Raw genomic sequence first — 115,343 nt, forward strand, 5'->3', positions numbered from 1 at the left:
CCGCACTGTACCGGCTGGTTCGGCAAGAATAATCGGCGTGGGTGGTACTCAATGGTCCCTAGGAGGAGATGTATCCAATATTGCAGGCAACCCGGCAGGCTTAGGTTTTTTCAGAAAATCAGAGGCAAGTCTTTCCCTGGGATATAATAATTGGAATGTAGAGACCCTTTATCTCGACCAATCAAAAAGCTACAGCACTACTAATTTCTCCCTGCCAAACCTGAGTTATGTGGGAGCGAATCCAAAAAGTGCGATGGAAACTAAACCATTTAAAGGTGGTGCTTGGGGATTCAGCTTTCAGAGGATAGCTAATTTCAATACTGAATTTGGTTATTTCTCCAATGAAATTGGCGAGAGCTCGATCATTGACTTTTACATTCAGGATGCTTTTGGAATTCCTGAAAGTCAAATTGAGAATCGCGGATTAACAGGTTTGGCTTATCAAACCTACCAAATCAATCCAATCACCGAAGATTCGGAAGGCAGACCTATTGCCAATCCCAACTCCTATGATTCTTTTGTTTTAGGTTTTCCTTTCCAGGATGAGAATGTGAGACAGGAAGGAGGCGCAAATCAAGTTTCATTTGGTTATGGAGCCAATTTCAATCATAAATTATTTGTGGGTGGAAGCGTGGGGATAAGGACACTTAACTTTTCATCTTTTAAAGTATACAATGAGGAATTCTCGGATCAACCACTTTCCACCTCTTCCCTTCGGGAAAGTCTGTTTATCAACGGTACGGGAGTGAATGTGAATTTAGGATTGATCTACAAACCTATCGATCACCTCAACTTAGGTTTTGTCTTTCAATCCCCTACCTGGTTTGCTTTAAGTGAAGAATACGAGGCTGGCCTGACAGCCAATTACAACAACTACTATTTCGAGCCTGAAGATGTGACGTTGGGGAGAGAAGAAGCATTGACCGATGTCATCATCAGCAGCTACGGACTGAATACCCCCCTTAAAATCGGAGGCGGAGCCACGTATTTCTTTGGGAAATACGGCTTTATTTCAGCCGATGTAGATTGGGTTGATTACAGTACTGCAAGGATCAATTCCAATGATTTTGACGAGGGTCCCGACAACCAAGTCATCCGAAACATTTACACCAGTACAATCAATTACCGATTGGGAGGAGAGGCTAGATTGAACAATTTTAGATTTCGGGCAGGATATTCCTTTTTAGGAGATCCATTCGGCAATTCCAACGGATTTGATCAGAGCACACAAATTCTCTCCGGAGGAGTAGGGGTACGATTGAATTCCTTTTCGCTTGACTTTTCCCTCGTCAATCAAAACTTCAGCTCATTGTATAGAAGCTATCAGGTTTTGGATGACAACGGATTGAATTATGGGCCCGTGACGGAGGTGAAAAATTCTCTGACCTCCGGAATAATCACTTTGGGAATCAACTTTTAAGTAAGTTGATCAACTCGTACATCAACAGCTCAGCGGAAAAGTCTTCCCCGCTGAGCTTTATTTTTGCCTGATTGTAAAAAGACTCTCTGCTTACCAACAAAGACTTTAATTTCAGGGTAATCTCTCCTTGGTCAAGCCCTTGAAACATGGGTCTGTTCTGAACTTTTGAGGACTGGAGCCTTCTTGAAATCGATTCTAAAGGAACGTCCAGGTAGACTGAGATTGCCTTGGAATTGATCAATTCCATATTGTCATTGAAGCATGGCGCCCCTCCTCCTGAAGCCAAAACAAAGGGTTGATCACGATCCAAAAGCTCTTCTAAAGTCTTGGATTCCCACTCCCGAAATTTCCCTTCTCCATAAATTGAGAAGATTTCCGGAATCTTGTTTTGGTATTTTTCCTCAATCACCTGATCCAAATCCAGATAGGGGAAACCCAGTTCCTGAGCTAACTGCCTTCCAAACGTACTTTTACCAGAACCTGGAAGCCCGACTAAAACGACTTTCAGATTTTTGCTCATAGGAAAAAATCTAAAACATCGGTGGCCTCAGGAGTATTGTTGTGGTGATATTTCTCTAGGACTACCCCATCTTTCATGATCATGATTCCGGGATTGGCTCTCATGATGGTCTTTACCACTGTTGCATCCGCTTGGAGACCAATAATACTCCATCCGTTTTTATTCAAAAATGCATCAATTTCCTCTTGGGTTGCTGCCGCCATAAAAACCACATCGACGGGTGCACCTTCCATTGATTTTACCAAAGCATTGAGGTCACCCTGATTGGCTTCACTCATTTTGGACATATTCGAACTCAGAATGATCACTTTATTTCCCTGGAAAAGAAACTCGGTTTGATCCCCTTCCTGATTCCATGCTGCAAAATCCGAAATCTTTGGAAGGGCCTCCGGATTTCTTAATACCATTTCCACAAATTCATATCCTTCCTCGGAAGGATATTTATCCAAATAAACGGTCTCCTCTCCCTTTTTCATGACATAGGTATATTCCAAAGTAGCCGAAGGCTGCATATTGACGGGAATATTTACGCCCACTTTGTATGCTCTAAAATCAATGAACGGAAGATTTTGGATTGCCCATATCCCGATTCCTGTAGAAATGACCAAGCTTGCAATTGCGGCCATACCGGCCCACCTGGGAGTTTCCTCGGGGAGTTCCGCTCTGAAGATGAAAAGAAAGGAAATCATCACCAAGAGGATGATGTCTTTATAGAAAGATTCCCATGGGGTTAGTTTGATTGCATCCCCAAAACATCCACAATCGGTCACTTTGTTAAAATAAGCAGAATAAAAAGTTAGGAAAGTAAAGAACAAAATCATCAGCGCCAGGGCCCACACAGTCTGCCTGAGTTTTACTCCCAAAATCAGCATAATCCCCAAGACTACTTCAGAAACGACCAACACCAAGGCGATATAAAGAGCAAAAGGCTTGAAATAATAAAAGAATCCGGCGATGTCATTGGAAAAAACATCAAAATACTCCTCCAGTTTGATCGCTGTACCCACCGGGTCATTGACCTTGATCAATCCTGAGAAAATAAAAAGGCCGCCTACCAAGATGCGCAGTACCCAAAGAATCCCTTGCTTGTTCATATCTGTTATATTTTTTCTAAACTCACACCTATTTCTGAAATGAAGTTGAAGGCTGATTTAATTACTGACGGCTTCGTGATACCCCAATTTGATCAGACAAAACACCGAATAGTTGATCATATCCTGATAGTTGGCCTCGATACCCTCTGACACGATCGTTTTACCTGAATTATCCTCGATCTGCTTGACCCGGAAAAGCTTCATCAGAATGATATCTGTCATCGAACTCACCCGCATGTCCCGCCAAGCTTCTCCGTAATCGTGGTTTTTATTTTCCAAAAGTGCTTTGGTATCTGCGGCCCATTGGTCATAAAGAGGCTCCAGCTCCCCAAACGGTATTTCCATTCGGTCATCCTCTTTCAGAGAAATTTGAATCAACGCGATCAGGCAATAATTGATGATTCCAACAAATTCATCCACGATAGGATCATTCACTTTTTGACTGCCCTTTTCCTGAATTGAGCGAATCCGCTGGGCTTTGATAAAAATCTGATCTGTTATGGAAGGCAACCTTAGAATCCGCCAAGCTGTCCCATAGTCTAAGGTTTTCTTGCGGAATAAATCTTTACATCGGGCAATTACTTGCTTATATTCGTTGCTGGTTTGAGTCTCCAAAATCTTTTTATTTAATGCTTCCCGGATCACTTCCGTCTTCTTCGACCGAAGATAAATTATTTCCCCAAAAATATACATTCCAAATCAAGGGAAGGGTTTATTCCTTGGACAAACCCAAGGTAATGGGAATTCTCAACCTAACCCCTGATTCCTTTTATGAAGGGAGCAGAGTCAGTCAGGAAGGAAAATTGATTTTAGAAACTGCCGAAAAAATGATTTCCGAAGGTGCTGACTTTCTGGATATCGGTGGTTACAGTACAAGACCGGGAGCTGTCGATATCCCTGCGGAAGAGGAGATCCTCCGGGTGGCTCCAGCAATTGAACTCATTAAAAAAGAATTCCCGGAGATCCTGATTTCCATCGACACATTCAGGTCAGAGGTCGCTAAGGCAGCCATAGGCTCTGGAGCGGATGTGATCAACGACATCTCAGCCGGCGACCTTGACCCGGAGATGTTAAATACTGTATCGAAGTTGAAGGTACCCTACATTGCTATGCACATGAAAGGAACACCGCAAACCATGCAGAACTATTCGGGTTATTCCGATATGTTGCCGGAAATTTTGAAATATTTCGCGGAAAAATTGGACCAATTCAGAAAACTTGGCATCAAAGATGTAATTCTAGATCCAGGTTTTGGATTTGCTAAAACGAAAGAACAAAACTTTGATCTTTTACGTGATTTAAAGTGTTTCAAAGTCATGGGTTTCCCGCTTTTAATCGGTGTGTCGAGGAAATCAATGATTTACAAAACTCTGCAAATCAGTCCTTCTGAAGCCCTCAATGGAACCACTGCATTGAATATGTTTGCGTTATTGCAGGGTGCCAATATTTTAAGAGTACATGATGTAAAAGAAGCAAAAGAAACAGTCACACTATTCGAACAACTTTACCCTTGAGCCTACTATTCAAAATAGGATTTTTAGATGTATCCATCGTCAATATGATCGATATTGCGTTGGTAGCGGCTTTATTGTATCAAGTGTACAAGCTTTTGAAGGGGAGTGTGGCGATCAAGATTTTCTTGGGCTTCCTATCCCTTTACCTGATTTACCTGTTGGTCAGGGCGGTAAGAATGGAATTGCTTTCTGCGATTCTCGGACAATTCATGGGCGTGGGTGTGATTGCGGCCATCATCATTTTTGCACCGGAGATCCGCAAGTTTCTTCTGATCGTGGGTCGGTCTTCCATTTTCTCGGATGACAATGTCTGGAAGGATATTCTCTTTTTCTGGAGAAAAAAAGAAAACTCCGCCTTCAACATCTCTCCAATCATCGACGCCGCTAAAGTATTGGCGGGTTCAAATACAGGAGCACTCATTGTCATTTCAAGTACAGTTGAGCTGAAATTCTATGCTGAAAGTGGAGACATTCTGGATGCGGAGCTATCCAAAAGACTGTTGATCTCCATTTTCAATAAGTACAGTCCTCTCCATGACGGTGCGGTAATAATTCACAAAGGACGCATCAAAGCTGCCCGTTGTATCCTGCCAGTCACAGAGCGTGAAGTTCCGGCCCAATTCGGGCTTCGCCATCGCGCTGGAATCGGCATGTCAGAGGCTACAGATGCCCTGATTTTGGTCATCTCTGAAGAAACCGGGCAGATATCCATGGCAAAAAACGGAAAAGTACTGCACAACCTTTCCTTCCAGGAAGTCAGGGAAATCATCAATGATTACCTCAACAACGAGGATTTGGATGATCGCTTTGAAAATCTCTCCGAATACGATCTGAATAAAAAGAAAAAGCTGGCCATGACCAGCAAGTCTTAAATTAATAAAGGCCGGATTTGAACTCCGGCCTTTTCCATTTCTGCTACTTGATCACTCCCAATTCCTTCCCCACCTCAATAAAGGCTGCAATCGCCTGATCAAGATGATGTCTTTCGTGGCCTGCTGATATCTGAACACGAATTCGAGCCTGACCTTTTGGCACCACCGGATAGTAAAAACCGATCACATAGATTCCTTTTGCCAACAGCTTCTCCGCCATCTTTTGTGAAAGCACGGCATCATACAGCATCACTGGCACAATAGGGTGTTTCCCCGGCTTGATATCAAAACCCGCCGCATTCATCTTTTCTCTGAAATAAGCTGTATTTGACTCCAATTTGTCGCGAAGTTCGGTAGTCTCAGACAGCAAATCCAACACAGCTATCGAAGCTCCGGTGATCGAAGGTGCCAAGGTGTTTGAAAACAGGTACGGTCTAGATCGCTGACGAAGCAACTCGATGATTTCCTTACGGCCTGAAGTAAAACCTCCCGAAGCACCACCGAGGGCTTTGCCCAAAGTACCTGTGATGATGTCGATTTTGCCCATCACACCACAATGCTCATGTACACCTCTGCCGGTTTTGCCCATAAATCCGGTAGAGTGGCACTCATCAGACATGATCAATGCCTCGTATTTCTCAGCCAACTCCACGATTTTGTCCAATTGAGCAATGGTACCATCCATAGAGAAAACCCCATCTGTCACGATGATCTTTTGCTTGGCACCGGCTGCGATGGCATCCTGAAGCTGCTTTTCCAGGTCGACCATGTTATTGTGTTCGTAGCGATAGCGCATGGCTTTGCAAAGTCGAACTCCATCAATGATCGATGCATGGTTTAAGGCGTCGGAAATAATCGCATCTTCTGGACCAAATAGTGGTTCAAACACTCCCCCATTGGCATCAAAAGCCGCTGCATAAAGAATGGTATCCTCGGTACCCAAAAACTCAGAAATCTTCCGCTCCAATTCCTTATGAATATCCTGCGTGCCGCAAATGAATCGCACGGAAGACATCCCAAATCCATGAGAATCGATTGCGGCCTTAGCTGCCTCGATTACTTTAGGGTGAGAGGAAAGTCCTAGGTAATTGTTAGCGCAAAAGTTCAACACCTGCTGCCCTCCGGCGATGGTGATTTCCGCGGCTTGAGGAGAAGTGATAATGCGTTCCCATTTGAAAAGCCCTGCGTCTTCAATGGATTGGAGCTCTTGTTCTAATTTGGGTTTAAACTGATCGTACATAGTTAAGATTTAGTTGTGATAAGTTAAGCGGCAACCCGCTAATCAAAAATCCCTGTCCTTGTCATGACTTTTTCAAACTTGGAAGGGTTTTTTACTACTTTTGCGCAAGCAAACCCAAATATAAACAAAAAGCCATTAGGGGACTTTTTGGCTTTTGGTAAACCCAAGATGATGGACAAAATTCTTGTTATCGGAGCTGCAGGTCAGCTCGGTTCGGAGCTGACACAAGCCCTTACCAATCAATATGGAGGAGATCAGGTCATTGCGACAGACCTGAGAGATTCAGCCAAATCCCAATTTGATTACTGTCGATTTGAGGTGTTGGATGTGATGAACCGAGAAGCACTTCGAGATTTAGTTAAAGAGGAAAAAGTCACCCAGATTTATCATCTTGCTGCGGTGCTTTCGGCTACCGGAGAAAAGAACCCGCTTTTCGCATGGCACCTCAATATGGAGAGTTTGCTCTATGTACTGGAATTAGCTAAAGAGGAAAAACTGGATAAAATCTATTGGCCATCATCCATCGCCGTTTTCGGACCCAATACTCCAAAAGTCAATACGCCTCAATTCTGCGTCAAAGAACCCAACACCGTCTATGGCATCAGCAAGCAGGCGGGAGAACGTTGGTGTGAATACTACTTCGAAAAACATGGGGTGGACGTGCGAAGCCTTCGCTATCCAGGACTCATTGGTTACAAATCACTCCCCGGAGGCGGAACAACCGACTATGCAGTGGATATTTACCACAAGGCGATTGCAAACGAAAAATTCAACTGCTTCCTACGGGAAGACAGCTACTTGCCGATGATGTACATGCCCGATGCGATCAAGGCCACACTGGACCTGATGAATGCACCACGGGAATCGATAAAAATCCGTTCCAGCTACAACCTTGCAGGGATGAGTTTTTCTCCCAAAGAAATCTTCGAAAGCATCAAAAAGCACGTCCCTGACTTCCAGATTGAGTTCAATCCCGACTTCCGTCAGGCCATCGCAGACTCCTGGCCAGATAGCATCGACGATAGCCGTGCAAGGGAAGACTGGGGTTGGAAGCCGGACTATGACTTGGATGCGATGACTGCAGATATTTTGAAAAATTTACCGAGTTACTTTCCTCCAAAAAAGTAAATAAACCAAAGCCTCTTTGTCCGCAAAGGGGCTTTTCAATTTTTTAGCTTCCGGATAAAGGATTCAACTTCCATCCTATACTGAAATTGGCTATTTTTCATCTCTTACCCTGAGAAATGAACCGGAATCAACTTGCCCTCCTTCTTAGCCTTCTGATCGGGATTACTCTGATCGGGTTCTTCTTTTTCGGGGCTGAAAAAGAAGTTGATTATAGCACCGAAATCAAACCCATCCTCAACAAGCACTGCATCTCCTGCCACGGGGGCGTGAAAAAAAACGGGGGATTTAGCTTGCTATTCGAGGAAGAAGCCTTTGCCCCAACCGAATCCGGACATCCTGCGATCGTCCCGGGAAGTTCCTCCTCCAGCGAACTCATCAAGCGGCTGACGCATTCCGATCCCGAACTCCGGATGCCTTATCAGCGTGCCCCACTCAGTGAGGAGGAAATTGAATTACTGAAAGAATGGATCGACCAAGGGGCCAAGTGGGGGAAACATTGGGCTTATGAAACGGTCCAGAAACCCAAACTTCCCGCAAATCACACTGCTGCCAGTTTGGGTGGAACTGAAAACACCTCGCTTGCTCCTATTGACTTTTTTGTCCGGGAAAAACTCCCCAATCTGGGGTTAAGTCCATCCTCTCCCGAAAATCCCATGAGACTCCTTCGCAGAGTAGCCTTGGACATCACAGGACTGCCTCCCTCGGAATCTTTGGTTCAGGACTTTAACTCAGGCAAAATCAGCTACGAGCAAGCCGTGGATCAATTGCTTTCCTCAGAAGCCTATGGGGAAAAATGGGCGACTTGGTGGCTGGACCTCGCCCGCTATGCAGATACCAAAGGCTACGAACGGGACGTTTCCCGCACCTTTTGGCCCTATCGGGACTGGGTGATTCGGTCTTTCAATGCCGACAAACCCTTCGATGAGTTTACTGTCGAGCAGTTGGCTGGCGACCTCTTGCCCAATCCTACTCAAGACCAACTGACCGCGACGGCCTTTCACCGCAACACCATGAACAATGACGAAGGCGGAACGGAGGACGAGGAATTCCGGGTTGCTGCTGTCTTGGACCGGGTAAGTACCACCTTCGAAGTCTGGCAAAGCACCACCATGGCTTGCGTGCAATGCCATAGCCATCCCTATGATCCCATCCGACACGAAGAATTCTTCGAGTCCCTGGCCTTCTTCAACAATACCCGGGACGAAGATACCCACGATGAGGAACCTCGATTGCGGTTTTACGAAGTGGAAGATCAAGCAAAAGTGAACCAGATAGTGGCTTGGGCTGAAGAAAATGAAGGAAAGACTTCCGCCAAGCAGCGGGCTGACTTTCTGAAATTCCACGAACCCAAGTACGCTGCTCACCTAGCCACAGACTTCCAAAAATCTGAGCTGATCGACACCAAGTGGCTTGGCCTATGGCCGGGAGGCTCAGCCGTCTATAAAAACATCGAAACTCAAGGATCTGACCAACTCCTGCTCGATTATTGGTCTGGAGTGGATGGCACCAAAATGACCATCCGAAAAGACGGACCCAAAGGAGAAATTCTCGCAAGCTTTGTGATCAACAAAACCCAAGGAGAGGTCGTGAAGGAAATCCCCTTCAAGCCCGTGCAAGGAAGATTCAACCTCTACATCGAAGCTCAAAATCCAACTGCAAAACCCCAGCAAAACACCTCCTCCATCGTGTGGTTTGCTTTTGTCCCAAGTTTGAAAGGAAAGGAAAAGCCCGGATTCTCCACTGTGAAAAAATCCTGGGAGGAGCTGCTTCATTTCCGTGGAACGCGCCTTCCTATCCTGATCGAAAATCCGGACTTCATGGCCCGACCCACCTTTGTCTTTGAGCGGGGCAACTGGTTGGTACCTGGAGAAAAAGTAAGTCCTAAAGCTCCGAAAGAGTTGGGCACGTGGAAAAGTGAATGGCCGTCCAATCGTTTGGGCTTCGCTTATTGGCTCACCGCTCCGGAAAATCCCCTGACCTCCCGTACGCTTGTCAACCGAGTTTGGGATCAGCTTTTCGGCAGAGGGTTGGTCTCGACCCTAGAGGATATGGGCACCCAATCCGATCCGCCTTCCCATCCCGAGCTACTGGATTACTTGGCCTGGAAAACGGTCAATGACTACCACTGGAGCATCAAATCACTCATCCGAGAAATCGTCACTTCATCTACCTATCAGCAATCCTCGGTGATCAGCTCGGAGGCATTTCAAAAAGATCCCAAAAACCAATGGTATGCCCGAGGGCCTCGATACCGGCTTTCTGCCGAGCAAATCCGCGATCAGGCCCTTGCCGCTAGCGGACTGTTGAGTCGAAAAATGTACGGAAAGCCCGTGATGCCTGCCCAGCCTGAAGGCATTTGGCAGACGGTGTACAACGGGGAGTCCTGGAAAGAAAGCGAGGGCGAAGACAAGTACCGCAGAAGTGTGTACACCTTCCTGAAGCGCACCAGCCCCTATCCTTCCTTTATCTCCTTTGATGCGGGAAGCCGTGAAGTTTGTCTGAGTAAGCGGCTGGTCACCAATACCCCACTACAGGCTTTGGTTACTTTGAATGATCCCGTGTACCTTGATGCGGCCAAAGCTTTGAGCCAAAAAATCTGGGAAGCCACCGGCAAAAATCCAGAATCGGCTATACAAAAAGTCTATCTGCAGTTGGTGTTTTTGCCTATATCTGAAAGCAAAAAAGCGACCATGCTCCAACTCTTCCGGTCAGCCAAATCGGAATTTGACAAAGATCCAAAAGCAAGAGAAGCGTTCTTCCCGGGAGCGGATTCCGGTTTGGCAGCCTTGACCGTAGCCACCAATGCAATGATGAATTTAGACGAGTTTTTAACCAAACCCTGATCCCATGAACGTGGAAAAGCTATTGAACGAATGGGTCAACCAAAAACTGCATACGCAGACGAGAAGGCATTTTCTCCTTGACTGTGTGAGCAAAATGGGCGGGCTTGCCTTGGCACCTTTGCTTTTTGGCTGTGAGTTGGGGAAAAACGAAACCCTGAAAACAGGCCTTCAGCTCAGCGATCGGGATTTGAATCCTTTGTCTCCCCTTCCTCCGCCTTTTTTGGGCAAGGCCAAATCCATCATTTACCTCCACATGGCGGGGGCGCCTTCGCAGTTGGAGTTGTTTGACTTCAAGCCCGAACTGGCCAAATACCACGATCAGGACTGTCCGGAGAGTTTATTGGAGGGACGGAAGTTTGCTTTTATCCGTGGTGTCCCAAAGATGCTCGGTCCTCAGGCCAAGTTTTCCCAGCACGGGGAAAGCGGCGCCTGGATATCGGATTACCTGCCCCATTTTTCCAAAGTTGCCGATGAAGTGGCATTTCTCAAAGCCATGCACACCGACCAGTTTAATCACGGACCTGCGCAATTATTCATGCAGACGGGTTCGCCTAGATTGGGAAGGCCGAGTTTGGGAAGCTGGGTCACTTATGGTTTGGGAACAGAGAATCAAAACTTGCCTGGGTTTGTGGTTTTGACCTCTGGAGGAAAGACACCCGACGCAGGCAAAAGCGTGTGGGGTTCGGGATTTCTTCCCTCCGTCTATCAAGGTGTCCAATGCCGATCCAAAGGTGATCCCGTACTTTACCTCGAGGATCCGAGCGGCATGTCCCGCGATCTCAAAAAGCAGGTCATCTCCGCCATCAATCAGTCCAATCAGGAAGATTTTGAATACTTTGGCGACCCCGAGATCCTCGCCCGCATCAATCAGTACGAGATGGCCTATCGGATGCAGATCGAAGTGCCCGAGGTGATGAACATCAACGACGAACCCGAGCATATCCATCAGCTCTACGGCACTCAGCCTGGTGAGGAATCCTTCGCCAACAATTGCCTTTTGGCAAGAAAGCTAGTAGAAAAGGGCGTGCGCGTAGTCCAACTCTACGATTGGGGCTGGGATACACACGGTACAGATCACGATGGCTCGATCGACATGGGCCTGCGAAACAAATGCCGCACCATTGACCGGCCGATGACGGCCTTGCTGCTGGACTTGAAGCAGCGGGGACTTTTGGAAGAAACCTTGGTCGTCTGGGGTGGGGAATTTGGACGCACGCCGATGCAGGAAAACCGGGAAGGCAAGAAGATGGGTTTCCTTGGACGGGATCACCATGTGGATGCTTTTACGATGTGGATGGCTGGAGGCGGAGTCAAAAAAGGCGCGAGCTACGGCATCACGGATGACTTTGGCTTTGCCGGGGTAGACGAGCGCACCTCTGTGCATGACCTGCATGCTACCATTTTACACTTGATGGGTTTTGACCACGAGAAGTTTACGTACGAGTTTCAGGGCAGGCCTTTCCGATTGACCGATGTTCATGGAGAATTAATCCGATCCGTCATTGCCTGATATGTTGAGTTTTGTTTTTCCGCTTTTAGGTCGATTTCATCCCGTTTTAGTTCACCTCCCGATAGGGATTTTGGTCTTTGGAGTGGTCTTGGTTTTTCTTTCGAAAAAGCAGGACAAAACCTTCCTTCCCGCCATTCAGCTGGCCTTTTTACTCGGTTCGATCGGAGGGATTTTGGCCTGTATTTCTGGATTTCTCCAATACCAATTCGAAGGCTTTTCCTGGGACACGGTTCAGTTTCACCTGATTTTTGGGGTGCTGACTACGGCTGCGGGATTTTTCATTTATGGAAAAAGCAAAAAAATCACCGATCCCTACTCCATCAAATGGAGCTCAACAGCGCTGATCTTAGCACTCCTATTTACAGGTCACCTAGGTGGAACAATCACCCATGGAGAAGGCTACTTCACCGAAGGGATGCCCGAAAATCTCCAAACCCTTTTTGGAGGAGCACCTTCCCCGGCAGCCCAGCTGACCCTGCCTGAGGAGGGTTGGGAGGAATTGGCCTACTATGAGGAGGTAGTGCAGCCGATCTTAAATTCCAACTGCCAAAGCTGCCACAATCCCCGGAACAAGAAAGGTGGACTGGATCTCAGTACCAAAGAAGCCCTGCTGAAAGGTGGGGAAAACGGTCCCGTAATTGATCCGCATCAGTTTCTGAAAAGCAGTCTGATCAGCCGAATGGAACTTCCACGTGACCATGAAGACCACATGCCTCCGAGCGAGAAGCGTCAACCTAAAAAAGAGGAACTTCAGCTGCTTCGCCTTTGGCTGGAAAATGAGGCTTCTTTTGACCTCAAACTGGGAGCTGCAAAACCGGAAATGAAATGGCTGGAACCCTTTTTTCAACGGGAAGAAATCGCTTTTTATCCAACTGCACCCCTTTCCCCAGTAGCAGAGGATAGTTTGGCCAGACTTCGGAAAGTAGGCTTTTACGTAGAGCCCATTGCTCAGGGTAGCTCACTATTGAAAGTGAGTTGCATCAATTTCCCGGATTTTCAGGATCAAAATCTGGGAGATTTAGCTTCCATTCAAGCCAACGTGGTTTATCTTGATCTCGGTGGAACTCAGGTCACGGATCAAATTCTTGTGAAATTGAAAGATTTCCCACTGCTGACCGTGCTCAAACTCAGCCACACCCAAGTCAACGGAGCAAATTTGGAAAGCTTGAATTCACTAAAAAATCTGAAATCCCTATTCCTCAATGGAGTCTCCCTCACGCAAGCCGATCTGGAAAAGCTTGAGCACCTGCCTATGTTGGAAAAAGTATTTGCCTACGAAACAGCGCTTTTGGGAAAGGAATCAACAAAAAAATTCAAGTTCAAACTGGAGACAGGAAGCTATGAATTGCCTCCTATCCCCAGTGATACCATCGTGTATTAAATCTTGGCTAGGATTTGATTGGCCACGAATCCCAAGGTGATACTTCCATCGGGATACACGATCACCGGTCGCTTGATCATGCTGGAGTTGTCGATCAAAATCGGAAGTGCTGTTTTTACATTTTCCAAATCGGCTTTTTGACTATCCCCCATTTTTCGATAGGTCGTACCTTGTTTATTGACCAAGGAAGTCAAAGAAGTTTTTTCCAAAAAAGAAGTCAACAGGGCTGCTGTAGGCTTTTGCTTTTTGTAATCGATGAATTCGTAGGCTATTCCCTTCTCCTCCAAAAAGGTGAAGGTCTTCTTCATCGTGTCGCAATTCTTGATACCGTATACTTTCAGACTCATTTTAGCTTGGTTTTGGAATTTGGACTACTGGTGAATTACACGGATACTCTCCTCATGAGCCAACAAAATTCTCCCAATCAGTTCATCGGTCAGGGCAGTGGAAAGGAATAAACTCTCAAACTGAGAAGGGGCCAAATACACCCCGCGTTTGAGCATTTCTTGAAAATATCTTCCAAAGAGCACCGTATCCGAGGTTTTTGCGGATTCAAAATCGATCACCGGCTGCTGGGTAAAAAACAAGGAATACATACTTCCTACGAAATTAACCGTGTAGTTCAGGTTTTGATCGTGATTGATTTTGGTAATCCCTTCTGCTATTTTTCTACCGATCAGTGCCAGTTGTGCATAGACTTCCGGATGGGTATCCAAGTAGCGAAGCATGGCCAATCCGGCTGCCATGGCAATAGGATTTCCGGACAAGGTCCCTGCCTGATACACCGGACCTGCAGGAGAGACGAATTGCATGATTTCTTTTTTCCCTCCATAAGCCCCAACTGGCATACCACCACCGATGATTTTACCCAAAGTGGTCATGTCCGGAGTCACTCCGAAAAGCTCCTGAGCCCCACCTTTGGCCAATCTGAACCCGGTCATGACTTCGTCAAAAATGAGCACAATTCCTTCTCGGGTACAGATTTCCCTTAATCCTTCCAAATAACCCGGAAGAGGTAAGGTCAAGCCCATATTTCCGGGCACAGGCTCCAATATCAGTGCAGCGATTTCCCCTTTGTTGGCTTCAACTAACCTTTCGATGGCCTCTAAGTCATTGTAAGGAGCTAGTAAGGTGTCTTTTGCAGTACCCACAGTTACTCCCGGAGAATCCGGATTGCCCATGGTGATCGCACCAGAACCGGCGGAAATCAGAAAAGAATCTCCATGGCCATGGTAGTGACCTTCCATTTTGATGAATTTGTCCCGACCTGTAAATCCTCTTGCCACACGGATAGCTGACATGGTGGCTTCCGTTCCGGAGTTGACCATGCGGACTTTTTCTACAGAAGGCACCATCTTCACGATGAGTTCAGCCATTTCCACTTCTCTGGCAGTGGGAGCGCCAAAAGAAGTTCCGTTTTCCATGGCTTGAATCACCGCCTCTCGAATCATCGGATGATTATGCCCCAGAATCATAGGGCCCCAGCTATTGATCAATTCGATGTAAGAATTTCCATCTTCATCAAAAAGGTAGGCTCCGTCTGCTTTTTTGATAAAAATCGGCTCACCGCCGACTGCCCGAAAAGCACGGACAGGTGAATTCACCCCACCTGGAATAAAGGTTTTGGCATGAGCGAATAATCGCTTGCTTTCAGAAATCTGCATGATTTAGTTTAAAGGAATCAATTCTCCGGATTCAAGTTTGAAAACCGGCGAATAAGTATTGTTGTTTGTGTTTTTGAAATTGAATCCCCAGGTAAGTTTCCCCGGCTGATAGCTTTTTTGATCCAAGGTTTTCCGAATATCAAAATCATTTACGAACTGGGCATTGGAAACGACCCAATTGGCCAACTCTGCTCCCAGGATCACATTCAGGGTAGGATACGACAGGAATTTACCATAATGCACCTTTCTGAATGCTGACATCTCTTCGGATTCAAATTTTGGGGTATTGTTGGAGATAAAGTAAAAATTGGGGAACTCCAACATTTCATAATTCGCAAAATTGAAACCCAACCAGGAATCCATTACCAAAAGTGGAACGGAAGTGGTAATACTCTCCATCAGCGCAAATACTGACTGAGCGATTGCCGGATCATCCGTCAATAGAATTACCTGATCAACTGTCGGATTATTTCCTCTTCTGATTCCAAGCTCCTGCAAAAAAGAAGATGCATTTTTTGGATCAACTTTTTGGGACTTGGTGATGCGAAATCCAGCCTTACTTAAGTCCACTTGCAGGAGTTGGGCCAATCGCTCATCCCTAGCACTTCCGCTGTAAGCAATGGCCACGGATTTTCCCCAGTTTTGGGTGACCAAGCCAGACGAAATACCCTTGGAAAGAGATACTACGGAAGGTCTAAAGAGGTAACTGTACGCAGTATCCTCAAACCGCTCTCCCAGATTACTCAAGGGATGGATAAAAGGTATTTTTTGCGCCTCGGCAAAAGCACTGATCAGCTCTGTTTCATCAGGGTAGATGGGGCCAATAATCAGGTCTGCAGCAAGCACCGCCGGATCTTTCAGGATCGAATTCAGTCGGTTCAAGTCTCTCTTGGAATCAAACGTATTAAGGTTGATTTGAACTCCTTGGGCTTTGATCTGGTCCACCTGAAGTCTGATCCCCTGATAGAGTTCCAGCATAAAGTCAGTAGATGCAAGCCCGGAGATCGACTGAGTGGCACTATTGGTAAAGGGCAATATGACCACAATATCCAAAACCTGGTCTTTGATAGCGGAAGGAGTCCCTGATTTCAGTACTTGGTTCAAAGCCATGCGCTCGGAAGCTGACATGACTTCCTTCTGTTGGAGCACCCAGGCCAAAGCCGCAGTAAATCCTTCATTCGACTTAAATTCCTCCAGATTAGTAATCAAAAAAGAAGGTGAGGAATCCTTCAAAAACGCAAAAGATGCATTAAAGGCTTTGGACAAAATCTCCTCATTCTTGATCTGTTTGATAATCCTCAGGGCATCTGTGAGCTGACTATTTTGAAAATAGGCTACTGCAAGCAGGTACTTAAGTTCATCCGACTTTCCCCAAGTTTTTCCATAAACTGGACGCAGGGCTTCAATTGCTGAAGCTGGCTGATTTACTTTGAGAGCGGCCTCAGCTGTATGGAATGCCGCATAATAGGACAGATTTCCATATTTTTCCTCGTTGAGAAACTCCTTCAGCAAATTGATGGCAGACCAATAATCCTGGCCTTTCAGCGCCGTTTTTGCCTTCTCATAATTTTCCGGAATATTCTGGCCACGAGTATGTCCTAAGACAAAAAATAAAAGGAGAATAAATAGGGATCTTCGCATTTTCAGGGGAATTGAACAGGCGTGAAGTTATAGGCCAAATTTAAGCCAATATTTTCAAACCCAAAGGAACATGGCGCCCTTATCTGGAATAGCCCGACCCGCTCAAGGAATTAAAATGCCCTTGAAATCCTTAAAAAGCAGCACTTACCAAATCAAGGTTTCTTCCCGACGATGTCTTGGTTGGTAGGAATTAAACAAATTTAACACGGCAGTAAATTCATGAGTCCCGCCGGGAAGCAGGTAACTTTTTTGAACTGGAAACTCATACAAATACCCAATTCGCATGGAAGAAGTCAGAATCCCAAAATTGATATTGGAAGCGTAGTTCAAACGCTGTCCTGCGCCTACCCATACCTTTTCCATAAGCAAGGCTTTGATATTTACCTCCAGCACTTCAGGCAAGTCTTTTCTGGATCTGTAAAAACCATTAAACACCAAAGAAAGGTTTTCGGTCAATGATTCTCTGAGCCCAAACTGAACCATCTTTTCCGCGGGATAGGCCTCCATAAACTTATCCCCTTTGGTGAATTGCCCCCCATTGACCCGGTGCATTCCGTAGGAGAAATAATACTTTTTGTGAGTCAAAGCCAAGCCGATATTGAAGTCTACGACTTGCAAATCAGAAAATTGGCCCAAATATCTTCCCAAGATCGGATCATTTTGTTCCTCCCAAGTCAGCGAATTTCCGTCCAGACGAATAGTTTGGTAATTGACACCAGCGCCCAGTCTGAGGTTGTGGCTTTGAGTCAACCGTATCCTACTGGCATAGGAAAAAATCAATTCATTTTCCCGAAAAGCTCCATGCGTATCACTGAGTACACTGATGGAAACGGCATTTTGTCCCATCAAAGCGGGGTCCTGCAACCCTGACAACTCTCCAAAATCCAACTCCGCACTTAGAAAATAGGTTTTCGGTGCTCCATTCATACCAGCCCATTGATTCCGGACAAAACTACGGATATTGGATCCCTCATATCCTGTCAATGCTGGGCTGAAATAATTCTGGAAATGTGAAAATTGAGAAACGAATTTTCGGGTTTGGGACTTTGCTTCCATCGCTGAGAGCACTGCAATGATCATAAGGACCACCACTTTGAGTGCCTTGGAAACCGATACCAGTTGAGATAGAATTAAGCTCATGTCTTTTTCGATTAATTGCCTCTCAGCAAATTGAGAACACCTCTTTTGGTTTGACCATCTGTCTCCAGTACCCAATAGTACGATCCCTCTGGAAGCACTTGACCATGAAAGGTCCCATCCCATTTCACATCCATGGACTGTGACTGAAAAACTACTTTACCTCCAGAATCAAAAACGGAAACTTTGAAGGATTTTTTTTGCAAACCATTGGAAAGCATCCAGGTGTCATTTACCCCATCTCCATTGGGTGAAAAGGAATTAATTATCTCCAAATCCCTTTCCGAATTTCCTGAAACGGTTTTGGGTTCGATCGTAAATTTCTTTCTAAGGATATTCCCATCCCTATCCTCTACCTCTACTTCCAAGTCTATTGCAGCACTGGTCTTGGATAAGGAGATCCCCTTTGTCCGAAGCTCATCTTCTACAATCTCGAAATACTCCTGATACCCGCTTCCTTCGCTCAAACGGATCGAATGGATAGAATCAATGGGATCTATCACTTCCAGCTTGCTCAACAGACCATCATGAGCTTGTACAGGTCGGAATATCAAATCTTCAGGAGCAGGTTTAGGCAATACCGTCACAGTCATCGAAATATCAAACTCTTGAGGAATAAGGTAATTTTCGTCCCCAACGACTCCATCAACTTGATACTTTCCTCTTTTAAGAAATTGAACCTTTTCCGTATTCCACAATACATCAAGCTCCTTCCATGTTCCCTCTTGGGTCAGAAATTCACCCTTACCCGGTAACTGAGGCACTATTGACCAAGGTGTAATGACCTCCGGAAAACCTCGCATGGAAATGATCAGGACCGGAGCGATTTGCAAAGAATCAGAAGTGTAAACCAAGGAATAGTTTGGCCCTGCCTGCAAACTGCCAGCAGAAATCAAATATTTCCCAACTTTTTCACCTTCTGCTCTTTGGAGTTCCCCGGTGAATAGATTTTCTGCCTCATCCTGCGGCGCGATACCCGATACTTGATAAGTCAATAGGGGATCAGTGGTTCCGAAGCTTTTTACCTGTGCATTGGCTTTGACCTTGAGTTCTCTCTTTAAAATCCGGAAATCCATTCCTTCAAACTCTAAAACGTAATTTTCTCCAGCAGTCAAGGATCCTTGTAACACCGGATATTGCCCTACTTGCTCGCCTTCCTGCCGACTAAGCGTTCCCTCCATTACAACCAGTCCATCTTCATATTTCAGGCCTTCCACTTGGTAGGAAAGAACCGGATCAGGTTCCCCGTATACTTTGAACCAATTATCATCCGCCTTTACTCTTAAAATTGCCGGATTGACAATCAATCGCTGTTCTTTTGGGCTTGAATTCCCATCCTCCACTTTTGCAAAAACCGTAGTAATACCCGACTTAAGGATACGCGCATAGTTTCCTTCAATTTTGATAACCGTCGTATCTGAAGTCGTGTACAAAATCGGGAAATAGGAAGGGTCCATCTCTTCGCCAAGCTTCAATTCCGGATCTCCGTATGTGACCATTCGCTCACTTGGGAAATCATTTTCTCTAGGGACTCTGAGATTTTCCAGTCCCGGAATTGGATTAACTGGCGGATTTTGACCCAGCTGATCGTAAGTGATCGTCCTTAAATAGGGATATGAAATGAATGGAAACTCTTTTGAAGGTTTTCTGATACTCCAAGTGGCATCAAAGTCCCATTGGTTATTCTCCAAAAAGGTACCTGATTTGAGCTCCAGACTGGACTTCCCCTTATCTTCTGTCAAGGAGACAGCTGATGCTATGGCTGTTTCGTTCCAAAAAGCCTGAGTAATCTTGGTGTTTCCAAGACTTAGGCCGACCAAACCTCCGGAATTTGCTACCTCAGAGATAGTTCCTGCAAAATAGGCGGTTCTAACCAAGCCCCCGGACATCTTACCGACGATTCCTCCGGCAATTTCTCTCGAATTAATCTCGGCAATACTGTAACAGTCTTTTAGGGTGTGCAGACCGGAGTTCGACTGGAAATACCCCACTAATCCTCCAACCTCAGATTCAGCCCCAACGTATCCGCTTGAAAATGAACGGATAATAGATGTTTGATAGGAATTACCAACCAATCCACCCGCAGACTTTTTACCTGACACCTTACCTAAAGAGTAAGAATCGGAAATAGTGGCATTACCCAATGTCCCAATCAAACCGCCGACATAGGTAGAACCAGAGACAGAACCAGAAAACGAGCAATTTTCAATTCTGACATTTACTCCAACGCCAATGAGAGCACCAACATCCGACGCGCCGGTGATAGTCGCATTCCGCAATTGGATATGCTTGAATTCAGAATTGGAGGTACTTCCAAAGAGTCCAATTGCATTTTGTGTCCCTCGCTGGATTACCAAATCCGCGATCACATGCCCATTTCCATTGAACCTCCCTTTGAAATTTACAATGGGAGCCCAGCCATTACCTTGATTTGACCCAAGGCCAGCCACTTCCTGATATCCTTCAGTGTTTTGATCAAGATGGGAGATCAAAATAAAATTGGAGTTTGGATTGAGACTGATGTTCTTAAGATGATACCAAGTTTGAATCTGAAATGGATTCTGAAGTGTTCCAGCACCTCCAGCATATTGTGCAAAAGAAGAAAAACAGAAAAAAGAAATTAACAACGTCAAGAGCAACCTCTTAAATAACAAACTAAGAGAAGGTGAAAATATTTTATTAAACTGAAACTCATTGAAAACAGCTGAGCGTTTTTCCAAGAAAAAAGCATTTCCGGAATCCAAGTTCCCGACTATGTTTTCAAAATCCAAAATTGTCCCGAATGATCTCATCTTATAGATATATAATATCACAAAACTTAATTGGATGTAAAGTAAAAACATCTATTACACCTATACAAAAGACCCTTGTTTCAAAAGCAGATTTTGAAACAAACAGAAAACAAAAAACAAATTACCCTATTTAAACAGCATTTTAAGCAAAAAATCAAAAATAACGCACTAAAAATCAAAAAGTTAATCCTATACCCAAAAAATGCAAATACAGCACTCTTAAGACACCAAATCCCCGACTTATTTATACAATAAACCAGATCAAAATTATACTTATATAATAAAATAGAAAGACCTGTGTTCCAGCAAAACACAGGTCTATAAAAATAAACAAACAAACTATCTACCCTATTTAATATCTATGCAGCTATATTCTCATATTGTTTTCTATACTCCTTAGGACACATTCCAACCTCTCTTTTAAACACATTGAAAAATGTAATCCTAGAACTAAACCCGGCATCTCTTCCTAAAGCATCCAGCGTATATTTATCTAAATAGCCCTCTTCAATTTTTTCTACAGCATACTTTATTCTGTAAATATTAATCAGCTCTTTGAACGAATGTCCTGACAATTTTTCAAGGACCTGCGTCACAACTCTTTGCTTCACTCCCAGCCTTTCCGCAAATTGCCCGACCGTAAGTCCATGAATTCTGAAGACTTTTTCCTCTACAAACACGCTAAAAATTTTTTTTGTCAAGAGGTATTCGTCCAACTCTACATCCTCCATATCATGTTGGTCTTCCCCTCCACCGGTTGGGATGGGCTCAGGGGTATTGATCGCTGAAACGGGTTGATCTTCCGATTTGACTGGTTTCTTGTCGAAGAAAAATTTACCCACAACCACTCCAGCGAGCATGCTCAATAGTATTGTTGTGAATAATAGTCCTGTTTCCATGATGTAGAGATCTTAAAAGCCCATCTTGTGCCCAATCGATGGCTAAAAGTAAGAAGGGTTTTTATGGACCACATCCTGGTTGTAACGGTTTGTAAATGAAAAGCATGACATTAGTTAAAAAAAAAACCGGGCTTTGTAAGCCCGGTTTAAATTCATGGTATCTGGTGTTACTCCCATTCAATGGTTGCCGGCGGCTTGGAAGAAATATCGTAAACCACTCGATTCACGCCTTTTACACGGTTGATGATCTCATTGGACATTTTGCCTAGAAACTCATAGGGAAGATGGATCCAATCCGCGGTCATTCCATCCACAGAACCTACTGCCCGAAGTGCGACTACGCGCTCATAAGTTCGCTCGTCACCCATTACTCCGACAGATTGGATAGGCAATAAGATCGCTCCTGCCTGCCACACCTGATCGTAAAGGCCGTGATTTTTCAGTCCTTGGATAAAAATATGATCCACCTCCTGAAGGGTTTTCACTTTTTCTTCGGTGATATCTCCCAATATACGAATAGCCAAGCCTGGTCCAGGGAAAGGGTGACGGCCGATAATCGTTTCCACAATTTCCAAAGCCCGACCTACTTCCCGTACCTCATCTTTGAAAAGGGTATTCAAAGGCTCGACAACTGACAACTTCATGAAATCAGGAAGGCCGCCCACATTGTGGTGAGACTTGATGGTAGCGGATGGTCCTTTGACAGAAACTGACTCGATCACATCAGGATAGATAGTTCCTTGGCCCAACCATTTCACTCCTTCAATCTTGTGCGCTTCATCGTCAAACACTTCGATGAAAACACGGCCAATTGCTTTTCTCTTGGCTTCCGGATCAGTCAAGCCCGCCAAAGCATCGTAAAAACGCTGCTTGGCATCCACCCCGATCACATTCAAGCCCATGTGCTTGTAGGAATCAAGCACTTCTTCAAATTCATTTTTGCGAAGCAGACCATTATCCACAAACACGCAGGTCAGCTGGTCGCCAATCGCTCGGTGAATCAAGGTCGCGGCCACAGAAGAATCTACCCCACCGGACAGCCCCATCACCACTTTATCCGAACCGATTTTCTTTTTTAGCTCAGCAACTGTAGAATCTATAAAAGTATCAGAAGTCCAATCCTGAGAACAACCACAAATACCTACTACAAAATTTCTAAGAAGGTTTTTGCCTTCCAACGAGTGCGTCACTTCCGGGTGAAACTGGATCCCGTAGGTTTTTTCACCTTCGACTTTGAAAGCGGCAACCCGCACCGAAGAGGTACTCGCAATGACTTCAAATCCTGCCGGAAGCTCCTTGATCGTATCCCCATGCGACATCCAAACCTGAGAGCCATGCGTCATTTCCTTCAAAAGATCGTGATGCAAGTCAATATGATCGAGATTGGCACGACCGTATTCACGGATAGTCGAAGGAAGAACCTCTCCCCCATACTTGCTGGCTAAAAGTTGAGCGCCATAGCACACCCCCAAAACAGGCAATTTTCCTCGGAAAGCATCCGTGTTCACATCAGGAGCACCTTCGTCCCGCACGGAGCAAGGCGAACCAGAAAGAATGATTCCCTTGATGTCAGGGGTGATTTCAGGGACTTTGCTGTAGGGGTGGATTTCGCAATAAACGTTGAGTTCGCGGACTCGTCTTGCTATCAGCTGGGTGTATTGAGATCCAAAATCTAGGATCAGGATTTGTTCTGCCATGCGCAAAGGTAAGCAGGCGAACTGGCTTGCAGAAATAAGGCAAAGAAAATTTGGGAGGAGATTGGAGGATTATCCCAATTTCTACCATAATGAAAAGGTAGTTGACTCAACGAACCAAATGCTTATGGTTTCTTCAAAAGCTAACTTTGGATTTTTGTTTAAAAGTAAATCCCAATCTTTCTCGGAAAAACCCCTTTCATTCAGGATCGGAATCAGCTGTTCAAAAATGTTGGTAAACGGCTGAAAATCTCCTCCACCTGGTTTTGCTGGATCATACCAACCCGCATCATGGGAAATCAAAATGTTTCCCAAAATTCCATTTTCCTTGGCAAAAACTAGACGGTCCACATACGGATCAATCGACCAGCCAATCCCATCCAAACTGATCCAAACACCCATTTCGGCAGCTTTTCGATAGTTTTCAAAATCCAGCTCAGCTTGGGAATGCACCCAAACAAATTCGGAAGGCGCCACTCCCATTTGCTGAAGAATCCTCACTTCCTGGGCGGCAGTTTTCCAGGTCCCGGTATGAGAAGCGATCGTCAAACCTGTATTCAGATGGGTGATGGCGGCGGCGCGAACAAGCTTTTGATCGATTGCTGAAAGTGTATCCGCCTCATTAACCGATATCTTAATGAATGCGGGTTTGATCCCCGTGCCCTCAATTCCATTTTCAAATTCAGCTATCCATCGATTGGCCAATTGCTCGGCTGTTTCGGTTTGGACAAAATCGGGAAGGTATTTCCCGCCCACTGCCCCATAAAACCCGGTATTGGTCAGAATCTGAATTCCGGACTTTTCGCTGAGTGTTTTCAGAAGTAAGGGATCCTTGGCCAAATAACTTGGGGTACAATCCAAAATGGTACGGACTCCATGTTTTTTCACTTCAAAGAGGTAAGGAAGCACTTTGGCTACCACTGAATCCCGATTCCAGCGATCTGCACGGATCGAATCTGCCCCGATAAAGTCCACCAGCATGTGTTCATGAATCAGCGTCAAGCCCATCGAGTCGATGGATATCGGTCCAGTGACGGTATTAATGTAGTCGTCAGTATTATTTGTAGCAGGATTTTGGCAGGAAGCTAAAAAGATGCTTAGGGAAATGAAAATCAAAAACTTGGACATAAGTAGGAGATTTGAATCTACTCCCAAGGTATCGGTGGATCATCAATTTTGCAATCTTCCAAATTATCAATCCTGATCAACTTCTATCACTTGTGCCGCCCAAAAAGGAGCACTGAAACAAATCCGAGAAGCTTTCCAATTAATCCTAACATCAGACATCCAGCACCGGACCCCCCTTCCTACTCCACTTCCTCCGCCCCAAAAAGCGTCTGCAGCTCAACGGCGTCAATTCCCTTTTCTTCCTGAAGAAATCGTCCAAAAGAAGCCGTACTTCCATGCGTGAGATAGACTTTTTCAGCCTCGGTAGCGGAAATAGCAGAAATCAACCCCTCCCAATCCGCATGGTCCGAAAGCACAAATCCACGATCAGCAGCCCTCCTCCTCCGAGTACCCCGCACAGCCATCCAGCCCGAGCAGATCCCTGTACGATAAGGCGAAAATCTCCGCATCCAGGGTGTCCCCATCGCTGAAGGAGGTGCAATAATCAAAGTACCCTTAAATCTACTTTTGGGGATATCCTGGGTCACTTTGGGTACATCCCAAAGCGGAATTCCATTGGCTATCAGCGCTTGATTGGTATTCCAGATCGCGCCATGGACGAAAACTTCACCGATTTCCCGATTGAGATTTTGAAGGATACGTTGGGCTTTTCCCAAGGAATAGGCAAAAAGCACCGAATTTCGACCTTCGGAGGCATTTTCTCTCCACCAGGAATTGATTTGAGCAAAGATTTCCGCCTGAGATTCCCACTTGTAAATTGGCAGACCGAAGGTGCATTCGGAGACAAATTCATGGCATTTGACAGGTTCGAAAGGCGTGGAAAGCCCATCATTTTCGACTTTGTAATCACCGCTTACCACAGCCACTTTTCCCAGATATTCCAATCGGACCTGCGCCGAGCCCGGAATATGCCCAGCGGGATGGAGACTGATTTTGACTCCGTTGATGTCTAGCGTTTCTTGGTATTGGAGTGTATGAAGGCTAATATCTGAGCCAAGCCGAAGCTTCATCACCTCTGCCGAATCCTGATGGGCCAAGTAATGCTTCATCCCCCAGCGGGCATGGTCTGAATGTGCATGGGTGATTACTGCCCGCTGCACGGGTTTCCAGGGATCGATGAAAATCCCCGCAGGAGGACAATAAAGTCCGGAGTCAGTGAGTTCGAGAAGCTGCAAATGGATGTGGAATTTTTGATTTCGGATTTCGGAATTTTCAAAAAACTCCTGATCTAAAATCCTCAACAAAACTGTATATGGGTATAATTAGATTTCTACAGGAAGAATTCCAGGTTTGGGGTAGGCCAATCTACCCAATTTTTCCCCGACATGGTATTCGTCCAATCCGCTTACGGTAACCGTTTCCAGGATATTCAGATCCAACGACCCATCCATTCGAAGGCCTTTTTCCTCCACGTAGATGTGATCGATACTTCCAATCAGGAGTATGGTTTGATTCACCTGAAGCGTTTGAGTTTCTACCAAAGTACATCCCAACTGCACCGGACTCCCCTTGACAAATGGCGCAAAAAAATCTCCTTTATCTTCTTCCACAAGTCCAGTTCCTTCAAACTCACTGATCTCCCAGCTAGCCGCTGTCCAGTGCGCCTCTTTATAATGAGCAGGGGTAACGTGGTTGAGCGTAAAACTTTTGGTTTCAAGAATGTTTTCCAGTGTATCCCGCTTTACTGTATGAGGTCGAAAGAGAATCCCAACCAATGGGGGAGCCGCACCAATATGAAAAACCTGTGAAAACGGAGCAAGATTGGATCGGCCGGATTGGTTTCTAGTCCCAATGAGGTTTAGGCTCTTGTATCCAGAAAGGCAATTGACCAGATTTCTCCTGTAAAAGGAGTCCAAATCCATTAGATCCTCGGCAGAAAAGTGCCGGATCATATCGCAATAGCCTCCTCTATGGAATCACAATACCTGATATCCAATTGATCGATGATATGATCAGGATATGTCTGAAGAATCTGATTCTTGGCGATTTGAACCATTTTTTCAAACCACTTTTCGGCAGGAAGAATTTTTCGGTGGGTTTTGACTCCGTAGGCCAGCATTTCTTTTTTCCAATAGATAAAATACCATTCCATGGTCGGCTGATGAAATGCCCGGAGGGATCTTTTGTCGAAAATAAACTTTTCGAAATCTCCGGCTTTGACAATTTCACCAATCTGGCCAAAGGCCTCCTTAAAATCCTCAATCGGAATGTAGTCTGCCAAGAGTTCGCAGATGATGGTTTTCTTTTCTTTATTGACCCAAACTCTGGCATAACGCTGCTCAAAGGCTACCTCGAAGTCTTGGATCTCGGAAGAATTTATCGTTTCGTTCATTGCTGTTGGAGTAGGGTTAATAGATAGAGTTTCGACTTTTGGAGGTCGCATGCGCCACTTCTTCCTTCACTTCGCTAAGTCTGCTTTCTAAATTGGATGCGTATTCGAGCGTCGTCCGCATCATATCCTGCTGGGACTGAATCTGCTCTTTCAAGCGACAAAGCTCCTGATTGACTTCCGCCAATTTTTGCTCATAGTAATTTTTAAGCCTTTCTTTTTCGAGTTGGGCCTTCCTCAATTCTTCCTTAAACAGCAGGAATGATTCAGGTGGAGTCTTCATATACACAGATCTTTCGTCTCGGGACCGTACCCGCAATACAGACAAATAAGGTGGGGTAATTGTTTTGATTTATTTCAGATTGGACATGCCACCGTCTAGGTGAAGAATCTGCCCCGTCATCCAAGAGGACTTAGGAGAAAGCAAAAAGACCGTAGCTTCAGCAATATCTTCTGATGTACCAATCCGTCCCAAAGGATGGCGTTTGTCGGAGGCTTCTTTCTTCTCGGGTGAAGAAAGCAAAGCAGAAGCCAATCGAGTCTCAGTCAAGGAAGGAGCGATGGCATTTACGCGGATTTTGGAAGGAGCCCATTCTGCGGCAAGAGATCGGGTCAACCCCTCAATGGCGCCTTTTGCTGAAGCGATACCGGCATGAAAGCCCATTCCCGTCTGTACCGCCACAGTACTGTATAGGACCACCGAAGCGGAAGTGGATTTTTTCAATCCCTTCAGACAAGCCTGAAGCACTCGAACCGCACCGAAAAAATTCACTTCCATTTCGTTCCTAAAATCCTGAGTGGAAATCCGGTGAAAGGGCTTGAGATTGATGGTGCCCGGACAATACACTACCCCATCGATGACATCGGGAAGGCCGGGGATTTCCTCAAAGTCTTTTCCGGTATCCAGAGCTGTAGTGCCTTCTCCACTTTTGGAGTATAGAAAAAGTTGAGCACCTGCTTCTCTGAGTAAATCAGCGGTAGCTTTTCCGATTCCTGAGTTACCTCCAATGATGACGATATTCTTTCCTTGCATAAGGGATAAATTTTATGATAAAATCAAATTCCTTCTTTTTTGTTTGCTTTACTCACAAAAAAACCCCGCATTTTCAGCGGGGTTTGGTGTTGGTTTAGCACGTAAAAAAGGATTACTTATTGAGGCTGATATACTTCATAAATTCATTCCTGCTCTGCTCATCCCTTTCAAATTTTCCGGAATAGAAAGCTGTCACTGTGGAGCTATTGGTGTCATTCACTCCTCTGGAGCTCACACACATGTGGTAGGCATCCATGATTACTGCCACATCTTCAGTCCCCAAAGCTTCTTTGAGCTCATTACCGATCTGCATGGTCAATCGTTCCTGAACCTGAGGCCGCTTGGAATAATACTGCACAATTCGGTTGATTTTGGACAAGCCAATAACATTTCCGTTGGAAATATAGGCTACGTGGGCCTTACCATAAATGGGCACGAAATGATGCTCACAGTGAGAGTGAAAGGTGATGTCTTTCTCTACCAGCATCTCGTTGTACTTGTACTTGTTCTCAAATAGCTTGGCAGCCGGTTTGTTTTTAGGATTAAGGCCTGAGAACACTTCCTTGACATACATTTTAGCGACACGATGGGGAGTTCCTTTGAGGCTGTCATCGGTGAGATCCAGTCCCATGATATGCATGATTTCACGGAAATGTTTTTCGATCAGCTCTACTTTCAGGTCATCATCCATCTCGAAAGCGTCTTCTCTGAGTGGGGTCTCCAGGGAGGTTCCCACGTGCTCTTCTCCGATTTCTTCGAAGGATGCCCGTGCAATATTAATTCCCATCGTATTCAACAAAGTTTCTTTCTGTTTCATAGAGCCGAATAGTTAATTCGAATTTCCGATCAATTTTAACCCTCAAAATATTCCAAATAACCACTGCAATGTTTTCAGCAGATGGATTGAGATTCTTGAATTCATCGGTATCCAGATTTAAGTTTTTGTGGTCAAATTTATTTAATACATGTATTTTGATCAGATCACTGAGCACTTTCATGTCATAGACATAGCCGGTTTCAGGATTGATTTCTCCCTTCAGTTGGACGATCAACTCATAGTTGTGCCCATGAAAATTAGGATTGTTGCACTTACCGAATACTTCTTCATTTTTTTGTGCAGACCAAGTGGGATTAAACAGCCGGTGAGCAGCGTTGAAATGTTCTTTTCGAAATACGGATACTTTCATTGAAGGTAGAAACAGGAAGGGAGATTTTTTTGTTTAATAATTCTCGTTTTCTTTTAAACAAAAGAATCAAAATCCTGCAAGTCAGTTGCTTAATTTGATGGAAGATCGCAAAAGTAGAGATAAATAAAGGATAGCCCAAACCTCCCTGTTTTGCATTCTGCATCTAAAACCTAAAGTGATTTGAATTTGGTTCCCCTTGTCGGTGATTTACCTTTTGAGAAAAAATGACAGGAATCAGCTTGGCAAAGTTTTTGACAATCTGGGGGATAGCTTACATTTGTTAATCACCCCACCACACCATTATGACCATTACCCAAGGAATTCTCCTTCCTTTGATCTGGGTTATGACCCTGGCCAATCTTCCTGAAAAACCCGATTCATTCCCTACAGAACACCCCCCAAAAGAAAACTCAGGACTTTTTCTGGAAACACTCACCAAAAACCATGCGAATCCTCCGGCCCTTCCGGTGTTGGATTTGGCGATGAAAGGATATGAAAAGCTGGAGGATGATCTCAAACTCCCTATCTTGACCATCATCGATTTTTCGCTTCCCTCCACCGAAAAACGTCTTTGGATCATTGACGTGGAACATCAGGAAATCCTACTCCATACCGTCGTATCTCATGGCAGAAATTCGGGGATGTTGATGGCAGAAAAATTTTCAAATCGTCCCGAATCTTACCAAAGCAGCTTGGGATTTTACCAAACAGCCGAGACCTATCAGGGCAAACATGGCTATTCCCTGCGGCTCGATGGCTTGGAAAAAGGCTTCAATGATCAGGCAAGAAATCGAGCAATCGTCATCCATGGCGCAGACTATGCCCGCGAAGAAGTAGCCAAAATGTCAGGAAGATTGGGAAGAAGCCTTGGCTGTCCTGCGGTGCCTTCAGAGATTTCCAAAGAAGTCATTGATTTGATCAAGGGAGGTTCGTTGCTGTTTATCTACGGAAATGACCCAGACTATTTGAATCATTCCGGGTTTTTTCGGGGCTAATCAGCGCTTTAATAAGGCAATTAGCTCGGCATCCCGATTGTAAATATCGGGTCGGAAATGGGGTTCTCCCTTGCTGTCTGCCCAAAAGGTGAGGTAAACCAATACGACCGGGATTTTACTTTTCAAATTGACAATCAGTTCTGAATCTCTGCTCATGGCTTCCTTGATTTTTGCCTCTGTCCACTGCGGCTGATCCCGGAGTAATAGTGCGGCGAATTTTTCAGGATTTTGCAACCGGATACATCCGTGACTCAAGGCTCTATCTTCCCGAAGGAAAAGGCTCTTGGAAGGGGTGTCATGAATGTAAACGCTGTATTTGTTGGGGAACATGAATTTCACAGAACCCAGGGAGTTGTCCGGACCGGGCTTTTGTCGAATCAGATAGGGGAAATTTTTGGAAGACCAATTGATTTGAGAAGGATCCACGGGTTTTCCTGCCGTGGTCACTACCTCCATTCGCTTCTGCTCCAGGTAATTGGGATTTTTCCTAACCGAGGGAATAATTTCATTTCTGGCGATAGAGGCCGGGATATTCCAATAAGGGCTAAAAACCAAATACGTCAAGGGGGAGGAAAAAATGGGTGAGGCATGAAAGCTTTTTCCCACGATCACTTTTGAAGAGAAGAGGGTATCCAATCGCTGAATGTAATCCAACCGATAATTGGCAATATTGACTAAAACCAATTCGGCTTCTTTAATGGTGTCGGGTAGCCATCGAAGTCGTTCCAAATTGATCGAGGCCTTGTCCATTAACATTCGGGGAGAAGCATTAAGCGAAGCCACTGTATTTTTTCCTATGGCTCCATCGGGCTCCATCCCGTTTTTCACCTGATAGGCTTTCACGGATTCAAAGAGCGTTGAATCATATTTCTTTGGGTCGGTAAGTGAATAGGGCTTGAGGTACCCCCAAAAAATCAACCGCTCCCGAACCACTGGAATTACTGCATGAGAGTCATTGACTTTGAGAGACTTGTCAACTTTGATCACTTTCCAGTCCAGGGAATCCTCCTTTGCTTTTTCATCCAAGGAACGGATGACTTCCCTTCCTCTTTTATAGATAGAAAAATTGGGATAAAGCTGTTCGAGGGATTTTCGGATTTCCTTACGCTCCAAAGCTTGCACTAAAAGCGAGATGGCATTAATACGGGAGGATTTGCGGGTGATATCCCAAGGAGATTTAAGTTGGGACGGATCCACCTTTCCCCGCTCTAAATGGGTAGCAAGGCGAAAAAACGCATCAGTCAACAACAAATCCAATTCCGCTACCTCCTCAGCAGGATTGATGGTTTTCGACTTTTTATTTTGCTCAAAAGAAGCAAAAAATGCATCAATCAACTCGATATGATAATCTTTGGGCTGCAGTCCGTCAAATTGCGCCTGTTTGATCTCAAACCTTAGCTCATAAGCCCATTCGGTAAGAATCCCTTGTTCAGACCATGCTTCATCAAAGGATCGGTTGGAATAAAAAACCTGCAATTCTTCCACCTTACCCAAAGAAATCCCCCTAACCCGAAGAGATTCTCCAGGTTCGGAATTTTCTAAAATTGCCCGGAGCCGATCACTTACCGAGCTAAAAAAAAAGGATTCACCCGTGGTAAATCCCATGTTAAAGAATAAAAGGAGCGAAAAAACTATTTGATACATGATTACTCGATTTGAAAATCCTGATATTTTCTACCCAAAGTCCATGCCTCTTTGAGCATGCTGAGAAAATCTCCCATCCGATGGAGCGGAATCAGGTTGGGACCATCACTCAGGGCTTTGGCAGGCTCGGGATGAGTCTCAATAAAAAACCCATCTATCCCGGTGGCTGCGGCGGCCCGGGCCAAAATGGGCGCAAACTCCCGCTGACCTCCGCTGCTGCCTCCCTGACCTCCAGGCTGCTGCACAGAATGGGTAATATCAAAAACCACCGGAGCGAACTGCCGCATAATCGGCAAGCCGCGCATGTCTACCACTAGGTTATGATAGCCCAGGGAAAACCCTCTTTCGGTCAAACAGACATTTTCATTTCCTGTGGACCTCACCTTTTTCACGGCATATTGCATGTCCTCGGGAGCCATAAACTGGCCCCGCTTGATTTTGACGGCTTTTCCGGTCTCACCTGCAGCCAAAAGCAAATCGGTCTGACGACAAAGAAATGCGGGAATCTGGAGGACATCCACCACCTTTGCCACCTCAGCAGCCTGGTAGCTTTCATGGATGTCTGTCACCAAAGGTATGTCGAGTGCCTCGCCCACCCGCTGCAAAACCTCAAGGGATTTGTCCATCCCAATACTGCGAAAAGATCCCGAAGAAGTTCGATTCGCTTTGTCGAAAGAGGCTTTAAAGACATAAGAAAAGCCATTGGCCTCAGCCCACTCTTTGACTTTGGTGCCAATCTCAAGGCAAATATCGTAACTCTCTACAGCGCAAGGCCCTGCAAAAAGAACGGGTTTGTCACCGCCTAAAACTATGTTTTCGCGGATTTTCATAGGCTGGGTATTGCGAATGATCATTCTTTATTAGCTAAATTTTCAATTAATGGAACGAGCTGACCTTTGCCATGAAGCAAAATATCTCCAAACTCCCGAAATACCCCCTGTCCTCCGGCAAGTGGGGAAACATAATGTACTGCCGACTTCACATAGGGCAAGGCATCGGAAGGGGCCACGGCCAACCCTACTTTGGTGAGTACGGGTAGATCGATCAAATCATCCCCGATATAGGCTACTTCTTCCAACGACAATTCCATGGTATCAAGAGCCTCCATGAGTTTTTTCAGTTTGTCTTTTACTCCATGATAGTGAAAATCAAAGCGAAGCTCCTCACAACGGTTTTCCACCACTTGAGAGGCTCTTCCCGTGATTGCCCCTATGAGAAATCCGGCCTTTTTTAAGTGCTGGACTATCAATCCGTCTTTCACATTGTATTTTTTATATTCGGTACCAAGGTCATCATAAATGATCCCCCCGTCAGTAAGTACTCCATCGATATCAGTGATCAATACTTTGATCGATTTTGCCTTTTCAAATACCCCTTCGGGCACATGCTTCAGGTATTCCTGAACTATTTTTTCTGTTTCCATTGAATCGAATAAAGATCAAGCCTGCGCTGCTCGAGGTTTCTCACACTTCCGGCTTTGCGCTGCTTGGTAAGTAAATCAAGATCCACATCGGCAACGATCGTGGTCTCTGCATTTTCCGAAGCCATTGCTACCGTGGCATCATGAGGGAAGGAGAAGTCTGACGGGGAATAAATGGCCGCCTGAGAATACTGGATATCCATATTCTCCACCTTGGGCAGGTTTCCTACCGAACCGGTGATGGCCACGTAGCATTCATTCTCAATGGCCCTTGCCTTGGCACAAATATTCACCCGAAGAAATGCATTCTTGGTATCGGTCCAAAATGGAACAAACAAAATGTCCATTTCCTGTTCGGCTAGAATACGACCAAGCTCAGGAAACTCCACATCATAGCAAATCAAAATACCGATCCTACCGGCATCCGTATCAAAGACGTTGATTCCATTGCCCCCCTGAAGCCCCCAATAGGCGGCCTCATCTGGGGTAATGTGAAGTTTGTATTGCTTATCCTGGGTACCGTCACGACGGCAAAGGTAGCTTACGTTTCGGAGCTTTTTTCCGTCGTATTCGGGCATGGACCCCGCGATGATATTGACATTATAGGATACTGCCAGTTCGCTCATCCGTCCTACAATTTCATCGGTATAGTCTGCCAAGTTTCGGATAGCTTCCGAAGCGTCCATATCATTGAATTCTGCCAACATGGGTGCATTGAAAAATTCTGGGAGAAGGCAAAAATCAGATTTATAACCCGAGACCGTATCCACAAAAAACTCCACCTGCTGCATCAAATCGTCCACGTTTGAGAATCGGCGCATTTTCCACTGCACCAGTCCCAGCCTGACAATTGATTTTTTGTTCCCAATCAGTTTTTCATCCTTTTCATAATAAATATTGATCCATTCCAACAACGTAGCATAGGCCCGGGAATCGGTGTCTTCAGGGAGATACTTGGTGATAACTTTCCGGACGTGAAACTCATTGGCCAACTGAAAAGAGAGCACAGGATCAAATATTTCCCTGTTCTTCACGAGATCGATGTATTTTCTGGGAGTCATTTCGTCGGCATATTTGGAATAGCCGGGGATTCTCCCTCCTGCGATAATGGAGCGGAGGTTTAGGTTTTCACAAAGTTCTTTTCGGGCATCATACAGACGACGCCCAAGTCTCATTCCCCTGTAATCCGAATGGACAAAAATATCAGTGCCATACAACGTATCACCTTCCGGATCATGGGTATCAAACTTACCATAACCGGTGATTTCATCGTAGGTATGGTTATCTCCAAATTTGGAATAGTCTACGATGATACTCAGAGCTGCGGCGATGACTTTGCCATTGTCTTCGATGCAAATCTGTCCCTCAGGAAATACTTTCAGCTGGTTTTTGAGCTCTGCTTTGGTCCAAGCTCCACCTTGATTCCTGTAAATGGACACCATGATTTCACGGATATCCTCGTAGTCAGAAAGTTTGATATTGCGAAGCCTAAGTCGGTGTTCTAATTCTTCTCTTTGCTTACTCATAGCCCAAATTTAAAGAAAATCAGTCAAATCTTTTAAAAACGATATTCCAACAAGCCCTAATCAAAATTTTATATCGAAAACTTAACAAATCAAACCTAATAAGCTCAATCTAAAGTCAGAATTGATAATTTACCCTTCAAATCTTTCTCTGAGGACCTCAATTTTCGCTTATGAATACGGAAAACCCAAAGAATTTTATAGAATGGCTGAATCAACTTTTGAGTCAACCGATTATTTCCATAGGAGAATCCAAACTGACAGTAGCCTTGGTGCTTACGCTGGTCATTTCTTTTACGGTTTTATTTATCGGATCAGAATGGATCAGAAGATTTTTGGTCAGGAAAATTCTCGTCAAAAGAGACATGGCTTTAGGTACCCGAGAATCAATCGGCACCATTGTCAAATATATCCTGATCGTAGCCGGTATATTTTCCATCCTTCAAACCAACGGCATCGATCTCAGTGCCTTTGGAGTGTTGGCAGGAGCCATAGGGGTAGGAATTGGCTTTGGACTCCAAAACATCACCAACAATTTTATATCCGGCCTGATCATTCTCTTCGAGCAACCGATCAAAGTGGGCGACCGGATCGAAGTAGGCGATGTAAACGGAGATGTGGTTAAAATTTCATCCAGATCCACTACCGTAATTACCAACGACAACATCAGCATCATCGTGCCCAATAGTAAATTTATTGATAATGAGGTCATCAACTGGTCGCATAATGAGTACCGGATCCGATTTAATTTCCCTGTGGGGGTTTCTTACAAAGAAGACCCGCAGCATGTCAGAAAAATATTACTCGAAATCGCAGAGGCCCACGAGGGAGTACTGAAAATCCCGGCTCCGGATGTACTCCTGGATAGCTACGGAGACAATAGCATCAATTTCAATCTGAGAGTATGGACTTCTTCGTATGTCAACAAGCCAAGAGTGCTCCGAAGTGAGTTGTATTATGAAGTCTTTAGAAGGTTTGGGGAAGAAAAAATCGAAATCCCATTCCCACAAAGAGATATCCATCTCAAATCAGGATTTGAAAATCTGGGAAATAAATCTAATTTTTAGGTTCTAATTAATATACCAAGCTTTTGTTTGGTTCTGAAAATGAAACGATTACTTCTTGTGGCGGTGTTTTTGGTGTGCTGGGAAGCTCAATCCCAGAGCTTTTACCGTTACCGCTTTGAAGCTCCCTGGTCCATATCCGCAGGAATCGGTCCTACCCAGTATTTTGGGGAATTGTATTCATTTTGGAGATACAACGAAGGCGTACAACCGGATTGGCATGCCAACTTTTCAGTGAATTACATTTTTGGAACCCATCTAAAAACCCGGCTGGAGGGCACATACTACAAAATGTCCGGTTCGGACCCTCCTTCCGATCCTAGAGCTTATCGAACTCCAAGAAACCTTCATTTTCAGGCAAAAAACTGGGAAATCTCTACGCTGTTCGAATACTACTGGCACCCGGTAAAAGTCAACAATATCACGCGTCACCTTTGGAATCCGTACATTTTCGCAGGAGTGGGAGTATCGACCAACAACCCCCAAGCTCAATTGGACGGCAGGTGGGTAGATCTTCGTCCACTACAGTTGGAAAACAACCCGTATGAAAAATACATCATCGTATTCCCAATGGGTCTGGGCTTCAAATACAAGCTCAATGTGTATATGGATCTTCGTATAGAGGGGAATTACCGATACACCTTGACAGACTACATGGATGACATCTCGGCTTACAACGTGAACGAGTTTTACCTAGACTTGGTCAACGATTACGTCACGGGTGCAAACCCTGACCGGTTGAGATTAGCCATACGAAACCCAAATTTCATGGATGACAACGGGATGCCCGATGTTCAAAAAATCCTCCAAAACCGAGGGAGAATCCGGAGAGGTTCAGGCCTTACCCATCGGTATGACGGATACCTGACTCTAAGCGCCGGGGTAGAAATCTACCTGTCCAAGGATATATTTGACAACTGGATCTTCCGGGACAGAATTTACGAGAAGCGGTTTAGATTCTGGTAACATGCTTTCGGAGACAAATTCTGTCTGCCTCCATCACTGTTGAGGAAGTATAACAATTCAAGCAGTGACGGTCAACCATCTTATTCCTTTGCAAAAAAATGAAGCCGGACAAAATAGAAATCCGGCTTCCTCAGGTGGGTGTTTTTTTTAGGCTACTCCTTTTCCTCAATCTGTCTTAATACTTAAGACGCCCATTTCGGATTTGAAAATCAAGGTATCAGTAGTTCCCACGAAATAAGCGGGCATGCCTTTTCGGTTTCCGGAGACCACCGCAGCAAATTCAATATTTTTTGATTTACAAAACTCAATGATCCCCGACTCGATATCCCGGTGATTGAATACATGCGTGTGCAACACCAGTTCCTCATGCCCTTTTGAAAATCCCGACATGGATTTTTCTGATTCCATCGAACTGACAAAGGCCTCCGGAGTATTCACATAGACCAAATGGACGGAAGCTTTGAACAATTTGGCAAATGGAACCATTTTGGAAAAAGCCTTTTTCGAAGATTCATTAAAAATGGATGCAAAAGCAATTTTTCGGAATGCGTTTCCATCCATGGCTTTTTTCACCGCAAGAACCGGACAGGTGGCCAATCGAATCACCCGTTGAAGATTGGATCCGATAAACTTCCCTTCCACAAACCCTTTTCCATAAGCACCCAATACCGCCAGATCCGCTTGAGACTTTTCAATCACCCTCAAGATCTGCTCGTAGGGCACACCTATTTTCACTACGATTTCAATCGGAGCTTTGGCCGGAGCGACCTGTTTTAAATAATCAGGAATGACCGATTTGGCTTCCTCCATTTCCTCCAACAGATCAGGATATTTTTTCTTGGCGTCTTCGGGAAGCAAATCCCAATCCACCTCGGAAGGAACCACAGTGACACAGATGATTTTAGCGCCTGATTTGACGCTAATACGCTGAGCAGTCTGAAGGGCAGCCAGAGAATACTCAGAAAAATCAAAGGGAACGACTATCGTTTTCATGGGGCTGAGGGTTTGATACATGTCCAAATCTCCTCTTTTTCACCACAAAAATCCTTGTCGAAAATCAGCTCAAAAACTGATAAAAGTTAGTCGTAATCAAGTGATTAGAAATCAAATTCCATCTTGACATCGCATCTCCCGTAAGACCCGCATTCCAAGCTGACCTGTTTGAATCCGAGTTTACGATAGAGCTGCAAAGCCGCCTCCAGCTTGGAATTGGAATACAGAGCCAGCTTTTTTGCCCCTTTGATTTGGGCAAGTTCAATGATCCTCTGCCCCAGCAAGAAACCGGCGCCTTTACCCTGAAAAGACTCTGACACCCCCATTTTGATCATTTCCCAAACCCCGTCTCCTTTGGGGATCAATGCGACCGTCCCGATGATTTCTTCTCCATATTTTGCAAAAATAATTTCCCCTCCTTTGGCCAAAATGGTCTCTTCAGGATGCTCCAACTGATCGATATCAAAGGGCTCGAGTGAAAAATACCTGGACACCCAAGCCTTATTGATCGATTCAAAATAAGGCTGAAGATCCGGGGAGAAAGGAATAATCTCGATGAAAGACATAGGAATCTGATCAAATGCTTGCCAAAAGTAAGGAGAAAGAATTAGCTTAGAAACTGTAAACACTATCCATTGAACTATGAAAAAGAGATTCGTATTGCTTAGCCTGATCATTTTTGCCATGGCAACCCAATGGGCACAAGCTCAAACTCCGGAAGAAAAAATCAAACAGCTGGGATTGACTATTCCTGAGGTAGGCCAACCCATCGCCAACTATGTGAAATGGAAGCAAGTGGGCAATCTCCTGTACCTTGCCGGAAGCGGGCCGAAAGTCTACGGAAAAGTAGGAGCAGATCTGACCGTTGAACAAGGCTACCAAGCGGCAAGAGATACCGGAATGGAAATCATTGCCGTATTGAAAGCAGCCACCGGTGACCTTAGCCGCATCAAACAGTTTGTCAAAGTGCTCGGCATGGTCAATGCCACACCGGAGTTTACCTCACATCCTGCGGTGATCAATGGATTTTCAGATCTGATGGTCGAAGTATTTGGAGAAAAAGGAAAACATGCCCGCTCGGCTGTAGGCGTAGGTTCTCTGCCCAACAACATGGCTGTGGAGATCGAAGTGATCGTGGAATTGGAGGAGAAGAAGCCGTTTTAGAAAGTCAGAAAAATCAAGTCAGAAAGCTGAAAGCTCGCCGTGATCAATCTTCAGTCTCCAGCCTACAAAACAAGTCAAGTTGAGGGACAATTTCGGTAATATCCGCGATGATCAGCGACTTTTTCTGCGTGAATCAGCGGGAGACTCCAAAATCGAAAACGATCCTTTCAACACTCTTCTGTGAAAATCTGTGATTTTGATCTGTGGGAATCTGTGGGAGAAATAAAGTAGTCAGTCCCAATCTTCAGTCTCCAGCCCACAAAACAAGTCAACCTTAGGGAGTTGAGAGACGATTTCGGTAATATCCGCGATGATCAGCGACTTTTTCTGCGTGAATCAGCAGGAGACTCCAAAATCGAAAACGATCCTTTCAACACTCTTCTGTGAAAATCTGTGATTTTGATCTGTGGGAATCTGTGGGAGAAATAAAGTAGTCAGTCCCAATCTTCAGTCTCCAGCCCACAAAACAAGTCAACCTTAGGGAGTTGAGAGACGATTTCGGTAATATCCGCGATGATCAGCGACTTTTTCTGCGTGAATCAGCGGGAGACTCCAAAGTCGAAAACGATCCTTTCAACACTCTCCTGTGAAAATCTGTGATTTTGATCTGTGGGAATCTGTGGGAGAAATAAAGTAGTCAGTCCCAATCTTCAGTCTCCAGCCCACAAAACAAGTCAACCTTAGGGAGTTGAGAGACGATTTCGGTAATATCCGCGATGATCAGCGACTTTTTCTGCGTGAATCAGCGGGAGACTCCAAAGTCGAAAACGATCCTTTCAACACTCTTCTGTGAAAATCTGTGATTTTGATCTGTGGGAATCTGTGGGAGAAAGAAAGTAGTCAGTCCCAGTCTTCAATCTCCAGCTACAAAACAAGTCAAGCTGAGGATGATTTCGGTAATATCCGCGATGATCAGCGACTTTTTCTGCGTGAATCAGCGGGAGACTCCAAAGTCGAAAACGATCCTTTCAACACTCTTCTGTGAAAATCTGTGATTTTGATCTGTGGGAATCTGTGGGAGAAAGAAAGTAGTCAGTCCCAGTCTTCAATCTCCAGCTACAAAACAAGTCAAGCTGAGGATGATTTCGGTAATATCCGCGATGATCAGCGACTTTTTCTGCGTGAATCAGCGGGAGACTCCAAAGTCGAAAACGATCCTTTCAACACTCTTCTGTGAAAATCTGTGATTTTGATCTGTGGGAATCTGTGGGAGATTTAGATAGTGCGCCATTGTGATGACTTCTCAACTCATCGCCAACCTGTACCTCCAAACTTCCCGAATTTGTTCTACCTCCACCTCAAAAGGAACATAGATCGGATTAGCTGAGCAAAGCAACAATTTTCGTTCGCTGCTAATCTTATTATAAGCGATTTTGAAAGTGACGCCATCCTGCTCGGTGACAATCACGTAGCGCTCCCCGTCTTTGATGGCCATCCAGTCATCCACGTATTCGCAGACAATCCAGGCACCATCGGGAATCGGCAGCATGGAGTCTCCATCCACCTGAAAAACCCGATGCTTTTTGTCCGTGGGCAAAAAAGGCAATGAAAAGCGAGGCAATTCGGAAATAAACTCCGGATCCGAAAAGCCTGCCAAATAACTCGCTTTGGCTCGTTGAGAGACTACTTCGATCAGTTCGCGTCCTTCGGCATCTACCGTAGTAGAAAGAATCCGCAACTTTCGTCCCCGCAGAAACTGATCTGTCTCGAGTAGTTCGCGGAGCTTGTATTCGGAGTAGGTAGTCAAGTCTTCTCGGAGAAGTATATCGACAGAAACCCCCAGCTGATCAGAGATTTTCACCAACGTATCCAAAGGAGGATTGATATTGAGTTCGTAGCCCGCCAGTTTGGAGCGGGAGATTCCTACGGCTTCAGAAAATGTTTCCTGGGTGAAGCCTTTCTTTTTGCGGAGGAATTTGAGGTTGGTATTTAATGACATTGATATTTTTAAGATATGCTGCGCGAGATAGTTTTTAAGATATAGCTAAAGCTGAGATACTTGAGGAGATACGCTGTGAGAGAATTTTTTTTTAAAATATGGCTAAAGCCGAGATAAAAATGAAGATGTACTGCTTTAGATAGTTTGACACTATCCCAAATCCTTCTTGGCCTCATAAGTCGTTTTTATCTGCCCATTTAATTTAATCTGTAAATTTTTCGCGATCGAAAACATGGCCTCGTGTTCTTCTTTAGCAACGATTCCTCGTTCAAACCCAAGATCAATCCAGTGATCCATCCCCTCAGATAGTGAGGCTCTTGAGATATAATAAAATCTAATCCGCTCCAGAAAATGATATCTAGCATACCCCTCGGCAATATTTGCCCCAACAGAATCGATAGCCTCCAACATTTGGTCTCCCCAAGTTTTACGCTGGTGATATCCCAACCTCTCGTAAATCAGCCAAGCCTTAGCGGATAATTCCCTTGCCAATTTATAGATCGTTAATTCTTTGAGCGGGATGTATTTTGATTTTCCACTCATAACTATAACAAATTAAAAACCAATACTATACAATTATTTTTCAAGACAGCTACGCAGATATTTTCAAGATATGACTACGTCAAATAGGCCCTATCTCGCATTGCACATCTCCTTATCTCGCAAAGCATATCTTTAATTTCTTCAAGATAGCTACGCAGATATTTTCAAGATATAACTGCGTCAGACAGGACATATCTCGCGAAGCATATCTCCCTATCTCGCGAAGCATATCTTTAATTTCTTCAAGATAGCTACGCAGATATTTTCAAGATATGACTACGTCAAATAGGCCCTATCTCGCATTGCACATCTCCTTATCTCGCAAAGCATATCTTTAATTTCTTCAAGATAGCTACGCAGATATTTTCAAGATATAACTGCGTCAGACAGGACATATCTCGCGAAGCATATCTCCCTATCTCGCGAAGCATATCTTTAATTTCTTCAAGATAGCTGCGCAGATATTTTCAAGATATGACTGCGTCAGACAGGACATATCTCGCGAAGCATATCTCCCTATCTCGCGAAGCATATCTTTAATTTCTTCAAGATAGCTGCGCAGATATTTTCAAGATATGACTGCGTCAGACAGGACATATCTCGCGAAGCATATCTCCCTATCTCGCGAAGCATATCTTTAATTTCTTCAAGATAGCTGCGCAGATATTTTCAAGATATGACTGCGTCAGACAGGACATATCTCGCGAAGCATATCTTTTTTAACCCCGACAACCTCCGCCACTTTCTTAACCCAAATCTACTCTTTTTGATTAAATTATAAACAGAAAAATGTCAATATAATCAACAAAAAGTCATGGAAGGGAAGCGAAGTATTGTGCATATGGATTTGGACACGTTTTTTGTGTCGGTGGAGCGGCTTTTTGACAGCCGACTGAATGGCAAACCCATCCTGATCGGGGGGTCGAGTGACCGGGGAGTCGTGGCCTCATGCAGCTACGAGGCGCGTAAGTTTGGCGTGCACTCGGCCATGCCCATGCGGACCGCGAGGCAACTCTGCCCCGAGGCGGTGATCGTGCGGGGGGATTTTGAGAAATACAGCCAAAAATCCCACGAGGTCACCGAGATCATTAAGGAGTCCGTCCCACTCTTTGAGAAATCCTCCATCGACGAGTTTTACATCGACCTCACGGGTATGGACCGCTTTTTTGGCTGCTTCAAGCTCGCCCACGAACTCCGGCAGCGCATCATCCGCGAGAGTGGACTCAATATCTCCATGGGCGTATCCGAAAACAAAACCGTCTCCAAAGTCGCCACCGGTGAAGCCAAGCCCAACAACGAAAAGCAGGTACCTTTCGGTGAGGAAAAGCCCTTTCTCGCGCCACTCTCCGTGCGCAAAATCCCCATGATCGGCGAGAAAACCTCCCAAACGCTCTACAACATGGGGGTCAAAAAAGTCCACACGCTCCAGCAGATGCCCTCCGAACTGCTCGAAGCGACCTTTGGCAAAAACGGGAAGATGATCTGGGAAAAAGCCAACGGCATCGATCGCTCTCCGGTGATCCCCTACTCCGAGGCCAAGTCGGTCTCCTCCGAAAACACCTTCGAAGAGGACACCATCGATGTGAAATTGCTGGAAGCTACCCTCGTCGCGATGACCGAGCAGCTCGCCTCCAAACTCCGGCAAAAAGGCCAACTCACCGCCTGTGTGAGCGTGAAGATCCGCTACTCGGACTTTGAGACACATACCATGCAGCAACGGGTCCCCTACACCTCGGCAGACCACACGCTCCTGCCCGTGGTGAAGGAACTCTTTCGCAAACTCTACAGCCGTCGACTCCTCATCCGTCTGATCGGCGTACGCTTCAGCAGTCTGGTCTATGGCAACTATCAGATCAAGCTCTTCGAAGACAGCCAAGAGCAGATCAATCTCTATCAGGCCCTCGACAAGCTCAACGTGAAGTACGGCGACAAAACCGTCTGCCGGGCTGTAGCCATGGGCGTGGGAAGGCGGCGGTTTAATCCCTTTAATGGAATGGAGGTGTGAGAAAGTAAAAAGTGAGAAATCCTAAAAGCAAGATTCTAGAGATTTTCCGCCCTACAACTTTTCCAAAGTTCCAAACTTTGGAAAAGCTCTCAATCCAGAACAAGACGCATTTAAGAAGATTGAAAACAAAAGAAAAACAATAAAAAAGTGTCAAGTGAAATCAGGGCGCGACACTAAAGTTTGAAAAAGATTAGAAGACACATTCTCTCGACAGTAACCGAAAATAAACAGGTGAATTGTCGATTACGATCGAGAAAAGTCACGTTTTGATTAAACCCGCAATATCCATTAGACTTCCTATTCCGAGCCCATCCGCCGCGGCGGACAAAATCAATCGCTTTGCTGCATTTAACTCATTCACCAGAGCGGTGCTATGGCTCATTCGTTAAATGCTTGATTTTCTTGCATTTTGAACTCTTCCCGAAATGCTTCGGGACAGGCTATAACGGATCCTAATGCATAATTCGGGTTAAAAATTCGGGATAGTTCTCCCGGTGAATCACCTGAAATTCTGTTTCGGGATATGCTTCACCAAAGCCCAGGGGAAGCTTTGCCCTTCGTTCGGGGTTCCATTTTACTTCAAAAGCATACAGTTTTCCTCCCCTTTCTTCCAGCCAATCCAACTCTTTTCCCGTGGTCGTTCGCCAGAAATAGACATTCGTGGGAATCCGGTGATAAGCCAGATATTTCATTCGCTCGCTGATGACGAAATTTTCCCAAAGGGCTCCCAGGTCGGTCCGGAGTGCCAGCGAATTGAAGTTGTTGATGATGGCATTACGGATACCATTATCCCAAAAATAGATCTTTCGGCTCTTCTTGATTTCCCGGCGCATATTTCGGCTGAATGAATTCAATCGAAAAATCACAAACGCCTTTTCCAGCAAATCAAGATACTTTTCTGCGGTTTCCTTATCAATCCCGATGGTATTTCCCAAGTCATTGAACGTCACTTCCGAACCCACCTGAAGCGCGAGGGCCAGTAGGAGCTTTTGAAGTACAGCAGGCTTCCGTACCTCACCCAAACTCAACAGATCCTTGTAAAGGTAACTGCTCGTAATCTCACGCAGAGCCTCTTCTGCATCGGCAGGATGATTGATGACCTCGGGATAAAACCCATAAATCAACCGACCTTCCAAAAGCCGCTTTTCCTCGCGTTCGGAAGTATGAAGAGCCAATTCTTCCGTGGAAAACGGGTACAACTGAAATTCTCGCTTTCGTCCAGTAAGCGGTTCATTGATCGTATTGGCTAAATCCAAAGCTGAAGAGCCCGAAGCGATCACCTGAACTTCCGGAAAATTATCGGTGAACAATTTCAACGTGAGGCCGATATTCTGGACTCTTTGAGCCTCATCGATAAAAATAAGCTTGCGATCTCCAATCAAAGACTGGATCGAGGTAAGGGTTGCATCCTGTAAAGTCAACCGATCATCGGGATTGTCGCAGTTCATCCACAAACAGTCTAGGGATAGCTGTTGCAAAAGCTGACGCATGAGTGTGGTCTTCCCGACCTGTCGCGGGCCAACCACCAACAAAAGCTTGCCTTGGTGGATTCTTTTCAGGAGTTCGGTCTCGATGATTCGATGGATCATGAAACAAAAATATGTTTATTTTCGATCGTAACCGAAAATAAACATGTAAATTTTCGATTACGATCGAGAAAAATCACATTTCATCCACCACCGCTACTGTAGATGTCTTGTCTTTGGTCAGATTCATTGCTCCGGATTGGGTGGGAAGAGTAACCTATTGGGACTCAACTCTAATTTTGCACCGATTCTGAATAGGCTTTCAAACTTACTTTATCAAAAACTCAAACCAGAATTCAAACTTTTGAACAAAGATTTCCTAGATGGCCAAGGGATGTTTGCCTCCAAATTTTTCTCGAAAAAAATCAGTTCCTGATTCTTTCTTTTCCACCACTTGCCTTCTATCTTTCTTCCACCCAACTAAAATCCTCCCTTTGCTTCCTTTTTTTCACCGTTTTCGCTTCATCCTTTCCCTTGGGATAACCCTCGGGATAAGTAGTTCGGTCTTTTCTCAAAAATTCCCTACGACTACTCTTCCAGAATTTGACACCTTGATTTTGAAGGCTTATGGGCTAAGATTTATAAATTCCGACAGTGCGCTAACTTTGATTGGTAAGGCAAAAAATCTTCAAAATCTAAGTTCGCTACAACAAGCCATGATTTCCAATCAGCTTGGGGCCATACACTATATCAAAGGAGATTACGCCACCTCGCTAAGGGAGTATTCCCGCGCCTACCAACTACTCGAGAATGAAACTGACCTCTATCAGAAGGTCTTTGCCCTGAATGGACGAGGTCTGATTTACCTTAGTCAGCATGAATATGAACAGGCCGCGGCCATTTTTCAAAACTGTATAGACCTCAATCATCAGCTCAAAGACAGTATGGCACTGGGCGCCAATTACCTCAATAAGGGAATCGCACTATCTGAAATGGGAAATAAGCAGGAGGCGATGCTGGAATTGGAAAAAGGAATCCAAATCACCCAAAATTACCCCGAGCTCCCGGCAAGATGGATGAACCTCAACCGTCAAGCCCAAATCAAACTGGAACTTGGACAAATCGATGAAGCAAAAATTCTATTTGAAAAGGTGCTGAATGAAAATCCCAAACTTACCACTTGGGAAAAAACCTTTTCTCACACCGGACTGGGGCTGATTGCTTTGGAAATAAACCAAAATCTAGAAGCTTTGGAACAGGGAAAAAAAGCCCTAGACTATGCCAAAGAGATCAATGCGTTTTGGGACAAGGAAAGAGCCACTCGATTGCTTTCGGAAGCCTATGAGCGAATTGGTCAGTACCGTGAGGCATTGGAATTTGCGCGACTCAACAAAACCTACGCAGATAGCCTTTACAGTCAGGACAAAAATTCGGAAATCAGCTACTTGCAGCTACGTCTGACTGAAGCAGACAACGCCACTTTGGCACAGGCCAAACAAATCAGCGATCAACGGGCACAGATCAGTACCCGTACTGTCGTGGGCTTAAGCCTTATTCTGGCCCTTTTGACCGTAGCACTCCTGCTCTACAGAAGATGGCTGAAAGAAAAAGAAAATCTTAATGCCCAATTATTGGCCAAGCAAAAGGAAATCCTCCTACAAAATGAAAAACTAGATCGGCTAAATAACGATAAAATCAAGCTTTTTTCCATTCTTTCACACGATCTCCGAATGCCGATCAATGCCATCCAACAGATCCTTGAGCTTCAATCCATGAACCTTTTAAGTCCTGAGGAAAAAGCAAAAACAGATGAAATCTTATTAAGGCAAGTCCAGCAAACCGACCAAATGATGGATCAGCTACTCCGCTGGTCCCATTCACAAATGGAAGGAATCACCACAGAGCGGGTTGCCGTCGACTTGATCGAACTGGTTCGGAAAAGTATTGTGCAAAATGACTTCTTAGCCAAGAAAAAGGAAATTCAATTCGATTTCTCTCCTGCCGATTTCCATCCAAAGGTTCTGGCAGACCCTACCCATGTTCAGATAATAATTCAAAATTGCCTTCAGAATGCCATTAAATTTTCTAATTCGGGAGGAAAAATCAGAATATCAATTCAAGATCTAGGGAACCACGTCTCCTTATTCATCCAAGATGAGGGAATAGGCATCCCAAAATCAAAGCTCGCTGAAATTCAAGAAAATCAAGCCTTGGTAAACTCTTCGGAGGGAACCCAAAAGGAAAAAGGAACCGGACTGGGATTACTCTTAGTCAAGCAGTTTATGGGAATGAATGAAGGGAAGTTTAGGCTGGACAGCGAGTTTGGAAAAGGAACAAAAGTCACACTCACTTTTGAAACAGCTGCCTAGTATGACCAACACCTATCTTTTTGAGACCAGCCGACTCGGCTTTCGAACCTGGCAAAATTTCGATCTGGATGTTTTTGCCGCGATCAACGCTGATCCCGAAGTGATGCGTTTTTTTCAAAAACCCTATACCCGCGAAGAAACCCAAGCTATGATGGATCGCATGCAGCGACTGTATGAGGAAAGAGGACATTGTTATTTTGCTGTGGATCTCCTGGACACCAAAGAACTGATCGGCACGATAGGCCTGGGCTGGAAAACCTTTGAAGCAGACTTTACCCCCTGCGTTGACATCGGCTGGAGAATCGGCAAAAAGTGGTGGAACCAAGGACTGACCTCAGAGGGAGCCCAAGCCTGTCTGGATTTTGCCAGACAACTGGGAATCAAAGAAGTGTTCTCCTATGCCACGGTCACCAACCATGCTTCCATTCAAGTGATGAAAAAAATCGGCATGCACTTTTGCTATGAGTTTGACTATTCCGAACTCAAAGACTTCCCACATTTGAGGCAATGCACACTGTATAAAATAGCGCTATGAGTTAAGATTTTGGATGTACGAAACCCAGAGCAGCACCCAAGCTCCTCTCTCAAGCTATTCTTGTTTGATTTTTCAACGTTGTCGATTTCTGATTTCACCCGACACTTGTAGGTTTTCAATCTTCCCAAATACTTCCTGACGCCAGCCAAAGAACTTTTCCAAAGTTTGGAACTTTGGAAAAGCTAAAAACGGCTCCTCGCAACTTGATGAATGATGCAAGCTACCTGGATCTAAAGTCTAATGTCTTTTGTCTTGCTTCTTGATACTAGCTACTTGATACAAAAAAAGCCACCCCCTCTCGAGGATGGCTCGGCTCCACGTCTACCCAGCTATCAGTTGGAGCTTTTCAAAAATAATCCTGCGATCCCAAGCACTGCCTGCATAGAAAGCGGTTCGTCCCATGCTTCCGATACGCCCGCGGCATCAATTCCGGTCAACGTAGAAACATTAACCCCTGCATGAGTGAGATTTTCCTCCCCTGCATAGATTCCGGCAGCTGCTGCAGGAAGAGTCCCGATCGAATTGCCCGTGATCCATCCTTTGACCATATCCTGTCCTTTTTTGGTTCGGAGTCTTCGGATCATAGATGCATGCCTTGCCTCCACCGAATGGATGGACAAAGCCGCCGTCAACACCACATCACTCTCCATCACATTGGCGGCTTGTCCTTTATAGGCTCTTACTCCGGTATCTTCAAAAGCCTGTGCTAAAGCCAAAAAGGTAGGATAGTCTGAGAAGGGGCTAAAATTGCCACCAGCTGTAAAATCAAATGCCGGTTCTGCTACGGGAGTACCGTTGAGCACATTGGCAATCACCTCGGTAAGAAACCTCACGTGAGCCAACTCATGATCCCTGATCTTTTGAATAATGGGTCTTTCGGCGGCGACAACCACACCCGCATCCAGTCCCAATTGGTAGTAACGATATTCTAAGTGCTCCAGAGTGAGCGCATAATTAAGCACATTGATCAGGGTGGCGGTATCTGCCTTGGCGATCTGAGGGATGGCATTCAACACAGAAAGAGGTACAGCAGCAAGAGCTACCTTTTTCCCAAAATCTCCAAACTGACGGAAAGCATCTCTGCGGGAATAAAACCGGTCTTTGGATTCTGCATCTTTGGTATCAGGACATATCGTGTCCAATAGTTTCATCAAATTCATGATTTCTGATTTTTAGGATAAAAGATTAACTCGGCAATTGACTGAAATCAATTTCGTTTTTCACAAACGTACTGGCAGCAGTCAGCACCTGCTGAAAATTGAGCGTTCGCTCCAATCCGTTGGCATCGATCAGATCGTCACCGGCAAAGTCTACCGAATTGGGATTGATCAGGTCACGAATAGCCGCCGCATGCCGAGCCTCCACCGATACGATTTTGCCTGCAATGAGCAAGAGGTCCGCATTGGTCAAAAATTGCCCTGCTCCGTTGTAAGCGGCGACACCCAAATCCTCGAAGGTTTTTGCAGCCGCCAAAACAGCGTTACGATTGCCAAAATCAATGCTGCTAAAATCAAACTCGAGTTCTGTGATCGCATTTGCGCCCAAGGCTACTTTGAAAAACTCCCGATGCGCACGTTCGTGTTTTTCCAGATCTCCCATGATGGTTTTCTCTTCCGCATTCGCATTGGCGAAATAACTTCCCTTCATGACCTCGGCATAAAATCCCGCCTCCAGCTGCTCGAGCGCATAGGCGTAGTTGAGAATTCCCACATCACCTGAACCCAGATTGACCATCCCGGGCATCGAAGGCATCCTATCGTCATCATTACAGCCCATCAGCAAGAGCCCTGCACCCGCGACAGTCAGCGATCCCATTTTGAGAAACTGCCTTCTGTCGGCTTTTTGAATCAAACCCTGAGGCTTGAAAAGTTCTTTGTTCATTTTTGGATTGTGTTTAGGTTAAAACTCGGTTTAGGTTTCCATGGAAAAATCAGCTTTTGTCCCGATTTGAAAAGAAGTACGCAGTGCCTGGACGGGTTGGATTTTACAGCAGATCATTTTTCTCAAAAAAATCAAGAAATCATTTAAAAGCTCCTTCCAATCAAATGCCTAATCCATCCAATCAATGAGGCTTAATGGGCATACAACATTTGGTTAACTTTTTTCAAAACCTGAACCCATGAAGCGATTCACTCCTACGTATCAATCCGAATTTGATCTTTACCATTTTTCCGGCATAGTGGAAGACTCCGGCAAAAACATGGAAACCAAAGTTTCCGGTGGTGGCGGTGGCGGAGCCACTTATCAAGGAACCGGCGGGACGGCGCCCGTCACGATTACCTCCCGGACCATTGTCCATGATCAAATTTTCCTGGTGAATCCGGAGGGAAAAGAGCGGGCCTTTCAGCTTCAGGATTTCAACCTTGCTGCACGCAAAGGAAATCACCTTTCGGTTTTTTGGGGAATCAAAAACGGAGATCAGACCGGACATTATTTTGCCGTAAAAAATCACAGCACGGACCAAGAATTTTATCGGGATGACTTGCTTAGAAGGTATTTTATCAAGGGCTGGCTACAGGGTGTTTTGATTTTCCTGGGGGTGGTTTTTGCGATTTTGGGGCTTGGAGGTGCAGGGATTTACTTCCTTTTCATAGGGGGAGGAATCCTATATTGGGCTTGGAAGCGCTGGAATACGGCAAAGAAAGAAATAGGCGATTTCAAGACTTACCTGTCTACTTTTTCTCCAAACTAAACTGACAACCCCGGAAAAGTGTAACTTCATAGCCTTTAAATCAGGTCTATGAAATACACGCTTTTCCTCTTTTGCCTTAGCCTCTCCTGCTGTGTTTTTGCCCAATCTCCCACCACCCGCGAGATGGATCGGATCAACTGGATGGAGTTTGCGGAATTTGTACCCGGGAATATCAACACCGTCCTCCTTCCCACCGGCACACTCGAACCTCATGGCGTGATTAATAACGGCGCAGACAATACCGCACCATTTGCCATGGCCAAAGCGATCGCGGAGGACCTGAATGCGATGATAGCACCAACACTTAATTATGGTATAACGGGAAGCATGGCCGCTTTTCCCGGCGCTTTCGAGATCAGCGAAGAGGCTTATGCGCCTTTTATCCGGGATATTTTAAAAGGCTTGGCTAAAAACAAGTTCAAAAACATCATCATCCTCAATGGCCACGGTGGCGGACAAACCGCCGTTTTACAAAAAGTGGCCGCTGAAGTCGCCAATGAATTGGGCGTCCGCACACTGGTCATCAACTGGTGGTCCTTTGCATCTGATGTGACTTTGGAAGTATTTAAGGAAGACGGAGGACACGCAGGATTGAATGAAACAGCTTACATCCAAGCCATTGACCCTACTTTGGTGCACAAAGAGCGCTACAATACCGATCAAGCTACTGCCTACCCCAAGCCCAATACTTGGTCAGCAGTTCCCTTCCCTTCCTCCATCGGCTTGTATCAAGAGGGTCAGGGCTACCCCAACTTTGACGAAAAACAGGCCATGGAATACTTCGAAAAAGTGAATACCAAAGTTCTGAAGCTAATTCAGGAGACGATCCGAAAGTGGGATTTGGCGGGCTTGTAAAATTTTCAATGACCAATGACCAAATTCAATTTTCAATAAAAGGAATTGATCATTGGTAATTGATCATTGGTAATTAAAATATTTCCGCCTCGGTCTGTGTCCTCACAGACCGAAACATTCCTAATCATTTATGGCCTATCAATCGAACCAAACCTACCCAAACCTTCTCGCCGCCGATTTCAACCCGGGTGAATACGATTCCTGCACCTTTACCGCATGCAATTTTTCTAATCTGAACTTTCATGGTTCAAGCTTCGAAAACTGTTCCTTCCGTGACTGCGACCTGAGCAATGCCAAAGTCTTCAAAGTGGGTTTTCAGAATGTCCGTTTTGAGCGCTGCAAGGTGCTGGGAGTACATTTCAACACCGCAAATGCCTTTTTGATGGAGTTTACTTTTGACCACTGTCAGCTGGACTACTGCAATTTCTTTAATCTCAAACTGAAAAAATCCCGGTTTACCCACAGCAGACTTCTCGAAGTAGATTTTACCCAAGCCGAATTGCAAGAGGCCAGTTTTCAGGGTTCCGACCTCAGTGGTGCTGTCTTTGACCGAACCAATCTAGAAAAAGCCGACTTCCACGAAGCAGTGAATTACCAAATCGATCCTGAGATCAACAAGATCAAAGGAGCGAGATTTGATTTGGAAGGCTTGCCGGGATTGTTGGGGAAATGGGGGATCAAGGTTCAATGAGCAAATTCAATGATCAATTTTCAAACTCAATGTACAATGTTCAAGGGTATTCAACCACGGGCCTTGGTCTTTGGGAATTGATCATTGATAATTGAGAATTGACCATTGGTAATTGAAAATTGGTAATTGAGAATTGGATCAGTCATTAAAAAAGCCAGCTCCCATTTAGAAGCTGGCTTAAATAAGAAAGGTTTCAAGATTTACTTTTTAATCAACCTTCCGGTCATGACCACTTTACCAGTTTGAACCTGAATCGTGTACATTCCCGGAGCAATTCCCATCAAATCCAAAGTCTGGATAAAAGTTTCTTCTCTGACAAATTGATCCGAAATCACCATTTTTCCTGTGGCATCAAAGACCATTAGACTTACTTGGGCTGGCTGATCCAATTCGACCAAAATCTGAGTTTGATCCTCAGCCGGATTCGGGAAGATCAAGAATTCACCCATTTTCAGCTCCTTGGTCAAGGTTATTTCCTTTGAGATAGTCTGTCCGGCACGGTCAGTGCTGGAAACCTGGAATTTCAGGATGGCAGGAACCGGTCCACCTTTCCAGATTATTTGATTATCTCTCAACTCCAACTGATCATGTGCCACCATCTCATACCTATGAATATCATCCACCGGATCAAGGGTTTTGAGATCAGCTACTTTCGCTCCTGCCGTCAGTTCCTGTGCAAACTTGGAATTGATAGCCATAATATCAATAGCCATTGGTTTCTCTTTCACCAAGACTTGTATCAGAGCATCACCATCCAGCTCTATCCATTCATTCTCCGCCAAATTTGCATTGAGGATATACAGACCCGGAGTCAGCGGATCATAGCCTGATTCATCCAAAATCAGTGGAATCTGTCTTCCATCAAACCAGTCGGCACTTTGCTGATCCAGTTCTTTTTGAATGGTTTCGATTGGTGTATTCCAGTCGACGGTGATGAGGTCGGAGAGGATGCGTTTGCTTGCTTTTCCTTTGGCTTGATGAATTACAATCGAGCCACCTCCAAGAGTTGTAGCATCATCTGAGTTGTCATCTGCACCCAACCCATTGTCATAAATTACGCCGTTTGTACCCCAAATCTTGATTCGGAACTGATCTGGGCCGGTTCCTCCATTCCAATGGCCATCAATCGCGGTAATGGTAAATCGGTAACCTGTTACCCCATTGACTGTACCTTCACCCCTGTAAGTGGCTTTTTTACCTGAGATAACTAGGGTTCCAGACTCGTGAAGGGTTGACTTAAAGTTGAGATTACCCGCATTAAACTGAAATTCCGTATTTCCATCCACTTGGTTAGATCCTTTTTTGTACTTGGAAACGAAACCAAAGTTTGCTTTTCCAACCGTATTGGTTCCAACCAAAGCTCCTGAAGGAGAATTAATCCAGCCTCCGCCAGTTACGAAGTTGCCATTTGGATCATAAACCGGTAGGTAAGCCACTGACTCATCACATCCATCACCTACCACTGCTGTTACCTTATAGACATTCAAAACAAGACCTGAAACTGATAGGGTGGCAGTACCATTTGCATCCGTGATTGATGTTCCTTTCAAGACATCATCAAGGTAGAAGTTGACCGTTACTCCCGAGGCTGCCGGGGTCACGGAGGCACTCAATGTTGCAGTATTACCTAATTGTACTGGAGTACTGCTTGCTGATGCATCGATCTGTATTCCCTCTATGGTTATTACTTGAGTAAATACCTCAGATCCATTTCCCGCAAGATCAATTGCAATCCAGGTATTGGTATAGGTTCCGGCTCCATTTAGCCCTGAAGACACAAATTCTCCGGATGTTTTGACTACAGATTCGATTCCACAATTATCAGAAGGAATTGGAGCAAGAAGTTGGGTTTGAGCTAACAAATCCCCTTGTCCACAGGACAAGCTTCTATCCAAACTTCCTATTGCTGTAGACCATTCTGGATTAGTAACATCAGCAACAATTACTGTTTGTTCTTGAGTCGCCACATTGCCATTGCCATCATCGAAAGTCCAGGTAATGGTGTAAGCACCTTGCTCAGTGTAGATGGTCGGATCAGATGTCGTTCCGGTGATAGTTCCTTCGCAATTATCTGTTGAAGTCGGTGCGGTCACTTCGGCAGAACATTCGCCTGTGATCATTGGTAGCGTTTCCATAGTTGGAACTGGAGCCGTAACGTCATCCACAATCACCGTTTGTGTTTGGGTAGACGTGTTTCCGTTACCGTCGTCAAAAGTCCACGTGATGGTATAGGTTCCCTGCTCGGTATAGTTGGTCGGATCGGTCGTTGTTCCCATAATCGTTCCTTCACAATTATCCGTTGCAGTTGGTGCCGTAACTTCTGCAGAACATTCACCTATGATCGTTGGTAGGGTTTCCAAAGTTGGAACCGGAGCCGTCACGTCCTCCACAATCACGGTTTGTATTTGCGTAGACGTGTTTCCATTTCCATCATCGAAAGTCCAAGTGATGGTATAGGTGCCCTGTTCTGTGTAGCTAGTCGGATCAGTCGTGGTTCCCGTGATGGTCCCTTCGCAGTTATCCGTTGCAGTCGGCGCGGTCACTTCTGCGGAACATTCGCCTGTGATTGTTGGTAGCGTTTCCAAAGTTGGAACCGGTGCCGTTACGTCTTCCACAATCACGGTTTGTGTTTGGGTGGACGTGTTTCCATTTCCATCATCGTAAGTCCAAGTGATGGTATAGGTGCCCTGTTCTGTGTAGCTAGTCGGATCAGTCGTGGTTCCCGTGATGGTCCCTTCGCAGTTATCCGTTGCCGTCGGCGCGGTCACTTCTGCGGAACATTCACCTGTGATGGTTGGTAACTCAGCCACGGTTGGAACAGGGGCAGTCACGTCATTCACAATCACGGTTTGAGTTTGGGTGGACGTGTTTCCATTGCCATCATCGAAAGTCCAGGTGATAGTATAGGTTCCCTGTTCAGAGTAGCTTATCGGATCGGTGGTGGTTCCTGTGATCGTTCCTTCGCAATTATCCGTTGCAGTCGGCGGGGTCACTTCTGCGGAACATTCACCTGTGATCGTTGGTAACGTTTCTTGTGTCGGAATCGGAGCAGTAACGTCATCCACAATAACAGTTTGCTCCTGAGTTGAGCTGTTTCCGTTGCCATCATCAAAAGTCCAGGTGATCGTGTAGGTTCCCTGTTCAGAGTAGCTTATCGGATCGGTGGTTGTTCCTGTGATGGTTCCTTCGCAATTATCTGTTGCAGTTGGAGCTGTCACCTCGGCAGAACATTCGCCTGTGATCGTTGGTAGCGTTTCCAAAGTCGGAACAGGAGCCGTAACGTCATCCACAATCACGGTTTGAGTTTGGGTTGACGTGTTTCCGTTAGCATCATCGAAAGTCCAAGTGATGGTATAGGTGCCCTGTTCTGTGTAGCTAGTCGGATTTGTCGTCGTTCCAGTAATCGTGCCTTCACAATTATCCGTTGCAGTCGGCGCGGTCACTTCTGCGGAACATTCACCTGTGATGGTTGGTAACTCAGCCACGGTTGGAACAGGGGCAGTCACGTCATTCACAATCACGGTTTGAGTTTGGGTGGACGTGTTTCCATTGCCATCATCATAAGCCCAGATGATAGTGTAAGTGCCCTGTTCGGTATAAGTCAGTGGATCAGTCGTAGTTCCCGTAATCGTTCCTTCGCAATTATCCGTTGCAGTCGGAGCTGTCACCTCGGCAGAACATTCGCCTGTGATCGTTGGTAGCGTTTCCAAAGTCGGAACCGGAGCTGTTACGTCATCCACAATCACGGTTTGTGTTTGGGTGGACGTGTTTCCGTTGCCGTCATCAAAAGTCCAAGTGATGGTATAGGTGCCCTGTTCGGTGTAGCTAGTCGGGTCTGTGGTCGTTCCCGTGATCGTTCCTTCGCAATTATCCGTTGCAGTCGGAGCAGTCACCTCGGCAGAACATTCGCCTGTGATCGTTGGCAGAGTTTCCACCGTTGGAATCGGAGCTGTAACATCGTCCACAATCACGGTTTGTGTTTGGGTGGACGTATTTCCATTTCCGTCATCGTAAACCCAGGTAATGGTATAGGTACCCTGTTCAGTATAGCTGGTAGGATCGTCGGAGGTTCCAGTAATCGTGCCTTCGCAATTATCCATTGCTGTCGGAGCGGTCACCTCTGCTGAACATTCACCCGTGATCGTTGGTAGAGTTTCCAAAGTCGGAACAGGAGCCGTAACATCATCCACAATCACGGTTTGTGTTTGGGTAGATGTATTTCCGTTGCCGTCATCATAAGTCCAGATGATGGTAAAGGTGCCCTGCTCGGTGTAAGTCAGCGGATCGGTAGTCGTTCCTGTGATAGTTCCTGCACAGGCATCGTTGGCTGTCGGAGCGGTAACTGTAACTGAACAGTGACCACTAGCAACCGGCAACTGAACAACAGACGGAACCGGTGCGGTCGTATCATCCACGACAATCGTCTGAGTCTGAGAACTGCTATTGCCTGCCGCATCGGTAAAGGTCCAAGTGATGGTATAGGAACCTTGCTGGGTAATCGGGAAGATGCTCTGATTGGTAGTTCCTTGGATGGTTCCATCCACATTATCAGTGGCAGTAGGGATAGTCAAATCTTCAAAGGTAACCGAGCATTGGGCAGAGATTGAAGTAAGGTTTTCTAAAGATGAAACAGGAGCTTCTTCATCTACTTCCTCTCCACTTCCATAAATTCTGGCAACACGAACACGGCTAATATCATTATATCTTATAAAGTCGCCACCAAGTAAAATTTCACCATCGGATTGAATTGTAATAGCCCGAATTCTGGCACTAGCCCCATTTATTGGATCAAAAGAAGTATCCAAACTTCCATTGTTATTTAATCTAGCAATCCTGTTTCTAACTACTCCGTTGTAGTTGGTAAAATCTCCACCAATTAGGATCTTACCATTAGACAGAAGGCGAACAATATCAATGGAATTGTTAGATCCATTTCCTGCATTAAAAGATTCATCAATAGTTCCATCTTGATTAAGGCGTGTAATTCTATTTGTTAAAATCCCATTGTAGGTTGTGAAAAATCCGCCAATCAGAATCTTTCCGTCGGATTGAATTACAATATTGTAAACCGTACTATTTGCTCCAGTCCCTGTATTAAAACTAGGATCAAGACTTCCATCTTCATTTAATCGAACGGTACGGCTTCTTCCGACGAAACTAGTAAAATCACCTCCAACAAGAATTTTATTATCAGATTGAACGGCGATTGTATAAACTGGAGCGCTTACATTTCCTATTATAAAAGATCCATCAAAAGTTCCATTTGAATTTAATCTAAAATATCTTCCACCTCCACCGCTAGTGATTCCACCGATAAGAATTTTACCGTCTGATTGCAAAGCCATTGTATAAATTGCAATCATATTCATATCTGAATACGGAATGAAAGAAGTGTCCAAACTTCCATCCACATTCAACCTAGCAATAAATCTTCTATTTATACCATTATAAGTAGTAAATCCTCCAGCTACTAAAATCTTCCCATCTGGTTGAATTACAAACCTAAAAATCACAGCATTAGCCCCAGAACCTGGATTAAATAAAGTATCTAAACTTCCATCAAGATTCAAGCGGGCAATACGGGGTCTTGTTAATCCATTATAGATATTGAAGTCACCAGCAATTAAGACTTTTCCATCGGGTTGTTGAGCTGTCATCCACACTGTTCCATTTGCCCCAGCTCCCATCACCTCAAAAGACCCATCAGAATTTAGTTGTGCTAAATAATTTCTAGCATTTCCATTGACACTTGTAAATTCACCTCCAATAACAGCCTTACCGTCTGGAAGAGCTAAAACATTCCAAAGTGGCATATCTGTACCTGCTCCATATGTATTAAACGTGATATCCAAACTCCCATCAGCATTTATTCTAGCAACATTCCGTCTTTGCGTTTGAAAATTGCCGGCTATAAGAATCTTTTCATTTATGGTTGGTGAAATTGATAGGATATAACTTGTAATGTCTAATCCTGAAAATGTAAAGGAGGTATCCACTACTCCATTTGGATTTATCCTTACAAGATTTCTTCTATTTCCAGTAATTGTAGAACCAAGATTAAAATTACCCCCAACCAAAAGTTTATCGTCACTCTGAACATGTAAGGCAAAAACCAACCCTGAGATTCCACATTGGCACCAATTGTTAACTGGAGCTCCTGATGAGGTAAGTTTGACAATATTAAAAGTAAACCCTCCTGCCAGGTAAATACTACCATCTGAGGTGGAAACAATAGATCTTACTCCCCCGCCTTGGAACCCAGGGAAATATGAAAGATCCAAAATCCCAGTGGTTTCTAGTCTTGCAGAATATCGCCTTGACACTCCATTAAATCCTCCAAATTCTCCACCAACTAGGATTTTTTCATTGTGTTGAATGAATATTGAATACACCCTCCCGTCAAAGCCAGACCCAATAGTAAAATTTGAATCCACACTTCCATCTGAATTTAGTCTCGCTATTCCACTTCTAGGTACACCATTGAACAGAGTAAAATCACCCCCAATCAAAATTTTTCCATCTGCCTGTAAGGCCACCGTCCAAATTCTCCCGTCTGCACCAGTTCCTATATTGAAAGTCGGATCAAGGGTTCCATCCGGGTTTATCCTAATAATCCGGTTTCTAGCACTTCCATTATATGCAGTGAAATTTCCCACTGAAATAATTTTCCCGTCAGGCTGCCTTACACTGGCATGTACAAATTGATTTGCACCCGTTCCCGTATTAATTCCATTGGGATTAAAACTCAAATCCAATTCCCCCGGATTCTGTCCCCGGCTTATCCCGCCAAAAAGTAGGAACAATAGAAGTGTGAAGTAGATATGTCTCATATCAAATTGTTATTTGTCTTTGTCCGGTGTGATTTGAATCCCGATTTGAATTTTATCAGGCAGTTGGATTTGGCTCGTAGTAGCGATGGGGATATTTGCAGCGATTCGGAATCGCTTGGATACTGACACTCCGGCGTACACTTGGGATATCCAAAAAGGCTTGTCTATTTGGCCTAAAGGGGCATTTGAATCCGGTGATTTTAATGTGTTGTAAAAGGCCTCAGTTCCCCGGATATGGCTTCCTTTGAAATTGGCAAAGAGGCTAAACTCTCCGCCATCTGTGCGAACCTCCACTAAAAATTCACCAGCCAGATCCGCATATCCTGAAAAAGATTCCCTTTCGATATCGGATCCAAAAACAGGGATATCTGCTATAAAACTTGGCTTAAAGGCAGAATAGAATAAAATATTCTGTCGGTTGTAATAAAAAACAGGGTACTCGAATCGAAGGTTAGAAATACCACCTCCTGTAAAAAGTTTGGTGTTTACTTCCAAACTATCAATGGCCTTTCCCCCGCCCTGAATCACCGAGGAAAAAGACACCCGCACAGCGGCTATTTGCCCGCTTACGATCTCCGCATTGGCAGCACCGCCATTTTCAGAAGCCTGAATAACAAAGCTGTTTAAAGTAGAAATCCCCGATGATGAGACATTATTGTAAAAAAAATTTCCTTCGTAGCGATTTCCAATCGGAAAAAATCGGAATGGCATCTCAGGCTTTCCAAAATAGCTATTGATAGATTCGAAATAGGCAATTAGAATATCATTAGTTTTGATCTCCTCGTTTTTATCCAAAATCTCCGTCTGGAGGTTGATGACCTGTTTAATCTCATCCAAAGTCGGCGTTCTACTGACTGAGATGGTTTTAATTTGTATTTCTAGAGATTGTACCTCTAAATCCAAGCCTTTATTACGACTTTTCAGAATGTCTGCCATATCTGGCGCTGTTCCTACATTGATATCCAAGAATTCCTTATCAATTGACTTCAAAAATGAAATTATTGAGCTTTGAAGCTCGTCGGGATACTTTTGTTCCTTTGACTCCAGTTTATAGACATCCTTATAAGTTGGGTAAAATGAAGGAAATTGAGCCCTAGCACTAAATACCAAGAATGATAAAAAGACAGTAAAAAGAAGTCTATTGCGCATAAAATTGTAAGTAGATTAAAAGCTTCTATACATCTCCCTAAAATTTCTTGATCAATTCACCGAAAAATCTTGCACAAACGACTATTAATTACTTGTTTAGGAAAGATTATTTGGCGAATCGATAGTAATACCAAACAGAAGTAAGTGTTTATCCCCTTCACTCCATCTGTCAAAATTTGCTGATGTCCTCTAGGAATCAAATACCTAGAAGTAAGTAATTTGTACTTAAATTGTAATAAACTGTAGTTTGTGAGTCCATTTTTCTCCTTGGCAGTTCGTGTGGTGAGTTGGGTTTCGGCCTTTCCGATTCTGTTTTTACTTTTTTCCCTAAATCCATCAGAAGAAAAATCGAACGCCTTTCCTTTTTGGGTTTTTACTGATGAAGGTCATTCAGTTTCGGAAGCATGGAAGGATATTCCCGAGGAGTACATCACCCAAGGCCGGTTCAATCCCGGCATCCAACTTCATAGCTGGTGGGTAAAGGCCGTGGTGAAAAATGAGTCTTCTGCCAAGGATCGCTTGTTCCTGATCTTGAACAATCCGCATATCAACCGGATCGAAGTCTATCTTAACGGAAGTCAAGAACCCCAATGGATCACCGGAGACTGCTTTCCCTTTGATTCTAGACCTTACTTGAGCAGGGACTTTGTCTTTCCATTCGAACTGAATCCAGATGAACAGGTAAACGTATTGATGAAGCTGGATAAGCGTGGGGAAACGTTTCATATCGATCCGGAGCTACTTCCAGAAAATGACTTTGCCGAAAGGCGACGAACCGAGCACATCATGATGGGGCTAGTAGGGGGCTGGATGCTATTGGTAGTAGTTTTCACGCTTTTCTTCTGGTCCGAACTTCGGGACAGAAGTGCGTTTTATTATGCCCTTTATATCCTATTGGTGTTTCTGTGGATTTTTGCCCATTGGGGGATGGCATACCAGTTTCTTTGGCCTGAGGCAGTGACTTGGGTAGGCAAATCCAGACCGATCCTCAACCTGGCCTCATTCATATTCTTATTACTCACCATTATTAATTTTTTTCCTCCTACTGGCATCTGGAGACCTTTTGAGTTGGCCTTTAAAATAATGATTTGGACGAATACCGCTTTACTTTTGGCGTTTTTGGTTATTCCTGAGGAAGTCCCATCCCCTCAGGTGGTCGCCTTTTTCCTCAAAGTAGTTTTGATTTTATCTGCAGTTCAGGTTTTAATAGTTGTAAGCTATTTAATCGTTCAATACAATGCGAAAACACCTTTTGCAGGCTTCTATCTCTCCGGGATAGCCTTCCTGATGGTTTTTTCTTTATTGATTTATTTGGATCAAGCTACGGGTGCAGTACTGCTCTCCCATACACTTCTCAATTTTGGAAGTGCATTTGGACTGATGGGAGAAACAGCATTGATTTCATTTGCCTTTATGAGACAAGCCTCTTTGGAGAAAAAGGAAAAGGAAAAGCTGGCAGTCAAAATCCTAACAAGGGAAAAGGAAATCGCCGACCAAATCATTTTGGCTCAGGAAGAAGAGCGAAACCGTTTGGGAAGAGACCTGCATGATGGATTACTAGGATATCTCGGAAGCGCCCATCTGAAGGTGCAGACGCTGGTTGACAAATTTCCATATCCTGAATTGCTGGAGCTGAAAAATCAACTTAACGAAGGAATCAGGGAAACCCGTGTGCTTTCCCATGACCTGACACCACCCCTATTGGAGGAGTTTGGACTCGAACAAGCCCTACGCAACAAACTGGTGGAACTCGAGCAAAGCGGCGCCTTTAAAACCTCTCTTTTTGCAAAACTACACTTCGACGTCTGCAAATCCATCCAAGTCACCGTGTATCGGATTTGTATGGAATTAATCCATAATGCTCTGAAGCATTCCAAAGCCCAAGAACTCCATATTTTGCTGGAAACCACCCCAGACGAACTTATCCTGATGGTTGAGGATGATGGTATAGGATTCGATCCCGAAGCGAAAAAGAAAGGAATCGGACTAAAAAACATCGAAAACAGGGTAAACTACCTAAAGGGCACTCTTCAGATCGATTCAAAATCAGCAGGAACGAGCATTCTTATCCTAATCCCCCTATCCCCCAACCCAAATGAGTAAAATCAGAATCCTTCACATCGACGATCATATCCTGTTCACTCAGGGAGTCAGGTCTCTGCTTTCTGAAAACCCGGTATTTGAATGGATAGGGGAAGCCACATCTGGCAAAGAAGGGTTGGAGAAAGCCAAGAAATTAAACCCAGATCTAGTTTTGGTGGATTATTTTATTCCGGAATCCAACGGAGTCGAAATTGGCATAGAAATCCTAAAAGCACTTCCAACGACCAAACTGGTGCTTTTGACTATGGAAAACAGTTTCCTCATCATACAGAATGCGAGGGAAAAAGGATTTTCGGCCTGGATTTCCAAAGCTGCCGAAAAGGACAAACTCTTGTCCACACTGGAAAGAGTGGGAAGGGGTGAGGAAAAACTTTTCCCCGAGCAAATGACTCCCACAACCAGTCCCATCCCGGGAAATTATAAGTTTGATCAATTGACCAAAAGAGAACGTGAAATCCTTCTTCTGATCATTCAGGGCCTCACCTCTCAAGAAATTGCGAATAAACTTTTCCTCAGCCTGCTGACAGTGAATACCCACCGGAGAAATCTGCTCAGCAAACTGGGAATCAAAAATTTCGCCCAGTTATCGGGAGGTTCGGGATTGGGAAATTTGATGGAGAAAAAGAGTTGAAAACCTAATTCCAATTACTCGTTCTAAAATCGCGAAGTTCTGTTTTGAGAATTGGAACTTAATATTGCACTCGTATCCCATTTGACCATAAAAAATAACCGGACCTCTCAGCCCGCCTTATCGAATAAGCAATTCTCAAGGTTTCCATACCTGAAGCATTGAAAATTGCTCATTGATCATTGATCATTTCTTCATATACCCCTCTCTCACCGCCTTAAACTCGGAGCCATCTTTCCAGCCGGGCCATTTGTCGGAGTTTGAGAGGCTTTTTCCCACATTATAGAGCAGTTGTACATCATCCACCGCCCCGTCCAGATTCCAGCGGGATGGATCGTATTCGTCAGCCGCCTTGTGATAATATTGTGCCGTATATTCATCCTGCAACTGCTTTCCATATTCTTTGCCTTTTTCCGCATGGTCGATACCGGTACCGAAATACAAAGCCGGAATCCCAATCTTGGCAAAGTTGAAATGGTCTGATCGGAAATAATACCCGGCTACCGGATTGGGTTCAGGAGCACTGTATCTGCCAAGTTTTTCCAGTTCCACATGGAGTAAATCCTCCATTTCGGACTGCCCCACTCCGATGATCGAAACATCTTTCATCTTGCCATAGGGGTTGATCCCGTCCATATTGATATTGGCTACCGTCTTTTCCTTGGGGAAAATGGGATTTTGAGCATAAAAAGCCGAACCCCAAAGTCCTTGCTCTTCCGCAGTCACCGCCAGGAACACTACGGTTCGCTCCGGTTGATTGTCAGTTTTGAAAGCCTTGGCCAAGGCCAAAAGTGCAGCAGTGCCGGACGCATTATCCAAAGCGCCATTGTAGATGGAGTCACCGGTTTCGTCAGGTTTACCGATACCGAGATGATCCCAATGCGCAGAGTAAATGATCACTTCTTCCGGTTTGGATTTGCCGGTTACTTTGGCTACCACATTTTGAGACACATTGTATTCGGCTTTTACTTCAATCTTGGTACTTGCGGTCAAGCCTAAGGACACGGGTTGAAAATCAGATTTCCTGGCTTTTGCCAGCATTTCAGATTCTTTCATCCCAGCCAAATCAAAAAGTTTGTTTGCAGTAGGCAGGGTAATCCACCCCTCAAAGCCCAATTTGTATTTTTCCTGTCCCCGGTCATCCAGATAAAGCTTGGAAGCCTTCCAGCTGTTTTGAATCACATTGAAGCCATACCCAGCCGGAATGGTATTGTGCACGATCAGACAACCCAGTGCGCCTTGACGGGCCGCTTCTTCGTACTTGTAAGTCCATCGACCGTAGTAGGTCATGGTATTTCCCTTGAAAAGAGACGCATCTTCCGTCCCAAATCCGGGATCATTGACCAGTACGACGGCTATTTTTCCTTTGACATCCAGGTTTTTGTAATCATTCCACCCATACTCCGGCGCCACAATTCCAAATCCTGCAAAAACCAATTCCGCATTTTCAACCTCAACCAAACTGTCGGTTCGCTGGGTCCATATCACAAAATCTTTCAAGCCCTCAGCGATTATGGCGCCTTTGGGACTTTTAAATTCCATTCGTTCAGAGGGATTGCTCGTCACCGAAACCATCGGAACATCCTGAAAATAAGAGTCTCCATTTCCGGGTTCCAGACCCAATTTTTTGAATTCCTGCTCCAAAAATGAGGTAGTGATTTTTTCTCCTTCGGTAAAGGGCATCCTCCCCATAAACTCATCGGAAGAGAGGGTCACCAAATTGGGTTCAAGGTCTGCTACCTGAAATTGGTAATGAGAACTTTGCTGGCCACAGCCCGCCAAAGTAGCCGAAAGGGCAAACACAAATACGGTTTTTTTCATAAGGGAATGGATGCTCAAAGGGTGAAATATGCCCCAAGTTAAAACTTTTAAGGCTTGATTTCCTGATCTATAAATTCAAATTGGAATACTTGGCTTGCAATGCCTGAATTTTGATTTACCTTTGTGTCGGCGACACGACCAGCTCCTGCTGAATCCCCCAGGTCCGGAAGGAAGCAAGGGTAGGCGGTTGTAGCGGTGCGATGTCGCCTCTTTTTTTTGCCCATTTGGGCCAAATCCTCCCCCCGATTCAATTCCTAATCCTGATTTATATTCTAACTTTGCCCAAGGTCACCTTTTGGGAACCTGAATTGTTTTGCAAAAATCTTAACCAAAAAACCTATTCTAACATGAAGTTCTTTATTGACACCGCCAACCTCAGCGAAATCCGTGAAGCCTATGACCTCGGTGTACTCGATGGTGTGACGACCAATCCGTCCCTGATGGCCAAAGAAGGCATCACCGGTGATGAAAATGTCAGAGCCCACTACAAAGCCATCTGTGACATCGTGGATGATAAAGTAAGCGCCGAAGTGATCTCCACCGACTACGAAGGTATGATCCGTGAAGGAAAAGAGCTCGCCAAAATCGATGACAAAATCGTGGTGAAAATCCCCATGATCAAGGATGGTGTCAAAGCACTCAAATATTTCCATGGTGAAGGTATCCGTACCAACTGCACCTTAATTTTTTCAGCGGGCCAGGCATTGCTTGCTGCAAAAGCGGGAGCAACCTACGTGTCTCCGTTTATTGGCCGATTGGACGACATCTCGTTTGACGGATTGGAACTGATTGGGCAGATCGTTCATATTTATCAAAACTATGGCATCGAAACCGAGGTTCTCGCAGCATCCGTGCGCCACAGCATGCACCTGATCAAATGCGCGGAGCTGGGCGCCGACGTGGTTACCTGTCCATTGAAGGTGATCACCGGATTGCTGAAGCATCCGTTGACAGATTCAGGATTGGCACAGTTTCTGGCCGACCATGCCAAAGCCGCAGGAAAATAAAACTCATGAGAGGCTGAATCTGAAAAGGCTCAGCCTCTTTTTCACTCCCGATTTATGTACATCATCAAAGTAAAAGGAAAAGCAAAAATCCCAGATTACATCCAAATTAGGGATGAAAATTTTGTTCTCGTGGCTTACTTCAGAGCAGATCGGCCTTTGAAAAGCGTAGAAAAATTCGGGCTGGAAGGCAAGGAGGAACAACTCGAAGAACTGATCAAAAATCTTCCATTCGGAAAACTTCAAAAACTAGATATTTAAACCCATGGATTTCAGTACCCAACCTGTGTTGTCTATGACACAGGCGACTATTTTTCAGGGAGAAAACCCCGTATTGACCGACGTCAATTTCTCCGTGGAACAACATGAATTTGTGTTCCTGATCGGAAGGACCGGAAGTGGCAAAAGCTCGCTTCTCAAAACCCTTTATGCCGATCTCCCCCTCAAAGCTGGGCATGCAGAGGTGGTGGGATATAATCTCTCCAAAATCAAAACCAAAGAAGTCCCCTTTCTTCGAAGAAAAATCGGAATCATTTTTCAGGATTTTCAACTGTTTACAGACCGTTCGGTGAGCGAAAACCTCGCTTTTGTACTCAAAGCCACCGGCTGGACGGATGCGCTCAAAATCAGGGAACGAATCAGTGATGTTTTGCTTCAAGTAGGATTGGTAGATGCACTCAACAAAATGCCCCACCAACTCTCCGGCGGGGAGCAGCAGCGGATTGTCATTGCCCGTGCCTTACTCAACAACCCCTCCATCCTTTTGGCGGATGAACCTACCGGAAATCTGGATCCGGATGTGGCGGACGGTATTTTCAAATTGTTTCAGGAAATCAACAAGCAGGGAACTGCCATTCTGATGGCCACTCACAATCATGAATTGCTCAGAAAGTTTCCCTACCGCGTGCTTAAGTGTGAAAAAGGAAAATTGCTGGACAGCCAATTGCACGACGTTTCGTTCGGTTCTTCTTTTTGAGGAAAAAATTTTCTTACTTCCCTGTGAACAAGACGCAAAAAACGTCCGTTAAGCAATTATCAACCAATTAACCATATGAGTGCTAAGTATTTGTTTAGGATTTTGCTCTTCGGTCTATTGATCTGGAGCACCGCAGGATGTAAGGAGGAGGAAGATATCGAGCCCGTGGTAGAAGAGCCGGTTAATCCGAATATCGCCATCAATAAGTGGATCAATGATGTAATGAAAGAGGTGTATTTATGGCTTGGGGAAATGAAAACTCCGATTGCCAACACTTCTGCTCCGGAAGATTATTTTGAATCACTGCTAAACCGGCCTACGGATCGGTTTTCGGCGATCTATCCCAATTACAGCGAACTGATCAACTCCCTCAATGGAGTTACTTTGGAAGCAGGATATGAATTTACCCTCTACCGAGAGAGCGCTTCCAATAACAATGTGATTGCCGAAATCACCTACATAAAAAAGAATAGCCCGGCTGCCACTGCCGGAATGAAAAGGGGGGATTACATCACCCGAATCAACGGGACTCAGATGACATTGGACAATTACAGGGTAGTCATCGGGCAAATCAACAAGCAGCATACCCTGAATACCATCAGATTTAACGAGGAGGCGGGAAACTTCCAAGCTTTGCCGGAATTATCGCTCAATCCCGTACAGCTTGCCGAAAACCCTAATTTCTTAGACTCTGTTTACACCATCAATGGGGAAAAGATTGGATATGTGGTATATCATTTCTTTGCACCCGGTCCGGGGTCAGGGAGCACTGCTTATGATCAGGAGATGGATGGCATTTTCGCAGACTTGAAAGCCCAGGGAATCCAGCATTTGATCGTGGATTTCCGATACAACGGGGGTGGATTTGTTACCTCCGCTGTCAATTTGGCCAGTTTGATCGCTCCGGATGTGAAATCAACCGATATTTTCTCGAAAACCAAATACAACAGCTTCTTGATGCAGTTTGACAACCTCAAGAATGTGCAGACTCCCTTCAGAGCGAAGTCCGAAAACTTAGGCAAAATACTGAAAGGCAACAGAGTCTATATTCTAACTTCCACTCGGACTGCTTCCGCTTCTGAATTGATCATCAATGGCCTGAAGCCCTATATGGATGTGTTTATCATCGGAGACAAAACTACCGGTAAAAATGTAGGATCAGTACCATTTGAGGATACCGAAAATCTAACCAATAAATACGGTATGCTGCCTATTGTATCGAGAAGCTTCAATAGCCTTGACCAATCCGAATACACCAATGGCTTCACACCAAATATCGAAGCTAAGGAATCCACAGAGAGATTGAGACCCTTTGGGGATGTAAGTGAACTTTTGCTAAGAAAAGCGATTGAGCAAATTACCGGTACTCCTTCAGGTGCTCGGTTTGAGCAGCTTGACCGCCGAGATGTAGGCAGCACGCTGGATTCCAAAGTGAGAGCCGGGGTGATGATCGAATCAGTGGATCGAAACTGACAAATCAGACTTACCTTTTCCAATCGGGACTTTTTCAAGGAAAGAGTCCCGATTTTGTTTTTAGATCATCCCTAGAAAAACAGCAGCCCAACGATCAAAAAAGTCAAGTTTGGAGAAGCTACTATGGTATTTTTACCATTTTTCGCAGTGGACAAACTTCTCAAAACATGGATGTTTTGTTTCCCAATCCCTTGGAATTCTGGGAATAAAACCCCAACTTAATTACAATTACTTTTAAATCAATCGATTACATTAACCTTACAAGACCATGAAAAACTTGATTCACGTAAAGCTGAGGAGTCTGATCTTCACTTTAGGATTAGGATTGGCAATGATTTCCTGCCAACCTCAGGAAAACTTAAGTCCTTCCGATTTGGATGCTCAGGAATTTATCCAGTTCAAAAACGGGGATATAATTCCCGGACAATACATCGTGGTGTTGAATCCAACAGGAATCGCATCCAGAAAAGACCTAAGCTATGAATCAGCCCAAGCTGCAATGCGTAGAACCAGCGTGGCTATTCTGGCAAAATACCGGATTTCGGAGGAGCAGCTGGGTCATGTCTATGGAAGTACCATTGAAGGTTTTTCGATCAACTTGACCGCGGAACAATCAGAGATTCTCGCAAAGGATCCGGCAGTAAAATTCGTGGAGCAGGACCGGATCATTTCCATCGCTCAGGGAAAAGGAAAGCCGGGAGGAGGCGGTGGATCAACAGGTCAGACCACCCCCTGGGGAATCACTAGAGTGGGCGGCCCAGTCAATTATTCCGAAACTGCTAAAGCCTACATCATAGACACGGGCATTGACCTCGATCATCCCGATCTAAATGTATCCTCCACTGGATATAATGCATTTACATCTGGAAAAGATGCCGGATCATTGGATGATGGAAACGGACATGGCACGCATGTGGCAGGTACAGTGGCGGCGATCAACAATACCATTGGCGTGGTCGGAGTAGCGGCAGGTGCTTTGGTGGTTCCAGTGAAAGTATTGGACTCCCGGGGTTCAGGTTCCTATTCCGGTGTCATTGCGGGAGTAAATTGGGTAGCAGGTGATGCAAAATCGGGAGATGTCGCCAATATGAGCTTGGGAGGTCCGGTTTCTCAGGCCTTGGATGACGCAGTCGTGGCGGCTTCTTCTAAAGCCAAATTTGCTATCGCAGCAGGCAATAGCTCTGCAAATGCAGGAAATTATTCTCCTGCACGTGCCAATGGCACCAACATTTTCACCGTATCATCCATGGCCCAAGGCGATGTTTGGTCTTCCTTTTCCAACTTTGGAAACCCGCCGGTTGAATATTGTGCCCCCGGATCCTCGATCAATTCGACTTGGAAAGGAGGAGGATATAATACCATCAGCGGCACTTCGATGGCAGCCCCACACGTTGCAGGAATTTTACTTTTGGGAGGTGTGAAAAGCGGAGGATTGGTATCAGGTGACCCTGATGGAAATCCAGACACGATTGCCGTAAGGTAAAAAGACAACTTAGCGAACCTAGCACCCCAAATGAACATCTATACATTTGGGGTGTTTTTTTCATATTAACTAATTGTTAAACATGACAAGGATCATTTGCACCAAAACTGCATTCTGCTAACTTGTTCGCATGGAAGCAATTGCAAGTTTCTTCATTTTATTCACTACCTACTTTTTGGGATTTATGGCTTTGGTCCAATTGGGCATACGCCCATTTCGAAAACTCATCATTGATCCCAATACCCAACGAAGGATTTTTATTTCCAACCATTCCAAAATTATATTTTGGAGTTTGGGATTAGCACTGATCACCACTTTTGTAGCCTATTGGGCGTTTGTCTGATCAATCTCGATAGGGGATGGTATTGGAATTATTTTTTTCAGGCACTGCATTCACGCGCAGTTCAATAAATTGATTCAAATCGTTTTCTCCTTTCACCAATTCAAAAGCATCATAAAGCTCCCCGATCGCTGTATAGGACTCAAATTTGAGTCGGTTCCCTTCTACGGTAATAACCTGAAAAAGCTGAGTATTTTCAGCAACCCGATCCCGCTGCCCTCCTTTGTCGGACCATTCTTCTTCTTCTCCTAGGTTATACATCTTTCCTCCACTTACACTGACCACATACACCGTTCCTGTGAGGTCCTTGACATTTACACCGTCAAGGACATTTTCTCCCGGTGCCACACGCCCCCTTGCGTAGGCATGGTCATGCCCTTGGAGAGCCAAGTCCACCCGGTATTTATCAAAAATTGGCTTCCATAAGTTTCTCAACTCCTCATTATCTCTACCGCTGGAAGCGGAGAAAAAAGGATGATGATAGGTGATGATCGTCCATTTTTTTGGATTTGAAGCCAGAATCTTCTCCAACCATTTCGCCTGAATCTCATGGTCACGGTTGGAATCCAACGAAATCACACGCACATCCTGATAATCCATGTAATACACCGTTTCTTCCAAGCCTTTGGGTCCATTGAGGGGAAGAGTAAACTGGGGTCTCCATTGAACTGACAAACTTCGCTGCTTGGCCTCTGCCTCTCCTTTGTTTTTGGCCCGATACTCATGATTTCCCGGGGTGGGAAAGGATGGAATCATGCTGTGAATAAATCCCCCGGCTGTAAACCACTCGTGCCACTCCTGTTCTCGATGGGCTCGATTGATCAAGTCGCCGGCATGGACAAAAAATCTCGCATCCGGTGCAGTCCGAAAACCTTCCCTGATCAACCTTGACCAAAGCTCCAGGATATAATTCTGCGCATCTCCCACATATAAAAATGAAAACTTTTGGTCAGGCTGGTCTGAGGCAGTTCTAAATTGAAACCATTCACTCCATCGCTCTCCATCCCCTACCCGATAGGCATAGGTCGTATCCGGTAGCAAGCCAATGAATTCTGCCGAGTGGTAATGAGCCATCACTTCCGCATCCTCCACCTTTCTGGCATCCAAAAGCTCGGTTTTGGCCTGAATCGTTTTCCCGTTTTTCCAAAACCTTGGTGCCGCAGTGGCCAATGCGATTTCAGCATAAGCCGTTTTTATTTCAGTATTGGTTCTCCAAGTCACATTTACTTCAGAGGAAGGATTTTGCCCGAAATTCAAGACTATCCGGTCAGGATATAGCGACGGTTTGGACCATTCGGTATGAAATTTAGGCTCTTTATAAGTTTGGTTTTGGGCATGAACCGCATAAGAAACCCCAAATAGGGCAAAAATCAGCAACAGTCGAAATGGCCTCATAGCGTAGAAAGGAGTTAGTTCTGAGTTAGAGAAAATTCAAAGTAGTGAAATTCACGCGCTATCAAAAGGCAATCTTATTTGACCAGTTAAATAGAGGACAAAAATGAAAATCATCCATTACTTCAGCGTTAGCCTTTTGTAAGGCTTTGATTAAAAATCCACACCGATTGATTTTAGGAAAATTAAACCTGGATTATGCAATAGAATTCGTAGCGAGAACTCAAAATGTAAGAAAATCAGGCACTTTGGATCCCGATAGTTATCGGGAGAAAAGTGAAGTGAAACGACTGATTTTGTCCGCCGCGGCGGATGAGATCGTAGTAGATTTTCTAATGCATATTTCAGGTTAAATCCTGGTCACAAAAAAAGCCGGCATGCAGCCGGCTTTCGGGTAAGGTTTATTCTTATTCCTAATTGGACTTCTGAAGGTTTTCTTTGGCCTGAAGGAAGTTAGATTCCAAGGAAAGTGCCTCAGTAAATGCCGCCTTGGCCTCTGTCTTAGCATTTTGATCCAAATAAATCAATCCTTTCAAATTCAAGGCAGCTGCTTTCATACTTATTTGTTGAGTTTCAGTCTCTGAAATGGGGAAACCGATTTTTTCATCTGCTTTGGCATTTTTCACCAACATATTCACAGAGTTGAGTGCTTCCGCATACCTTTTTAGGGAAAACTGGAGATAGGCTGACTTGTACAAACTGAAATTGTCTCCTGTCAGGAGGTTTAGACTTTCGTAATAGGGCAATGCTCTGTCAAATGCGCCAAGCTGCTCCAAGGCATAGGCCGCAATTTCCAAAGCACCGACATTCTTATCATTGACTTTGAGAATATCCATGGCCACCAAAGCTGCCGAGGCATTTTGTCCGGATTCAAAATACAGACTTCCTAAAGCCTCCATATAGCGCAAATCTTCCGGATTTCTCACCATCAGATCAAACAGTTTTATTTTGGCCACATCCAAGTCATTGTACCTTAAGGCTGCCTGATAGGCAAGCTGATCGGCAACATTGAGGGCATTTTTGGTTTTGGACTCAAGCCTTGGGAGGGAATCATTGGCAGTCTGTGCTACCACACTTCCGGAACTGATTGCCAATAGCAACAGAACAAGTACACGCTTTATCATAAACGATTAGTAATTAAGATTTTTCAATGGGTGAAAGCCCTTTTTCAAGTGCGATTTTCAACATCAGAGCTCTTGCCTCCTCAGGATTATTCTGAATTCGGCCTTCCAATATAGCTTCTTTGATTTCTTCTTTGATATCTCCGATGATTTTTGAAGGGGGAATCCCAAAGGTAGCCATGATTTCTTCTCCGCTGACCGGGGGTTGAAAATTCCTGATTTGGTCCTTTTCCTCAACCTCCTTCAGCTTTTGGTCTACTTTGTCAAAATTTTCCAGATACCGCTGCACCTTCTTGTTATTCTTGGAAGTGATATCGGCACGACAGAGTTTCATCAAATCCTCAATATCATTTCCAGCATCAAACAGGAGCCTTCGCAAGGCCGAATCGGTCACTTCATCCTTAACCAAAGCAATGGGACGGAGATGGAGTCTTACGAGCTTTTGCACATACTTCATCCGATCGTCCATCGGAAGCTTGAGTCTTCGGAAAATTCCCGGGGTCATTTTGGCACCTTTATCTTCATGTCCGTGAAAGGTCCAGCCCACTTTGGGACTGAATCGCTTCGTGGCTGGCTTGGCAATATCGTGCATGATAGCTGCCCAACGAAGCCAAAGGTCATCTGAGGTCTGGCATACATTGTCCAGCACTTGAAGGGTGTGATAAAAATTATCCTTATGGGATTTGTCATCTACCGAATCCACCCCCTGGAGTTCGACCATTTCCGGGAAAAACTCATGGAGGAGTTTACTGGCAAAGAGAAGCTTAAATCCATAAGAAGGCTTGGGAGTCAGGATTATTTTGTTCAACTCATCAATAATCCGCTCAGCGGAAATGATTTGGAGTCTGGAGGCATTTTCGGATAGCGCATAAAAAGTATCCGCATCAATATCGAAATTGAGCTGTGCCGCAAATCTCACCGCACGCATCATCCGAAGAGGATCGTCGGAGAAAGTAATCCCCGGCTCCAATGGCGTACGGATCAACTTCCTTTTCATATCCCCCAGTCCGTCAAATGGATCCACCAATTCCCCATAATTCTCCCTGTTGAGCGAAATAGCCATCGCATTGATCGTGAAATCTCTGCGCTCCAGATCTTCCATGAGGGTACCGTCTTCTACGATAGGTTTCCTGGATTCTGTTCTATAGGATTCTTTTCTTGCCCCGACAAACTCCAACTCCCAATCATCCAACTTCAGCATGGCCGTTCCGAAGTTTTTGAAAACGGACAATGGCACATGTTCTTGATAAGTTTTTGCGACTTCCTGGGCGAGGTGAATTCCACTTCCCACGCAGGTGAAATCGATGTCTTTACTCGGACGCCCCAGCACAAGGTCCCTCACATACCCGCCCACTACATAGGATTCCAGTCCCAAACGAAATGAAGTCTCTGCCACTCTACCAAACACCTCGTGTTCGTCCAGCTTGTGCTTTAAATTCATCCTTTAATGATTTTTACCTCTCCCTCAGGGCCAAGAAACATTTCCTTGGTGGAAGAACTTAACAGGGGAAATTTAACCTCTGACTGAAAATCCGAAGTCACTTCTTTGTCAATACCGCACAATACGGGTTGAGCTAGCTGAAATAAGAGCTTGTTCCAATGAGGTTCACGAATCAAGGAAAAACGAAGGTTCCCTTGGGTCATTGGCCCATTGGAGACCAAAGGATTCACAGGGCTGCTATAGATTGTGGGTTTGGATGCAAATTCTACAATATCCAAAGACACTTCAGAAAATGGAACACATAAAGATCTGATCTGAAAAAGATCGAAAATAAGGTAGGTCCAATCTTTCCCCATTTCATCTGTCCAATGCTCAGGTTTAAGCAAGGTGACCACCTTTCCATTTCCTTCTTTGATGTTGATTATCCCTTTTTCCCTAAAAGTTTTTATGATAGCGGCAGTTTCCAAAGCTCCAGTTGTTTGCGGCAAAAATAATCAGAATATCCGGTAGGCCCTTTTAAAATTTGATTCTAAACCTTCCCAAAACCGAATATCTCCTCCACTTGACTTCATATCCTCCATGGGAAACCACCCCTATATTTCCGATCAGTAGAAGAAAAACATCAAACAAAAGATAGGTTAACGCACAAAAAACATTCATGAAATGCCCATGAGTAAATGCTTCTCTCACAGGGGAATGATTATCCGGGGCATTCTCCCGATGAAAGATCGGGACAGGCTATCTGGCCATTAAAAATCAAATTATAAACAGATGAAATGCCCATGAGAAAATGCTTCTCACACAACTTGTCCCGTCCGCCGCGGCGGATCGGGAGGGGGATGATTATCCGGGGCATTCTCCCGATGAAAAATCGGGACAGGCTACCTGCCTGGCCGGTAGGCAGGTCTGACCATTAAAAATCAAATTATAAACAGATGAATTGGGGAAATTCACCCACATCAAGGAAAGTGTAAAAACACCTGTCAGGTTTTGAAAACCTGACAGGCCTGATCTTATATCATGGTTTTTTTTGAGACTTTTAGAAAAAAAAAGACAACCTTTTGGCTGTCTTATATACTTGTGGAATAGTCAAAAATTACCCTCTCAACCAGTTGATGAAAGTTTGATAACCCACTCCGATTTCTCTTGCAAAAGCCGCTTTGGTTTTTTTACCTGCAGCTTCTACTTTTTTCCACTCCTCTACAATCTTACTTTTTTCTGAATCAGAAAATGATCTTCTCTTTCCGGAAGATTTGGAAGAAGAAGCACTTCCGCTTAGGGCAGAAATCAGATCATTCAAATCACTCAAAAACTTACTGTCCGTAAGATGCAATCCAGCCGCTTCTAATTTCTTTATAACCTCATCTTTAGGATTGACCGGAGTGACCGCAATACCTCTGGCTGCAGCCTCATGAAGATCAATTTTCTTGCCTTCAGCTGTCACATAAATAAAACCATCAGCTCTTTTTAGATCTACAATGGATTCTTTAATTAGTTCTCTCATTTGTTCAAGATTTATTTAAATTAAAAATCTGTGCAATATAAAAATTGATCGAATAGTTTAATAAACATTGAAAAAAAATATTGTTTAAAAATTAATAAACGACCAATCTTCAGGCATCGCTAATGGAAAAAAACCTAAAATAATTCAATCCTGACATTTTTTATAATGGAATAATACAAAACAATTAAAGTGCAACATCATCCGTTCAGAAACAGGAAATCACAAATAATGAATTTAAGTTAAACTGGGTCTCACCTACTTTGAGGTCAATTGAGGGAATAAGTAGTCAGCCAGTGTTGTATAATGTTTTCTGTTTTTAGCTCATTCGCAAACACATGATAGAAAGACTTCTCCAAGTTCCGGTCGTTGAATGTAATGCGATACCCAGATGCATCAATTCGATGGAAAAGTGAAGCCAACATTTCATCAAATGAATCAAAAAAACTCAACTTATCCTCGGTGGCAGAAGGCTTTAAATCGGGATGAGGAATAAGATCAAAATACTCCAAATTGGAGGCAAAAGAATATTGAATGACCCCATTATTTTCCATTCTAAATAAAAATATGGATTCATTTCCATTGGTTAATGTAGCCAACTCCTCGAACTGATCATTCAATTGAATGTCTTCCAACAACGAGTCGATTAAAAAGTACACTAACCTCTTCCAAGATCGAAGAATCTCATAATCTAATTCATATCCCGACGATTCAAAAAGCGGCTGTTTATACACTTCAAGATCAAAATTGTTTTTTGATAAGAGGGTCTTTAATTCAAACCATTCATTTCCCATTTGCTCTGACAAAGGCCAAAAACAAATTACCGTTTTTCTATGTATCACGACTTCCTCAAATACATGAGAGTAGATCTGATTGATCGTCTGAGCATCGTCTTCAAACTGTGTCCAATCCAATTGAGTAAACAATTCAAGCGGATCCATTAAACAGAATTCCTCACCATCATTAGGAAAGTCATCTACCCAAACTGGCCGATCTTTAGAAACTTTGTCTACGAGAATAATTTTCTTCTTTCTTAAGTTCATCGCAATGGTATGTTAAAGTTTGAGCAACAGGAACGGTATTATTTTCTATGTGATTAATTCTACTCCATGAATTGGATTTTCGATTTTGCCTTTTGAAAACACCTCATCCAAACCGCGAGGCTAAACTACACGCGATAAAAAAATCATCCAATCATTTGACACATATTGTCGCTAATTACTTTTGCCTATTACTTCATATATCGGCTCAAAAAAGTCAGCACCAACCCGAAATTCACAAACAATAATCGAAGGCAAGTCCGGAAATTTCCCTAATTTTGAGCCCCATAAGAATCCAACCAAATTCATCCCGCCGCCCATTCTTATGGCTCAATCCACCAAATACATTTTCATCACAGGTGGTGTTACCTCTTCGCTAGGAAAAGGAATCATCGCAGCTTCACTAGGTAAACTCCTCCAAGCGAGAGGGTTTAGTGTGACCATTCAAAAATTTGATCCTTACCTCAATATCGACCCCGGAACCCTCAATCCATACGAACACGGGGAGTGTTACGTAACTGATGATGGCGCGGAGACTGACCTAGACCTGGGGCATTATGAGCGATTTCTGAATGTACCTACCTCTCAAAACAACAACATTACCACGGGTAGAATCTACAACAATGTCATCACCAAGGAGCGGAAAGGGGAGTTTTTGGGAAAAACCGTTCAAGTCATTCCCCACATCACGGATGAGATAAAATGCAACTTTTATAAGCTGGGAGAGGATGGGAAATACGACGTGGTCATCACCGAAATCGGAGGCTGCGTAGGCGACATCGAATCCCTTCCTTTTATCGAGGCAGTCCGTCAGGCGCGTTGGGATTTGGGGCCCGGAAATTTCCTGGTCATTCACCTCACGCTGATTCCTTACCTCAAGGCCGCCAAAGAACTCAAAACAAAACCTACTCAACACTCGGTCAAACAATTGCTTGAAGCGGGGATTCAACCTGATATTCTGGTTTGCCGAACCGAGCATCCCCTGCCTTCTGAAGTCAAGAAAAAACTTGCCCTCTTCTGCAATGTTCAGCTCAACAGCGTCATCGAAGCCATGGATGCCGAATCGATCTACGATGTTCCGCTTCTGATGAAGAAGGAAAAGTTGGACGAGCGGGTTCTTTCCAAATTGAAGCTGAGTTCCAAGTCCAACATCGATCTGGAAACCTGGAAGGATTTTCTGGGAAAATTAAAAAATCCCACTCAAGAGGTAACCATTGGGCTTATCGGGAAATATGTATCCTTACCGGACTCCTACAAATCCATCATAGAATCTTTCACGCATGCCGGCGCGGCAGTGGAATGCAAAGTCAATCTTCAGCTTATATCTTCAGAGGAAATCAACTCTGAAAACTATCAGTCCAAATTGGGCGAACTAGACGGTATCCTCGTGGCCCCCGGTTTTGGAGAAAGAGGATTTGAAGGAAAAATCGAAACCGTCCGCTTTGCCAGAGAAAATCAGATCCCCTTCTTTGGCATTTGCCTGGGCATGCAGGTGGCAGTCATCGAATTTTCAAGAAATGTCTTAGGCTTGGACGGGGCCAATTCCACAGAAATGGACCCTAACACTCCTTATCCGGTCATTGCCTTGATGGAAGAGCAAAAGAAAATTGACCAAATGGGAGGAACTATGCGATTGGGTTCGTATGCTTGCGACCTCAAAAAAGGAAGCAAGGCGGCAATTGCTTATGGAAAAACCAAAATCCAGGAGAGACACCGGCACAGATATGAGTTTAACAATGCCTTTTTGGAGCAACTGGAGTCCAAAGGACTTATTGCTTCAGGCAAAAACCCGGAAACCGGATTGGTGGAGATCATTGAGCTCAAAAACCATCCTTGGTTTGTCGGCGTACAATTCCACCCAGAATACAAAAGTACCGTCCTGAATCCACAGCCGCTGTTTGTGAAATTGATCCAAGCAGCTCTTGACAATAAGAAAAATAAATAAGAGCTGATTTTCTCAGCCTTGAATTCAAAATATATGGATAGAAATCAAGCAACCGGTTTGATTCTTTTTGCGGCCGTGATTTTGATCTACTCGCTGTTTTTTGCGAGCGGACCCGAAATCCAACCCATAGAAGAGACAACCACTCCAACAAGCCAACTTGGCTCTGTTGACACAATTGAATCAACGGTAGAAACTCTCCCGGACAGTTTGATAGACCAGCAGAGACTTTCCAAATACGGAGTGCTTGCTCCTTTGACCTTTGGTGAAGAAAAAGAGGCAATCCTTGAAAATGAAGAGGTGAAAATTACCTTTTCGACCAAAGGTGGATCCCTGAAGCAGGTGGAGCTGAAAAACTACAAAAGCTGGACCCAGGAGCCACTATACCTCCTGGATGAGAATAGCTCTAGTCTGGAGTTTCAACTGGAAAGCCGGCTTGGCCCCCTAAGTTTGGCAGATCTCTATTTCACGCCTACCCTCGAAACAAAAGAGGTAGACGGGATCAGCAGTCAGGTGCTTACCTTGGCTGCGGCGACAGAATCAGGGCAAATCATTCAAAAATTCACCCTTGAAAACGGGAGCTTTGTCGTACAAAAAACATTTGAAATCCAAAATCTCCAAGGAGTTTTCACAGGAAACACCCTAAATCTTGCTTGGGATGATCAGGTAAAGGCACAGGAAAAAGACCTGGCCGAATCCCGCCGAAAAACCCAAATCAACTATTACCTCAACTCAGGTTCTTATGAAAACCTTGGATTGGGAGATGATTTGGAGGAAGAGCAAGTCAATGAACCTGTCAAATGGATTGGATTTAGCCAGCGGTTTTTCACTGCAGGGATTATTGCAGAGACCGGGTTTCAAAATGTGAAGCTTGCCCAAAGCACTCCCAATGACAGCTCGATCGTTCGATCCATGAATGCTCAACTGAGTATTCCATTGGAATCCGGCAAAGCTGCATTTGCTTATTATTTTGGTCCAGATCAGTACAAAACCCTCAAAAAAGTCACGGAAGGTTTTGAGCAAAATGTGGACATGGGTTACTTCTTTGTCAGCTGGGTCAATAAGTGGATTGTCGTCCACCTCTTTGAGTTTTTGGAGAAATACTTCAGCAGCTACGGGATCATCATCATTATCATCGTACTTCTGATCAAGCTTGCCTTGATGCCATTGACCTATAAGTCCTACATCGGCATGGCAAAAATGCGTGTGATCAAGCCGGAGATCGATGAGCTAAAAGAGAAATATGGCGAAGACCCGACCAAAATGCAACAGGAGCAGATGAAGCTCTTTTCCCAACTCGGAGTCAGTCCGATTTCGGGATGCCTTCCGCTATTGCTTCAAATGCCGTTTTTGTTTGCGATGTTCTTTTTCTTTCCCAATGCGATCGAACTGCGGCAGGAATCATTCCTTTGGGCCAATGACTTGTCGACCTACGACGAATTCATCAAGCTGCCATTTACCATTCCGTTTTATGGCGCACACGTGAGTTTGTTCACTTTATTGATGACCGTCTCTCAAATCGTGTACACCCACTTCAACAATCAACTGACGACCGCTACTGGACCGATGAAAAACTTGGGGTACATCATGCCCGTCATGTTTATGTTTATCTTAAACTCCTATCCGGCAGGGTTGAGCTTCTATTACTTTGTATCCAACATGGTGACATTTGGACAGCAAGCACTGATCAAATTGTTTGTAGATGACACCAAAATCCGCCAAAAAGTAGAGGAAAATAAGCTGAAAAATGTCAACAAAAAGAAATCAAAATTCCAACAGCGATTGGAAGATGCGATGAAAGCTGCTGACGCGAATAAGAAAAAATAACAAACTGGAGCCAATTGAGGCTCCAGTTTTTTTTTGACACTGATTGGTCTTGCCAAGAGATTCACAGTAAAGCACTTCATTGGTAAACAGCGTTTTAACCTTTTTTCACTCATCCCCCTATCCAAAAAAAGGCTTTCTTACCCAAGGAATAGACCTGAATTTGATTAATATTGGAGTCAAAATACCCTTATTCTAACCCATGGGAAAAATAATTGCCATTGCTAACCAAAAGGGCGGTGTTGGAAAAACAACTACCGCGATGAACCTGGCTGCAAGCCTGGCAGTGCTGGAGTACAAAACGTTGGTAATTGATGCAGACCCGCAAGCCAATACGACATCCGGATTAGGCCATGATCCCAAGGCAATAGAGACCAGCATTTATGAATGCATGGTAGATGGAATTGACGTTCAGAGCATAGTTCTGCCTACTGAAATTGAAAACCTGTTCCTCGTTCCTTCCCATATCGATCTCGTAGGTGCAGAAGTAGAGATGATCAATATGGAAAATCGGGAAGAAAAAATGAAGGGGGTGATTTCCGAAATCAAAGATCAGTTTGACTTTATTATCATTGACTGTTCGCCTTCTTTGGGTCTGATCACGATCAATGCCCTCACCGCAGCCAACTCGGTCATCATTCCGGTACAATGTGAATATTTCGCTTTGGAGGGATTGGGCAAATTGCTCAATACCATCAAGATTATTCAAACCCGATTGAATCCGGATTTGGAAATCGAAGGGATATTGTTGACGATGTATGATGTGAGACTCAGACTTTCCAACCAAGTGGTGGAAGAGGTAAGAATCCACTTCAAAAACATGGTGTTTGACACCATCATTCCCAGAAATGTCAAGCTCTCTGAATCCCCGAGCTTTGGCCTTCCGGCGATCGCCTTTGATGCAGAAGGTAAAGGCTCGATTGCTTATCTCAACCTGGCCGGCGAAATAGCAAAGAAAAACGGCCTTCAAAAAGTGACTAACTGACCATGTCCGATCAAAAACCAATAAAAAAAAGCGCATTAGGAAGAGGCTTGGGAGCACTTTTAGAAGATAGTCCTGCCAAAAACAAGTCTCAGGACATTCTCCCGGAGGTAGCCAAAACCGGGATTTTTGAAATTCCTCTGGAAGAAATCCAGGTAAATCCTTACCAACCCCGGGTCCATTTTGACAAAGAAGCACTTCAGGAACTTTCTGAATCTATCAAAGTTCAAGGCATCATTCAGCCCATCACCGTCAGAAAACTGGCGCCAAATGAATACCAGCTTATCTCTGGGGAAAGAAGGTTTCAAGCTTCCAAAATTGCCGGACTCACTCAAATACCCGCTTATGTCCGAACAGCCAATGACCAGCAAATGCTGGAAATGGCTCTGATCGAAAATATCCAACGGGAAAACCTAAACGCACTCGAAATCGCCCAATCCTATCAGCGGCTTTTGGCTGAGTGTAACCTGAAGCAGGAAGAACTGGGAGATCGGGTAGGGAAAAACCGAACCACCGTCAATAATTACCTGCGATTACTCAAGTTACCCCCCACCATCCAAGCTGCTATCCGGGATCAGCAACTGTCTATGGGACATGCCCGCGCTCTGATCAATATCGAAGATGTAGATAAACAGCTCGCTATTTTCAAAAAAGCAGTAGAAGAGGAATTGAGTGTAAGAAAGGTGGAAGCCTTGGTCAAAGCACTCAATGAAGGGCATATCGAAAAGGAAACTTCCAAACCTGGACTGGATCCGGTAAGAAAATATGAAATGAATAAAATTCAACAAAGGCTGGCTTCTCACTTTGGAACGAAAGTAGCCTTGAAAGCAGATCCGAAAAACCGGGGAGAAATTAAAATCCCATTCAACTCTGCATCTGACTTAAATCGTATTCTTGAAATTCTTGAAATAATCTAACATTGAAGGTGTTTTTTCTTCTAGATCAAAAAACCAAAAAGACCCCACGGATCATCCTGGGGCTTTTGCTTTTTGTGTTTTCTGGAACAATCACCACGACAGCGCAGACCACGAGGATCACTGAAGAAGTCGAAGCCAAACCCAAAACCGCCAATCTTTCAACCCCAAAAAACCCGAGAAAAGCAGTTATTCTCTCTGCTATTCTTCCCGGCGCTGGACAAGTCTACAATGAAAAGTCTTGGAAGGTCCCCATTTTATATGCCGGTTTTATGGCCGATATCTACTTCATCGGATACAACAATAAGCGCTACGTGACTTTCCGTGATGCCCTGTTTGCCTTTGACGATGGAGAAGCCAACCAGTTTCCTACCCTAAACCGAAATGCTTTGGTCAGAAATATCGAGTATTGGAGGCAAAACAGAGATATGACCATTCTGCTTTTGCTGGGGATCTATGCGCTCAATCTGGTGGATGCCACCGTTGACGCCCACCTTTCGGGTTTTGACATTTCGGATGACCTCGCCCTTAAATTTGAGCCTTCTTTCGAGAATTTATCTTCATCCACCACCATGGTTGGACTTTCACTTAAACTTCAATTCAAATAATGAATATTCTAATACTGGGCTATGGGAAAATGGGAAAAATAATCAGCGAGATCGCTGAATCCCGTGGCCATTCCATTGCGGCAAAAATCAATATTGACAACCGGGATGAGCTATCTGCTTTGGACCCTGCCAAAATCGATGTGGCTATCGAATTTAGTCAACCGGAAGCAGCCATCGAAAATATTAAATGGGCCATAGAGCGTGGCATTCCCGTCGTATCAGGCACTACGGGCTGGCTCTCCAAAAAGCCGGAAATCAACCGACTGACCTTAGAAAAAAACGGGGCTTTTTTCTATGCTTCCAACTTTAGCATAGGCGTCAATGTTTTTTTCAAAGTAAATGAAATGCTCGCCAAACTGATGAATGAAACCAGCGGGTACCAGGTGTCATTGGAAGAAATCCACCATACCGAAAAAAAAGATGCGCCGTCCGGAACAGCAATCACACTTGCCCAAGGAATTATCAAAAATTATCAACAGTTAAAAGAATGGCACTTAACAGGTGAAGGAAAAGATTCTGAGCATTCCCTTCCCATTACCGCAAAACGGATAGATCCTGCACCGGGCACTCATATTATCCGATATTCCTCACCCATTGATGAAATCGAAATCACCCATACCGCGCATAGTCGCCAAGGTTTTGCCTTGGGGGCAGTTTTGGTTTCGGAGTGGATCCCGGGAAAAAAAGGAGTACTATCTATGGACGATTTTCTATCTTTCTAAGCTAAAATTGAACTTATGAGTCAATCAAAATATAAAAAATCAGCCACACGAGAATGGGTGGATGCATTGGTATTTGCAGTAGTCGCTGCTTCGTTGATTCGATGGCTCCTACTCGAACCTTTCACGATCCCTACTGCTTCCATGGAAAAATCACTCTTGGTAGGGGATTTCTTGTTTGTAAGCAAAATGCACTATGGGACACGCATTCCCAAAACACCATTGCAAATTCCTTTGACCCATCAAAAAATTTGGGGAACTGAAATTTCATCCTATTCAGATGCTATCCAATTACCCTATTTCCGATTACCCGGCTTTACCGAAGTGAAAAGAAACGATGTGGTTGTTTTTAATTATCCAGTCGAGTTTCAATACCCGAACGACCTGAAGACCAATTACATCAAAAGAGCGGTAGGTGTACCCGGTGATGTCATAGAAATAAAAGACGGGGAACTATGGGTAAACGATGAGGCTGCCCTCAGACCGGAGGAAATGCAATACTCTTATGAAATTGTAACGAATCGATCGCTCACTGTGGAGTTTTTGGGCGATTATGGGATTAATAGGGAAAGCTTCTACATTTTGTCTCCCGAAAGCAACCGATATGCAATCTGGACTACCGATCAGACGATCGAACGGCTCAAATCCTCCCCTGTAATCACCTCTGTCACCAAATCCATCTACCCCAAAGGCCAAGGTGAATCCAATATCTTTCCCCAAGACTACAAATCGCTATGGAACAGAGATAATTACGGCCCTTTGATGATCCCCGGAAAAGATCAGACACTGGAGATGAATCCTGAAAATGTAAAGAAATACGCTTTTACCATCGAAAAATATGAAGGCCACGAAAAAGTGGAAGTACGTGACGATGTCCTTTTTATAGATGGAAAGCAAGTAGATCAATATACATTCAAGCAGAATTATTACTTCATGATGGGGGATAACAGACATGACTCCCTGGACTCAAGGTATTGGGGTTTTGTACCGGAAGATCACGTAGTAGGGAAGGCTTGGTTTTTATGGCTTTCGCTGGACAAATATGAGTCGATGTTCAGTAAAATCCGTTGGAGTCGTTTCTTCAAAGGAATTGAATAAATCACAGCCCCAAATTTAGTTTGGGGCTTTTTTTTACCAAAAAATCGGGGTTTGTTGATTTTGCTTCAAATAAGCATTGGCTTTGGAAAAGTGACCGCATCCCAAAAATCCACGATGCGCAGAAAGCGGGCTAGGGTGGGGTGCTTTGAGGACAAGATGTTTGACTGGATCAATCAGATCAGCTTTCTTTTGTGCATATGCCCCCCAAAGCATGAATACTACCCCAGACCGATCTCGGTTGATACACTTGATCACCTCATCCGTGAATGTCTCCCAGCCCCTGTTTTGATGCGAACCAGCTTGATTGGCTCGGACTGTCAAGGTGGCATTTAGCAAAAAGACCCCTTGGTCAGCCCATCTCGTGAGGTCCCCATTTGGAGGCATATCCAAACCAAGGTCTCTTTTTATCTCTTTGAAAATATTCAGAAGACTTGGAGGAAACGGTATTCCAGGCTTGACCGAAAATGAAAGTCCATGAGCTTGGTTGATTCCATGGTAAGGGTCCTGACCCAATATCACCACCTTGACCGCAGGAAGAGGGCAATGCCAAAAAGCATTAAAAATCTCCTTTCCCGGAGGGAAAACTTGATTGGATTGATACTCTTGTTTTACAAAATGTGTTAGTTCTTTGAAAAAGTCAGCCTGAAAAATCTCATTTAATGAGTTTTTCCAACTATCTTCAATTTTCACTTCCATGGATTAGTTATTGATTTGAAATTAAGAACTTGTAACTTATCGGCTCAAAAATACATTATGAAATGGTAACAGCTGTAACAAAAGGCATCCAAGTCAGTGTGGAAGTCACCTATCAGGCTGAGTTTTCCAATCCTCACCAACATCATTATGTTTTTACCTACAAGGTAACTATTGCAAATAAAAGCAAGCAAACTTTTCAACTCCTCCGAAGAAGGTGGGAGATATATGATGCCGCTGAAGCTCCGAAAATTGTAGAAGGAATGGGAGTTGTAGGACAACAGCCGGTTCTGGAACCAGGCGAATCCCATACTTATGTCTCTGGTTGCAACCTTAAATCCGGCTTGGGGAAAATGAAAGGGGTTTTTACAATGGAAAAATTATTCGACGGCAAACTCATTGATGTTTCCATCCCTGAATTTCAAATGATTGCGAATATTTTCCATAATTGATTTTGAGGAAATTCATTTTTCCGGCCATTGCATATATTCACTACTGGCTAAAAAAAGAAGATCTATACAGTCAACAATCCTCCCACATCCATGCGATCTATTCAGGCTTGCTTCAATATTTGAAATCTCAGCCTGACGGAGATTCAGAGATAGAGCAAGTTCGGAACAAACTGCTTTCTGATACCCGAATAATTGAGGTAAATGACTTGGGAGCCGGGTCTAAAAAAGTGTCAGATCCCAAAAGGCAAGTCGGAAAAATAACCAGACATTCTACGAGTAGCGCCAAGTATGGTGTTCTTTACCAATATTTCTGTGCGTTGACCCCAGCCACTTACGTTTTGGAGTTGGGGACCTGCATGGGAATTGGCACGAGATACCTTGCCAAAGTGACTCAGGGTAATCTGTGGACGATTGAAGGAGCTGCTGAGATCCAGCGTATCGCGAAAGAATCCACTCTACCCGGTAATGTGGAATTTATAACGGGAGACATCCATTCCCTCTTACCGGATTTGTTAGCGGATTTGCCTCAGCTGGATTTTGCCCTCATTGATGCCAATCATACGTTGGAAGGAACGCTCTTTGCTTTTCAGCAATGCCTTAAAAAGATTCATCCCAAAAGCATTCTGGCCATTGGAGATATTCATTGGTCAGAAGAAATGGAGAAGGCATGGGACCAAATCAAGCATAGCCCTTCTGTGGCACTCACCATGGATTTTTACGAATGTGGAATAGTGTTTTTTGAATATTCCGGCCCCAAAAGTCACCTTACCCTAGCTGTTTGATTTTCTCAAAATCATAAATAGTTCAGAACCATCTCTTGGCCCAACAGAATTGGTACAGGCTTCAAATTTTTCGAATTCGAAGAAATCTTTGAAGTATCCGATATATTCTTCCCTGCTCCCACCAAAAGGCGGCCCTCCAGCAAATTCTCTGTCAAACAGGACCCCAACCAGCTTACCCCCGGGTTTAAGAAGATCAAACATTTTAGCAGCATACTTCTTTCTCAACTCAGGATTTAAGGCACAAAAGAAGGTTTGTTCGAGAATAAGGTCGTATGCTCCATCATGCAAAAAGAAATCTTCATGGTGGACCTGAGATTTGGGAAAGAAAGGATGATCTTTCAAAAATCCATCAATCGGCACAGAAGATATATCAAGTAAATGCACATTGCGCAAGCCCAAATCGTAGGCTGCAGCCACTTCATAGGCATTTCCTCCTCCTGGAATCAAGATCGACAAATCCTTATTCTCAATTTGGCAAAGATATTGATAAAGTGGAGGTGAGGGAGATCCCAGGTCCCAACCGATGTTCCCCTCTCGATAGCGAGAAGTCCAGAAATTTTCGTCTAAGTTCACCATAGCATAAGCCCTTTCAGACACAATTATGAGCGCTAATTTTAACAACGAATCAAGTCCAAAAAAAGATCAAAGCAAGAATATTATCATTATTGTCCTTGTTCTTTTGGTGATCATCAGCGGGATCAAACTGTACACCGACTATGTAGACCGGACCAAAAAGACAGAAGAAATTCTGTTGCTTTCCACTGAAAACAATGAACTCAACAAGCGATTGGATTCTGTCACCTATCAGCTGGACCTCAGGATTCAAGAAATCGAAAAGTTAGGCGGAGATGTCAAAGCCCTTGAAGCAGTCAGAGACCAATTGATTGCTGAACGAAACTCGGCCAAACAACGGAGTAATTCTGAAATTGCGGCCTTGAACTCCAAAATAAACAATCTGAATGGGCTGCTAGCCGAAAAAGATCAGGAGATCCTTCAATTGCGGGCGGCCAATCAGCAGCTTTTTGCCGAAAACCAGGATTTGAAAACAACGCAAGCCCAAATTGAAGAAGAGGTAGCTCAACTCAATATCCAGAAACAAAATCTTCAGGCAAAAGTGGATGTCGCTTCCATGCTCAAAGCTGAAAACATTGTGATCGCAGCGGTGAACTCAAGAGGCAAAGAACGTGTCGAAACCACCAAAGATTTCCGAAACAAACAAATCGAACGCCTCAAGGTAAGTTTCAAATTGAGTGACAACAAGGTGGCCGAAAAAGGTCCGAGAAACGTTTTTGTACAGGTACTCGGTCCCAACAACCAACCCATTTTTGATGTGGCCAAAGGGTCAGGTACCTTCATGATCAATGGAGAGGAACAGTTTTATACTTCCAAACAAGACATCATATTTGATAACACCGGCCAAACACTCACTTTTTTCTATGAAAAAGGATCAGACTATGCTTCCGGAAGTCATGAGATCAAAATCTTTGTCGACAACTATCAAATCGGATCAAAATCATTTGTGGTGAAGTAGTCCGACCACAGCACTTGCTATAAGGCCTCTCCACGGAGAGGCTTTTTTGATTTTATCCCGGTGATTTTTGACAAATGTTTGGATTACAGGCCTGATTCCTCTACTTTTGCGGTCTGTTTATACAAATTTCCTAAAACACATTAAAAAAATGTTCCAAAGAAGTTACGAGACGGTATTCATTTTAACTCCCGTTTTGTCTGATGTTCAGATGAAGGATACTGTCGACAAGTTTGTGAACTTGTTAAAAGAAGAGGGGGCAGATGTGATCAATGTGGAAAACTGGGGTCTTAAGAAGATGGCTTATCCTATCGAAAAGAAGACGACAGGTTTCTACGTATTGGTAGAGTTCAAGGCTGATCCGACTATCATCCGCAAGTTTGAACTGGAGTTCAGACGTGATGAGAAAGTGATGAGATTCCTTACTACTGTATTGGACAAACACGCGATCGTGTATGCCGAAAGAAGAAGAAAAGGAGAATTTAACAAAAAAGCAGAAGCTAAGGAGGAGCAAGCCTAATGACACTAGTAAACGAACCTATCAACAGAGGCGAAATCAGAAAGAAGTATTGCCGCTTCAAGAAGCATGGAATCAAGTACATCGACTACAAAGATCCAAACTTCCTTTTGAAATTCGTAAATGAGCAAGGCAAGATCCTTCCTAGAAGACTTACCGGCAACTCTGCGAAATATCAGAGAAAAGTAGCTCAGGCTATCAAGAAAGCAAGACATTTGGCGTTGTTGCCATTCGTAACCGATGGTTTGAAATAATTCGGTCTTGTATCGTTCAATCAAAAAAGATCATTACAAATGGAAATCATTCTAAAAACGGACATCAAAGGTCTTGGATACAAAAATGACTTGGTAGATGTAAAGCCAGGTTATGGTAGAAATTACCTCATTCCTCAAGGTTTTGCTGTACTTGCTACAGGATCAAATAAGAAAATCCTCGCTGAAAACATCAAGCAGGCTGCTCATAAAGCTGAAAAGATCAAAACTGAAGCTGAAAATATCGCAGCAAAACTTGCTGAAGTAACGCTTGAGATCAAAGCCAAAATTGGCGATTCTGGAAAAATCTTCGGAAAAGTAACTACGCTTCAGATTTCTGATGCATTAGCTACTCAAGGTTTTGATATCGACAGAAAGAAAATCGCAATCACCACGCCTGTTGAAGGTGCAGGTGAATTCACTGCGGAAGTTGATCTTCACAGAGAAGTGAAAACTAAAGTGAAATTTGTAGTAGTAGGAGAATAATCCGACATACGAACCAAGGAAAAGGCCCGTGAAATCAAATTTCACGGGCCTTTCGTTTTTGGTCGAAATTAAGCAAGCGCCTTTTCTAGATCTTCCACCAGCTTTTTAGCGACAGCTTTACTGTTTTGGTCTCTGGCCACTTTGAAGGCTTCCAAGGCCTTGCCGGCTTTCTCAGTGACCCCTACCGGATTTCCGTCATTTTGATAACTTACCCAGCACCAGCTCAATTCTGAAGCCAATTCAGTTTGTTTGATTTTTTCCAGTTTACCGATGACTTCAGCCACCACTTTTTCCATTTTTACTGCATTCATAACGCTATGATTTGTTGATTTAGTTTTCAAATTTTCAACAAATGAATGTAAAAAATCGAAACATTACAAAGTAAATGATTGATTATTAACATAATTACAATTTTCAATCGATTTCGAAACGAAAAAATCTTTACTCCATAGAGAATAACCTTGCTGTATCAATCCAAATACCCACCGACAGACTTTGAAATTTTGTCTCTGAATTCAAGGATTTTAGATTCATATCCTAAAAAACTTTGGAATCCGGTTTGGAAAAAATAACTCATCGCTCTACCTTTGTGACACTTTAAAGGAATCAGCAAGGATTTCTTCACAAACTGATCCATGGTGTAACTGGCAACACGTCTGATTTTGGTTCAGAAGAGTCTAGGTTCGAGCCCTAGTGGATCAACAAAACCTCCTCAATAGGGAGGTTTTTTATTTTTATCCGCTTTAGATTTTGGATTGCCATCTCAGTCGATAACAATTCATTGCATACCGTCCCAGGTGATCCGTGAGTTTATAGTTTGCGATAGCACCTACAGGAGCTCCAATCACAGGAATCAACTGAGCCAACTTGGCCAAATCGATGTAGTCACGATAATCCAACTGGAACGTCTTCCAGTCAAATTCACTGAAACTTTTGGGCAAATCTTTTTGATAGACCTCCCAGTTTTCGATAAGTCCGATGAGTTCATTTCTACGCTTCTGACTCGAAAAGCTCAACTGAAACACATATAGCAGGAATAATCGCTCTTGGTAGGATTTGGCATCATATCCATAAAGGGCGGCTATATCAAAAAGCATTTTCATTTTGATGGTCAAAAAAGCCGGAAAATCTGCTAAGCCTAACAATATCCCACCAGCTCCGGTAAGCCCTCCTTCCACTGAGGCCGTGTTTCGGTACCACTTGATCCTATTTCTGATCTGGAGCTCTCTTTGCATCAGTGAAAGCGACTCTTCCGGCTTTGGTTTAACCCAATCCGAACCTACCAACACTGCCTTTACCATATTTTCAATGGCAATAGAAATGGCTTTATGGATTTTCTCAGGGATCCAGGAATTAATTTTACCCTGAATCCCATGCGATAGTCTACCAAAAATGCTTGGTGATTTCTTCACCTCCAAGAGCCAAAGACTTAACTCTGCCTCCAAATAGTGGTAATAATTTTCGTCAGCCATGCTATAGATGCGTCATTGATCAAACTTATTGATGAACCTGAAGTTTACATTACATTGTTCCCCGAATTAACCCTTTTAACTATGTTCAAACCAATCATCTCCTTAATTCTTTTTCTGATTAGTTGGATATTTTGGCCAAAAGCTAATCAAGAGAATCCATCATCCGATCCCTTTTCTGGGATTACCGTTTGTCATTCTTACAACGATGACATGGCCCAGTTTGTAAATGAACCAGGATTTGCGGCCTTTCACCCCGCTCCTACTGATTTGGACTTCCAAGGCAAAGGAAGTATGACCACTTTTTCTACTCCTGACGGAGGGAATGCTTCAGGATACCTCATCAAAGCCAGTGTTCCTACCGACAAATGGCTGTTTGTCTATCAGGAGTGGTGGGGACTCAATGATCACATTAAGCATCAGGCAGATGTGTTTTATGATGACTTAGGAGGAAAAGTGAATGTGATCGCATTAGACATGTACGATGGCAAAGTCACTTCAAATCCACAGGAAGCGGGGCAATTGATGCAAGGAGTGAAAGAAGAACGCCTTGAAAACATTGTGGCAGGTGCTCGATTAATGGCGGGCTCAGGAGCAAAAATCGCCAACGTAGGCTGGTGCTTTGGAGGATCTTGGTCCTTAAAATCTGCCCTGCTCAATGGGCAGCAAAACCTTGGATCCGTGATATACTACGGTATGCCTGTTCGGGATATTGAAAAACTCAAAACACTCAATTCGGATGTTCTTGGGCTTTTTGCCACCGAACAGTACATCTCAGAGGCTGTCATCAAGGAGTTTGCAGCAAATATGGAAACAGCAGGCAAAAAACTGACTTATAAGATTTTTCCTGCGGTCCACGGATTTTCCAACCCAAGTAATCCGCGCTATGATGAAGCGGCTAGCAAAGAGGCTTACGGATTGGCTATAACCTATCTGAAAGAAAAATTCGGAGTATAAAAACCATTGCAAAAGTGTTCTGAAATCAAAAAGTCTCCCCATCAGGAGACTTTTTGATTGGTAAGCTAATCATCAAATCCCGGCCTGATAAACTTGGGATAATTAGGAAATACTTCGATCAGTCCCTCACGCAACTTTTCAAGTAAGGCCAAAACCGCTAACAATTCTTCTTTGGGAAACAACTTGTAAAGAAATTCCCATGCTTCAAGACTTCGTTCAACGGCTATGGCAGCAATTTTTGCTGTACCCAGATCACTTCGCTCCTCATCGGGATACTGATCCCAGAAACCGTCCATTTGGTCATGCAGCGCTCGCTTAATTTTGACAGGAATAAAGAAAAGATACCATTGGATCACCTCCAAAGCTTCCTCTGCCGATCTAAGATCAGACTCGATCGCCTCGGAGTTTTCCCTTCCCATTTCGACCCAAGATTTCCATTCCAAAAGATTTTCTTCCGGTAATTCGGAATCAAGCCAATCCTTTCCTTTTTTCCAATACTCCTCCGAAAGCTCATGTAAGGGATGGTTTTCAGCAATAACCCCCTGAGCTTCTTCCAAGGCCATTTGGGCGGCTGACTCCTCTTTTACTTCTTCGGAGTCAAGATCAATCCCCATTTCATCAGCCATTTTTTTAAGCATTTCCAGAGTCTCATTCAAATTATCTGAAACCACCTCCGGCCATTCTTTGTCCTGATTATTTGATTTCCGCCTCTCCTCTTTTTCAAAGACTCTGCAGCGGTCCGTTTGAGGACAGCGCTCACACCACCGATCGCACCAATTATAAATTCCAGGGATAAACTTTTGATTTTCTTCCATAGTATAAAAATCTCCTAAAGAAAATTACGTTTTAGAAAGCAAATAAAAAAGCCACCCAGAAATACCTGCTGAGTGGCTTTGAAAATGAATTTTTCCAAGTCTAGTTGTAAAGATTATTAAAGAGCATTTTGAAGGTACCATGAGCTTGACCGCGGAAGGTGATTTCTGGCCCAAACGCATATAATTTTCCTTTACCCACCTGAGCTTCAAAAGCTGCTACTCCATTTTTCAGATATTGCTGTCCCCATGCCCATCCGCTTTGAAGGGGTGGCTCTGTTCCAAACCAAGCCAAAGGTTTGACTCCTCTAAGTGATGCGTCTGGAGCAAGCTGGAATACCGGACTGTTGTTAAACAAAACATGTGCTTTGTCTCCCATTCCAAAATTCGCAGGAGAAGATTGATCTACCTGCATTTGAAGGATGCTACCGGGGATATAATATTTATCTCCTGGAAGCGCCTTTTCTTTCCCATCTACAATCTCAACCAAAGCATTGGAAACCGGCAATTGAAGGTGGGTAGCCAAGGAAGTTGCCGCCCCAACCGTGATGATTTGTCCGCCATTTTCCAAAAAGGATTTCAATTGTGGAATCGATTTATCTACAGACAGTCTTCCCAGCATATGATGGTATTCTGAAGGAATATCTTCTTTTTTGGGTTGGCTTCCTGCGCCATATCCACCGCTTGCCCCTGGCATTCCAGGACCTATGAAGAGGATAACATCATATTTGGACCGAAGGTCGCCACCGTCAATTTCATTTGGGAAAATCTGAGTAAAGTCAAAATGAAACTGCTCCATGATCCACCTTACCCAACCGGAAGGCATAGAACCCCCATAATAGTCGTATAAAGCAATTCGGGATGGCTTGATCTCTTTTGCTCCTGTAGGCAATCCACCTACGGGCACTGCTTTCAATCCATAATTTTTCACTACAGTCTCCAACTGCTTTTTCCCGGAGGCTGAGACATAAAAAGAACCTGCAGGAAGCCCCGAGGTACCAGATTGAGTTCTGTAGATTTTGACTTTGGCCTTCAATAGATCATTGACAGCCAAAAAAGAATCATTGACGCGGGCATCCAAGAGATATCCCGAAGCTGAGGGAAGAGTAAATGGCTCTGGTGATAATAGCTGACCATAGGCCACTCGTTCAAACGGGCCGTCAAAAGCCTCCATGATTCGATCCACCTCGATTCCCATTTGATAGGCTAAGGTCCATCCCGCGGCATCATAAGGCCTAATGGGAGGTCCGCCTGGATACAGAAAATCATTGGGATGATCCTGAGGTTCAAACATATCCAAAACATGTGGGCGAAACGCCTGTGCCGTTTTCACCAGGTAAGACCCCTTTGGATACGTTTTTCCATTAACTGTAAAGTCCGCGGTGGCTTTATGAACCAATATTCCGGATTTGATCAGTGCATTTAGAAATTTAAGAGCTGTAGGAAAATCAGCTTGATCTGCCGGAAGAATATACGCTCTCGGATCTCTTTTGGAGAGGTCTTTATAGACCGAATCATAAAACTGAATTGGCAAACCAGCTCTGAATCCAAAGTAGGCCGCTTCTTCATCCTCTGCCTCTTTCTTCTTTTGAGCGGCTTCAAAAGATTTTTGAATCGCTTCGGCGTATTTTGGATATCGGGTCCAAGTGTCCGAATTGCCCCGATCGATGGATTTCTTACCCATGAGGTAAAAATTGTAGAGCAATTCGTCCCCATGCCTTACCGCGTGGTTTAAGATCGCATAGTTCATCGAGACCGAATAATCGATTGAGGTGCGGAAAGCCCAAGGCCCTGGAGTCACAGGATAAGGAGTCCCGTTGTTTGGAATCAAACGATCCGGCACCAAGGGGATTGAATAAGGAGAAGGGTCACCTACGATTTCGGTCAAAATCCCGATCATATTATGGTAATAAGGAGTGGTTCTCAACCCACCATTCCACCAAGTGGAAAACACCGACCCATCCAATCGGGTATACCCGGGCTTGTCCTCTACATGCAGTCTGTTAATCATTGCCGCACCTACAGCGTCGAGACTGGTGATAATCAGCGGGTCAAACACATGATTGAACGGATCCCGGTAAGGAGGACCCGCCACGACTGTACCCGCTGGTCCTGACTGATGGTGATTGTAGACGATCTGAGGGAGCCATTCCACATATTGCTGAAGTGAAATATTGGTAGATTCCTTCATGTTGTTCATGTAGAAATCCCGGTTATTGTCATGCCCCACATATTTTTGATAGAGCACGGGTATATTCTTGTTTCTCTTGGATTTATCCTCCGGTCTCATGTACCAATCAGACATGATCTCCATACCATCCGGGTTGACATGCACGAGCAAAATGATCACTTCATCCAAAATCCGAAGAGTCTCCTCATCATTTTTGGAGGCCAATTGATAGAGGGTTTCGATCAATTGTTGGGCACCGACCACCTCATTGGCATGAAGTCCACCATCAATCCAAACGACCGGTTTCCCTTCTTTGGAAAGGGCACGAGCTTCAGTCTCAGTAATTTCAGCTCTGCCAAGTTTTTGAGAAATTTCTTTATATCGATTTAGTTGCTCAAAGTTTTTGGGAGCAGTGATGATCAACATCGGCTGATCCCTTCCAAATTCAGTCTTCCCAATGCTGGTGTATTGGACCCGATCAGAAATCTCCGCCACTTTCTTGAAATAGGATTCGGTCTGGGAAAAATTGGCCAGCATGTAAGGTTCTCCGATATCAAACCCAAAATGGGATTTGGGAGTGGGAATGGTTTGTGCAATCAGGCAAAGGGGAAGGAGTGCCAGATGCAACCAGAGCAGGAAAGTTTTTTTCATTTGATTATAATTTGATTTTCATTTGCCACATAGCCTGTCCCGATCTTTCATCGGGAGAATGTCCTGGATAATCATTCCCCTCCCGATCCGCCGCGGCGGACGGGACAAGTTGTGTGAGAAGCATTTTCTCATGGGCATTTCATCTGTTTATAATTTGATTTTTAATGGCCAGATGGAATGCCCCGGATAATCATTCCCCTGTGTGAGACATTTTCTCATGGGCATTTCATGGATTTATATTGATGCCCTTTCATGCTAAAATAAGCGATTACTTAATCATCTGGGGGCAAAAATAATCTCGAAGCGGGTATTTTACAGGATCGGAATAAAAGTTCGATAAACTGAAGCCCCTCCTTCAGAAGAACTATGGAGAAAATTACATTTTTCGATTCTCTGAACCCAATCGGCTAGCCCATCCCTCAAAAATCATTACTTTTGTTTGCAGTTCCAATCCAGACCTTTTCCTCCACCAGCTTTCCATCCTTTATGTCAGAGGTAAAAATCTTTGCCGGCACCAACAGCCAAGCTTTAGCTCAAAAAATCGCCAAGAGTTATGGTAAAAAATTGGGCGATTTGACCATGTCAAAATTCAGTGACGGAGAAATGTCGCCCAGTTTTGACGAGTCTATCCGAGGTTGCACAGTTTTCATTATTCAAAGCACCAATCCTCCCAGTGACAATCTTTTAGAACTCTGCTTGATGATTGATGCCGCCAAAAGAGCCAGTGCTTACAAAGTCTGTGCAGTAATCCCTTACTTTGGCTATGCCCGTCAAGATCGAAAGGATAGACCTAGAGTTTCGATCGCCGCCAAATTGATTGCCAATATGCTGACCTCAGCCGGTGCGGACAGAATCATGACCTGCGACCTCCATGCCGGTCAAATTCAAGGTTTTTTCGATATTCCATTGGATCATTTAAATGGTTCGGCTATATTTGCGCCCTATTTGAGCACGCTTAGGCTGAAAGATATGATCTTCGCAGCTCCTGATGTAGGAGGTGTGGCAAGGGCCAGGTCTTTTGCGAAGCACTTCGAAGTAGAAATGGTTGTCTGTGACAAGCACAGAAAAAGAGCCAATGAAGTGGCCTCGATGCAGGTAATCGGTGACGTGGAAGGCAAAGATGTAATTCTTGTGGATGACTTGGTCGATACCGCCGGAACACTCTGCAAAGCTGCCCAAATCATCACGGAAAAAGGGGCTAATTCAGTAAGAGCGATCGTGACACACGGCGTACTTTCTGGAAAAGCCTATGAAAATATTGAAAATTCTGTTTTAGAGGAACTCGTCGTGACAGACACCATCCCCTTAAAACAGCAATCTTCAAAAATTAGAGTTCTGACTGTGGCCGAATTATTCGGTAAAGCCATCCATGCTGTGACAGGAAATACTTCAATCAGTTCTCTATTTATCTAAGAACCAATTTTAAATACAAATACATATGAAAACACTAGAGATTATAGGGTTTAAAAGAGCAAATCTCGACAGTGCTGCTTTGAACGAAATCAGAGATTCCGGTAATGTTCCCTGCGTGGTTTATGGTCCAGGCATCCCTGAGCAAGTTCATTTCTATTCCCCTGCTATCCTTTTCAAAGACTTGATTTACACTCCGGATGTTCACTTAGTTGAGTTGAATATCGAAGGAAGAATCATTAAGGCAGTATTGAAGGAAGCACAGTTTCACCCCGTAAGCGAAGTATTGCTTCATGCCGACTTTATGGCTTACACGGAAGACAAGGCCATCAAATTCGAAATTCCTGTGAAAATCGAAGGAAGTTCTCCGGGTATCGCAAAAGGTGGTAAGTTGGAATTCAAAACCAGAAAACTGAAAGTAAGAGGCTTGGCTAAAAACCTTCCTGATTACATTGTTACTGACATTTCAAACCTTGACCTTGGAAAATCATACAAGGTGGGCGAATTGAAGGCGGAAGGATTCGAGATCCTTACCTCTCCGAATGTTTCTGTAGTGACCATTGGTATTCCAAGAGCACTCAGAGGCAAGAAAGGAGAATAATCCCGACTTGAATATCAACAAATCCTGCCCAGCAATGAGCAGGATTTTTTGTTTCAACCAGATGAATCAAACCTAGACCCTTATAGCTTCAGTATGAAATATCTTATCATAGGATTGGGGAATATTGGACCTGAATATGAACTCACCCGCCACAATATCGGCTTTTTGACACTTGATCGCCTGGCCGACAAAGAAGGCATAAGCTGGAAAAGTGACCGATTGGCCTTCAAGTCTGAAGTCAGACATAAAGGCAGATCCCTACATCTGATCAAGCCGACTACCTATATGAACCTGAGCGGAAAAGCGGTCAACTACTGGATGAAGGAACTCAACATTCCAAAAGAAAACATCCTGGTATTGGTAGACGATGTAGCCATCCCTTTCGGGAAACTGCGCATGCGTGCCAAAGGAAGCGCTGCGGGACACAATGGTCTGAAAAATATCGAAGCCCTTTGCGGGGGGCAGGATTACCCCAGACTCCGGATGGGCATCGGTGACAATTTCCCCAAAGGAAGACAAGTAGACTATGTGTTGGGAAGGTTTACCCAGCAGGAATTTGACGAGCTCCCTGTCATGATGGACAAAGCTATCGACATGATTTTTGGATTCTGTACAGCTGGAATCGCTCAAACCATGACCCAGTTTAACGACTGATTTGAAGGGAGATTTGGATTTGACCAAATCTCCCTTTTTCTTTGTAGCACTTCAGGCAACTGATTTATAAAGAAGAGGCGAGAGAATAGGCTCTATGACCCTCTGGCAACCATCTCCCGCCAAGGTGAAAGGTGCCAAATCCTACCCAAAGCGGGAACTATAAATTGGCGAGACTCCACTCTACCCCACTTTCTGGTTCGGTTTACTACTTTGGGAAATTTCTTTGTGAGTTCCTGATAAAACACTTGCATTCAAACCGACCCAAACCATGTCCCATTTCGAAACCGATGCGATCCGCATCCAACGAAGATCCGACCTCAAGGAGCACTCTTCCCCCATCTATCTGACCTCAAGCTTTACTTTTGAATCCGCAGAAGAAGCCCGGGCCATGTTTGCTGATGAGATCCAAGGCAATATCTATTCACGTTATTCCAACCCCAATTCCTCCGATCTGATCGAAAAAGTCTGCAAGGCAGAAGGAACTGAGGATGGGATTGCAACGGCCTCCGGAATGGCCGCCATGTTTGGAAGCATTGCTTCTTTGCTTCAGCAGGGAGATCATATTCTGGCCTCCCGTTCGCTTTTTGGATCAACCCATCAGCTGTTGACCCGCGTATTTCCCAAGTGGGGCATCACTTCCACTTATGGGGATATTTCAGATTGTCTGAATTGGGACAAACTCCTTCAGCCCAACACCAAAATGCTTTTCTTGGAAACCCCTTCCAATCCGGGGCTGGAAATCATCGACTTGGAGTGGGCAGGGAAATTTGCGGAAGCACATCACCTCATCCTCGTGGTGGACAATTGCTTTGCTACCCCTTACTTGCAGCAGCCAGCCAAATGGGGCGCCCACATCGTTACCCACAGTGCCACAAAGTATATCGATGGACAGGGTAGAGTCTTAGGAGGATTAATTTTGGGTAAAAAAGACCTGATCAAGGAAGTGCAGTTTTTTACCCGGCACACCGGTCCATCCATCTCACCATTCAATGCCTGGATTTTATCCAAAAGCATGGAGACCTTGGCGGTAAGAATGGACCGACACTGCGAAAATGCCCTGAAAATCGCCCAATATTTTGAAGGAAATCCTGAAATAGATGCCGTTCGGTATCCTTTTCTAAAATCTCATCCCCAGCATGACCTGGCTTTGAAACAAATGAAAGCCGGAGGTGGAATCATCACGCTAACCCTGAAGGGAGGACTTGCCCGCGCCCAACGCTTTATTGATCAGCTTCAGATGATCTCCATCACACCCAATCTAGGTGACAGCCGCAGCATCATCACCCATCCGGCATCCACTACCCATAGCAAGCTCTCCCCGGACGAAAGAGCTCAAGTTGGAATCAGTGACGGATTAGTCCGGCTGTCTGTAGGATTGGAGCACTACGAGGATATTTTAAGAGACGTAGAACAGGCCATTTTAAAATCTAAATAATCCCATCAAACCAAAAAGCCCCGAAATTTCGGGGCTTTTTGGTTTTCACCAGGTGGTATGTTTGAGAGAGGGAAAGGCCCTGATCACATCACTCAGGCTGATTTGCCCCACGAGTTGTCCGTTTTTTAGCACCGGGAATCTTCTGATTTGATATTCCAAAAATTTCTGGGCTGCATCAAATAAAGTCATTTCCGGACTTAAGGTCATTACATCCCGGGTCATCAGCTCCTGAACCTTGGCCGGAAACCGTACCGTATTGGTGTATTTTCCTTTGATGATCTCCCGAAGGCAATCTACTTCCGAAATGATCCCGACCAATCCTCCAGCCTCATCCACCACGGGTGCACCGGAAATTTTACTCTTGGTCAAGGCCTCCATGACCTGATCTATCGTGTCTTCAGGTCTAAAAGTAACCAACTTTGTTGTCATGTGGTCTTTCACCAAAATAGGTTGAGCCGGGGTCTTTGACTCTACCACTTTTACCCCCTGAAAACTTTTTACCATAGCTAAGAATTTTAATAGAAAAATAAGCTACTGAATTTCAGGCAAAAATAAAATTATAGATTATGATTATCCGCTTTTCCGCCTGTTCTAAGTTGAACGCAGTATAAAATTTTTAATTCCTGGGAAATGGCTCTGAAGGAGCCAAACAATTCATGACCCTGTACGAAGTGCAGGGAAAATAAGGCCTTGATTGTCCTTGAGCCCTGGAAGGGTGAGACATCAAAGTTCCGCCCTTTCAGGGCTTCCCTTTACAGTTTTTTACTTTAACCCCCGGCTACACCGGGGGTCATTAATTGTTTCAATCCTTCGGATCTTGATGTAACTAAAATATATCTCCTTTCCAAGTGCAAGGTTTAAATTCTGCGAATGGTGTGATTGCGGATATACATTTTATAGATTATAAAAAAATGTAAATACAATCTATAATTCTATAATAATCAATTTTATAGAAATTTTATTTCAATTTATTTCTTAAAACCACAAATGGTCGCCAATTTTCTTTGGGGGCCTGGTACAACTGGTCAAATGCAAAAGTTCCGATCACCAAATCCTCATCCCCATCCCCATCCAAATCCCCTTTAGTCAAGGTCAACCAGTGATCTTCCAGCTGCTTTTCAAGTACATATGGTTGAAACACACCACTATTCATCTGCTTGAAATAGATCAAATTTTGATAGGGTCTTTGATTTCTATCCGGGAAAAATGAAATAGCAACCAGATCCACCATCCCGTCCTGATCAAAATCCCCCACTTCCAATCCACTCGCTCCATACATCGGATAAAACCACTTCTCTTGATATTCACCCTTCTGATCTCTTGCAAAGATCCTCACTCCATGATAATTTTTTAGGATTTGGCTCTGATCCGCATTATCTCCGTTGACCAGAATGAGTTCTCGCTGCCCATCTCCGGTCACATCTTCGAATCTAAAATCACTGGAACCAAAGGCAGGCTGAAAGCTCAGCAATGGCTTTTCCCTAAACTTCCCATCCCCCAAATTCTCAAACAGGATAATTCCTTCTTTAGCCTGAGTCATCAGCACCAACATATCGAGATCACCGTCCCCGTCATAATCAACAGCCATAGACCTTCGGGCGCCGGAATCTTTCTTCAGCATGTGTTGCTGATATCCACTAGCCTGACTCAGATGCAGACTAAACTGCCCCAGATGATTCCCAAATTCACAAATCGCATAGTCTGACTTTCCATCTCCATTCCAATCGGCAATTTCCACATGAACAGGCCGCATGAGTTTTGAAAAGACGAGGCTTTCATTCCAGGATTTTCCTGATTTAGTAAAATGGGAAATCACGCCCAAAGAATCATTGGCCGGATCCATCAGGCCCATGGTCAACAATTCGAAGGATTGATCGGGATTCCAATGGATTTCTACCGGGGCAATTGCGGTTGGGATAGAGTCCCGTTGTGAAAATCCCAAGGCAGGATCCAATTCGAAAAGAGATCGAAATCGATGCCCCAAAAATAGCCTTCCGGTTTGGGGATGAATCCGAAGCATGGTGGTCAAACTGGGTCGAACAAACTGGAAATCCGGCTCTTCCAATTGAAAACCGGGTATTCCTGACTTTGGAGAAACTTTTGGGATCTGAGGTAGGGGATAATCAGGCGCATTTTCCAGGTAGTAGGCTTCCAACTTTTTCCACCTCTCCTGTGTGATAAAGGGAATTTTGGAGTAAATCCCCTCGGGAACCCCTTCATCCTCCGGAAGAGACGTCCCAAAATCCTCCTCCAAATAGAGCCCCATTCGCTTCCGCATATCGGGAAGTACTTTTTTCCAGGTAGCCTTATCCAAAATCTCCGGATCCGGCATGACATGACACGAGGCGCAATACCCTTTGGCCAACTGCTCTCCAGAAAGGTTAAGATCAGATTGGGAAAGCTGGTACAAACTCGGTGGCGGTTGCTTACGCTCAGCGATCTGTCCACAGGAATTCAACATCACTATTCCCCCTAGTAAACCCCACAATCGTCCCTTCATGATTTACAATACTGTTTTGAATCCTTTAACCAATTCCGGATCTATTCCGAAATGCATCGAATAATCCAAAGGTGGAGATGAAAAAGAAAGATCCGGATTAATAAACTGATTTTCGGAAGCCTTGGCTTTTTTGCAGGAGGCATGTACTTCCTTCAAGAAGCCGGATTTTTGCAAAAAAGGAACATGCTCTGCCTTGGTCCCACCTCCCGGCATGATACTGATACGCCCTTGAGCCTGCACCATAAGGTCAAAGACTGTTTGCAATCCTTCAGTCAGCGAGTTTTTACCTCCTGAGGTCAATATCCGGTCAAAACCCAGGTCAATGATTTTCTCCAGGGAATCAAACAAATCAGCTGAGGCGTCAAAAGCCCGATGAAAAGTGCAAGGGTGATCTCCAGCTGCTCTTTTTAAAAACTCATTGGCATTTTGATCCACATTCCCATGAATATCCAATACCCCAAAGACAAATCCATCGGCCCCCATATCTTTAAGGATTTGAATATCCTGCTTCATCACCAAGAGCTCTTTTTTCGAATAGACAAAATCTCCTCCCCGTGGCCGGATCATCACAAAAACAGGGATATCGATTTCGCTTTTCAAAAATCGGAGCATCCCTGCACTGGGCGTCTCTCCTCCCTCGGGAAAATTTGCACAAAGCTCCAAGCGGTCAATTCCTAGCTCTGCGGCCTCCAAAGAGCCTTGTAGATTGAAAACGGGAGCCTCAAGTAAAATTTTACTCATGGTTTAAAGTGGCTATTGGCGTCAACTAGAATATTTCCGGATTCGGTAGCTTTGGCAAAATTGAATCCCGGATGGACTGCATAAGCCCCCACTTCTCCATATTTATTGATGGCTAAAAATCCCGCCTGAATATCTTTTATATCCTTGTTTTTAGAAATCAATCGTCTTACCGCTTCCTCACAGGCCTCTTGGGGAGTACGTCCCTGACGCATCAACTCCACGATCAGAAAGCTCCCGCAAATCCGAATGATCGATTCCCCCAACCCTGTTGCAGTCGCAGCCCCCACTTCATCATCCACAAATAAGCCTGCACCGATAATCGGGCTGTCTCCCACTCTTCCGTGCATTTTATATGCCAAGCCACTGGTGGTACAACTCCCTGCTAATTTGCCCTGTGCATCGATCCCGATCATTCCGATGGTGTCGTGATTTTCGATATTGATAATCGGCTTGTATTGGCTGGTCACTTTCCATTTATCGTATTCCGCCTGAGCTTTAGGACTGAGTTTTTCCTCCTCTAAAGGAAAACCCTGAGCTATCGCAAACTGCCGGGCACCTTCTCCAGCAAGCAGGACGTGCGGAGTTTTTTCCATCACCGCCCTCGCCAGTGAAATGGGATGTTTGATCTGACGGACAAAGGCCACCGAACCACAAGCCCCATCACCGGTCATGATTGAGGCATCCAGGGTAGTAATTCCCTCCCTGTCGGGTAAGCCCTGAAGTCCCACGGATAGATTCTCCATGTCTACCTCCGTGTTTCTTACTCCGGCTTCCACGGCATCCAAAATACTTCCGGTTTCCTGGAGCTTTGCCCAAGCATCGGCATTGGCCGGGAGACCATGATTCCAGGTAGAAAGAATTAAGGGTTTATCGCCAGAGTGGGACTTTTCTTCATTTGTTTGGGCACAGGAAGCCGCCACCCCCGGTATAAATAAGGCAGATCCTAAGAGGGATTGCCTGATAAACTTTCTTCTTTGAGACATGAACTGTAATTTAGAATCGGGGATTAAATTATCAAATTTGGATAACATCTCGGCTCCCGACTATCCAAATCTCCCAACAAATGCTGAAAACCAGGATGTCTTCCCCGTACCTTTAATTAGCCAAACCATTCATTCATCAATCCGACTCCGGGAAATCCCTTGGGTCATTGAGAAAATTTAAAAACATATGAGACCCTATATTCTGAAAGAAGCCAATTGGAAAGACCTGAAGTCATTTCGATACGAACTGGCGATTTTACCCTGGGGAGCCACCGAGGCTCACAATTACCACATGCCCTACGGAACTGATGTTTATGAAGCGGACGCCATTGCAGCCGAAGGAGCCAAAAAAGCTTGGGAAAAAGGAACTAAAGCAGTCGTCCTCCCTACAGTTCCTTTCGGGGTAAATACCGGCCAATCTGACATTTACCTCGACCTCAATATCTACCCCAGCACACAGCTCATCATCCTTCAGGATATCATCGAAGTGCTCAATCGTCAGGGACTGAAAAAACTGTTGATCCTAAACAGCCATGGAGGGAATAATTTCCAACCCATGTTAAGGGAACTTGGACTGAAATTTCCCGAGATGATGTTGTTTACCTGCAACTGGTACCAAGCTTTGGACAAGAGCCTTTATTTTGAGGAGGCCGGAGATCATGCCGATGAAATGGAAACGGCTTTGATTCAACACCTGCACCCCGATTTGGTTTTACCCGTCGAAGAAGCAGGAGATGGGGAAGAGAAGAAATCAGTGATCCGTGGAATTCGGGAAAAATGGGCCTGGGCAGAGCGCAAATGGTCTCAAGTAACCGAGGACACGGGCATTGGGAATCCAAAAAAAGCCTCCCCTGAAAAAGGGAAGCGATATTTTGAAGACGTAACCGATAAGGTCGCAGACCTCATCGAGGACATTTGTAAGTCAAAGCCCGGAGAAATGTACCGATAATCACTCCATGCCGAAGATATTCAAAGGAATCATTTCTCCTTTATAAGTGACCATTACAGCAGACTTTGCCTGTTTCGGGAGTTGGATTTCTCGTCCTGACTGGGACCCAAATCCAGCTCCCCACCCCAAATCCATTCGCTGGGTTTTTCCGCTTTCCAATTCTACCAGAAGGGCCATAGCTTCAGTTGGAGGATTTACACTTTTTGTTCCTGAACCCTTGGACCTGAATGCCAACACCTTACCTCTATTCTGAGAAGCAAAAAATAAGGGCTCACCCGATGGTAAGGTAAGTCTGACCAAGGCTTTGGCATCGCCGGGAACTACAAATCCGCTTCCTCTTGCAGATGACGCTTTAAACTGACCTTTTCCATCTCCCAACAAAAGCCAACCGATCGAGGCATCCATTCTTCCGATGAAGATTTCATTCCCATAATCATTGCCGACCATCAACAAATCAAGGAAACCATCACCGTTGACGTCCTCGGCCAAAATCCCGTTGACCGGAGCGATTTGAGCCTCTACCGGAAGTTCATGCACTTTGAATGTGCCGTCGCCTAGGTTCTCGACCCATACGGACCGATCAAAGTTTCCTGTCAGAACAAGGGCATCTTTTTTCTCTTCCTCTTTGAAAAAGGTAGCCTCTGTGCTCAGCGCAAAATACTTGTAACGATCAAATTTCCTTCTGAACATGGGACTTTGTCCGTTGAGATCATCCCAAAAATGACTGGGGAAGGATTGGTAAGCTCCTCCGATTTTATCTTTGTAGTAGGCAAAAGTCACCGGATCAATGGAACCGTTAGAATCAAAATCCTTGGCATAAATCTTCAAGGGGCGATCGAATGAAGGATGATGGGGATTATTTGCACCCAAGTTTCCCACGATCCAGTCGGTATCCCCATCCTGGTCAATATCAGCCGTCTGAATAGAATTCCACCAGCCCAAATAGTTTTCCAAACCGGTATTTTGCGCTTTTTCAAAGCGATCTCCTTTGTTGATAAAGAGGGTTATCGGCATCAGTTCTCCGACCACTACCAAATCTACCTTACCATCCCGGTTGACATCTGACCAAACGGCATCGGTGATCATCCCCAAGTTTTCGAATTCGGGTATCCACTGCCGGGTTACATCCACCAGATTCCCTCCATTATTTTTTAACAGAAAACTTTTCTCCGGAAGTGGATATTGGGCAATGGGTGTCCGCCCACCAACAAATAGATCCACAAAACCATCTCCATCTATATCCGCACCTCTCACGACACTTCCGTTCGCCTTGACCGAAGAAAAGTTCTGGTCGAGGGCGAAATTCCCTTTTCCGTCATTTCGATACAGTCGATCTTGATACTCGGGAGCATTGGGAGCAAACTCGGCACTACCACTGACTAGATACAAATCCAAATCCCCGTCATTGTCCATATCCAGCAACAGGATTCCAGCCTCTTCAAATGCCGGATTTTCCCCCGGTAATAGTTCCTTTTTAGAAAAAGTACCACCACGCTCCTGCTTATACCAAACGGGTGCAAAACCAGCAGAAGAACCAATGACCAAGTCTTCCAATCCATCTCCATCAAGGTCGCCTACGGAAAGGACCGGACCAAACTGGGAAAGTTTGTGAGGCAGCGTACGCTGTACATTGTAATCAATTTTATCCACCTCCTGATGCAGAAAGTCAATCCCCAACTCAGCACTTACTTCATTCAGGAATGGATGGGCCTCAGGTAAGTTCCAAATGGCTACGGAATCCAATCCTGAGCTAGCTTCTTGGTAACTAAGGGTCAAAACCTGATTGGCCGGTACTGAGGAGAGTTTACTTTCCTTGCCGTCGGGCCAAATCACCAAAACCTCCTGAACAGTGGAAACCGAATCCAAACCAAAATGGAGAATGCTTTCCGTAGAAGACATATATCCTCTCACGGTCTGCATTTCCTGATAGAGAATTGCCTCATTTCCGGGTTTCAACCAGATTTTGGCTCCCAGTCCATCCGGATTTTGCACAGGACCTTTCAGTTTGATTCGGAGGTAATTTGGCTTTTCCTTTTGCTGATTGAGTCTGTTTTCAAAAACAAAAGCAGGGTCATTGATATTGTTGACCACATAATCCAAATCCCCGTCCAAATCCAAGTCTACCAATACGGCCCCGTTGGAAAAGGAAGGTTGATTGAGTCCCCATTCTGCCCCGGAGTCCTCAAACTGGAGGTTGCCGGTATTTTTATAGGAGTAATTGGGAATTTTGACAATCGGTATCGAGTCCAACAACTGCCTTACAGAGGCGATACTGCCCACATCTGCCCGGTAGTTCGCAAAGTCTTTGTCGGTAATATCCCGAGGGAATCCATTGGTAATCAACAAATCTCTTTGCCCGTCATTATCCACGTCTGCAAAGATCGGCGCCCAACTCCAATCCGTCTGATACACTCCGGAAATCATCCCTATTTCACTGAATGGAGTATTCGGGCCGTTATTTAGGTGGAGCATATTTCGGACATACTGATATTCGTATCCGAATTGTTCATTGTTGATATAGGTTTGGTAGACATTTTTCCCGATGGTGGTCTTTTTCCGGTAGTTGTCCTCGCCCAACATATCGATGGTAATCAAATCGGGCCATCCGTCATTGTTAAAATCAGCCAAATCAGAACCCATGGAAAATTGGCTCTGATGCCGAAGGTATGCCTTCGTCTGATTGGAAAAAGAACCATCCCGATTGTTGATGTACAGAATATCGTTGGTGATGTAGTCGTTGCTGATGTGAATGTCAGGCCAGCCATCATTGTTGACATCACCGATGACCAAGCCAAGACCAAAACCTTCGAACGTGATTCCTGCCTCCAGCGTGACATTGGTAAAGGTACCGTCTCCATTATTACGGTAGAAGGCATCATTGTTCACCGCCGAACCATCCGTGACTTTCGTTCTGAAATTGGTAGGCTTGGCTACTACCTGCTCATTGTTGAGCACATAGAGATCGAGATCGCCGTCCAGATCATAATCGACAAAAGCAGCCCCCATGGAATTTCCGGGATCAGCAATTCCGTATTGGGAAGCCATCTCCTTAAAGCTTACATGACCATTTGCATCTATTCCCTGATTGACAAAAAGCAGGTTATTCCTTTCCCCAGGCCCTTTTTTCATGGCAGCAGCCACATAGATATCCGGCAAACCATCGAGGTTGATATCCACAATCACAGAGCCGGTGCACCACTTATCTTTGGCCATTATACCGGCCGTTTCTGAGATATCTTTGAACCTAAAATTCCCCTGATTGAGGTAGAGCCTATTGGGAACCTGATTTCCGGTGAAAAATAAGTCCGGCAAACCATCCTGATCAAAATCTGCCACCGCTACGCCTCCCCCATTGAAAATATATTCATCGGTCAGGATATTGAAACTGTCTGATTCAATGATCAGGTTATTAAAATCTATTCCTGTCTCTTGAGATGATTTCAATTCAAAAAGAGGAGCATCTTTTTGGCAAGAGGAAACTATAAAAACCAAAACTAGAAAGGGAAGGGAGTAGAACTTCTTCATGAATTACACCGGGTGATTAATGGGGTATGGAAAATTAGCATTTTCCCCAATCGGAAGGAAAAAATAAGGGAATTAAAAAAGTCCCAAAAACAAAAAGAGAAGGCCTTTCGACCTTCTCTTTCAAATAAATCAAGGAATGATTAGAAACCTGGGTTTTGGATCAAAATATCCTTACCCACTAGGTCAATCTGATCCTGAGGAATCGGAACCCATTTGAACTTATCAGTATACTTGGCTCCACCTAATGCAGAAGAAAGTTTTACACCATCATAAGCAAAATAGTAATCCAATTCCGCCTGAGCAGTACCCCAACGCTGAAGATCATAGAATCTGTGACCTTCCATACCCAGCTCAAGCATACGTTCCATTCTTACCGCAGCCTGGGCAGTGGCTTTTACAGTCCATGGAGTGTCGTAAGTTTTGATTTGGTAGTTGGCGGCATTGGATCCATCGCCTCTCTTCACTGGAGAATTGATTGCTCTGGTACGTACTCGGTTTACATATTCACGGGCTTTCTCCAAGCTTCCTACTTCGATTTCTGCTTCAGCAGCTAATAAAAGTACATCAGCAAAACGGATAATCATGAAGTTGATCCCGGTATATCCCGGAGTCCAAGAAGAGTTATCTTGGAAGGTTCCAGCTTCTGATTTAGCATACACGTACTTCTTAGGAGAATAAGGTCCTCCATTTGGCTGATTTCGGATCCAAGCTTGACCTGGATGATCCATCCAATCCAAATAAGGAATACCTCTACGGCCTACCGTATGGTCCAAACGAGGATCAAGTGGGCCTGCATCCGGAGTAAAGGCAGCGCCTGAAGCAATTCCCATATCATTCTTCACTTCATTAGCAGCACTGTTGTAAGTTCTGTCAAGTAGTGGAAGACCGTCTTTTGTTCGGAAGGCATTGACAAAACTGAAGCTTGGCTGGAAGAATCCACAGCAGTTACCTGGACCAGCTGGACCGGTATTGTAGGGAAAGTTCAAGTCAAACTCTGGATTTGCGTTTAGTACAGAACCTGTATTAGCAGCTGACTGATAGGCCCAAACAGATTCCTGATGGTTATCATTCTTACCACGGAACATGTCATCATAGTAAGGAACCAATCCATACTTCAGTCCATTGGAAGTCACCCCATTGGCAATGACATCATCAAACAAAGCTTTTGCTTTAGCAAACTCTTTGGTGTACATGTACACTTTACCCAAGTAAGCTTTGGCTGCCCAAACATTCACACGTCCTACCTGAGGCTGGGTATTGGGAAGATTTTTTACAGCAAAGTCCAAATCTGCAATAATGAAAGGCCATAGGTCCTTGTCATTTTTCACCGCCTCCAGACCGCTACCATAATCTACCGTCTCATCCACATAGGGAGTTCTATTGTAATCCCGGGCTAGTTCGAAATAGAAGTGCGCCCTGAGGAATCTTGCCTGTGCAGATAGACGAATCTTATCATTCGGAGTAACATCTGCTTGAGCTTTTGTCAGAAGTCTCAATACGTTGTTAGCTCGGGCGATACCTTCATAACAAACATTATACTTTGAACCCATTTCTCCACCAGCAGCATCATTTTCAAAGCGCTGGATTGGATTGATGGTTGTGAAGTCACCGGGGTCAGTACCTTTATTTGCCTCTCCCCCTCTGATACTCCCCCAAACCCAGTTGGAAGGAGACCCTAATCTGTTACCGCGACCATTTACCTGAGAATACGCAGCGATCAAAGATGCATCCAAACCAGCTAAAGAAGAAAGCTGATTTTCTGACAACTGACCAACCGGCGGAATTTCCAGGAATTCATCGCTACAACTCACTGCTACCATCATCGCCGTGGATGCTAGTAGGGCACCGATTTTTAATTTAAAATTGTTCATTTGTTTAATCTATTATAGTGTCTATAACTCGATTCAAATTATGTTGTTTGGCTTAAAAGCTCAAATTCAGACCAAAAGTCCAACCTCTGGTAACAGGGTAGTTACCTACATCGATACCGAATGTCAAGTCGGCATCACCACCGACAGCTGGATCCAGGCCTTCATACTTGGTCAAAGTAAACAAGTTGTTAACCGAAGCAAACACTCTCGCTCTTTCCATTTTCAACTTCTGCAATACGCTCGCAGGTGCAGAATAACCCAAGGTCAAGTTTTGAAGTCTCAAATAAGAACCGTCCTCTACATAAAATGAATTAGCCACGTTTGAAGTTGAGAAGTTTGAAACTCTTTCTACTACAGGAATTTTAGCATCCAAATTCTGTGGAGTCCATGCATCGTACAATCTTCTTGAAATTGCAGCCCCTTCGAAGGTCTGGAAGAAATCCGTAAACCATCGAGACTGGTTCCAAATCTCGTTACCAATTGAGGCATATACATAGGCAGAAAGATCAAATCCTTTGTAGCCTAAGGTAAAGTTCATACCTCCAGTGAAATCGGGTACCGGATTACCCAAGAACACGCGATCCTCTGGAGTAATTCTACCATCACCATTGGTGTCGGCAAACTTGAATCGACCTGGGGCAGCGCCATCTTGTACGGCGTGGGATCTCACATCCTCAGCATCTCTAAACAATCCTAAGGTTTTAAAACCAAAGAAGGAAGAAAGTGGTTGCCCCACAGCATTTCGGATAGGTTGAATTCCTCGATAAGAAGGGTTAACAGAAGTAATGAAGCTCAATCCCGGTGCAAGAGAAACGATCTCGTTCTTTAAAGTCGAACCGGTTACAGTCAATTCATAAGTCAAATCTGAAGTAAAGTTACCTCTGGTTGTTACCAAAAGGTCCAAGCCTCTGTTCAACATTTCACCAATATTTACCGCAGGTGCAGCAGCATTTGATCCGGCAGTCAATGGAATTGGAACGGTGAACAACAAATCTTTGGTATCCTTTCTCCACCAGTCAAAGATCACATCCAACTTACCGTTGAAGAAGGTACCGTCAAAACCCACGTTTTGAGTTACCGCAGTTTCCCAACGGGCATTCGGGTTACCGATACGGGATCTTCTGAAACCGATCACCGCACCTGAGTTGGAACCGGTGATATCGTAAGAAGAAGCACCGATATTACCGGCAAACAACGAATACTGGTTCAATGGATCTACGTTGTTGGAGTTACCCATTTCACCATAACCCCCACGGATTTTCAAATCATCAATCCAAGTTTGGCCTTGCAGGAAGGATTCGGAAGAAATTCTCCATGCCGCAGAGAATGCCGGGAATACCCCATATCGTGAATTTTCACCAAAACGGGACGAACCATCTCTACGAACAACCGCACTGACGATATACTTGTCGTTGTAAGTATATTTCACTTGTCCGAAGTAGGAATTAAAATTCACTCCTTTGAACAAACTTGAGTTGACTTGACGAGTTGATACGGGAAGGTTTGTGATGGTAATGAAGTTAGGATCCTGAGAGAATGGATTCTGACCCACGGCATTGATGTTTCTGCCTGCACCAGAGTTCAAGGCCTCCTGACCACCCAAGAAATTGATGTCATGCTTACCAAATTTCTTCTTATAATTTACAGTATTTGTAAATGTCCAAGCAAAACTGAATCCAGCACCTTCACCATAACCAAAGGCAGAGTTATTTTCAGAGTTTTCATACTGAAGTCTTGAATAATCCCAGAAGTAGAAGTTATTATACTGCCCACCTGCTGACGTTCTGAAAGTCAGGTTATCAATGATATCCCATTCTCCGTACACATTTCCGAATGCATTGGCATTAAAGTTCCTGTTATTTAGCTGACCTTCACGGCTGGCAACGGGGTTTCTTGGATTATTAAAGCCTCTTGAAGCTGTACCCGCATATCCGCCAAATTCATCATAAACCGGAATGATAGAAGGCATACGGAACGCCTGAAGGATGTCATTTTCATCATCCGATACTCCTCGACCTCCAGCTCCACCTTGCTGACCAAGAACTTGTCTGTAGGTTGCTTGGAAATTTTGACCAATTCTGATTCTTTTACTCACATCAAATTCAGAGTTTGCCCGCAAGGAATATCTTCTGAATTGGTTACCGATCATGATCCCAGCTTGCTCCTGCATTCCCAGACCGATATAGAATCTAGATGCTGCTGAACCTCCATTGAATCCAATTGAGTGGCGATGAAGGGGTGCATTTCTTGTCAAAGCCTCATACCAATCTGTTCCTTCACCGGTCATTGCTCTCGTCAATTGACGGACAGTCCCTTTGGTCGGATCCACATTATACCATTCTCGTTGCTGATCAATTTGTGCCTGAGTCAATGGACCGGGCTGACCAGATGCTACACCAAAGGCACCCGTTTGGGGGTTTCTGGTTATTACACTCAAGTAATAGGGCATTACCGGCGATGCTCCTGTACCAAACTGAGGATGACCATAAGCTGGGGCACGGTTTTGTAAAGCCGCGGTATTTCTTTCAGCAAGCCAAGTCAATTCTGCATATTCTTGTGGGTTGGTCATATCCAAACCTACACCTGGAGTAGTGACACCGTACATCCCGTTGTAATCTACACGCAACTTTTTGTCACGGGCACCACGCTTGGTGGTATATACGATTACACCGTTTGCCGCACGGGCACCATAGATAGAAGCTGCAGCCGCATCTTTCAATACGGTAGTGGATTCGATATCGTCAGGGTTCAAGAAATCGGTAGATCCTACAGGCACACCGTCCACGATGTACAATGGCTCGTTACCACCGAAGGCACCAAAACCTCGAACACGAATGATAGAGGAAGTACCTGGCTGACCATTGGTAATTACGGTAACACCTGAAACACGACCTTGAAGGGTCTGCTCTACGTTACCGGTAGGAATCACAGTCAAATCCTTTGGATTGACCGTCGCGATCGCACCGGTGGTCTCTCTTCTAGAGTCGATCGAGTAACCGGTTACGACCAATTCAGTAAGCGTTCTTTCATCCGGCTTCATCGATACATCGATCACGCTTCTGGAGCCGACCAATTGTTCAATGGTGGAATAACCGATAAAGGAGAAGACCAACGTAGCTTGGTCATTTGGGACATTGAGGGAGAATTTCCCGTCGATGTCAGTGGCAGTACCGGTGGTGGTCCCTTTGACCAGGACTGATACACCTGGAAGGCCCATACCGTACTCATCCAGAACCGTACCTGTCACCGTTTTCTGCGCATAGGCAGCCGAGACCGATAGGACTAAGAGCGTAAGGCACACACTTAGAATTTTGTAAACATTTTTCATATACATAGATAGATTGGGTAACAAGATTAATCTCAAAAACTTGTTTGTTAATTGATTATGCAATCGTTTGCGATTATTCTTAAAATAATTGCAATAGCTATATTCTTGATAATCAGAACCTCTATTGCGACTATACCTTGGTCTGTTGACCTGCGAATTAAATAACCGATAGGTTTGGATGCATCGGTCGATGCTAGGTGAGAGTAGGAATGAATTAAGTAAATTTGGTCATAGGCTCGAATTTTGGGTTTAATTGTTATTTCTTAACTGCCAATGTTAAATATTCTCAAAGAAAAATCAAATTTTATCCTTTAAATAATATTCTGATTTTTTTTGATTTTATACCTACAAAAGTGCTAATCCACTTTTTCTACCTTCGATAATTAGGCAGTCTTACTTGTTTTTAGAATAATTCTAATCGTTGAATTTCCAAAAAGGAAATTTTTTAGCGCATTCATTGACAAATACCCTAGTAGATCGATCTTAATTTGAAAAACTATCAAAAAAATAAGGCAACTTACTCAACTCTTCAAAAACCGGATCCAAGTACGCTTTTTCTTTAAGTTTTTTGTTGGCGTCAATTGCATTTTTCAAATGGATCGCTGCAATTTCCCCTTGCCCGGTTTGCATTGCTATCATGGCCAGTCCATAATATCCATATCCAAAGGAACGCCCCTGAATCACCGATTCCTCAAATGCAACAGTAGCCATGGCATAATCTCCCACCATGTAATAAGCCAAGCCCTTATTAAACAAATCCTTTGGGTCGGTGATCTTAAAGTCAAATCGTAAAGTAGCCAGTTTATAATCCCCTCTCAAAATATCCAATGCTCCCCTAAGCAACTCATTCGATTTGATAAATTCCTCTTTTTTGGTCATTCCCGATGCCTCTGAAAGCTTTTTGTAGGCCTCCCAATGTTCCCCTTTCAGTGCCAGGATTTGCCCCTGATTGTGAAGAGCGTAAGGATTGGACGCTATTCTAAAGGCTTGCTCTAACAATCGCTCCGCCTCTTCCCATAGCACTTCCTTTGATCCTTGATCCAAGGTCCGCTGAGCTTGACGCATTCGTACCACAGCCATGTTATTATAAGGTAAAGGCGAACGAAACAGCTCGGTCATCTTGGAGTAAATCAAGGCCTTTTCTTCCAAACTTTGAGAGGCCTCTGCCGCCAAAGCCCATTCTCCAAAGGACAGTGTATTCCCCATTTCCGGTTTGGATAAAGCTTCACGCAACTTAATCGTCTGTTCCATATCCAATCCTACCAAGGGACGCGAGGTAATCTCCACTTTTACGGACCGGAGCTTTGGGAACAAATCCGAAGAGGCCTGAGAAAAACCGGGGACTTTTTTCAATCGCGCACTTTGCGCCGGATAGGGTTCATCATTCAATAAGACCGCATATAGCTCATCCTTCCGTTGGGTACTGATTCCCCGATATTCCCCTAGCAAGATCCTGAAGTCGAACCAAGTCTTCCATCGTGATTCATAGGTGATCTTTGATTCCGAAATTTCCGGGAATCTTGATATCAAATTCTGCCCTATAGATTTGGCTCGGTTAGATCCTAATTGGCTATTTTTTTCTTCAGCGCTTTCCGGGGATTGGATTCCGGTGATTTTCACATCCACCACGTTGGGATTCCTTTTTAAAAATTCTTCGATTCTTTTCAATACAGCAGCGTTTTCAGTTCCTGGTTTCAAAGTGGCCGTCCCTACATTGAATAGGAAAGAAAACTCCTCCCTCTGCTCCATTTCGCTGTCTTTCTCCCCGGTCAAAATATATAATCCCACCTGAGGAATAGCCTCATCAGGATATACCTCTCCCAGTCTCACCATGAGTTGGGGGGCTATAACTCCTTTTGCCAGATTTCTGGATTCAAAAGGAACATCAGTCTTTTTATTCCCCTGGAAAAAATTCAACTCCAGCGTAGCGCCTTCCATCCAACTTTCGTATTTCAAAGAAAACTTCTTTTCGTAGGTAAGGCTTGAAACAGTTTTGGTCAACGAAATTTCCCCCAAATCAATCCCGGAACTTGTCGCTTTGAAAATCAGGTTCAATCTCGGATTTCGTGGAATTAGGACGGACTCTACCGGGATGGAGCCTTTTAATGAAAACTTAATACTGTCTCCCTCAAGTTTGAGTTTCGAAGGCAAGAGACTTACTTCTTTCAAAAACCTATAATCTGAAGTGGACGCTACCTGCTGCGAATTTCCCGTTTGAGTAAAAAATAAAGAAATAACGATCCACCAAAACATTCTGGCTTTCAAAGCGATTGTAGATTTCAAGCTGTTTTTTTTATAA

General features: G+C 44.4%; 99 protein-coding genes, 1 tRNA gene, 1 other RNA gene and 1 riboswitch (1 of these 102 only partly in view). Of the genes, 47 read left to right on the forward strand and 54 right to left on the reverse strand.

Features of this window, described 5'->3' with window-relative positions; all coding sequences use genetic code 11:
- Positions 1–1,420: the 3' portion of an OmpP1/FadL family transporter gene (locus CLV31_RS06555; RefSeq protein WP_111392090.1), read on the forward strand. The gene continues 95 nt to the left of window position 1, outside the view; only the last 1,420 of its 1,515 coding nucleotides appear in the window; the start codon falls outside the window, past its left edge; it ends in the stop codon at positions 1,418–1,420.
- Here CLV31_RS06555 and CLV31_RS06560 read toward each other — a convergent pair.
- From CLV31_RS06560 to CLV31_RS06570, 3 genes are read right to left on the reverse strand one after another with little or no spacing between them, the layout of a single operon-like run.
- Positions 1,410–1,940: a shikimate kinase gene (locus CLV31_RS06560; protein ID WP_111392091.1), complete on the reverse strand. Its 531-nt coding sequence runs from the start codon at positions 1,938–1,940 to the stop codon at positions 1,410–1,412. The genes CLV31_RS06555 and CLV31_RS06560 overlap by 11 nt on opposite strands.
- Positions 1,937–3,034, reverse strand: coding sequence for a BT_3928 family protein (locus tag CLV31_RS06565; RefSeq protein ID WP_111392092.1), 1,098 nt, complete (start codon positions 3,032–3,034; stop codon positions 1,937–1,939). Before CLV31_RS06565 ends, CLV31_RS06560 begins: the two co-directional genes overlap by 4 nt.
- A gap of 57 nt (positions 3,035–3,091) precedes the next feature.
- On the reverse strand, positions 3,092–3,649 hold the full coding sequence (locus CLV31_RS06570) for a DUF1599 domain-containing protein (RefSeq protein ID WP_111392373.1): 558 nt from the start codon (positions 3,647–3,649) through the stop codon (positions 3,092–3,094).
- A 14-nt stretch (positions 3,650–3,663) separates the two neighbouring features.
- On the opposite strand from CLV31_RS06570, the gene folP reads away from it, so the two are divergent.
- Positions 3,664–4,548: a dihydropteroate synthase gene (folP, locus tag CLV31_RS06575; RefSeq protein ID WP_181452582.1), complete on the forward strand. Its 885-nt coding sequence runs from the start codon at positions 3,664–3,666 to the stop codon at positions 4,546–4,548.
- The gene (gene cdaA / locus CLV31_RS06580; protein WP_111392093.1) at positions 4,545–5,420 is read left to right on the forward strand and encodes a diadenylate cyclase CdaA; all 876 of its coding nucleotides are present in this window, start codon (positions 4,545–4,547) and stop codon (positions 5,418–5,420) included. The genes folP and cdaA overlap by 4 nt, the downstream gene beginning before the upstream one ends.
- 43 nt (positions 5,421–5,463) lie before the next feature.
- Here cdaA and kbl read toward each other — a convergent pair whose 3' ends face one another.
- Positions 5,464–6,660, reverse strand: a complete 1,197-nt coding sequence (kbl, locus tag CLV31_RS06585) for a glycine C-acetyltransferase (RefSeq protein WP_111392094.1) — start codon at positions 6,658–6,660, stop codon at positions 5,464–5,466.
- 171 nt (positions 6,661–6,831) lie between these two features.
- Here kbl and CLV31_RS06590 point away from each other — a divergent pair, with 171 nt between their 5' ends.
- The 4 genes from CLV31_RS06590 to CLV31_RS06605 all read left to right on the forward strand — a co-directional run bounded on the left by CLV31_RS06590 (position 6,832) and on the right by CLV31_RS06605 (position 13,522).
- Complete coding sequence (locus CLV31_RS06590) at positions 6,832–7,788, forward strand: NAD-dependent epimerase/dehydratase family protein (protein ID WP_111392375.1); 957 nt, start codon at positions 6,832–6,834, stop codon at positions 7,786–7,788.
- A 116-nt stretch (positions 7,789–7,904) separates the two neighbouring features.
- The gene (locus CLV31_RS06595) at positions 7,905–10,631 is read left to right on the forward strand and encodes a DUF1553 domain-containing protein (RefSeq protein WP_111392095.1); all 2,727 of its coding nucleotides are present in this window, start codon (positions 7,905–7,907) and stop codon (positions 10,629–10,631) included.
- 4 nt (positions 10,632–10,635) lie between these two features.
- On the forward strand, positions 10,636–12,141 hold the full coding sequence (locus CLV31_RS06600; protein WP_111392096.1) for a DUF1501 domain-containing protein: 1,506 nt from the start codon (positions 10,636–10,638) through the stop codon (positions 12,139–12,141).
- A gap of 1 nt (position 12,142) precedes the next feature.
- The gene (locus CLV31_RS06605; protein ID WP_111392097.1) at positions 12,143–13,522 is read left to right on the forward strand and encodes a c-type cytochrome domain-containing protein; all 1,380 of its coding nucleotides are present in this window, start codon (positions 12,143–12,145) and stop codon (positions 13,520–13,522) included.
- On the opposite strand, the gene CLV31_RS06610 is transcribed toward CLV31_RS06605, so the two are convergent.
- The 15 genes from CLV31_RS06610 to CLV31_RS06685 form a co-directional block, all read right to left on the reverse strand.
- On the reverse strand, positions 13,519–13,869 hold the full coding sequence (locus tag CLV31_RS06610) for a Spx/MgsR family RNA polymerase-binding regulatory protein (protein WP_111392098.1): 351 nt from the start codon (positions 13,867–13,869) through the stop codon (positions 13,519–13,521). The two genes, CLV31_RS06605 and CLV31_RS06610, sit on opposite strands and share 4 nt — an antisense overlap.
- Before the next feature lie 24 nt (positions 13,870–13,893).
- Positions 13,894–15,186: a glutamate-1-semialdehyde 2,1-aminomutase gene (gene hemL, locus CLV31_RS06615; RefSeq protein ID WP_111392099.1), complete on the reverse strand. Its 1,293-nt coding sequence runs from the start codon at positions 15,184–15,186 to the stop codon at positions 13,894–13,896.
- 3 nt (positions 15,187–15,189) lie between these two features.
- Positions 15,190–16,827: an ABC transporter substrate-binding protein gene (locus CLV31_RS06620; protein WP_111392100.1), complete on the reverse strand. Its 1,638-nt coding sequence runs from the start codon at positions 16,825–16,827 to the stop codon at positions 15,190–15,192.
- 144 nt (positions 16,828–16,971) lie between these two features.
- A complete protein-coding gene (locus tag CLV31_RS06625) occupies positions 16,972–17,967 on the reverse strand; it encodes a PorP/SprF family type IX secretion system membrane protein (protein WP_111392101.1) in 996 nt (331 codons plus the stop codon).
- Positions 17,968–17,978: 11 nt separating this feature from the next.
- Complete coding sequence (locus tag CLV31_RS06630; protein WP_181452583.1) at positions 17,979–20,456, reverse strand: MBG domain-containing protein; 2,478 nt, start codon at positions 20,454–20,456, stop codon at positions 17,979–17,981.
- 659 nt (positions 20,457–21,115) lie between these two features.
- Positions 21,116–21,655: a helix-turn-helix domain-containing protein gene (locus CLV31_RS06640; RefSeq protein ID WP_111392104.1), complete on the reverse strand. Its 540-nt coding sequence runs from the start codon at positions 21,653–21,655 to the stop codon at positions 21,116–21,118.
- 167 nt (positions 21,656–21,822) lie between these two features.
- Complete coding sequence (gene guaA, locus CLV31_RS06645; protein WP_111392105.1) at positions 21,823–23,352, reverse strand: glutamine-hydrolyzing GMP synthase; 1,530 nt, start codon at positions 23,350–23,352, stop codon at positions 21,823–21,825.
- Between the two features lie 81 nt (positions 23,353–23,433).
- A complete protein-coding gene (locus tag CLV31_RS06650) occupies positions 23,434–24,477 on the reverse strand; it encodes a phosphotriesterase family protein (RefSeq protein WP_111392106.1) in 1,044 nt (347 codons plus the stop codon).
- Positions 24,478–24,656: 179 nt separating this feature from the next.
- The gene (locus tag CLV31_RS06655; RefSeq protein ID WP_111392376.1) at positions 24,657–25,652 is read right to left on the reverse strand and encodes a ligase-associated DNA damage response exonuclease; all 996 of its coding nucleotides are present in this window, start codon (positions 25,650–25,652) and stop codon (positions 24,657–24,659) included.
- A gap of 87 nt (positions 25,653–25,739) precedes the next feature.
- Positions 25,740–26,369, reverse strand: coding sequence for a flavin reductase family protein (locus tag CLV31_RS06660; protein WP_111392107.1), 630 nt, complete (start codon positions 26,367–26,369; stop codon positions 25,740–25,742).
- Positions 26,366–26,809, reverse strand: a complete 444-nt coding sequence (locus tag CLV31_RS06665; protein WP_111392108.1) for a hypothetical protein — start codon at positions 26,807–26,809, stop codon at positions 26,366–26,368. Before CLV31_RS06665 ends, CLV31_RS06660 begins: the two co-directional genes overlap by 4 nt.
- Positions 26,810–26,825: 16 nt before the next feature.
- Entirely contained in the window at positions 26,826–27,089 is a 264-nt protein-coding gene (locus CLV31_RS06670; RefSeq protein ID WP_111392109.1) for a hypothetical protein, read from the reverse strand.
- Between the two features lie 69 nt (positions 27,090–27,158).
- Positions 27,159–27,839, reverse strand: a complete 681-nt coding sequence (locus tag CLV31_RS06675) for an SDR family NAD(P)-dependent oxidoreductase (RefSeq protein WP_111392110.1) — start codon at positions 27,837–27,839, stop codon at positions 27,159–27,161.
- 112 nt (positions 27,840–27,951) lie between these two features.
- Positions 27,952–28,656 carry a GTP cyclohydrolase I FolE gene (gene folE, locus CLV31_RS06680; protein ID WP_111392111.1) on the reverse strand — a complete coding sequence of 235 codons (705 nt, stop codon included), beginning with the start codon at positions 28,654–28,656 and terminating at the stop codon, positions 27,952–27,954.
- The gene (locus CLV31_RS06685) at positions 28,616–29,026 is read right to left on the reverse strand and encodes a 6-pyruvoyl trahydropterin synthase family protein (RefSeq protein WP_111392112.1); all 411 of its coding nucleotides are present in this window, start codon (positions 29,024–29,026) and stop codon (positions 28,616–28,618) included. The genes folE and CLV31_RS06685 overlap by 41 nt, the downstream gene beginning before the upstream one ends.
- A gap of 302 nt (positions 29,027–29,328) precedes the next feature.
- Between CLV31_RS06685 and CLV31_RS06690 the strand changes: the two genes are divergently transcribed.
- Positions 29,329–30,021: a murein L,D-transpeptidase catalytic domain family protein gene (locus CLV31_RS06690; RefSeq protein WP_111392113.1), complete on the forward strand. Its 693-nt coding sequence runs from the start codon at positions 29,329–29,331 to the stop codon at positions 30,019–30,021.
- Here CLV31_RS06690 and CLV31_RS06695 read toward each other — a convergent pair whose 3' ends face one another.
- From CLV31_RS06695 to CLV31_RS06710, 4 genes are read right to left on the reverse strand one after another with little or no spacing between them, the layout of a single operon-like run.
- Positions 30,022–31,665: a L,D-transpeptidase family protein gene (locus tag CLV31_RS06695; protein WP_111392114.1), complete on the reverse strand. Its 1,644-nt coding sequence runs from the start codon at positions 31,663–31,665 to the stop codon at positions 30,022–30,024.
- A gap of 2 nt (positions 31,666–31,667) precedes the next feature.
- Positions 31,668–32,495, reverse strand: coding sequence for a 3-deoxy-8-phosphooctulonate synthase (gene kdsA, locus CLV31_RS06700; protein WP_394335952.1), 828 nt, complete (start codon positions 32,493–32,495; stop codon positions 31,668–31,670).
- A gap of 20 nt (positions 32,496–32,515) precedes the next feature.
- On the reverse strand, positions 32,516–33,088 hold the full coding sequence (locus CLV31_RS06705; RefSeq protein WP_111392115.1) for a KdsC family phosphatase: 573 nt from the start codon (positions 33,086–33,088) through the stop codon (positions 32,516–32,518).
- Positions 33,070–34,611 (reverse strand): bifunctional GNAT family N-acetyltransferase/carbon-nitrogen hydrolase family protein, encoded by a 1,542-nt coding sequence (locus CLV31_RS06710; RefSeq protein ID WP_111392116.1) that lies wholly within the window; start codon positions 34,609–34,611, stop codon positions 33,070–33,072. The genes CLV31_RS06705 and CLV31_RS06710 overlap by 19 nt, the downstream gene beginning before the upstream one ends.
- 170 nt (positions 34,612–34,781) lie before the next feature.
- Between CLV31_RS06710 and CLV31_RS06715 the strand changes: the two genes are divergently transcribed.
- Positions 34,782–35,675, forward strand: a complete 894-nt coding sequence (locus CLV31_RS06715; RefSeq protein ID WP_111392117.1) for a mechanosensitive ion channel family protein — start codon at positions 34,782–34,784, stop codon at positions 35,673–35,675.
- 39 nt (positions 35,676–35,714) lie between these two features.
- Positions 35,715–36,638, forward strand: a complete 924-nt coding sequence (locus tag CLV31_RS06720; RefSeq protein ID WP_111392118.1) for a DUF6089 family protein — start codon at positions 35,715–35,717, stop codon at positions 36,636–36,638.
- 165 nt (positions 36,639–36,803) lie between these two features.
- On the opposite strand, the gene CLV31_RS06725 is transcribed toward CLV31_RS06720, so the two are convergent.
- A complete protein-coding gene (locus CLV31_RS06725) occupies positions 36,804–37,631 on the reverse strand; it encodes a universal stress protein (protein WP_181452584.1) in 828 nt (275 codons plus the stop codon).
- 104 nt (positions 37,632–37,735) lie between these two features.
- Positions 37,736–38,197 carry a GNAT family N-acetyltransferase gene (locus tag CLV31_RS06730; protein WP_111392120.1) on the reverse strand — a complete coding sequence of 154 codons (462 nt, stop codon included), beginning with the start codon at positions 38,195–38,197 and terminating at the stop codon, positions 37,736–37,738.
- Between the two features lie 76 nt (positions 38,198–38,273).
- Here CLV31_RS06730 and CLV31_RS06735 point away from each other — a divergent pair, with 76 nt between their 5' ends.
- Entirely contained in the window at positions 38,274–38,795 is a 522-nt protein-coding gene (locus tag CLV31_RS06735) for a RidA family protein (protein ID WP_111392121.1), read from the forward strand.
- Positions 38,796–40,038: 1,243 nt separating this feature from the next.
- Here the strand turns inward: CLV31_RS06735 and CLV31_RS06750 are convergent.
- Together CLV31_RS06750 and CLV31_RS06755 are read right to left on the reverse strand one after the other, a co-directional pair.
- Positions 40,039–40,734, reverse strand: coding sequence for an XRE family transcriptional regulator (locus tag CLV31_RS06750; protein WP_111392123.1), 696 nt, complete (start codon positions 40,732–40,734; stop codon positions 40,039–40,041).
- A gap of 150 nt (positions 40,735–40,884) precedes the next feature.
- Positions 40,885–41,277 (reverse strand): four helix bundle protein, encoded by a 393-nt coding sequence (locus tag CLV31_RS06755; protein WP_111392124.1) that lies wholly within the window; start codon positions 41,275–41,277, stop codon positions 40,885–40,887.
- An 814-nt stretch (positions 41,278–42,091) separates the two neighbouring features.
- Between CLV31_RS06755 and dinB the strand changes: the two genes are divergently transcribed.
- Positions 42,092–43,282, forward strand: coding sequence for a DNA polymerase IV (dinB, locus tag CLV31_RS06760; RefSeq protein WP_111392125.1), 1,191 nt, complete (start codon positions 42,092–42,094; stop codon positions 43,280–43,282).
- Positions 43,283–43,541: 259 nt separating this feature from the next.
- Here dinB and CLV31_RS22175 read toward each other — a convergent pair whose 3' ends face one another.
- Together CLV31_RS22175 and CLV31_RS06765 are read right to left on the reverse strand one after the other, a co-directional pair.
- Positions 43,542–43,664: a hypothetical protein gene (locus CLV31_RS22175; protein WP_262510271.1), complete on the reverse strand. Its 123-nt coding sequence runs from the start codon at positions 43,662–43,664 to the stop codon at positions 43,542–43,544.
- A gap of 70 nt (positions 43,665–43,734) precedes the next feature.
- Positions 43,735–44,871 carry an ATP-binding protein gene (locus tag CLV31_RS06765; protein WP_111392126.1) on the reverse strand — a complete coding sequence of 379 codons (1,137 nt, stop codon included), beginning with the start codon at positions 44,869–44,871 and terminating at the stop codon, positions 43,735–43,737.
- 593 nt (positions 44,872–45,464) lie between these two features.
- Between CLV31_RS06765 and CLV31_RS06770 the strand changes: the two genes are divergently transcribed.
- The gene (locus CLV31_RS06770) at positions 45,465–47,117 is read left to right on the forward strand and encodes a tetratricopeptide repeat-containing sensor histidine kinase (protein ID WP_181452585.1); all 1,653 of its coding nucleotides are present in this window, start codon (positions 45,465–45,467) and stop codon (positions 47,115–47,117) included.
- Between the two features lies 1 nt (position 47,118).
- Positions 47,119–47,652: a GNAT family N-acetyltransferase gene (locus tag CLV31_RS06775; protein ID WP_181452586.1), complete on the forward strand. Its 534-nt coding sequence runs from the start codon at positions 47,119–47,121 to the stop codon at positions 47,650–47,652.
- A 332-nt stretch (positions 47,653–47,984) separates the two neighbouring features.
- Here CLV31_RS06775 and CLV31_RS06780 read toward each other — a convergent pair whose 3' ends face one another.
- Together CLV31_RS06780 and CLV31_RS06785 are read right to left on the reverse strand one after the other, a co-directional pair.
- A complete protein-coding gene (locus tag CLV31_RS06780) occupies positions 47,985–48,812 on the reverse strand; it encodes a ferritin-like domain-containing protein (RefSeq protein WP_111392129.1) in 828 nt (275 codons plus the stop codon).
- A 25-nt stretch (positions 48,813–48,837) separates the two neighbouring features.
- Positions 48,838–49,533, reverse strand: a complete 696-nt coding sequence (locus CLV31_RS06785; RefSeq protein ID WP_111392130.1) for a ferritin-like domain-containing protein — start codon at positions 49,531–49,533, stop codon at positions 48,838–48,840.
- 238 nt (positions 49,534–49,771) lie between these two features.
- On the opposite strand from CLV31_RS06785, the gene CLV31_RS06790 reads away from it, so the two are divergent.
- The 3 genes from CLV31_RS06790 (at position 49,772) to CLV31_RS06800 (ending at position 51,890) form a co-directional block, all read left to right on the forward strand.
- On the forward strand, positions 49,772–50,344 hold the full coding sequence (locus tag CLV31_RS06790; RefSeq protein WP_111392131.1) for a hypothetical protein: 573 nt from the start codon (positions 49,772–49,774) through the stop codon (positions 50,342–50,344).
- Positions 50,345–50,392: 48 nt separating this feature from the next.
- The gene (locus CLV31_RS06795; RefSeq protein ID WP_111392132.1) at positions 50,393–51,199 is read left to right on the forward strand and encodes a creatininase family protein; all 807 of its coding nucleotides are present in this window, start codon (positions 50,393–50,395) and stop codon (positions 51,197–51,199) included.
- 130 nt (positions 51,200–51,329) lie between these two features.
- Positions 51,330–51,890, forward strand: a complete 561-nt coding sequence (locus tag CLV31_RS06800; protein WP_111392133.1) for a pentapeptide repeat-containing protein — start codon at positions 51,330–51,332, stop codon at positions 51,888–51,890.
- A gap of 200 nt (positions 51,891–52,090) precedes the next feature.
- On the opposite strand, the gene CLV31_RS06805 is transcribed toward CLV31_RS06800, so the two are convergent.
- Positions 52,091–58,720 carry an HYR-like domain-containing protein gene (locus CLV31_RS06805; protein WP_111392134.1) on the reverse strand — a complete coding sequence of 2,210 codons (6,630 nt, stop codon included), beginning with the start codon at positions 58,718–58,720 and terminating at the stop codon, positions 52,091–52,093.
- A 9-nt stretch (positions 58,721–58,729) separates the two neighbouring features.
- Positions 58,730–59,710, reverse strand: coding sequence for a hypothetical protein (locus CLV31_RS06810; protein WP_146250874.1), 981 nt, complete (start codon positions 59,708–59,710; stop codon positions 58,730–58,732).
- Between the two features lie 408 nt (positions 59,711–60,118).
- Here CLV31_RS06810 and CLV31_RS06815 point away from each other — a divergent pair, with 408 nt between their 5' ends.
- Both CLV31_RS06815 and CLV31_RS06820 read left to right on the forward strand, forming a co-directional pair.
- Positions 60,119–61,972, forward strand: coding sequence for a sensor histidine kinase (locus CLV31_RS06815; RefSeq protein ID WP_111392136.1), 1,854 nt, complete (start codon positions 60,119–60,121; stop codon positions 61,970–61,972).
- Complete coding sequence (locus tag CLV31_RS06820; RefSeq protein WP_111392137.1) at positions 61,965–62,603, forward strand: LuxR C-terminal-related transcriptional regulator; 639 nt, start codon at positions 61,965–61,967, stop codon at positions 62,601–62,603. Before CLV31_RS06815 ends, CLV31_RS06820 begins: the two co-directional genes overlap by 8 nt.
- Before the next feature lie 183 nt (positions 62,604–62,786).
- On the opposite strand, the gene CLV31_RS06825 is transcribed toward CLV31_RS06820, so the two are convergent.
- The gene (locus CLV31_RS06825; protein WP_111392138.1) at positions 62,787–64,421 is read right to left on the reverse strand and encodes a M28 family metallopeptidase; all 1,635 of its coding nucleotides are present in this window, start codon (positions 64,419–64,421) and stop codon (positions 62,787–62,789) included.
- A 125-nt stretch (positions 64,422–64,546) separates the two neighbouring features.
- Here CLV31_RS06825 and ffs point away from each other — a divergent pair.
- The 7 genes from ffs (at position 64,547) to CLV31_RS06860 (ending at position 69,700) form a co-directional block, all read left to right on the forward strand.
- Positions 64,547–64,635, forward strand: an RNA gene (ffs, locus tag CLV31_RS06830) — signal recognition particle sRNA small type.
- 133 nt (positions 64,636–64,768) lie between these two features.
- Positions 64,769–65,428, forward strand: a complete 660-nt coding sequence (gene fsa, locus CLV31_RS06835; protein WP_111392378.1) for a fructose-6-phosphate aldolase — start codon at positions 64,769–64,771, stop codon at positions 65,426–65,428.
- A gap of 54 nt (positions 65,429–65,482) precedes the next feature.
- On the forward strand, positions 65,483–65,686 hold the full coding sequence (locus CLV31_RS06840; RefSeq protein WP_111392139.1) for a fructose-6-phosphate aldolase: 204 nt from the start codon (positions 65,483–65,485) through the stop codon (positions 65,684–65,686).
- Positions 65,687–65,690: 4 nt separating this feature from the next.
- Positions 65,691–66,401, forward strand: a complete 711-nt coding sequence (locus CLV31_RS06845; RefSeq protein WP_111392140.1) for a cell division ATP-binding protein FtsE — start codon at positions 65,691–65,693, stop codon at positions 66,399–66,401.
- A 75-nt stretch (positions 66,402–66,476) separates the two neighbouring features.
- On the forward strand, positions 66,477–67,874 hold the full coding sequence (locus tag CLV31_RS06850) for a S41 family peptidase (protein ID WP_111392141.1): 1,398 nt from the start codon (positions 66,477–66,479) through the stop codon (positions 67,872–67,874).
- Positions 67,875–68,142: 268 nt separating this feature from the next.
- Complete coding sequence (locus tag CLV31_RS06855; RefSeq protein WP_111392142.1) at positions 68,143–69,357, forward strand: S8 family serine peptidase; 1,215 nt, start codon at positions 68,143–68,145, stop codon at positions 69,355–69,357.
- Positions 69,358–69,487: 130 nt separating this feature from the next.
- A complete protein-coding gene (locus tag CLV31_RS06860) occupies positions 69,488–69,700 on the forward strand; it encodes a hypothetical protein (RefSeq protein ID WP_111392143.1) in 213 nt (70 codons plus the stop codon).
- On the opposite strand, the gene CLV31_RS06865 is transcribed toward CLV31_RS06860, so the two are convergent.
- A complete protein-coding gene (locus tag CLV31_RS06865) occupies positions 69,701–71,092 on the reverse strand; it encodes a purple acid phosphatase family protein (protein ID WP_111392144.1) in 1,392 nt (463 codons plus the stop codon).
- 167 nt (positions 71,093–71,259) lie between these two features.
- Between CLV31_RS06865 and CLV31_RS06870 the strand changes: the two genes are divergently transcribed.
- A complete protein-coding gene (locus CLV31_RS06870; protein ID WP_146250875.1) occupies positions 71,260–71,442 on the forward strand; it encodes a hypothetical protein in 183 nt (60 codons plus the stop codon).
- Positions 71,443–71,502: 60 nt separating this feature from the next.
- Here CLV31_RS06870 and CLV31_RS06875 read toward each other — a convergent pair whose 3' ends face one another.
- The 5 genes from CLV31_RS06875 to CLV31_RS06895 all read right to left on the reverse strand — a co-directional run bounded on the left by CLV31_RS06875 (position 71,503) and on the right by CLV31_RS06895 (position 76,195).
- Complete coding sequence (locus CLV31_RS06875) at positions 71,503–72,213, reverse strand: tetratricopeptide repeat protein (RefSeq protein WP_111392146.1); 711 nt, start codon at positions 72,211–72,213, stop codon at positions 71,503–71,505.
- 13 nt (positions 72,214–72,226) lie between these two features.
- Positions 72,227–73,651, reverse strand: a complete 1,425-nt coding sequence (locus tag CLV31_RS06880) for a CCA tRNA nucleotidyltransferase (protein ID WP_111392147.1) — start codon at positions 73,649–73,651, stop codon at positions 72,227–72,229.
- A complete protein-coding gene (locus tag CLV31_RS06885; RefSeq protein ID WP_111392379.1) occupies positions 73,648–74,118 on the reverse strand; it encodes a hypothetical protein in 471 nt (156 codons plus the stop codon). Before CLV31_RS06885 ends, CLV31_RS06880 begins: the two co-directional genes overlap by 4 nt.
- A gap of 629 nt (positions 74,119–74,747) precedes the next feature.
- Positions 74,748–75,155, reverse strand: coding sequence for a hypothetical protein (locus CLV31_RS06890; protein WP_111392148.1), 408 nt, complete (start codon positions 75,153–75,155; stop codon positions 74,748–74,750).
- 266 nt (positions 75,156–75,421) lie between these two features.
- Positions 75,422–76,195 (reverse strand): hypothetical protein, encoded by a 774-nt coding sequence (locus tag CLV31_RS06895; protein ID WP_111392149.1) that lies wholly within the window; start codon positions 76,193–76,195, stop codon positions 75,422–75,424.
- A gap of 322 nt (positions 76,196–76,517) precedes the next feature.
- On the opposite strand from CLV31_RS06895, the gene CLV31_RS06900 reads away from it, so the two are divergent.
- The 7 genes from CLV31_RS06900 (at position 76,518) to lepB (ending at position 84,279) form a co-directional block, all read left to right on the forward strand.
- On the forward strand, positions 76,518–78,137 hold the full coding sequence (locus tag CLV31_RS06900; RefSeq protein WP_111392380.1) for a CTP synthase: 1,620 nt from the start codon (positions 76,518–76,520) through the stop codon (positions 78,135–78,137).
- Between the two features lie 33 nt (positions 78,138–78,170).
- A complete protein-coding gene (gene yidC, locus CLV31_RS06905; RefSeq protein WP_111392150.1) occupies positions 78,171–79,961 on the forward strand; it encodes a membrane protein insertase YidC in 1,791 nt (596 codons plus the stop codon).
- 199 nt (positions 79,962–80,160) lie between these two features.
- The gene (locus tag CLV31_RS06910) at positions 80,161–80,943 is read left to right on the forward strand and encodes a ParA family protein (protein WP_111392151.1); all 783 of its coding nucleotides are present in this window, start codon (positions 80,161–80,163) and stop codon (positions 80,941–80,943) included.
- A gap of 2 nt (positions 80,944–80,945) precedes the next feature.
- Positions 80,946–81,857: a ParB/RepB/Spo0J family partition protein gene (locus CLV31_RS06915; RefSeq protein WP_111392152.1), complete on the forward strand. Its 912-nt coding sequence runs from the start codon at positions 80,946–80,948 to the stop codon at positions 81,855–81,857.
- Positions 81,858–81,865: 8 nt separating this feature from the next.
- Positions 81,866–82,462 carry a DUF5683 domain-containing protein gene (locus CLV31_RS06920; RefSeq protein ID WP_245943341.1) on the forward strand — a complete coding sequence of 199 codons (597 nt, stop codon included), beginning with the start codon at positions 81,866–81,868 and terminating at the stop codon, positions 82,460–82,462.
- Entirely contained in the window at positions 82,462–83,184 is a 723-nt protein-coding gene (gene dapB / locus CLV31_RS06925; RefSeq protein WP_111392153.1) for a 4-hydroxy-tetrahydrodipicolinate reductase, read from the forward strand. Before CLV31_RS06920 ends, dapB begins: the two co-directional genes overlap by 1 nt.
- A gap of 15 nt (positions 83,185–83,199) precedes the next feature.
- Entirely contained in the window at positions 83,200–84,279 is a 1,080-nt protein-coding gene (lepB, locus tag CLV31_RS06930) for a signal peptidase I (protein ID WP_111392154.1), read from the forward strand.
- Positions 84,280–84,312: 33 nt separating this feature from the next.
- Here lepB and ung read toward each other — a convergent pair whose 3' ends face one another.
- On the reverse strand, positions 84,313–84,975 hold the full coding sequence (gene ung, locus CLV31_RS06935) for a uracil-DNA glycosylase (RefSeq protein ID WP_111392155.1): 663 nt from the start codon (positions 84,973–84,975) through the stop codon (positions 84,313–84,315).
- A gap of 62 nt (positions 84,976–85,037) precedes the next feature.
- Between ung and apaG the strand changes: the two genes are divergently transcribed.
- Together apaG and CLV31_RS06945 are read left to right on the forward strand one after the other, a co-directional pair.
- Positions 85,038–85,424 carry a Co2+/Mg2+ efflux protein ApaG gene (gene apaG, locus CLV31_RS06940; protein ID WP_111392156.1) on the forward strand — a complete coding sequence of 129 codons (387 nt, stop codon included), beginning with the start codon at positions 85,038–85,040 and terminating at the stop codon, positions 85,422–85,424.
- 2 nt (positions 85,425–85,426) lie between these two features.
- The gene (locus CLV31_RS06945; protein WP_245943342.1) at positions 85,427–86,206 is read left to right on the forward strand and encodes an O-methyltransferase; all 780 of its coding nucleotides are present in this window, start codon (positions 85,427–85,429) and stop codon (positions 86,204–86,206) included.
- On the opposite strand, the gene CLV31_RS06950 is transcribed toward CLV31_RS06945, so the two are convergent.
- The gene (locus CLV31_RS06950; RefSeq protein WP_111392157.1) at positions 86,195–86,782 is read right to left on the reverse strand and encodes a class I SAM-dependent methyltransferase; all 588 of its coding nucleotides are present in this window, start codon (positions 86,780–86,782) and stop codon (positions 86,195–86,197) included. The two genes, CLV31_RS06945 and CLV31_RS06950, sit on opposite strands and share 12 nt — an antisense overlap.
- 25 nt (positions 86,783–86,807) lie before the next feature.
- Between CLV31_RS06950 and CLV31_RS06955 the strand changes: the two genes are divergently transcribed.
- From CLV31_RS06955 to rplI, 4 genes are all read left to right on the forward strand, one after another.
- Positions 86,808–87,737, forward strand: a complete 930-nt coding sequence (locus CLV31_RS06955) for a coiled-coil domain-containing protein (protein ID WP_111392158.1) — start codon at positions 86,808–86,810, stop codon at positions 87,735–87,737.
- 148 nt (positions 87,738–87,885) lie between these two features.
- A complete protein-coding gene (rpsF, locus tag CLV31_RS06960) occupies positions 87,886–88,254 on the forward strand; it encodes a 30S ribosomal protein S6 (protein ID WP_111392159.1) in 369 nt (122 codons plus the stop codon).
- A complete protein-coding gene (gene rpsR, locus CLV31_RS06965) occupies positions 88,254–88,505 on the forward strand; it encodes a 30S ribosomal protein S18 (protein WP_092729973.1) in 252 nt (83 codons plus the stop codon). The genes rpsF and rpsR overlap by 1 nt, the downstream gene beginning before the upstream one ends.
- A gap of 39 nt (positions 88,506–88,544) precedes the next feature.
- On the forward strand, positions 88,545–88,988 hold the full coding sequence (rplI, locus tag CLV31_RS06970) for a 50S ribosomal protein L9 (RefSeq protein ID WP_111392160.1): 444 nt from the start codon (positions 88,545–88,547) through the stop codon (positions 88,986–88,988).
- Between the two features lie 68 nt (positions 88,989–89,056).
- Here rplI and CLV31_RS06975 read toward each other — a convergent pair whose 3' ends face one another.
- Complete coding sequence (locus CLV31_RS06975; protein ID WP_111392161.1) at positions 89,057–89,299, reverse strand: hypothetical protein; 243 nt, start codon at positions 89,297–89,299, stop codon at positions 89,057–89,059.
- Between the two features lie 318 nt (positions 89,300–89,617).
- On the opposite strand from CLV31_RS06975, the gene CLV31_RS06980 reads away from it, so the two are divergent.
- Positions 89,618–89,690: transfer RNA gene (locus CLV31_RS06980), tRNA-Gln, on the forward strand.
- Positions 89,691–89,731: 41 nt separating this feature from the next.
- On the opposite strand, the gene CLV31_RS06985 is transcribed toward CLV31_RS06980, so the two are convergent.
- Positions 89,732–90,460 (reverse strand): EcsC family protein, encoded by a 729-nt coding sequence (locus CLV31_RS06985; protein ID WP_111392162.1) that lies wholly within the window; start codon positions 90,458–90,460, stop codon positions 89,732–89,734.
- Between the two features lie 81 nt (positions 90,461–90,541).
- Here CLV31_RS06985 and CLV31_RS06990 point away from each other — a divergent pair, with 81 nt between their 5' ends.
- Positions 90,542–91,414, forward strand: coding sequence for a dienelactone hydrolase family protein (locus tag CLV31_RS06990; protein WP_111392163.1), 873 nt, complete (start codon positions 90,542–90,544; stop codon positions 91,412–91,414).
- 65 nt (positions 91,415–91,479) lie between these two features.
- On the opposite strand, the gene CLV31_RS06995 is transcribed toward CLV31_RS06990, so the two are convergent.
- On the reverse strand, positions 91,480–92,040 hold the full coding sequence (locus CLV31_RS06995) for a hypothetical protein (RefSeq protein WP_181452587.1): 561 nt from the start codon (positions 92,038–92,040) through the stop codon (positions 91,480–91,482).
- 289 nt (positions 92,041–92,329) lie between these two features.
- Positions 92,330–95,047 (reverse strand): M14 family metallopeptidase, encoded by a 2,718-nt coding sequence (locus CLV31_RS07000; RefSeq protein WP_111392165.1) that lies wholly within the window; start codon positions 95,045–95,047, stop codon positions 92,330–92,332.
- Positions 95,048–95,533: 486 nt separating this feature from the next.
- Between CLV31_RS07000 and CLV31_RS07005 the strand changes: the two genes are divergently transcribed.
- From CLV31_RS07005 to CLV31_RS07020, 4 genes are all read left to right on the forward strand, one after another.
- Entirely contained in the window at positions 95,534–96,460 is a 927-nt protein-coding gene (locus CLV31_RS07005; RefSeq protein ID WP_111392166.1) for a ribose-phosphate pyrophosphokinase, read from the forward strand.
- A 25-nt stretch (positions 96,461–96,485) separates the two neighbouring features.
- Positions 96,486–97,058, forward strand: coding sequence for a 50S ribosomal protein L25/general stress protein Ctc (locus CLV31_RS07010; protein WP_111392167.1), 573 nt, complete (start codon positions 96,486–96,488; stop codon positions 97,056–97,058).
- A 93-nt stretch (positions 97,059–97,151) separates the two neighbouring features.
- On the forward strand, positions 97,152–97,712 hold the full coding sequence (gene pth, locus CLV31_RS07015; protein ID WP_111392168.1) for an aminoacyl-tRNA hydrolase: 561 nt from the start codon (positions 97,152–97,154) through the stop codon (positions 97,710–97,712).
- 61 nt (positions 97,713–97,773) lie between these two features.
- Positions 97,774–97,878, forward strand: a riboswitch (SAM riboswitch).
- A gap of 102 nt (positions 97,879–97,980) precedes the next feature.
- Positions 97,981–99,147: a trans-sulfuration enzyme family protein gene (locus CLV31_RS07020; RefSeq protein WP_111392169.1), complete on the forward strand. Its 1,167-nt coding sequence runs from the start codon at positions 97,981–97,983 to the stop codon at positions 99,145–99,147.
- A gap of 45 nt (positions 99,148–99,192) precedes the next feature.
- On the opposite strand, the gene CLV31_RS07025 is transcribed toward CLV31_RS07020, so the two are convergent.
- The 4 genes from CLV31_RS07025 to CLV31_RS07040 all read right to left on the reverse strand — a co-directional run bounded on the left by CLV31_RS07025 (position 99,193) and on the right by CLV31_RS07040 (position 103,371).
- On the reverse strand, positions 99,193–99,651 hold the full coding sequence (locus CLV31_RS07025; RefSeq protein ID WP_111392170.1) for a CBS domain-containing protein: 459 nt from the start codon (positions 99,649–99,651) through the stop codon (positions 99,193–99,195).
- Positions 99,652–100,105: 454 nt separating this feature from the next.
- A complete protein-coding gene (locus CLV31_RS07030; RefSeq protein WP_111392171.1) occupies positions 100,106–101,647 on the reverse strand; it encodes an FG-GAP-like repeat-containing protein in 1,542 nt (513 codons plus the stop codon).
- 3 nt (positions 101,648–101,650) lie between these two features.
- Positions 101,651–102,388 carry a copper homeostasis protein CutC gene (locus CLV31_RS07035; RefSeq protein WP_111392172.1) on the reverse strand — a complete coding sequence of 246 codons (738 nt, stop codon included), beginning with the start codon at positions 102,386–102,388 and terminating at the stop codon, positions 101,651–101,653.
- Positions 102,385–103,371, reverse strand: coding sequence for an isoaspartyl peptidase/L-asparaginase family protein (locus CLV31_RS07040; protein ID WP_111392173.1), 987 nt, complete (start codon positions 103,369–103,371; stop codon positions 102,385–102,387). Before CLV31_RS07040 ends, CLV31_RS07035 begins: the two co-directional genes overlap by 4 nt.
- 187 nt (positions 103,372–103,558) lie before the next feature.
- On the opposite strand from CLV31_RS07040, the gene CLV31_RS07050 reads away from it, so the two are divergent.
- Positions 103,559–104,320, forward strand: a complete 762-nt coding sequence (locus CLV31_RS07050) for a creatininase family protein (protein WP_111392175.1) — start codon at positions 103,559–103,561, stop codon at positions 104,318–104,320.
- On the opposite strand, the gene CLV31_RS07055 is transcribed toward CLV31_RS07050, so the two are convergent.
- The 4 genes from CLV31_RS07055 to CLV31_RS07070 form a co-directional block, all read right to left on the reverse strand.
- Positions 104,321–107,845 carry a VCBS repeat-containing protein gene (locus CLV31_RS07055; RefSeq protein WP_111392176.1) on the reverse strand — a complete coding sequence of 1,175 codons (3,525 nt, stop codon included), beginning with the start codon at positions 107,843–107,845 and terminating at the stop codon, positions 104,321–104,323.
- 140 nt (positions 107,846–107,985) lie between these two features.
- Positions 107,986–109,716: a RagB/SusD family nutrient uptake outer membrane protein gene (locus tag CLV31_RS07060; protein ID WP_111392177.1), complete on the reverse strand. Its 1,731-nt coding sequence runs from the start codon at positions 109,714–109,716 to the stop codon at positions 107,986–107,988.
- Between the two features lie 52 nt (positions 109,717–109,768).
- Positions 109,769–113,050, reverse strand: a complete 3,282-nt coding sequence (locus CLV31_RS07065; protein ID WP_111392178.1) for a SusC/RagA family TonB-linked outer membrane protein — start codon at positions 113,048–113,050, stop codon at positions 109,769–109,771.
- Positions 113,051–113,527: 477 nt separating this feature from the next.
- Positions 113,528–115,327, reverse strand: coding sequence for an OmpA family protein (locus tag CLV31_RS07070; RefSeq protein WP_146250877.1), 1,800 nt, complete (start codon positions 115,325–115,327; stop codon positions 113,528–113,530).
- Positions 115,328–115,343: the final 16 nt, after the last annotated feature.

This window comes from Algoriphagus aquaeductus (genome assembly GCF_003253485.1).
In the GTDB taxonomy this organism is placed as follows: domain Bacteria; phylum Bacteroidota; class Bacteroidia; order Cytophagales; family Cyclobacteriaceae; genus Algoriphagus; species Algoriphagus aquaeductus.

Coding starts and splice junctions, on each gene's coding strand:
- CLV31_RS06560 (WP_111392091.1), bottom strand. CDS start 1,940: ATGAGCAAAAATCTGAAAGTCGTTTTAGTCGGGCTTCCAGGTTCTGGT.
- CLV31_RS06565 (WP_111392092.1), bottom strand. CDS start 3,034: ATGAACAAGCAAGGGATTCTTTGGGTACTGCGCATCTTGGTAGGCGGC.
- folP (WP_181452582.1), top strand. CDS start 3,664: ATGCTTCCCGGATCACTTCCGTCTTCTTCGACCGAAGATAAATTATTT.
- kbl (WP_111392094.1), bottom strand. CDS start 6,660: ATGTACGATCAGTTTAAACCCAAATTAGAACAAGAGCTCCAATCCATT.
- CLV31_RS06590 (WP_111392375.1), top strand. CDS start 6,832: ATGGACAAAATTCTTGTTATCGGAGCTGCAGGTCAGCTCGGTTCGGAG.
- CLV31_RS06595 (WP_111392095.1), top strand. CDS start 7,905: ATGAACCGGAATCAACTTGCCCTCCTTCTTAGCCTTCTGATCGGGATT.
- CLV31_RS06600 (WP_111392096.1), top strand. CDS start 10,636: ATGAACGTGGAAAAGCTATTGAACGAATGGGTCAACCAAAAACTGCAT.
- CLV31_RS06605 (WP_111392097.1), top strand. CDS start 12,143: ATGTTGAGTTTTGTTTTTCCGCTTTTAGGTCGATTTCATCCCGTTTTA.
- CLV31_RS06610 (WP_111392098.1), bottom strand. CDS start 13,869: ATGAGTCTGAAAGTATACGGTATCAAGAATTGCGACACGATGAAGAAG.
- hemL (WP_111392099.1), bottom strand. CDS start 15,186: ATGCAGATTTCTGAAAGCAAGCGATTATTCGCTCATGCCAAAACCTTT.
- CLV31_RS06620 (WP_111392100.1), bottom strand. CDS start 16,827: ATGCGAAGATCCCTATTTATTCTCCTTTTATTTTTTGTCTTAGGACAT.
- CLV31_RS06625 (WP_111392101.1), bottom strand. CDS start 17,967: ATGAGCTTAATTCTATCTCAACTGGTATCGGTTTCCAAGGCACTCAAA.
- CLV31_RS06640 (WP_111392104.1), bottom strand. CDS start 21,655: ATGGAAACAGGACTATTATTCACAACAATACTATTGAGCATGCTCGCT.
- guaA (WP_111392105.1), bottom strand. CDS start 23,352: ATGGCAGAACAAATCCTGATCCTAGATTTTGGATCTCAATACACCCAG.
- CLV31_RS06650 (WP_111392106.1), bottom strand. CDS start 24,477: ATGTCCAAGTTTTTGATTTTCATTTCCCTAAGCATCTTTTTAGCTTCC.
- CLV31_RS06660 (WP_111392107.1), bottom strand. CDS start 26,369: ATGATCCGGCACTTTTCTGCCGAGGATCTAATGGATTTGGACTCCTTT.
- CLV31_RS06665 (WP_111392108.1), bottom strand. CDS start 26,809: ATGAACGAAACGATAAATTCTTCCGAGATCCAAGACTTCGAGGTAGCC.
- CLV31_RS06670 (WP_111392109.1), bottom strand. CDS start 27,089: ATGAAGACTCCACCTGAATCATTCCTGCTGTTTAAGGAAGAATTGAGG.
- CLV31_RS06675 (WP_111392110.1), bottom strand. CDS start 27,839: ATGCAAGGAAAGAATATCGTCATCATTGGAGGTAACTCAGGAATCGGA.
- folE (WP_111392111.1), bottom strand. CDS start 28,656: ATGAAACAGAAAGAAACTTTGTTGAATACGATGGGAATTAATATTGCA.
- CLV31_RS06685 (WP_111392112.1), bottom strand. CDS start 29,026: ATGAAAGTATCCGTATTTCGAAAAGAACATTTCAACGCTGCTCACCGG.
- CLV31_RS06690 (WP_111392113.1), top strand. CDS start 29,329: ATGACCATTACCCAAGGAATTCTCCTTCCTTTGATCTGGGTTATGACC.
- CLV31_RS06695 (WP_111392114.1), bottom strand. CDS start 31,665: ATGTATCAAATAGTTTTTTCGCTCCTTTTATTCTTTAACATGGGATTT.
- kdsA (WP_394335952.1), bottom strand. CDS start 32,495: ATGAAAATCCGCGAAAACATAGTTTTAGGCGGTGACAAACCCGTTCTT.
- CLV31_RS06705 (WP_111392115.1), bottom strand. CDS start 33,088: ATGGAAACAGAAAAAATAGTTCAGGAATACCTGAAGCATGTGCCCGAA.
- CLV31_RS06710 (WP_111392116.1), bottom strand. CDS start 34,611: ATGAGTAAGCAAAGAGAAGAATTAGAACACCGACTTAGGCTTCGCAAT.
- CLV31_RS06715 (WP_111392117.1), top strand. CDS start 34,782: ATGAATACGGAAAACCCAAAGAATTTTATAGAATGGCTGAATCAACTT.
- CLV31_RS06720 (WP_111392118.1), top strand. CDS start 35,715: ATGAAACGATTACTTCTTGTGGCGGTGTTTTTGGTGTGCTGGGAAGCT.
- CLV31_RS06725 (WP_181452584.1), bottom strand. CDS start 37,631: ATGAAAACGATAGTCGTTCCCTTTGATTTTTCTGAGTATTCTCTGGCT.
- CLV31_RS06730 (WP_111392120.1), bottom strand. CDS start 38,197: ATGTCTTTCATCGAGATTATTCCTTTCTCCCCGGATCTTCAGCCTTAT.
- CLV31_RS06735 (WP_111392121.1), top strand. CDS start 38,274: ATGAAAAAGAGATTCGTATTGCTTAGCCTGATCATTTTTGCCATGGCA.
- CLV31_RS06750 (WP_111392123.1), bottom strand. CDS start 40,734: ATGTCATTAAATACCAACCTCAAATTCCTCCGCAAAAAGAAAGGCTTC.
- CLV31_RS06755 (WP_111392124.1), bottom strand. CDS start 41,277: ATGAGTGGAAAATCAAAATACATCCCGCTCAAAGAATTAACGATCTAT.
- dinB (WP_111392125.1), top strand. CDS start 42,092: ATGGAAGGGAAGCGAAGTATTGTGCATATGGATTTGGACACGTTTTTT.
- CLV31_RS22175 (WP_262510271.1), bottom strand. CDS start 43,664: ATGAGCCATAGCACCGCTCTGGTGAATGAGTTAAATGCAGCAAAGCGA.
- CLV31_RS06765 (WP_111392126.1), bottom strand. CDS start 44,871: ATGATCCATCGAATCATCGAGACCGAACTCCTGAAAAGAATCCACCAA.
- CLV31_RS06770 (WP_181452585.1), top strand. CDS start 45,465: ATGATTTCCAATCAGCTTGGGGCCATACACTATATCAAAGGAGATTAC.
- CLV31_RS06775 (WP_181452586.1), top strand. CDS start 47,119: ATGACCAACACCTATCTTTTTGAGACCAGCCGACTCGGCTTTCGAACC.
- CLV31_RS06780 (WP_111392129.1), bottom strand. CDS start 48,812: ATGAATTTGATGAAACTATTGGACACGATATGTCCTGATACCAAAGAT.
- CLV31_RS06785 (WP_111392130.1), bottom strand. CDS start 49,533: ATGAACAAAGAACTTTTCAAGCCTCAGGGTTTGATTCAAAAAGCCGAC.
- CLV31_RS06790 (WP_111392131.1), top strand. CDS start 49,772: ATGAAGCGATTCACTCCTACGTATCAATCCGAATTTGATCTTTACCAT.
- CLV31_RS06795 (WP_111392132.1), top strand. CDS start 50,393: ATGAAATACACGCTTTTCCTCTTTTGCCTTAGCCTCTCCTGCTGTGTT.
- CLV31_RS06800 (WP_111392133.1), top strand. CDS start 51,330: ATGGCCTATCAATCGAACCAAACCTACCCAAACCTTCTCGCCGCCGAT.
- CLV31_RS06805 (WP_111392134.1), bottom strand. CDS start 58,720: ATGAGACATATCTACTTCACACTTCTATTGTTCCTACTTTTTGGCGGG.
- CLV31_RS06820 (WP_111392137.1), top strand. CDS start 61,965: ATGAGTAAAATCAGAATCCTTCACATCGACGATCATATCCTGTTCACT.
- CLV31_RS06825 (WP_111392138.1), bottom strand. CDS start 64,421: ATGAAAAAAACCGTATTTGTGTTTGCCCTTTCGGCTACTTTGGCGGGC.
- fsa (WP_111392378.1), top strand. CDS start 64,769: ATGAAGTTCTTTATTGACACCGCCAACCTCAGCGAAATCCGTGAAGCC.
- CLV31_RS06840 (WP_111392139.1), top strand. CDS start 65,483: ATGTACATCATCAAAGTAAAAGGAAAAGCAAAAATCCCAGATTACATC.
- CLV31_RS06845 (WP_111392140.1), top strand. CDS start 65,691: ATGGATTTCAGTACCCAACCTGTGTTGTCTATGACACAGGCGACTATT.
- CLV31_RS06850 (WP_111392141.1), top strand. CDS start 66,477: ATGAGTGCTAAGTATTTGTTTAGGATTTTGCTCTTCGGTCTATTGATC.
- CLV31_RS06855 (WP_111392142.1), top strand. CDS start 68,143: ATGAAAAACTTGATTCACGTAAAGCTGAGGAGTCTGATCTTCACTTTA.
- CLV31_RS06860 (WP_111392143.1), top strand. CDS start 69,488: ATGGAAGCAATTGCAAGTTTCTTCATTTTATTCACTACCTACTTTTTG.
- CLV31_RS06865 (WP_111392144.1), bottom strand. CDS start 71,092: ATGAGGCCATTTCGACTGTTGCTGATTTTTGCCCTATTTGGGGTTTCT.
- CLV31_RS06875 (WP_111392146.1), bottom strand. CDS start 72,213: ATGATAAAGCGTGTACTTGTTCTGTTGCTATTGGCAATCAGTTCCGGA.
- CLV31_RS06880 (WP_111392147.1), bottom strand. CDS start 73,651: ATGAATTTAAAGCACAAGCTGGACGAACACGAGGTGTTTGGTAGAGTG.
- CLV31_RS06890 (WP_111392148.1), bottom strand. CDS start 75,155: ATGAGAGAACTAATTAAAGAATCCATTGTAGATCTAAAAAGAGCTGAT.
- CLV31_RS06895 (WP_111392149.1), bottom strand. CDS start 76,195: ATGAACTTAAGAAAGAAGAAAATTATTCTCGTAGACAAAGTTTCTAAA.
- CLV31_RS06900 (WP_111392380.1), top strand. CDS start 76,518: ATGGCTCAATCCACCAAATACATTTTCATCACAGGTGGTGTTACCTCT.
- yidC (WP_111392150.1), top strand. CDS start 78,171: ATGGATAGAAATCAAGCAACCGGTTTGATTCTTTTTGCGGCCGTGATT.
- CLV31_RS06910 (WP_111392151.1), top strand. CDS start 80,161: ATGGGAAAAATAATTGCCATTGCTAACCAAAAGGGCGGTGTTGGAAAA.
- CLV31_RS06915 (WP_111392152.1), top strand. CDS start 80,946: ATGTCCGATCAAAAACCAATAAAAAAAAGCGCATTAGGAAGAGGCTTG.
- dapB (WP_111392153.1), top strand. CDS start 82,462: ATGAATATTCTAATACTGGGCTATGGGAAAATGGGAAAAATAATCAGC.
- lepB (WP_111392154.1), top strand. CDS start 83,200: ATGAGTCAATCAAAATATAAAAAATCAGCCACACGAGAATGGGTGGAT.
- ung (WP_111392155.1), bottom strand. CDS start 84,975: ATGGAAGTGAAAATTGAAGATAGTTGGAAAAACTCATTAAATGAGATT.
- apaG (WP_111392156.1), top strand. CDS start 85,038: ATGGTAACAGCTGTAACAAAAGGCATCCAAGTCAGTGTGGAAGTCACC.
- CLV31_RS06950 (WP_111392157.1), bottom strand. CDS start 86,782: ATGGTGAACTTAGACGAAAATTTCTGGACTTCTCGCTATCGAGAGGGG.
- CLV31_RS06955 (WP_111392158.1), top strand. CDS start 86,808: ATGAGCGCTAATTTTAACAACGAATCAAGTCCAAAAAAAGATCAAAGC.
- rpsF (WP_111392159.1), top strand. CDS start 87,886: ATGTTCCAAAGAAGTTACGAGACGGTATTCATTTTAACTCCCGTTTTG.
- rpsR (WP_092729973.1), top strand. CDS start 88,254: ATGACACTAGTAAACGAACCTATCAACAGAGGCGAAATCAGAAAGAAG.
- rplI (WP_111392160.1), top strand. CDS start 88,545: ATGGAAATCATTCTAAAAACGGACATCAAAGGTCTTGGATACAAAAAT.
- CLV31_RS06975 (WP_111392161.1), bottom strand. CDS start 89,299: ATGAATGCAGTAAAAATGGAAAAAGTGGTGGCTGAAGTCATCGGTAAA.
- CLV31_RS06985 (WP_111392162.1), bottom strand. CDS start 90,460: ATGGCTGACGAAAATTATTACCACTATTTGGAGGCAGAGTTAAGTCTT.
- CLV31_RS06990 (WP_111392163.1), top strand. CDS start 90,542: ATGTTCAAACCAATCATCTCCTTAATTCTTTTTCTGATTAGTTGGATA.
- CLV31_RS06995 (WP_181452587.1), bottom strand. CDS start 92,040: ATGGCTGATGAAATGGGGATTGATCTTGACTCCGAAGAAGTAAAAGAG.
- CLV31_RS07000 (WP_111392165.1), bottom strand. CDS start 95,047: ATGAAAAAAACTTTCCTGCTCTGGTTGCATCTGGCACTCCTTCCCCTT.
- CLV31_RS07005 (WP_111392166.1), top strand. CDS start 95,534: ATGTCAGAGGTAAAAATCTTTGCCGGCACCAACAGCCAAGCTTTAGCT.
- CLV31_RS07010 (WP_111392167.1), top strand. CDS start 96,486: ATGAAAACACTAGAGATTATAGGGTTTAAAAGAGCAAATCTCGACAGT.
- pth (WP_111392168.1), top strand. CDS start 97,152: ATGAAATATCTTATCATAGGATTGGGGAATATTGGACCTGAATATGAA.
- CLV31_RS07020 (WP_111392169.1), top strand. CDS start 97,981: ATGTCCCATTTCGAAACCGATGCGATCCGCATCCAACGAAGATCCGAC.
- CLV31_RS07025 (WP_111392170.1), bottom strand. CDS start 99,651: ATGGTAAAAAGTTTTCAGGGGGTAAAAGTGGTAGAGTCAAAGACCCCG.
- CLV31_RS07030 (WP_111392171.1), bottom strand. CDS start 101,647: ATGAAGGGACGATTGTGGGGTTTACTAGGGGGAATAGTGATGTTGAAT.
- CLV31_RS07035 (WP_111392172.1), bottom strand. CDS start 102,388: ATGAGTAAAATTTTACTTGAGGCTCCCGTTTTCAATCTACAAGGCTCT.
- CLV31_RS07040 (WP_111392173.1), bottom strand. CDS start 103,371: ATGTCTCAAAGAAGAAAGTTTATCAGGCAATCCCTCTTAGGATCTGCC.
- CLV31_RS07050 (WP_111392175.1), top strand. CDS start 103,559: ATGAGACCCTATATTCTGAAAGAAGCCAATTGGAAAGACCTGAAGTCA.
- CLV31_RS07055 (WP_111392176.1), bottom strand. CDS start 107,845: ATGAAGAAGTTCTACTCCCTTCCCTTTCTAGTTTTGGTTTTTATAGTT.
- CLV31_RS07060 (WP_111392177.1), bottom strand. CDS start 109,716: ATGAACAATTTTAAATTAAAAATCGGTGCCCTACTAGCATCCACGGCG.
- CLV31_RS07065 (WP_111392178.1), bottom strand. CDS start 113,050: ATGTATATGAAAAATGTTTACAAAATTCTAAGTGTGTGCCTTACGCTC.